Here is a 115,343-nt window from a genome sequence, read left to right as displayed (position 1 = left end):
GAAATTCAGCTTCTTTTTTGATCCGATACGACTTGCGCAATGATGCTCCCTCACAATCTGGTTCTAAGTATACAAGACGATTTGATGTTTTCCTATATGTATCAGCAGGTGACTGCCGATTTTATATGATGGATGGGAAATGGGTGATGAATAAAATGAACGGCAACGACCAACAATCGGGTCATTGCCGTTCATTGGATGGCTGGTGGGGTTTGGTTTCGGGAGGCGTTGCGGTTAAGATCGGCGGCTCCCTTAATTGGGAATGGCCGAGGCTCTCCGAAACGCGCTCATAGGCCCAGAAACCTGCGTGTAAGGACCTTGGTCGCAATGGCAAAGACCGCCATCACGGCTCGCTGGCCGAGAACTCTCCGAAACGCGCTCACAGGCCCAGAAACCTGCGTGTAAGGACCTTGGTCGCAATGGCAAAGACCGCCATCACGCCCAAGGCCACTTACACTCCGGTTTCTAAACGGGCCTGTTCGCGCTCTTAAAAAAACCACTGACGCGGTCAGTGGCTTAGGCGGATAATACTTTACGTCCTTTAGCGCGACGGCGTGCTAAAACTTTGCGGCCGTTTTTTGTGCTCATTCGCTTCATGAAACCATGAACACGTTCGCGGTGACGTTTCTTTGGTTGGAAAGTACGTTTGGTTGTCATTGACGACACCTCCTATAAAACCCGATTTATCTTTTTAAGATGACTTGCATTATCAGACATCATCCGAGTTTACACGAGGACGCAAGCTGCGTCAAGGTTTTTTCGCTGACATAGTGGATCTTTTTTGGACTTTTCGTTGTTCTGACGGTTACGCACTGTTGCTAGTCGACCTGTGGATAAGTTGTGTATCACAAAAATCACTTTTAATTGTTATGCACAAATAGCGCACAGCTAATTCGCAGAATCACATGGGTGTTGATATAGTTATCCACAGGCTGTCAGAAGCCTGTTCATATCTTGTGAAACACCTACTGCTACAAGGTTTTGGTTCCACAGACGCTATGTGCATAACTGCATTTTTCTTGTTAGTTCGGTGCGGGTGTCCTCAAGGCTGGGGATAATTTGTTCGCACCTTGTTTATTTCGCGAATTTTTGTTTGTGGAAAACTGTGGTTTCTGTGGAAAACTCGGTTCCGCAATGCTAAACTTATGTCTGCAGAACATTTTTCGACCTAACCAAAATCAGCTATTATATTCATTCGTTAGCCGAACTTAATCCTGTCCATCTTGATCGGCCTGTGTTTAAGTCGGCAATTTTAGGTTAAACCACATTTAGCGTTTGCTGATCCACTTGTTGACAACTATGGAAGTTGCCGTGGTTTTTTTATGCGCTGATGTGATGTTCGCGTATCATCACATGTTGGTCATCAGTGGCTTTTTTGGATGCTGATGACAACCGCTATTTAGAGGAGGGGCGCTTATGCCCAATTTAGAGGAGCTTTGGGCTTACCTGAATGATAAATTCCGTGAAGAGTTGACCCCAGTCGGCTACAGCACATGGATTCAAACAGCCAAACCCGTTAAGTTAACCAAAGATAAACTTGAAATCGAAGTTCCGGCATCGTTGCATAAGGCTTACTGGGAGAAGAATCTGGTTACCAAAGTCGTGGAAGGAGTTTACGAGTTTGCCCAGCTAGAAGTCGATCCGGTGATCATGACTAAAGACGAGTTACAGCCGGTCACGACGCATCAGCAACCATCCAATACCGATGACGATGATCAACAACTGACTTTTAAGGCGAAAACGCATCTCAATCCGAAATACACGTTTGACCGGTTCGTGATCGGCAAAGGCAATCAAATGGCGCATGCCGCGGCGTTAGCGGTCGCCGAAGCTCCCGGCACGACCTACAATCCGCTGTTTATTTATGGTGGCGTCGGTTTGGGCAAGACGCACTTAATGCAGGCTATCGGTAACCTGGTTTTGGAAAATAATCCGGCAGCTAACATTAAATATGTCACCAGCGAGAATTTTGCCAACGACTTCATCAACTCGATTCAAACTAAGCAGCAGGAACAATTTCGCCAGGAGTATCGCAATGTTGATCTGTTGTTGGTTGATGATATTCAGTTTTTTGGCGACAAAGAAGCTACGCAGGAAGAGTTCTTCCATACGTTCAATACGCTGTACGAAAATATGAAGCAGATCGTGCTCACAAGCGATCGCCTGCCAAACGAAATTCCTAAGTTGCAGGAACGGCTGGTGTCGCGGTTTAACAAGGGCTTGTCTGTCGACGTGACACCACCCGATCTCGAAACCCGCATTGCCATCTTGCGTAACAAAGCCGATGCCGAAGATCTCAGCATTCCCGATGACACACTTTCCTATATTGCTGGCCAAATCGAAAGTAACGTCCGTGATTTGGAAGGGGCTTTGGTACGTGTCCAGGCTTTTTCTACTATGAAAAATGAAGATATCACGACCAGTTTGGCCGCCGATGCGTTAAAGGCGCTTAAACTCGATGATCGCAGCGGCCAACTGACCATTGCACAGATACTGGACGCCGTGGCCAAATATTTTCAGGTCACCGTGCAGGATCTAAAAGGTAAGAAACGGGTCAAACAAATCGTGATTCCGCGCCAGATCGCGATGTACTTGGCGCGGGAAATGACTGACAATAGTCTGCCGAAAATCGGCCAGGAAATTGGCGGTAAAGATCACACCACGGTCATCCACGCGCACGAAAAAATTATGTCAGCGATGACGACGAATGAAGATCTTAAAGCCCAAGTCGTCGAACTGCGAAATATTCTTAAAAATCGTGGATAATCCACTTGTGGACAACTGCGAAAACCCACCAACTTTGTCCCTTGCACTTATCCACAAGTGCATAACTTTTCTGGCTGTTGTTTCTCAAAGTTTTCCACAGTTTGAACACGGCCTATTACTATTACTTAAAAAGCTTTATATTATATATATAAATAAACGTACGGGAGGCTCTTATGAAATTTACGATTACCCGATCCACATTCTTGAAAACCTTGAATGACGTTGCCCGGGCTATTTCAACCAAAACCACGATTCCGATCCTGACTGGTTTAAAAATCGTCCTCACTGATACGGGACTGGTACTTACCGGTAGTGATGCCGATATTTCGATCGAATCACGTATCAATATTGCTGATGAGAACAACGATCTTCAAATCGACAGCACCGGAGAAATCGTGTTGCCTGCACGTTTCTTTAGTGAAATCGTCAAGCGATTGCCGGAAGACAAAATGACCTTAGAAGTCAAAGATAATTTTCAAACCGTCATTACTTCCGGTGCTTCCGAATTTACGATTAACGGCTTGGACGCCAATAACTATCCCCGGTTACCGGAAATTACCGCTGATGAAGCGTTGACCGTCCCGGCTGAAGTGCTGCGGCAGTTGATCAATCAAACGGTTATCGCCGTTTCCAATCAAGAAAGTCGCCCGATTTTGACAGGTGTGCATTTCACAATTATGGGCGATCAATTGGTGGCCGTTGCGACTGATTCGCATCGACTAGCGCAACGAACCCTGACATTGCCGAGTGCAAGTACCACCAATTACGACATCATTATTCCCGGTAAGAGCCTCACCGAATTGAGTCGGATGCTGAGCGAGGATGTCGAAAAAATCGAAATTCGAATTGCCGAAAATCAGGTTTTGTTCGTTTTTGGTCAAACCGCCTTTTATTCTCGGTTGCTTGAAGGCAATTACCCGGATACCAGTCGGCTGATTCCAACGTCGAGCAATACGCAAGTCGAATTCGATGCGCCGGTCTTATTGGCGTCTATTCAGCGTGCGAGCTTGCTGAGTCACGCAAGCAGCAATAACGTGGTTCGGTTGGTGCTCAACATTGCGGATCAAAAAGCCACGATTTACGGCAACTCGCCTGATGTCGGGAATGTCGAAGAAGTCCTCACCTTTAACAAGTTGACCGGCGAAGATCTCGAGATTTCCTTCAACCCTGACTACATGAAGGACGCGCTCCAAGGCTTTGGCCAAACCGCCATCGAAGTTGACTTCACCGCCCCGTTGCGCCCATTCACCTTGGTGCCGACGGAAGACAAGGAAAAGTTCATCCAACTCATTACGCCAGTGCGGACATTCTAGAGTGTGATGTAACAGCTATAAGTGTTAAGTATAAAAAGATTCCGGAGCGGAAAATGCTCTGGAATCTTTTTTTGAACACTCGTCCAGCTGAATTCGTAGCCACTGAGTAAATATTGGGAACATACGTTTGTGTTCACCTTTTTTTTCAGCAAAGTTCACAATCATTGCGTCATTTGGCAACAAGCCCCCATAACTAAGCATCCTTAAAAACCGCTTTAGGCTAGGCTAAAAACAGTAGAATTGAAAATTTGGCTGTTTTTGGGCTTTTTAAGGGTTTTTAGTCTAGGGGGGCGTCTTGGTGTCAAATTAGCTTAGAGCCGCTTAAATGCCTGTTTAGAATTGTTTTTTAATGTACAAAAGGGTATAATTGTTATGTGTTCATCTGCGGCAAAGCGCGATTTCATGCGATTTGCCGGTACTTTTCGGATTGGAGGGCGACGACGATGACAACCATCAAAATCACGACCGCATTTTTGACATTGGGTCAGTTTCTGAAAGAAGCCGGTCTCATTGATAACGGTGGTGCAGCTAAGTGGTATCTAGGCGAGCACCCGGTAACCGTTAACGGTGCAGCCGAAGACCGTCGTGGCCGGAAATTATATCCGGATGATCAGATTGAAGTTGCCGGTCAGACTTATGTGATCGTGAGCGCATGAAGCTGGATCATTTGACGTTAAAGAATTATCGCAATTATGCCACTGTCGATACGGCTTTTTCTCCGGAAATCAATGTCCTGATAGGCGAGAATGCGCAGGGCAAGACCAACTTGCTTGAAGCGATTTACGTCTTGGCATTGGCTCGCAGCCACCGAACCAACAGTGACAAAGATTTAATTCGGTTCGGCAGCGATTTTGCGCGGGTTTCCGGACGGATTTCCCGGCAGAGCGGCACCCATCAGTTGGAGCTTGTCATCAGTCACCAAGGCAAACGGGCCCGAATTGATCGGATCGAACAATCGAAATTGTCGCAATACTTAGGACATTTCAATGTCATTTTGTTTGCCCCTGAGGACTTGGCGATCGTTAAGGGAAGCCCGGCTGGCCGACGTCGGTTTATCGACATGGAATTTGGCCAGATGAGTTCGAAATATCTCTATAACCTGAGTCAATACAAAACGTTCCTCAAGCAGCGCAATGCTTACTTAAAGCAGCTAAAGTACCATCAGGCCAAAGATCTTGTGTATCTGGATGTTTTGACGGATTCGCTAGCTGCCTTTGGGGCCGAGTTGATCACCGCGCGTGCCAAGTTGTTGCAAACCATGTCGGAGTACGCTGCGGCGATTCAACAGGATATTACCAAGGGACGCGAAAATTTGCGCTTTTCGTACCAGACCCAGGTCGATGCGGAGGCGCAACAAAATAGTGAAGCGGCTTATGCGGCGTTGGGCGCGTTGTTTGCGAAGCAGCAAGCACGTGAAATCGAACAGGGAACCAGCCTAGTCGGGCCGCACCGCGATGATGTTGCCTTCATTGTCAATGAAAAGGATGTTGCCGATTTTGGCAGTCAGGGACAGCAACGTACCACGGCTTTGGCAGTCAAGCTGGCAGAAATTGATTTAATGAAAGATCAGACTGGCGAGTATCCGGTTTTGTTGCTGGATGACGTTTTGTCTGAACTTGATGCGATGCGCCAGACCCACTTGCTCAAGGCCATTCAGAGCAAAGTCCAGACGTTTCTGACGACTACCAGTCTGGATGGCATTCAAAAAGAAATCATCACGGCACCAGCTATTTTCCGGGTGCAGGATGGGGTTTTGTCTAAACAAGCGTAGGTTTGCTGTATCGGGAAACGTGTTTTTAAGGAGGATAACCAGTGACGGACAAGAAAGAATCGGCCGAAGAGAAGAAAGAAGAGCTGGCCGCAGAATATGATGCCAGCCAGATTCAAGTGCTTTCAGGTCTGGAAGCGGTTCGGAAGCGGCCAGGGATGTATATTGGCTCTACAAGCAGCCAAGGCCTGCATCATTTGGCTTGGGAAATTATCGATAACGGGATTGATGAAGCGTTGGCTGGGTTTGCGACTCAAATCGAAGTCGAAGTCAATCCGGACAATAGTGTCACCGTGACGGATAATGGTCGCGGGATTCCGGTCGATATCCAGGCCAAAACCGGTCGGCCGGCACTGGAGACCGTTTATACGGTTTTGCATGCCGGCGGTAAATTCGGCGGTGGCGGGTATAAGGTGTCCGGCGGGTTGCACGGTGTCGGTGCTTCTGTTGTCAACGCCTTGTCGACAAATCTGGACGTGACGGTTAGCCGCGGCGGCAAGCGGTATTACATTGATTTTGTTCGCGGTAAGGTCAATACCCTGATGAAGGTGATCGGCACTGCGCCGGAACATGAACACGGGACCAAAGTTCATTTTCAGCCCGATCCGGATATTTTCACCGAGACAACCACGTTTGATGATAAAGTGCTGACCACCAGGATTCGCGAGTTGGCGTTCCTGAACAAGGGCCTCAAGCTGACGTTTACCGATAAGCGCGCGGCCACCCATGAGAAGCTGGTCTTTCACTATGAAGGCGGGCTGAAATCCTACGTCGACTTTTTGACGGAGAAAAAGGAAAACCTGCTGCAAGAACCGATTTATGTGGAAGGTCAGGATAAAGGCATCACGGTAGAAGTGGCGTTGCAGTACACCAACGACTATCACAGCACGCTGCTGACATTTGCCAATAATATCCACACCTATGAAGGCGGGACGCATGAAACCGGATTTAAAACAGCGCTGACCCGCGTCATCAACGATTATGCCCGGCGTTCCGGGGCACTGAAGGACAGCGATGATCCACTTAGCGGTGACGATGTTCGCGAGGGGTTAACGGCAGTTGTCTCGGTCAAACACCCTGATCCGCAGTTTGAAGGCCAGACCAAGACCAAGCTAGGCAACTCGGATGCGCGGACGGTTGTGGACCGGACATTTTCCGATCATTTTAACAAGTTTCTGATGGAACACCCGGCTGATGGCAAGTTGATTATTGACAAAGCCATGCTTGCCAGCAAAGCCCGTCTCGCTGCCAAACGCGCCCGTGAAGTCACCCGCAAGAAGAGTGGCTTGGAAATCTCTAACTTGCCCGGCAAACTGGCGGACAATACCAGTAAGGATCCGGAAATCTCGGAATTATTCATTGTCGAAGGGGATTCTGCCGGTGGTTCGGCTAAATCCGGTCGTAGCCGTTTGACACAGGCAATCTTGCCGATTCGCGGGAAGATCCTGAATGTTGAAAAGGCTTCGATGGAACGGATTTTGGCGAATGAAGAAATCCGCACGCTGTTTACTGCGATGGGCACCGGATTCGGTCAAGATTTTGATATTACCAAGGCGCGCTATCACAAGCTGATTATCATGACCGATGCTGATGTCGATGGGGCGCATATTCGGACCTTGTTACTGACGTTGATTTATCGCTACATGCGGCCAGTACTTGATGCCGGCTACGTTTATATCGCGCAGCCACCGTTGTATCGCTTACGGCAGGGCAAGATGATGCGCTATATCGATTCCGATGAAGAGCTGCAAGACATTCTTGGGCAACTGCCACCGAGTCCGAAGCCGGATATTCAACGGTACAAAGGCCTGGGTGAAATGGATGCCAGTCAGCTCTGGGAGACAACGATGGATCCGGATACGCGGCGCCTGTTACGGGTATCGCCAAAAGACGCGGAAGAAGCCGATGGCATTTTTGAAATGCTGATGGGCGATCATGTTGAACCGCGGCGGAAATTCATTGAAGAAAACGCGGTCTTCGTTGACCCGAATAATATTGATGTGTAATTGACCGATTGACGGATAGCAAACCGGTCGGATATGAGAACTTTTGAGAGGAGACTTTTCGCTTAATGGATGATCGCCAAGAAAGCCGGATTACGAATGTGAATCTCGGCGAAACAATGCGTAAATCATTCCTTGAATACGCGATGAGTGTCATTGTGGCGCGGGCCTTGCCTGACGTTCGCGATGGCCTCAAGCCGGTTCAACGACGGATCCTGTATGGCATGAATGAACTCGGAGTGACGCCGGATAAGCCGTATAAGAAGAGTGCGCGGATTGTCGGGGATGTCATGGGGAAATACCATCCGCATGGTGACAGCTCGATTTATGAAGGACTCGTGCGGATGGCGCAGGATTTCAGCTACCGATATATGCTGGTTGATGGCCACGGAAATTTTGGGTCGGTCGACGGTGACGGTGCCGCTGCGATGCGGTATACCGAAGCCCGAATGAGTAAAATCGCCGTTGAAATGTTGCGCGATATCAATAAAGACACGATTGATTTTCAGGACAACTATGATGGTACCGAAAAAGAGCCGGTTGTTTTGCCGGCGCGGTTCCCGAACTTACTGGTTAACGGCGCTACCGGGATTGCGGTCGGGATGACCACCAATATTCCCCCGCATAATCTGTCTGAAACCATTTCCGCCTTGCACGTGCTGATGGACAATCCGGATGCGACCACCGCGGACTTGATGCAGGAGCTGCCGGGACCTGATTTTCCGACAGGCGGCGTGGTCATGGGCAAGTCGGGCATTCGCCACGCTTATGAAACCGGCCGCGGAACCATTGTGTTGCGCGGGAAAGTCGATGTTCAGACCGAAAAATCCGGCCGTGAACGAATCGTTATTACCGAGATTCCGTATATGGTCAATAAGGCCAAAATGGTGGAACGGATTGCGGATCTGGTTCACGAAAAGAAGATCGATGGCATTGTCACGTTGCGGGATGAATCTGATCGTGACGGGATGCGGATCGTCATTGATGTGCGGCGGGATGCCAGTGCTTCAGTGATCCTGAACAATCTGTACAAGCTAACACCGCTGCAGACCGGTTTTTCCTTTAACATGGTCGCGATTGTCAACGGTGCGCCGAAGCTGTTGAGTTTAAAACAGATCCTGCAATATTACCTGGATCATCAGGAAAATGTTATTCGGCGGCGGACACAATATGAACTGAAGAAAGCCAAGGCGCGCGAGCACATTCTCGAAGGCTTGCGGATTGCGCTTGATCATATTGATGAAATCATTACGATTATCCGCAGTTCCGAAACCGGGGACAAGGCCAAAGTCATCTTGATGGACAAGTTCAAGTTGTCCGACAAACAAAGCCAAGCCATTTTGGACATGCGGCTGGTTCGCCTGACCGGTCTGGAACGCGACAAGGTTGAAAACGAATATAAAGATGTTGAAGCAGCGATTGCGGACTACACCGATATTCTTGCCAAACCTGAACGGGTTCACCAGATCATTTACGACGAATTACTGGATATTCAAAAGAAATTTGGCGACAAGCGGCGGACAGAGCTGTTGGTCGGCGAAGTATTGAGCCTTGAAGACGAAGATCTGATTGAACAGGAAGATGTCGTGATCACGTTGAGCCATAACGGGTACGTCAAACGCCTGGCAACCAGCGAATTTAAGGCGCAAAATCGTGGCGGCCGCGGGATTCAAGGTATGAACGTTCATGATGACGACTTTGTTGAACGGCTGATTTCAACCTCGACCCATGATGTGCTGCTATTCTTCACCAACAAAGGGAAGGTCTATCGTAGTAAAGGCTACGAAATTCCGGAATACAGCCGCACAGCAAAAGGCATTCCGATTATCAACTTGCTTGGTGTCGGCGCTGGCGAAAAGATTCAAACCGTCATCAACGTCCACGAAGGACAAAAAGATGACCGGTACCTATTCTTCGTCACGCAAAATGGTGTCGTTAAACGCACGCCGGTCAAAGAATTTGCCAACATTCGCAGCAATGGCCTGATCGCGTTGAATCTGAAAGATCATGACGAGCTCAATAATGTCATTTTGACATCAGGTCAGGATAATATCCTGATCGGCACGCATCTGGGTTACAGTGTGGCCTTCAAAGAACAAGATGTGCGCTCGATGGGTCGATCAGCGACAGGGGTCCGCGGCATTCGCCTGCGTGACCATGATTACGTTGTCGGCTCCGACATTCTCAAACCGGATTCCGAAGTCTTCGTGATTTCCGAAAAGGGTTACGGGAAGCGCACTGCCGCGAAGGAATACCCAATCAAGGGTCGTGGCGGTAAAGGTATCAAGACCGCTAACATTACTGAAAAGAACGGCCCGCTTGCCGGTGTGACAACCGTTGACGGGACTGAGGATATTCTGGTCATGACCGATTCCGGTGTCATGATTCGCTTCAATATCCAAAGCGTCTCACAGACAGGCCGCGCAACCCTGGGTGTCCGGTTAATTCGGGTAGACGATGATGCCAAAGTCGCAACGATGGCCAAGGTTGAACCGGAAACCGATGATCCGGAAGATGGCAATAAGCCAGACCAGCCAACCGATCCGCAAGCCGGACCGACTGACCCCAATCAGCAACCAGCTGACGGGCAATACGCAGGCAATGCCGATGAGCAGGTCAACAAACTGCTGGATCGCGCTGAGACTGATCAGCCTGCATCTGATGCTAATAGCGATGACGAGGACTAAACATGCCTGAGTCATTATGAGGAATACCGTTCAATCCTGCCCAGATGATGGGTGGATTGGGCGGTATTTTTTGCGTGAGATAGATTTCTAAACGTGCTGGAGATTGAATGTTAGGAGGAAAAGCAAAAGTCCAGAGAGAAAATCACAAGACCGAAATGTTTGACATCTATGCACATAATCTTAAAATTCAAGTAACTTTAGACGCGAATATAACAGTCGGAAATGGTCACCGATTATTTGAGGAGAACGATATGGCACGAATCAAACAAATTATTTTCAGCGATTTCTTTGACACACTGACTAATGGTGCACTAGTGCTCTTTGCATATTGGTACATTTATAAAGTTACACGTGACCAAGGTTACATTTCGCTGTTAGGCCTTATTTCAATGATAGCCACATTATTCACCTTTGTAGGGGGATACTTATCAGATAAGGTAAACAAAATTTATTTGTTGAAGACAGTAGTTGGGATTAGAGTTTTAAACACTATCTTAGGCTTAGCCATTTATCACCTGTTTGATTATCCAATCCTCAGTGTGATGGTGACCGTTGTGATTAACTCAGTCCTAAACATAGTCTACAGTCCGTTAACAGAATCAATCGTTCCTTCGATAGTACATGGGAAAGAGGATCTTATTACAGCAAATTCCTGGGTATCAATTGCAAATCAACTATCTTCGGTGTTATCAGCTGGTCTTTCTGCAATTTTTATTTTTTTCGGAAATGTAAGTATTGGCTTAGTTTTGTCGCTTGTACTTTATGTTCTTTCCTACCTTCTTATTACTCGATTGAGCATCGAAGCGAAAGCAGGGAAAAAAGTAGATGTTACATCACTGGTTGCAAAGGATGCCAACAAGTTTTTAATTGGCATGAAAATTATTCGGAAAAATTTTTTGATTTCGGTTATTGTTCCAGTAGCACTGGTAACCAATTTTTGCTTTTGGACGGTATGGTTGTTGATGCCAAAACTGTCAATAGATGTTTTTTCTGGTTTCACGTATATGTACAACTCAATTGATTTATCTTTTACAGTAGGCTCAATTCTGGGCGCATTTGCGGTTAATGTTAAACATAAAGGCAAAAAAATATTTACAGCTAGAAACTTCCCATATTTTCTTCTACTACAAGGCGTGATGATTTTGTTGATTGGCTTATTTAGTCTCCAACATAGAGAAGTATTTGGAATCGTAGGTGTTGTCATCTCATGGTTGGGATATGGCATATGCAATTCGATCGGTTCAATTTTGTATTTCTCTACAGTTCAACTCTCGGTTCCTAGCAATCATATAGGCATGGTCATAGGAGCAATTTTAACTATCTTCTCACTAGCAAATCCCATTGCAGCAATTACTAGTGCGCCATTATCACACATCACAACAACGCCGGTTATAATATTCCTCTTAGGCACTGTTATGATGCTCGCATCTGTTCCCGTTTTTTTTAAAAAAATCAGGATACAATTAAGTCAAGAATAGTCGTCATTCTCTTAAAAAAAAGCAGCCCCGTCAGTGCGAAATTTTCCAAAAGACAAACGCGTACTATCTGGTCAAGCGCGAAACTTTTTGCGTAATGTATAGCCGACAGCGAAAATAGCGCGATGAGATGGAGGATGGCATATGCTAAATTGTGTGAGTTTGACAGGTCGGCTGACGAAAGAACCAGAGGTGTTTAAAACAGCAGCTGATTTGGAGCTGGTTCGCTTTACGCTGGCTGTGGATCGGGTTTTTAAGAACAAAACCGGACAACGCGAAACGGATTTTATCGAGTGCGTGATTTTTGGCAAACGGGCGTTGACCTTTGCCAGCTCAACAACGAAGGGTTCGCTCATCGGCGTTGCCGGGCGCATTAGTAACAATCATTTTGAAAATAAACAAGGTGAACAGCGGTGGCGGACGTCGGTGGTGGTTGATAATTTTGCATGGTTGGAATCACGGGCGGTGACCGAAAGTCGGCGGACCGGCACCTTGCAGGCAACCGGCACTGATGGCATGCCAGCGGGTGATCCGTCCGCCTCACAGGAGCTAGCCACGGATGATTTACCATTTTAGCAGTAGTATTCGGTGCGAATCTATGCTACAATTTTAGCTTGTGAGTATCCGGCTATTTTTGTAGCCTTATTACTCCTTGCTCCGGCAAACGACCGGGGCCTAAAGTCCATAAGGAGGTGAATCGTCATGGCTGAAACCAAGTATGAAGTAACTTACATCATTCGTCCTGATTTAGACGATGCTGCAAAGACTGATTTGGTTGAACGTTTTGACAATATTTTGAAGGAAAATGGTGCCAGCATCATTGATTCCAAGGATTGGCAAAAGCGTAAGCTCGCATATGAGATCAACAAGTATAACGAAGGTCTCTATCATATCGTGAACTTGTCCGCAGAAGATGACAAAGCGATCAATGAATTTGACCGTCTTGCCAAGATCAATAATGATATTCTGCGTCACATGATCGTGAAGCGAGAAGACTAATTGTAACTTTTTGAAAGGGGCGCTACGGCATGCTTAACAGTGTTGCATTGACAGGTCGTTTAACCAGAGATGTTGACTTACGCTATACGCAAAGCGGTACAGCTGTCGGTTCATTCACTTTGGCCGTTGATCGCCAGTTCCGCAGTGCAAACGGTGAACGGGAAACCGACTTTATCAATTGTGTGATCTGGCGTAAGTCAGCGGAGAATTTCGCAAACTTCACCAAGAAAGGCTCACTGGTCGGGATTGAAGGACATATTCAGACGCGTTCTTACGATAATGCGCAAGGGCAGAAAGTCTATGTGACCGAAGTCGTCGTTGAGAACTTTGCATTGCTGGAATCACGGGCAACGACACAACAACGACCGTCTGAACCTGCGAATCCCGCTGGCCAAGGCAACCAGAATTACGGCGGTGGGCAGCAGTTTGGTAATAACCAGCAGCCGCAAAACCCACCTAGCTTTGGTTCCCAAAGCGCCCCGAACAATGCACCATCATCGAATCCGGGTCAAAACCCGGCAGCAGGTCAAAGCCAAGGCAACAACGGCAATGCTGCTAATCCCGATCCTTTTGCCAATAATGGTAAACCGATCGATATTTCCGATGATGATCTGCCATTCTAATGTGTGACTAAGGTCATGCTTAGCGAAGACATTGGTTCGTAAGGAAGCAATGTCAACTTGGAATCTTTGATAGAGAAGGAGGAATTCTCATGGCACAACAACGCCGTGGTGGCCGTCGTCGTCGTAAAGTCGACTTCATCGCCGCTAACCACATCGAATACATCGATTATAAAGACACGAACTTGTTGGATCGGTTTATCTCAGAACGAGGCAAGATTTTGCCACGTCGGGTAACCGGCACCAGCGCTAAGAACCAACGTAAGCTGACGATCGCAATCAAGCGAGCGCGGATTATGGGTCTTCTGCCATTTGTTTCAGAAGACTAATATCGGTATTAAAAAAGGATGTTTCTGCCAATCGCGGCGGAAGCATCCTTTTTGTTTGTGCTCGTCAGTCAGTACCGTTAATTTACTTTAATTGTGCCAACATCGCTTTATTGAATTCTGGCAAGTCATCAGGTGTCCGGCTTGTCACTAAGTTATGATCAACGACAACCGGTTCATTTTTAACGATGGCCCCTGCGTAGTAAAGATCTGGGCGAACTGTCGTATAGGCGGTCATGGTGCGGCCCTTGGTCAAGCCTGTCTGGATGAAGAATTGCGGTCCGTGGCAGATCGCAAAGACTGGCTTGTCGGCCAACAGGAAGGCTTTGACGAAATTAACAAAGCGATCGTCAGCTCGAAGTTCATCTGGCGAAAAACCGCCTGGAAGCAGTAAGCCGTCAAAATCATCCGGTTTGACATCGGTAATCGTGGTGTCGATGGTTGCCTTTGCGCCATGTTTACCGGTAATTTGCTTCCCAGCTTGTGTTTCAATCAAAGTGACGTCATGGCCCTGATCCTTTAACGCTTTGACAGGTGAGGTTAATTCCGCATCCTCGAAGTTATCGGTAACCAGAACAGCAATTTTTGCCATTATAAAAGCCCCTTTCAGCATGTATTACTATTCTAGTTTAAAGGTTTAAAAGTATTGATGCAAAGGATTAAAATACTAATTTTGTGTGAACTATCCAGGAATATGGATGAGCAACTACCTAAGCTCCAAGAAAATGAGCAGCCGTATCAGGGTCATATTAACAGCGGTCCCTCGTTATTTTGGCAAACAAACGGAAGCGTGCTAACCCGCTGATTAGTAGCTTATGTTAACGTTAGCTAATGCGAACAAAATCACAAGCTTATCGTTATATCTAATTTTGATTTTGTTTTACAATGACGATGATCAGAAGAGCAAAATGAACTTATATCAGGGGTTTGATTATCAGAGGTGATCAAAATGGGGCTCACATTAGCCGCGATCCCGTTGGCTGTAACGAACTTATCGCGAATGCAGTTTGCGGTGACCGCCATCACGCACTTTCTATTTGTGACAACCACCATCGGGATGTTGCTGACGACCATGATTTTTGAATTTTTATATGCCTATGGTCGTGGCGACACTGAAAAGTACGGCCGTTTAACGCTATTCTTTAGCCGCATCTTTTTCTTCAGTTTTGGGACCGGCGTTGTCACCGGGTTGATCATGGAATTTCAATTCGGCATGAATTGGTCGGCCTTTACCCGCTTGATGGGCGATGTTTCTGGTGTACCGTTAGCCATTGAAAGTATGATTTCGTTCTTCATTGAATCGACCATCATCGGTTTGTGGCGGTTTACTTGGGGTAAATTGCCAAAACGCGCCCATGCTTGGCTAGGCGTTGGGATGTTGGGGGCATCACTGTTTTCCGTCGTTTGGATTATTGCTATTAATGCCTTTATGCAAAATCCTTATGGCTTCCACCTGGAAAATGGCCGTTCCCGGTTGGACAGTTTGATTACGTTGTTACAGAATCCACAGTACCGGCCGGAATTTCTACACGTTTTATTTGCAATTCTGATCACCGGCGGGTTTGTGACAGCTGGCATCTCGGCCTGGCAGATTCTGCATAAGCGTGATACTGCGGCGTTCAAAATTGCCGTTCAAATCGGTTTACTGATTGCGTTGCCAGCGGCCTTCCTACAGCCTGCACAAGGTGACGATCAGGGTGCCGCAACCGCCGCACTGCAGCCGATGAAGTTCACGGCAATTGAAGGACGCTATGATTTGGAAGGGAGTGCCACAACCGGTGCTCCTTGGGCAATGGCTGCGCTGATCAATGAAAAGGATCACACGACCAAAGCCATTTCGATTCCGAACATGGGCACGTATTTTGGTAAAAACACATTTACCGGTGCGATGCCTGGCATGAACCAAGTGGCCAAAATGTATCATGCGAAGTTTGATAAGACCGTTGCCAAATCCTATGACGGCCAGATGAATTATTATCCGCCAGTGACGTTGCTGTTCTGGACGATGCACCTGATGGTTTATGCAGGCTACTTCTTCACTATGTTCGCGTTGTTTGCAACAATTATGCTGCATCGGCGTGAGTCAACGATTGAGGAGCATCCAAAGACGTTGCGGACGTTGGGCTGGACGTTATGGCTTCCGTACCTGACGTTTACTTCAGGCTGGATTGTTGCTGAAGTCGGTCGCTATCCGTTTGTTGTCTACGGCTTATTGACGCAGTATGATGCGGTTTCGCCAAGTTTGACGGCGACGGAGGCGGGAACGAGTCTCGCATTGTTCTTCATTGCCGACGTCTTCTTGGTAAGCACCATGATTTATATCTCGCATCGTACTGTCACCCGTGGCTTGCCACAGATTACCGGCGATTATCCGGAAGACCGGACCATTCCAGATCCGTTTGCAAAGGAGGCGTTCAGCCATGCCTAGTCTTTCCAATTTGCAAGTCATTTTCCTCGGCATCATTTCTACCGAGCTGATGTTGTTCTTCGTCCTTGATGGTGCCGATTTTGGTGCGGGAATGGCAACGTTCTTTGTGGGCGATGATTTGTCACGGCGGCAACAGATTATGAAAGTAACCGGACCGGTGTGGGGCGGCAATGAAACTTGGGCCGTTACCGCATTTGCCGTCATGTTTGCTGCTTATCCTGGCTGGTATTCGGCGTTGACCTCCGGCTATTATCCGCTGATTTTCCTGATGCTGTTCTTCTTGATTTTCCGCGGCGTCGCGTTTGATTATCGCAATCAATGGCATAGCCGCCACTATAATCAGTTCTGGGACTGGGCGTTGTTTATCGGCAGTCTGATGCCACCGTTCCTGCTCGGTATCGTCTTTAGCTCCACGGTCAGCGGCGTACCGATTCGTAACGGGTTTGTCTATGCCAGCATGGGCGACATCTTAACACCGTTCAGCATCTTAGGCGGTATTTTAGCGGTCTTGCTGAGTCTAAATGTCGGCTTGACCCGGGTGATCAAAAAAGTCAGTGCGAATGTCGCTGAACAATTAACCGTGGCACTGAAACGCACAACCTGGGCACTTTATGCGGCGGTTGTCCTGTTTGCCGTCCTGTTGCCGTTCTATACCCGGTTCTTCACCAATCGGCCAGTCATCGTCTCGTTACTGCTGATCTTGTTGGTCGCGTTCCTTGGGGTTGAGACTTGGTCCATTGCTAACCACCATCCGCGTGTGACGTTCTGGCTCAGTGTCGGCACGATGGCCAGCTTCATTTACACCATTTTCCTCGGCGTCTTTCCAACGCTGATTGTCGGTCGGGCGCGAGGCACCTCAGTCACCGCCTTAACCGCAACCAGCGGCCCGGTTTCACTACTTTGGACTGCATGGCTGTTTGGCTTCACGATCATCTTGATGGTCGGCTTACAGGCAACCGCCTATCACCTGATCAATAAGTATTACAACGCACCGGCATCGCCAATGATTTAGGCTATAACGCGTTCACCGGTGCAGGAGCCTGCATATAAGGTTCATGGGCGCAATGGCCTAAGCTCGGTCCAATCACGCCCAAGGCCACTTATACTTCGGCTCCTAAACGCGCCGGTTCACGCTCAGCAAAAGGGAGTGTGTACCAATGAAAAAAATCTGGATCAATATTTTCTGGGGCCTGCTAGTCGTTGGCTTCTGGCTCTATCAAGTCTTCTGGCCGGTATTCTGGAACCCGATCAGTAAGTTTTACGGCAATGTCGCTTTGTACACCATTGCGCTCATCGCTTTGGGATTTGCGATTCGGGCAACCTTAAAGGGATATGGCCGGCAGAAGGCTTGAGAAAAGTTTCGTACGGCGTAAAGACACTTGAAACTTCCACAGTGATTGTGTGGGGCTTTGGGTGTCTTTTTTTGGTTTGAGACGTGGAGACCCTGAATTGGCAAGATTAAACGATTAAATCAACGTTAATTGGCCAAAAGCCAACGTTTATTTTTCCTTCGCCAAAGAATGGCAGTTTATGCATATACTGGAAAAGCGAAGATGACTTTGTAAGAGACCTTATATCATGATGTATTTAGTTTCGATGCTGGCATTCATTGCTATTACTAATCCTTCAGAGAAAAGGAGAAACCCCCATGACACCAAAACCTAAATCTGTTCTAGGCGTCGTCGCAGTGTGTGCCGTTGCGGTCTATTTAAACACAAATATCAACACCAATCCCAACAATTGGTTCAATCCCGTTCTAATCTTGATTTGCTTGCTTTTGGGAACTGGCCTCGGTCTTGCCTATTATTTCTATTCGAAGAAATATCGATAATTCTCACCTTGGACGACATGACTTAAGAATTAAGTGCCAAGAAAGATTTGGCCTATTTCGTTGGAGAACAATCCCTTATGTTTCGAAAGCTGTTTTTTTGGTTAATTTGTGGCCTGCTTAATGTTTTTATCCGAATGTTGCTTGGTGATACTTTCAGACAGGCCATGCTGAATATATTAACAATCATTCCACTTATTTGGGTTGTCGTGTCCGTGGCGGAAATAACGGTCTACCATTTTGGGAAAAAGGATCATTTGTGACCTGGGATAATATACACCAGTTATTTTTGAAAACAGACTGGTAGCAGGGCGACACTTTTAGCGAGGTGTCGTCTTTTTTTGCAAAAATATCAGTTGACACCACTAACCAACAAATGATAAGGTAACAGTCGCTTCTCAATCGTAATAGTTACGTTTTAGAAAGCGAGGTAGGTAGCTCCAAAAATAACCACACATACAGACCGCTTGTCTATAGGTAGAAGCGATCACGGACAACTGAATAGCAAAGGGTCACTAACGCTTGCTCAGCCTGATGCCCAGGCTGACGAAAGTTCACAAGGGGGTCATTTATGTTTGCACTTGTCTGTTTCCTGATCATGCTGCCGATGATCTTTAGCGTACCGCTGTTATACGTGGGTATGTTACCTCGCTCCCGGCAACAGCCGGCACTTTTAACCATGAGCGTTGCGTTGATGGTGGCGATCGGCTGCTGGTTGGTGTTTGGGAATTACCTGGCGTTTGGCACCAATCTGTTACAGGTTAACCGTTTTGCGGATTTGCTGAATGGGTTGGTGCAGATGGATTTTTACTTATATGCGATCGCCATGTTAATTGGAACCATTGTTGGCTTTAAACATAGCCATTACTTGGTGATTTTTGTGCCGGTTTGGACAGCGTTGGTATACTGCCCGCTGGCGCACTGGCTATGGTCGGATGGTGGTTGGTTGGAGCGACTGGGTGCATTGGATTTTTCCGGAGGCATTGTCGTGCATCTGACAGCGGGGCTAACCAGTCTTGTCCTGGCAAAATCGTTGACTCGCAGTCGTGAGGCGGTTGTGGCGAATGATTTTCGTACGGATTATGCCGCAACGATCATGATACTGGTGGGCTGGTTGGGCTTTAATTTAGCGCCGGTGGGTGGCCTGAATGCCCAGGCTCTGCAGGTGCTGATCAAAACGCTCATTGCGGTTTTGGCGGCGATTGCCGGCTGGTGCTGGTTGACGTATTGGCGAACGCAAGTCATGGGCTTAGGTGATTTACTGAATGGTATTTTATGCGGATTGGTCACGAGTACGGCTTTGGTTGGCTATGTCGGCGCAGGCACCATAGCTGTGGTTGCCGTTGTTTCCGGCGGGTTATGTCAGACAGCGGTCGTAAAGATGCAGCATGCTCAAAGATTCTACGATGCAGTTGATTCTTTTGCGATTAATGCGGTTGGCGGCCTGACTGGTGTTATTGGGCTGATGATTGCGCGATTGGTGATGCGTCAAGATGGTATCCGTTTCGCCAGCGTGGAGCTTTTGGCGGTCTTGGTGGCGGTCGGCTTGACTGTAGTCGGCACCGTTTTGGCTCAAGCCGCGGCACATGTGAGTGAAACCAGTCTGAATCGATTAATGGTGCGTGACAGTAAGCGTCTGGATTGACATAACATAAGGAGAAATAAATAGATGAATCAAATCACGATTATTGGTGGCGGGGCAGCGGGAATTGGCGTTGGCGTCATCTTGAAACAATTAGGCTGTCAAGAATTTCAGATTTTGGAGCAAGGTGAAATTGGCGAAAGTTTTCGCAACTGGCCAAAAGAAACCCGTTTTATCACGCCATCATTTACCAGCAATGGTTTCGGTATGCCGGACTTAAATGCCGTTACCATGGAGACGTCGCCGGCATATACGCTGGGAACCGAACATCTTAGCGGGTCTCAGTTTGCCGACTATTTGAAGCTGGTGGCAGAAACTTATACGTTACCGATTGCCGAACATACGCGTGTTGGTGCCATTACAGCCAACGCTGACAGTTATACCATTGAGACCGATCATGGCGTCGTTGAAAGTAAATACCTGATTATGGCGGTCGGGCAATTTGCTTTTCCGAAGTTAACCGATCACCCTGAAAATGTCATTCACTATCAGCAGGTGCATTCTTGGCAGGATTTGCCAGGGGAAACCCAAATTGTCATCGGTGGCAATGAAAGCGGCGTGGATGCTGCGATCAATCTGGCCACGCTCGGACATAAAGTTCTGATGATCACGGAATCGACCGGCTTAAACGCTGCTTCACCTGATCCCAGCATCCGCCTGGCTCCATACACCCGGCGCCGGTTCTTGGATTTGCCGCCAGCAGTCGCGGATCGGATCACCTTACAACAAAATGCAACCTTAAAAACGGTGACCAGCGATTCCCCATCACAGTATCAGTTGTGGTTCACCGATGGCCGCACCATCACGACGCCTTACAAACCGATTCTATGCACGGGATTCAACCCGGGTCCGTTAAAATTATGGCCAGAGCTCTTCGAAAGCGTTGATGGTGAGATTAAGTTAAGCGATGTGGATGAATCGACCCGTGCCAAAAACGTGTTTGTTGTCGGTCCGGATGTTCGCCACCAAGACGCGATCTTCTGCTACATTTACAAGTTCCGGCAACGGTTTGGTGTCATCGTGAATGAAATAGCCGAACGGGAAAATTGGGACATTGGCGACTTTGTAACGGTGAGTCGGGCCAATAGTTTCTATCTTGACGATTGTGACATATGCGACGTGGCGTGTGATTGCTAGGGTTTAACGCCTCTGCCGCGTCATTGTATTGCTCGTTGTGCTGAAGACGTGGCAATGCCCACAACAACCATAAAAAGAAGCCTCCGGACCTATGCACTCGCATAGATTCGAAGGCTTCTTTTGGTTCCCGCGGTATTTTTAGGTTGGTATCCGAAAATGGGATCCCAAGACGTGATTAAGGGTGGGTAAAATTACCGGTGGATATAAGTGTAGCTGCTTGCGCCAGAGATGGTCTGGGTGTTCGGGCCGGTTGGTGAGCTGAAGCCCATGCCGCCTTGAGTGATGGTGACGCTGTCGCCGGAAACAGATTGAACGTAAGCAACGTGACCATATTGACCATCAGCAGTCCATTGGCCGCCAACGGATTGGCCAGCAGCGAAGACAATGATTGAGCCGGCTGCCGGTGTGTGGTTAACCGTGAAGCCTGCAGCTGCAGCGGAAGCGCCCCATTCAGCGCCGTTGCCCCAGCCATTGCCTGCCCATGAAGCAACAGACTTAACATACCAGGTGCACTGACCCCAAGGATAAGTGTTGCCTGAAGAACTGTAATCAGCGTGGCTGCCGCTACCTGAAGCGGTGTTGTTGCTGATGACAGATGATGAGGCACCGCTGTTGGAAGAGGTGCTGGTTGTGGAAATGGTGCTTTGGCTTGAAGCAGCCTTAGTCGTTGAACTGCTGCTGTCGGCACTCTTGCTTGATGCAGAACCGGTTGAGGCCGCGACTGTCTTCAAAGCAGCTTGGGTTGCTGCAGCGGTCTTTTCCTGTTCTTGGGCGAACTGGCTTTGCAATGCAACCAATTCGTCACGGTGATCATTGATTTGCTTGTTCAAGGCATCCTGCTTGTCGCTAGCTGTCTTTTGCAAGGTAACCAACTGAGACTTCTGGGTTTCAAGCGATGACTTGGTTGAAACCAGCGTCTGCCGAGCCGTTTCCTGTTGGTTCTTCAATGCTGCCAGTTTATCCTTGGCAACAGTCACAGCGTCCAAGGCTTCTTTGCTGGCTTGGCTGAGTTTGCCAACGGTCATGGTGCGTGCGATCAGGTCTGAAAGACTTTGTGAGTTCAACACGAAGTCAATGTAGACATTACCGCTAACCGAGCTGCCAGCCTTCTTTTGAAGGGAAATCAACTGATCCTTCAAATTGTTCTTCCGTGCCGTCACGTTCTTTTGGGCAGCCGTGATTTGGCCGCTCAATGATTTGATCTGGGCATCGGTTGCACTGATCTTGGCTGTGGCATCACTGATTTGCGAATTCTTATCGTCAATCTGTTTGTTAAGATTGATGACCTCAGTGTTGGCTGCTTCGATTTGTTTTAATAAATCGTTCGTTTCGCTTTTGTTAGAAGCGATGCTGGCACTTGTGTCAGCGAAAACCGGTGTTACGGCGCTGGCAGAACCTGCTAAGGTAACTGCGGCAACCAATGTAATCATAGCTTTATTGAATTTCATTTTGACCTCACCCTTAATTAATTAACTAAAGGCTACTTTACCGTGTCAATGTTACGTCACCATTACAGAACTGTTAGGAGTTGTTCTCAATCTTCATCTGGCGGTCAAATTTACGTGGTTTTAGGTTTTTATTCGGCACTTTTGGTGAATTTTGGATGAAAAAAAGCAGCCGCGCTTTGCGACTGCATGACAAAATTGTAAGTTATTCGTTCGATTTAAGGGCTTCGACCATGTCAACTCGCTGAAGCCGCCGGTGGGTGAGCCAAGTGACAATGGCGGTGAACCCGATCATCAGCAGCGTGGCAGTGAGGTAGCCGGTGAAACTGATAGTCAATGGGAAAACGACGTCGGCAGTTTCTGCCTGTTGCAAAATATACGCCGTCAAAAGGTTACCTAGCCCATAACCGAAGAGAATCCCGACAATGGTCTGCACGATGCTTTCGCGACTGATGTACATGGTGACTTCACGATCGAAGAACCCCAGCACCTTGATCGTGGACAATTCCCGAATGCGTTCGGAAACGTTGATATTGTTCAGGTTGTACAAGACCACGAAGGATAAAACGGCACTCAATAGAATGAAGATCAAAACAATCGGATCGAGCATGCTGCTCATATTGCTAAGTGTCTTTTTCGCCGTTGTGGTGAAGCTGATGCCGACAATCGCGTGGTGGTTCAGAAGACGCTTGGCTAGCCGATCGTTTTGCTTAGTAGTTTGTGGCCGTAAGCGGACGAGCAAAGCGTTGGGCGTTGTATGCTGACCGGCAAGCTGCCGATAGCTGGCATTTGCGAGATAGGCGAAATGCCCGACATAGTTTTTGGCGATGCCTTTAATTTTAAAGCTATGTTTCTTGCCATCCGTTGTGGTGATTTTTAAGTGATCGCCAGTCCCGACTTTAAGTGATTTGGCCACTTTGCTGGTGATAACGATGCCGGAGAGTGGCAGCGTCAGTTTTTGGTTGGTTTTGGTTGAGCGAAGACTGACGTAGGGCTCGAGGGTGGTGCCGCTTGATGGGGCAAAAAGATTAACGTCACTGATTTGGTGGCCATTGGCGCTAAGTTTACCAACTGCACTGCTGACAGTGTCGGCGCTGCGATAGGCGTTGCTTTTCTTCAAGACAGTTCGCGCTGCCGCAGGGGTTTTGCCATCCGCCAAGCGCACGATGGCTTGATAATGGACCACATCGTTGTATTGCAGGGAACCTGTGGCAGTGATGGAATCCTTGATACCAAAGCCGGTGAGAATCAAGGCCGTTCCGCCGGCAATGCCAAGAATGGTCATGATGAGTCGTGATTTATACCGGAACAGGTTGCGATAACTGACTTTTTGATTAAACGAAAGTCGCGACCATAACGGGGTGATTCGTTCAAGCAAAATGCGTTTTGCGGACTTAGGTGCCCGTGGTCGCATTAAGGCTGCCGGTTTTTCGGTTAATTCGTTGCGGACAACGATGATGGCGGCGCCTAACGTGGCAATCAAGGCGAGTCCGATCGACAGCACAATGAGCGGCCATTGCAGCGTGATGACTTGTTTGAGCGGGATGTAGTTTTTATACAAACTCAAAACGATCCGCGGAATGCTGAGATTGCCGGCAAAAACGCCGATGACTCCACCGAATAATCCGGCCAGCGCCGCATAAGCAAGGTAATTACGAGCAATGGCCCATTTACTGTAGCCGAGTGCTTTAAACGTGCCGATTTGGGCGCGCGCTTCTTCAACCATGCGGCTAACGGTTGTAAAGGTGATGAGGGCAGCCACAAGGAAAAAGAACACCGGGAACACATTAGCAATTGCGGCAATTCGATCCGCTGATCCGCCGTAGTCACCGAATCCTGGCAGGTCGCTCCGCGTTTGCCAAGTGAGGCTGGTTGTCAGTTGCTTCTGCGCACGGGTGTCGGCTTGTTTTTTCAAAGTCGCTTGTTGCTTCTGAACAGCCGTCTGTGCGGTGGTGGCAGCGGCACTAGTTGGCATGCCGGCCGCGGTGGCCTGGGCAGTGGCCTTCTTGGTGGCCGCCTGCACGATCTTGGCTTCGATCATGGTTTGCAAATCTTTTTGTGCCTGGGCTTTGACGCGGCGTTTGACTTGTTTCATTTTGGCGGCAACCGCATCTTTGTAAGATGAACTGAACGTATCGCGCTTTTGCAAACCTGGGAAGCGGATGTTTAATTGCGAGGCAACCGGCATGTTCATTTGCTGATCAGGAATATAGGCAAAATACCGGACCGTGCCATCCCCGATATTGGCCGATCCGCGGCTGGTATCTTCAATGTAGGCCGGTGAGTCCGCAAAGCCGGTGATGGTGTAAGTTCGGCGGCTGAGACCGCTGCTGCGGGCGAAGGTGTAATGTTGCCCTAGTTTGTAGCCGCTTTTTTTGGCGACTGAATCGAGCACGATTTCGTTATGGTGGTTCGGCAAGTGGCCGCTGGTCAGGTGGAGACGGTTAATCGTGGCCGTTTTCCGGTAGCCATACAAGGCAACGACATCGCTGGCCTTGCCACCAATCGCGTATTTGAACTTGACGGCCTCTGCCTGGGTGCCGCTAACCGATTGCGCTGCCTTGACCTGGGCGTTGGTGACGCCAGTGGTTGCCAGAAGCTGACTGTCAGCGAGATGATCGGCTTTGACGGTCGTGTTCAAGGAGTCCTTGAGCGCGGGCCCGGTCGCTTTGACTCCGACAAATAAAAGAACGCCAAGCATAATGATGATAACGATCGCGATGAATCGGCCCAATGAATCGCGAATGTTTCGCCAAAGATTTTTCGTTAATGGTTTCAAACTGATCACCTACCACTCAATGTCTGCGACTGGCGTTGGTGCGGCTTCGTCATGAATGTTGCGGACCTGCGCATCATTGATTTCGATAACCCGATCGGCCATTTTGGCAATCGCAGCGTTGTGGGTGATGATCAAAACGGTTTTATGATCTTTGCGGCTGGCATCCTGCAATAGTTGCAGCACTTGCTTACCGGTCTTGTAATCCAGTGCGCCAGTCGGTTCGTCACACAGCAGTAGCTTCGGATTCTTCGCCAAGGCGCGGGCAATCGCCACCCGCTGCTGCTCGCCACCGGAAAGCTGTGAAGGAAAATTATCCAACCGTGCACCTAAACCCACTTGCTGCAGCACCGTGGTCGGATCCAATGCGTCTGCCACAATCGAACCAGCCAGCTCCACATTTTCTTTAGTCGTCAGATTCGGGATTAAGTTATAAAACTGAAAAACAAAACCGACATTGTGCCGCCGAAAAGCCGTGAGTTGCTTATCGGAAAACGTCGCAATGTCAGTCCCGTCAATCCAGACTTCCCCTTCTGTGGGTGAATCCATTCCCCCTAAAATATTCAACAGCGTCGACTTGCCTGCACCGCTGGGGCCAAGAATGACCGTCAGCTTTCCCTGATCCGCAGTAAAATTGATATCCTGATTGGCGGTAATGGTGGTTTCACCCATTTTGTAACGTTTAGATTCATGTTTAACTTCGATATATGCCAATATTAAAAAAACCTCCTACAATCGCATTGAGCTGAACAAGTGACTAGGGACTGTCCATAAATTCAACACGTTGTTCATTGAATGACATTATGTTAGATTGTAAGTATTCGTTCAAGCACAGAAACGGAAAATCTGTTGTTAAATGAACACTTTGTTGAAATCATGTTGGTTTAGAGGTGAACGTTGATGTCAGGAACACGGGACAATCGCCGGGTTCAGTATACGGTGAGTCGGTTTAAAGCCGCCTTACTGCAGATTTTGGAAACCAAGGCACTGGATGACGTTACCGTGACGGAGATTTGTCGCCAGGCGGATCTGAATCGCGGAACCTTTTACTTGCACTTTCAGTCACCCTTGGCTTTATTCGAGCAGATTGAAACCGATTTACTCAACGAAATCCAACCCTATCTCAGTGTTAAAATAGACGATATGACCAAGATGTTGGTGCCGATTCTCAAGGTCATCATGCAACATCCGCAAGCCGCGACGATTCTTTTAACCACGCCGGATAGTTCGGTTTTACAAAAAATCGTGCGGCCGATTCAGGCACAAACGCAGTCACGTTATCAAACTTGGTATGGCGAGACCGACAAAGATCATCTCGATTATTATTATACGTTCTTCATCAGTGGGGCCGTGGGTGTGTTAACCATGTGGCTGAAGCGTGGCATGCAAGAGCCGCCGGAGCAAATTGCGAAGGTGATCGAAAATGTGGTTACCAAAGGGGCGCCGCACTAACTAATTCGTTTAAGGGAGAAAAAGATGCAAAATGTAAAATTAATTGCCAGTGATATGGACCAGACGCTGTTAACCAGCAAAGGCGTCTTACCACCGCACTTTGATCGCTACTTACACCGGCTTCATCAGGCCGGCATCGAATTCGTCGCTGCCAGTGGCCGACCGTTATATACGTTGCAGGAAACCTTTCCGCACTTCAGCAAGCACATCTCGCTGGTGTGCGATAATGGCGGCTTAGTGGCGACACATGGCCATATCATCGGGAAAAGCTTGATTTCCGCGGCCAAGTATCGCGAGATTGTGTCATTCATTCTTGAAAAAACCGATGGCGTCCCGGTGCTATGTGCCTTGGACGCTGCATATATCAATGCGGTTGATGCCAAATACGCACCGGCGTTGTTGCCGTTTTACCACAAGCTCAAAAAGGTGCCGAATTTGCTGGATATGTCGCTAGAAGTCGATAAGGTCACGATTTATTTTCCTAATGCGGATAGTCGCAAGAATGCCGATCGCTATTTTCGGCCAGTTTTTGGTCAGGATTATACGGTTCAGGTGAGTGGCGAAACTTGGTTGGATATTCAAAATCTTGGCGTGAACAAGGGCCGCGGGATGCGGATTTTGAGTCGGCATTTTGATATTCCGACTGCTCAGATGATGGCGTTTGGTGATTATGATAATGATATTCCGATGCTAGAGACGGTTGGTTACAGTTATATTATGGCGAATGCGACGCAAGGTATGGCGCAGCATGCCAAATATCGTACCCGCAGCAATGATGAATATGGCGTTTTACATGTGATGGATCAAGTCTTGCAGGCGCAGGAAGGCTAGGCGAGCGCATGGCGGCAATCGGGATGCGCGTCGTGATCGGCGGTTATGGGTTTGTGATGCTGCTGGTCGCCTGGCAGGCATGGCAAGCCAAACAAGGTAACCCGCTTTTCAATCAACTCACGGCGCTGGCTGCGGTCTTGGTGCTGACAGCGGCGGTGATTCCGGATAAGGTCAACGCGGTCATCGTTTTGCTGATCGGGTTGCTGGGTTTGTCCGCAGTGGCGTGGCTTAATGGGATAGCAATGTACGGCAAGCCGCACGTAAGCCATCACTTGGTAAGGTTATTGGTACATTTGGTTTTGTTTGGGTTAGCGGTTTGGCTGTTATAACTAAATCATTTGAACCAATATGCGTTAGAAAAAAACTTCTCAGCGATCATTTGCATATTGCAACATGATCGCTGAGAAGTTTTTTTGTTTGATAATGCCAAAATTTCCTTAGAAATATGCCTGGGCGAACAGCTTAGCCGCCAATAGGAAAGCCAAAACGGCAATGATGACGCGTAATAGCTGCACTGGCAGCCGGCGGGCGATGATGGGACCGATGTAGCCGCCGATAAAAAGGCCGATACCGAGGGGGATGACCATGAGCCATTCGATTTTGGTCGTGAAAGCGTAGATGACGGTGGCGATGCCATTAGCCGCAAAGCCGGTTAGATTTTTCATTGAATTGGAAACGATGAAAGGCTGATCCACGGTCAGGGTCAACGTTGCCAACATCACGACGCCGGCCGCAGCACCGAAGTAACCGGCATAGGCACCGGTTACGAAGATAACGATAGTTTGGGCGGCTTCTTGTCGAAACGTCAGGCGGCGCGCCGGTTCATTCGGGTCATGTTCCTGCGTAGGCAGTTTGCCGCTGAACAACAGTAACAGACCCGCAGCAATAATAAAGAACGGCACAATTTTTTCAAAAGTCGATGCAGGGGCAATCAACAACAAGGCGCTGCCAAAAATACTGCCGAGCGAAACCAACAGGATGAGCCGCCACAGAAATTTGCCGCGACCGTGCAATTCAGGCAGGGATGAAACTGCTGAGCCGACACCGGTGAATACCAAGGCGGCGGTGTTGGTCACATTGGCAATCACCGGCGGCACCCCAATGGCCAGCAGCGCCGGGTAAGAAACCAACGAAGCCAGCCCAGCCAGCGTGGCCGTCAAGCCAGCACCGATGCCGGCAATGAGTAGGAAAATAAAAATTGCGAGAGTCATGAATCCTCCTCCAAAAGAATGAGCGTGAGCAGGAGCGCTTAGAAATCGGAGTGTAAGTGGCCTCAAGCCTAAATGGCTGGACTTTGGCCATTTAGGCTTGAGGTCCTTACACGTAGATTTCTGCGACTGCGAACGCGTTAAAGTGAATGAGCGTGAGTCGGTTTCTGCGCCGGGGAGCGCGTTAAAGTGAACCTGAGCAAAACCACATAGTTTTATTTTATACGCAAACCAACACCCGTTGAGAGTCATAACCCACAGAACTACCGGAACAGAAGGCTACACCATGTGTGCATGCCACCAACTACTTTGGCGATAAGGCCTTAATCGTTGCGGTAATGCTGTGATTCACGGTATCGGCGTCTAGTGGCTGATTGAAGTATAAAAATCCCAGAATCAAACCGCTGGTAGTCGACCAGATAGCTCTTAAAATATCTTCAAACGGCCAGTCGACCAGCACCCCCTGTTGTTGCAGGACGGTTAAATCATGCGTCATCGTCTGCCAATATTGGGCTGTGAAGTTGCCAATGACCTGTTCACGAACTTGCGTGTCATTCAACAATTCCGATAGCACGATTTTGATAATTTGCGCATTCGCCTGCAAAAAAGTAAGGCGATCTTTGATTAAAACGGTTAGAAAAGTTTCCAATGACACATAATCTTGATTCAACCGGGACTTAATGAAGTCATCCAATTCGGCCGGGAACATCTGGTCGAGTACTGGCGTAATAATGGCATTCAACAAGCCGCGTTTATTGGTGAAGCGACTGTAAATATTACCTTCGGCGACCCCGGCCCGCGCAGCGATTTCCTTCGTACTGGTTGCCGCGTACCCCTTCTCGGCAAACACATCAATGGCGGCGATGATAATCAGTTTCTGTTTAGCCGTGAAATCATTAAATAATTGCGCTTGATGCAACATGTCATCAGTTGAATTGGCCATGTACCAGGATCCTTTCTTAAAATGGATTAAGTGAAAACTTAAAGCCGGCAGTGTGGTTTTATTATAGCACGCGATGAGTGCCGCCAATAGGGGCTTTGGCCAATAAGTTAAGTTAACCTAATCTTTTTCTTGACCTATTTTAGTAAGGGTGTATATTTATCTCGGATGATGTTGAGTGATAGCTCAATCGAGACCCAAATTTCAAACCAATGGAAAGAGGGCTTTATATCATGGAAAAAGAAAATAAAAACCCAAAACGTGAGCGGATCATTCATTTTGAAGACACGCCGAGTAAAAGTCTAGATGAAGTTAATGGCAGTGTTGAGGTACCCCACAATGCAGGTTTTTGGCGGACACTAGCCGCTTATACCGGACCGGGCATTCTGGTTGCCGTGGGTTACATGGATCCCGGTAACTGGATTACCAGTATTGCCGGCGGGGCTTCATTCAAGTACTCACTGCTTTCAGTTATTTTGATTTCCAGTTTGATCGCGATGTTGCTGCAGGCAATGGCGGCAAGGCTGGGAATTGTGACCGGTAAGGACCTGGCGCAGATGACGCGCGAGCATACCGGCCGTGTCATGGGCGGATTCCTTTGGGTTGTTACCGAATTAGCAATTATGGCGACGGATGTAGCCGAGATTATCGGGTCAGCCATTGCGTTAAAGCTGCTCTTCAACATGCCGCTGATTGTCGGCATTATCATTACCACGGCAGATGTTTTAATCCTGTTACTACTCATGCGCCTCGGCTTTCGAAAAATCGAAGCGGTGGTTGCCACTTTAGTCCTCGTCATTCTGCTGGTTTTCGCTTACGAAGTCATTTTGGCTCAACCCAACGTGCCGGAATTGTTAAAAGGCTACCTGCCACACGCTGATATTGTTACCAATAAATCCATGTTGTACCTTTCATTAGGGATTGTGGGTGCGACGGTCATGCCGCATGATCTTTTCCTTGGATCATCGATTTCCCAGACGCGTAAAATTGATCGCAGCAAGCCAGACGATGTCAAACGGGCGATTAAGTTTTCAACGATTGATTCCAACCTGCAACTGACGATGGCGTTTATCGTCAACTCGTTACTATTAATTCTTGGAGCGGCGCTTTTCTTTGGCACCAACAGCTCGTTAGGCCGCTTCGTAGATCTTTTCAATGCCTTAAGCAATTCCCAGATTGTCGGCGCCATTGCCAGCCCGATGCTTTCCATGTTGTTTGCGATCGCATTGCTGGCATCCGGTCAAAGTTCAACAATCACCGGGACGCTAGCCGGCCAGATTATTATGGAAGGTTTTATCCATCTGAAAATGCCACTCTGGGCACAACGGATTCTGACGCGGCTCATGTCCGTCACGCCGGTGCTGATTTTCGCCATTTATTATCACGGTAACGAAGCCAAGATTGAGGGCCTGCTGACGTTCTCGCAGGTTTTCCTAAGCGTTGCGCTACCGTTCGCGGTCATCCCGTTAGTGCGCTACACCAGCGACAAAAAGATCATGGGCGAATTTGCCAATCACGCCTGGGTCAAGTGGCTGGCGTGGCTCATCAGTGCGGTGCTCATTATCTTGAACCTTTACTTGATTGCCCAGACGTTGGGATTTGTTAAATAAACACGAGAGTATGCAAAAGGCCACTGGGCGGGGTTTTGTCCAGTGGCCTTTTGAGTAAACTAGAAAGCTCATTATGGTGAGTACCGAGACTGTGATACGATTTAGCGAGAGAACGAGTAAAAAAGGAGGATCATCGCATGACAATCCAAGAAAAAATGCACAATGGCGCACTCTACCAGCCGATGGATGCGGATTTGCAAAAAGAACAACTGGCCGATATTGATGAAGTGGCCGTTTATAACCGCATTCCAGCAACCCATCAGGAAGAACGTTTCGCCCAGCTAAAAAAGATGTTTGCAGAAATCGGTGAAAGAAGTTACGTCGAAGCGCCGTTCTATTCTAACTTTGGTGGCGCCCATGTTCATTTTGGCAGTGGTATTTATGCAAACTTCAATTTAACGCTGGTTGATGATACGCATATTTACGTTGGTGATCGAACCATGTTTGGCCCCAACGTAACCTTGGTAACCGCCACGCATCCGATTGATCCGGGCTTGCGTGAACAGGGATATCAATACAATAAACCGATTCATGTCGGCCGGAATTGCTGGTTTGGTGCCAATGTCACGGTCATGCCCGGCGTGACGATCGGCGATAACAGCGTCATTGGCGCCGGTAGTTTAGTTACGCACGATATTCCGGCTAATGTCGTGGCATTCGGCTCACCGTGTCGGGTTGTTCGTGAGATTACGGATGACGATCGAAAGACGTATGATCATGGGAAGCCGATTGACATTGAGTCGCTTTGAAATGGACAGCACGAACCTTTATAGGGGGCTGAACATGGCATTTACGTGCTTTCTTCAGATTGCTTAACGCATCAGTGCTATCCTCATCAAATTAATGGTCAAATATGACAGATCTAGATCATGAAAACATCTTTCTGCTAGCTTTTATTTGGCAGCAGGAATGAGTTTTCATGATCTTTTTTAAGTGCACTTCCATTTCAGAAAGGTTGACACTTAGTTGCTCTAGGAGTATTTTCTCATTAATATCAAATCATTCTAATTTATTTAACATAAAACGCAGATTGTGACAAGCACGCCCTTTAGACGCGTATTTCTGATTAAGGAATGACCGCTATGAGTCAAAGAAGCAACTGGTTCTACATATTTTCCAAATTTGCCGCTAAATATCGACTCAAATTTGTCGTGATCTTATTGGGGCTTTGTTTGGTTGAGAGCGTGTATGTTGCGGGGATATCGCTGTTGCCTTCGCTCGCGGTTGTTCTTATCCAAGTGAAAGACCTGAAGCTGGCTATGGTGATTTTGATCATTTTGCTTGCTGGGGTCGGTGTGTATGCTATCAGAATCTTTGATTTATTTTTGCAACAACGCCTGACTTTGCTGACGTTTGATTTTCGGTTTGATTATGTGCCGGTTTTCTCTGAGCATATTTTTGGCTGGCGACAAAGTTTGATTGATTCGGTAGAAGGAAAAGCGGTTATTGATCAAGCTTACGAGGCGATTTATAACGGGCAAAATGTTGGGATTGGAGCGATCATCGCGCAGACGGTCACGCTGATTCGAACGGGTTGCCAAATTATCGTTCTGCTGGGCATGATGGGAATTTTGAGTATTTGGCCAGCTGCCATTGTCTTGGGGTTGAATCTTTTACAATATGCCTTTCAGCGCATCGGCAACCAATGGTATTTCAAACATAAAGGTGAACAAAATCGGATTACCAGTTATCAAAGTTATTTTGTGCGGACGTTGATGAAACGCTCAACGGGAAAAGATATTCGCTTATTTGCGATGTTTGATCTTTTTCATCAGCATTTTATAGCGTTGATTCAAAAGCTGGTGACCTGGCAACGCCATTACTCAAATCTTTCGCTGATTATTAATCTAGGACAGCGACTGGTTAACGTTATCGGCTTGGCGTTGTCGCTGTTAATTTTGATTGCGTTGCGAAACGTTTCGATTGCAAGTCTACTTTTTGCGATCAGCGCGATTCAAACACTCAACCTGAACTTTGGTAATTTTAGAGATGCTTATGTGACGGTTGGGAAGAATTTGGTTTTTGTTGATAATTTTCGAAAATTTATGGCCTTCCCTTACCGCCAAGACAGCGGCGCAAAAGAGCGGAAGGTTAGTGGGTCAGGTCAAATTGAAGTTCAGCATCTTGCTTATCAGGTGAATGGAACCGCGCTTGTGCATGACATCAATTTTTTCGTCAAGCCAGGAGAGAAAGTTGCGATTGTCGGTGAGAATGGCGCGGGCAAGTCAACGCTGGTCAAATTACTGTGCGGTTTATATACGCCAAGTTCAGGGTCGGTGGCGATTGATGGCCAAGATATTGCGACTTGGGCGCCGGCAACCATGCGCCAGCGAGAGGCGGTCGAATTTCAGGATGACGTGATCCTCCATTTTACGATTGCAGAAAATGTGGCTTGTAAAACGCCGCAACAGGTTGACACAGCGCGCGTTGAAGCAGTGCTTGATGAAGTTGGATTGAGAGATTTTGTCGCCGGTCTGCCCAATGGTATTCAAACATTCATTGGCAATGAGTTGAATGAAAATGGTATTCAACTTTCAGGTGGGCAAAAGGACAAGATACTTTTTGCCAGAGTTCTTTATCGTCAGGCGGATATTAATATCCTCGATGAGCCAACTTCGGCGCTTGATCCGATTAGTGAAAAGCAGTTTTATGCACTGGTTGACGCAAAGCTAAGTCAGAAAACAACGATCATCGTGACGCATCGGCTGGGGGCTTTGGCAACTGAGAATGTCAAGATTTTGGTCATGAAAGATGGTACCGTTATCGCTTCTGGCAGTCACGGCTGGCTGCTAGCAAACTGTGATTATTATCGCAAACTTTGGTCGGCACAGAGGTCATTGTATGTTGGAGGTGACCGCCATGAAGCATCGTAAAACAGAAATTCGCCACGCGGTCGGAACAGTCCGCTTTATTTATCGTTTCGGGAAGAGCTTATTCGGCTTAACGCTGTTGATAAGTATCTTGAATGCGGTCGCGCCACTGATTGTGATCTTGGGAAACACGCAGATCTTAAATCAAATTTTATCTAATCGGCCACAGTCGATTATACGGATCGTTTTGTACTTTTATAGTGCGGCAGCAATGGCTTATGTCGGGGCTGCCATTTTACAGCGATTTTTGGACATTGCCTCGGTTCGTGCAAATGAGCGGTTGAAGACAGCGATTTATGAGGCATGGGAAAAGGTTGATTTTCAGCAACTCGAGACACAAGGGTATTTTTCAAAGATGATGAAAAGTGAAGCATCGTTTCGTTACTCTGGCGGCATTCCGGCGTTCTTTACTCAATTTCAAAATTTCATACAGAGCCTGGTGACGATTATTGCTGGTTTGGGGCTGATTGGGTGGATTGTCATGGTCGGGGCCACCCAGAGCGGCAAGTTGGCAATTGTCATCGTCATGTCTTTGTTGCTGATCATGTTGGGTGAGTATGGACTAATCCTGATTTATCAAAAGTTGACACACTCGAATATCAAGCTTTTTAAGTATTTAATGAACTTGGAACGTAAGATGAACTATTTTCTGATGAATATCGTCAATTCGTATGAGAATATTAAAGCCATTAAAATGTGGGGCTTGCGCGAACCGATTCAAAATCGGTATCGAACTACCTGGAAAAGTGAAAAAAGTGCCAATCATAAGCTGATTATCAACGATAGCCTGTCGCAAATTGTGACGGCGATCATGGCTTCTTTTGCAACACTTGTGTTGTTCATCCTGGTTGTTTTTAAGATAAAAGAAGGCTTGTTACCGATTGGCCAGTTGAATACTTTGTTTGGCAGTGTTGTGCAGATGACGAGTGCCGTTAGCGTGATGATTGCGACTTGGCAGCAATTTCTTCGTTTCCAGAATCAGATGCAGTATGCCAGCGACATTTTACCGCCAGAAAAACCTGCCGCCTCTTCTGGCAGTGCCACACTCCCGCTTCAAACGAAGAATGTGATTGAATTTGTTCATGTGTCGTTTGCCTATGCTGATGGTCCGGAGGTGTTGCACGATATTTCCCTAAAGCTTGATTTGCAGGGCGTAACGGCGTTGGTTGGCGTGAACGGAAGTGGCAAGAGCACCTTGGTCAAATTGTTATTGGGCTTATATCGACCAACGAAAGGGAAAATTCTGTTCAATGGTCAGGATATTTCTAAGTTTACTCAAGCGGACTACTTTTCGTTGTTTAAAGTCGTGTTTCAGGATTACGCTATTTTTGATTTTTCAATTGCCCAGAACATTTCGGCGAGTGTCGACCAGGATCAGAGGCGCTTGCGTGACGTCATGATGAGTAGTGGCATTGCTAAATGGGCCGATCGTCTGCAAAATCAAGAGAAAACGGCGATTGGCACCTATAGTCAGGAAAATTTTCAACCCAGTGGCGGTCAGCGACAGCAAATTGCCGTTGCCAGAGCGCAGTACAAACATGGCATTTACCAGATTCTGGATGAACCTTCAGCCGCCATGGATCCAATTAAAGAACTAAGATTGTTTTCAAAAATCAAGCAAGTGTCTCAAGATACTCCGTCACTTTTTATCACCCACAGAATCGGCGCGGTGACATTGGCCAACAAAATTATTCTGATGCGTGATGGGCGGATTGATGGCATTGGCACGAAAAGTTCACTACTTCGCCAATCAGCCTATTTTCGGGAATTGTGGCATAGTCAAGCTGATATGTATGCGTTTGATGCTCATTTGGGTGCAGCCGGTGAGTAAAGCAACTTTTTGAAAATCCGCACCCCAACCAGTGCTATCATAAAAATAATTGAAAGGAAGCGGGTCTATGAATCAGTTTGTGAGTCATTTGAGTTGTACCGCGTTGCTGGTTGGCAAGAAGGCGTCGGTTGACGGGTCGACCATGATTGCCCGGAATGAGGATGCGGCTGGCGGGATTAATCCTAAGCGTTTTATTGTCGTGAAGCCGGATGAGCAGCCGCAACGGTATGTGTCGACGTTTAATGGGTTTCAGTTGGATTTACCGCAGTCGCCTTTGCAGTATACCTGTATGCCGGTGGCTGACACGAGCGATGGCACATGGGGCGAGGCCGGGATCAACAGTGACAATGTGGCGATGAGTGCGACCGAGACCGAGTTTACGAATACCACGATGCTGGGACTGGATCCGCTTGAGCCAGATGGCATTGGCGAAGAAGCGATGCTGACAGTGGTGCTGCCGTACATTCACAGCGCACGTGAAGGCGTGCAGCGTCTAGGTGACTTGGTGACCAAGTATGGCACTTGTGAGAGTAACGGCATTGCCTTTTCCGATGCGAACGAGATTTGGTATTTTGAAACGGTTGGCGGCCATCATTGGGCGGCTGAACGCATTCCCGACGACAGTTATGTCCTCGCGCCGAACCAGACCGGGATTCAGGAAATTGATTTTAATGCGCCGGAACATTTTCAATACAGTACCGATCTGAAAGACTTTGCTGATCGTTATCACTTGAATAAGGCCAAGGAAGGCTTTAATTTCCGCGATATTTTCGGTGAAGATACCCAGGCGGATCACTATTACAACACGCCGCGCGTTTGGTATGCCCAGAAAATGCTGAATCCGGAAGTTGTGCAAGATCCCGAGAGCCGGACCATGCCGTTCAGTCGGGTGCCTAGTCACCTGATTTCGGTTGAAGATGTGGCGCTGGTGTTGAGCAGTCACTATCAAGCCACCGAGTTTGATCCATACGGGCAGACAGGCACGCCGGAAACCCGCAAGCGTTACCGGCCGATCGGGATGAATCGGAATCAGGAGATGCATATTTTGCAGATTCGGCCGAACATGCCAAAAGCGCACGCGGCGATTCATTGGCTTGCAGAAGGCGTCAACATTTTCAACACGCCGGTACCGTTCTTCGCCAACTGCACGACTACACCGGACAACTTCCAGTACACGCCGACCGACAAAAGTTCGACGGCCAGCTTTTATTGGCTGAACAAGCTGATTGCGATGGTTGCTGATCCGTTATTCGCTGAACACAATTGGGATGCCGAAGTAGCCGTTTCGGAAAGCCGCAAGTTTGGTTTCGCAGCAGGGCGCGCGGCAGTGGCGAAAGGCGACGAAGGATTTTCTGATGTGAAACCGGAAAACCTGCCAGCTTGGCACGACAAATTGAATGCCGAAACCGCCGCGACGATCACGAACGATTTGCAATACTTACTGCATCGGTTGGTTTGCATTCGAGCAGAAAAAATGACGCCGACTTTTGAAAAAGGTGGCGAGCTGTAAAAAACGGCTGACTTTTGCCGTGAATGCGCGTCAAACACAGTCACACATCTTAACACGTTCACCAAAAAAACGCCCAATCGTACTGATGAGTTCTCATCAATGCGGTTGGGCGTTTATAATGGTCGAGAAGATGTTTCAGAAAAGACAATGGAGCAGAAAGAAGGTCAGCTCATTAAAAATACAAAAACAGAACGCTGGATCGGTTTGGTTGTCGGACTAGTGCTCAATGCTGCCGGAAATGGACTTTGTATTGTTGGCGCAATGGGTAGCGGGCTGTGGACGGCAGCGGCGATTAACCTCAACGATTGGCAAGGCTGGAACATCGGCGCCGTGCTGTTCACGTTTGGGGTGCTTAACGCCTTGACCAACTTAATCCTCATCCACCATTGGGACTGGCCCCGCTTGATTGGCGAAATCATTTACACGCTGTTTTTTAGTTATTTTGTCAATGTCTTTACTTGGGTGTTCACATGGCTCGGCCTTGGCAGCTGGTCGGTGCTGGCTCGAATCTTTGTTTCTTGCTTCGGAGTTTTCTGCTTTTGCGTAGCGATCTCATTGTATCAGCGCGCCAACATTATTATGCATCCCAACGATGACACCACCAACATTTTGCGGTTTCTGTATTTTAAAGGCAACGCAACCGCCTCACAGATTGCCGATTTCATTCCACCTATCATCGTGGCTATTGTGGCTTGGATCGCGACCGGTAAACTGCTGGGGATTAATGTGGCAACGGTGTTCTCGTTTTTGGGCAATGGCGTGATCATTGCGTGGGCCGACGAGCATGTTTGGCCGCAGTTGAAACATGACTTTAAGGTAACACCTGATGGGCAGGCGTGAAGAAAGATTTTTGTTAGTTAGGAAGGTGTCCGAAATGAAAAGAAAAGAATCAGTTTTAAGCCAACTGCCGGCGCTTATCGCCGATCCAACCACCACCGGTCCGGAGTTGGAAATTTTGAAACATGCCGAAGAGCGGAGACAAAAAGGCAACAATGAGGAAGGAATTGCCTACGAAATTAGAACCGGCCTGCAACCCTAAGCGATTGGCCAAAAATTGTCGCCTAAGGTTGTCGACTTTCTGACCCAGGTCGCGTCGCAATATCTTGGCATGGGTAATCGAGGCAATATCATTTTTTAGCAAATGGTTCTTTAGGGTAGTTACACTTTTTGCTGCTTGCGGTATATGCCGTTCATTTTTTCATAGGTAAACCTCAACACCCGATCATGCTGGGAAATACTCTTTCAGCGTGATCGGGTGTTGACGTTGAGGACACGATTTTTGCGAGCAGGCTCAGCATTTTCCATTAGATTTCGGTTGCAACCTTCTTAGTAAATAGTACACTAACATTAATATACTAATGACGGAGGGACCGGAATGAACGATGAGCTGACGATTCGAAGTGGCATCCATGATGTCATGCCAACAGTGTTTGGCTATATTACGGTGGGGATGGCTTATGGGATTGTGGCAAAAACCGGCCACTTGTCGCTGCTGATGATCGGGCTCATGTCGCTGATCGTGTATGCCGGATCAGCGCAATTCGTATTGGTAAGCATGTTGGCTGCCGGCAGCCCAGTTGGCGCCATGGTAATCTCGACTGCCTTGATTAACGCGCGGATGAGTTTGATGTCCATGACCGTGGCACCTTATTTAAAAGATGAATCGATGACCCAGAATGTGCTGATCGGTACCTTGCTGACAGACGAAAGTTTTGCGTTGTCGATGAACAAACTCAATTACACTAACCACCATCTGAATGCACCATGGTTCCATACGGTCAATGTCGGGGCTTACTTAGTCTGGTTTGTTGCCAGTCTTTTAGGTGCCGTCATCGGCGGGATGATTCCCAATCCGGACAATTTCGGCTTGGACTTTGCCGTTGTCGCGATGTTCATCGGTCTCCTTTATTTGCAGATGATTACGGATCGGTCAAAACCGTTCCTGCGGCATTTAAGTGTCGCCGGCGTGGTCGCCGTCGCCATGGTGCTACTGGTGCGTTATTTACCCGGCACAACCGCGATTATTGTCGCGACGGTGATTGGCTGTTTATTTGGAATGGGGGTAGAACGTCATGCAAAATCCTGACACATTGATCGCAATCCTGAGCTGTGGACTAGCAACGTGGCTCTTACGCGTGGTGCCGATCGTTTTGGTCAAACGCATGACGATCCCCAAGTGGCTGCTGCACTTCTTGAGTTTCGTTCCGGTAGCCATCCTCTCAGCCATTTTTGTAGAAAATCTCCTCGTCATCCACGTCGGTCACTGGCCGAGCGTCAACTGGCCCAATTTATTCGCATCCCTGCCAGCCATCGGCGTTGCAATCATCACTAAAAGTTTATTCGCTGTCGTTGTCGCAGGTGTCGCTTCTATGGCTGTTTTGCGGTTGTTAGGGTGGGCCTAAGGAGTAAAGAGCGTGCGGTGTTGAGTCATAATTCAAAGTTGTTGAACAAAGGCGAATGAATAGTTCGCTTTTTTATTTTCGAATGAATAATTAGTTAGAATTGTTAATATCTAGTGCCAAGGCGGAGCAATCGGAGGCGGGGCGGGCTCAGTGGTGAGATTGTACTAGCTGGGCGGGCTTCCCAGCGTAGTACAAGGCCGAGCTTTGAGACTCAGCCGGTTTTGCTGAGGCTCAAAGTCGTGCCCACCACTCTAGCTTCGCGGTCGCCAGCCCAGACCCGCCGGAGATTGCGTAGTTTGGCACGGTAATGTTTTTTAGTAAAAACAAATAATTGAGCCTAACTTAAATTCACAACCACCCCATTAACTCATATATCAGAATTTTAAGACACAAACAAAATAGCCATTGACAAGTTTTACTAAAATAAGTACACTACAAGGTGAAAGCGATTTCAGAAAACGCACCCGTAAAACTTGAAATGGAGGCTTTTTGCATGGAAACATCGTTGTTGTACCCAGTGACAAATGATCAGCGCACTGATCAGAAACTGGATGGACTTTGGCAATTTAAGTTTGATGAAACGAAACAAGGCGTGAAAGATGGCTGGGAGACCGGCTTTTACGATGGCGTTTCGATGCCGGTACCGGCTAGTTTCAATGACTTCTTTACCGATAAAGCGAGCCGCGAATATACCGGGGATTTCTGGTATAGCCGCAAGTTTTTCGTTCCGTCTGCGGCTAAAGGCAAAGCACTGTTTCTACGGTTTGATGCCGTTACCCACCGCGCAACGATTTTTGTGAACGGCAAAGAAATTCGGTCGCATGAAGGCGGCTTCCTGCCATTTGCCGCTGACATCAGCAGCGCCGTTCATTACGGCGCCGAAAACACCGTGGTTGTCAAAGGCAACAACGAATTGTCCCGCGAAGCCTTACCAGCCGGCGACACGATCACGTTGCGGAATGGGAAGAAAATGGTTCGCCCATTCTTTGACTTTTATAATTACTCCGGCTTGAACCGGTCCGTTCATTTGCTGACGTTGCCACAGGAGCGGGTGTTGGATTACACCACCACGTTTGAATTAAATGGCCAAGACGCCACCGTGAACTATACGGTGACAACCAACGGGGATGCGCCCGTAACGGTTAGTTTGGCCGATGCTGACGGCCAGGTTGTGGCAACTGCCCAAGGCAAGGAAGGCGCTTTGCAGGTTAAGAACGCCCATCTTTGGCAGGTCCGCAACGCTTATCTCTACACCCTGACCATTCAGGTGGGCGATGACGCGCAGACGCCGGTTGATACTTATACGGATCGCATCGGGATTCGAACCATTAAAATTTCCGGTACCGATATTCTGGTCAACGACAAGCCAATCTACCTGAAAGGCTTCGGCCGTCACGAAGATTCGCCATTTGCCGGCCGTGCTTTTGACCTGAATGTCGAAAAGAAGGACTTTGCCTTGATGAATTGGATCGGCGCAAACTCCTTCCGTACCTCGCACTATCCATATGACGAACAGGTTTATAAGATCGCTGATGAAGAAGGGTTCTTGCTGACAGATGAAGTGCCAGCGGTTGGTTTCAAAATGGCCGCGGCAGCCTTTCTTGGCGGCTTGAACCAGTCCTTCTTTAAAGGCCCATGGCTTAAGAAGTTGCATGAACGCCACATTGACCAGATCCGTGATTTGATCAAACGCGATAAGAACCACCCATCCGTTCTGGCATGGAGCCTCTTCAACGAACCCGATACGATTGATGAAAATGCGGTTCCTTACTTCAAACAGATTTTCGACGAGTCCAAGGATCTTGACCCACAAAGTCGGCCGCGGACCTTTACCCTGAGCGAAGACGACACCATCGAAACGTCCAAAGTGCTCGACTTCCCAGACTTTTACATGCTCAATCGGTATCCTGGCTGGTATCATTTTGGCGGCTACCAGATTTCCGATGGGGAAGCCGGTCTGCGTGATGAAATGGACAAGTGGCAAAAGGCCGGCGTCACGAAGCCGGTTGTCTTCACCGAGTTCGGTGCCGACACCGAAGCTGGCTTGCACAAGCTGCCAAGCGTGATGTGGACTGAAGAGTATCAAGTTGAAGTGCTGAAAATGTTCAGCCGCGTCTTTGATGACTATGACTTTATCAAAGGCGAACAAGTGTGGAACCTTGCTGACTTCCAGACCGTTGAAGGTAACATGCGGGTCAACGGTAACAAGAAAGGGATCTTCACCCGCGATCGTCAGCCAAAAGAAGCCGCCTTCTTCTACCACGATCGCTGGAACAAGCTGCCGCTGGATTATAAGGCCAAGTAACTTGAATTCCGCGTCAAACTAAAGGTTCATTTAGCGATGCTGCACCCATTCGGCGCTATCTGATGGGTTTGGTTTCGCATGGCCAATGCCAAACAACTGTTTCTGCGAAAGAAGCGGTTGTTTGGTATTTTTTTGTCTTGAAAAGCTTATCATTCAGCTGATAAAAATTTTTGGGTGGTAGAAAACGCTTCATGACAGGCGGTACATTGTTTTTATACAAACAAATTTGAAATAAATTTATAAAAATTGTTGTCATCAATACTTCAACATGTATACTAATATATGAGTTCTTTTAGTAAGCGCATTCAGTAAGCGATTTAACGTTTGACCATTCAAGGGGGCTTGCCTACTTTTCTGACAGTGAACCGTAGACGACATCGTAACGCGAAAACCGGCGCTTAATCACGCTGGCTCACGTTCAAAATGGGAGGAAAACGAGCAAATGAAAGCAAAGATAATTGGCTGGCGGCCCAGAAGCTTTAACAAAAAATGGCTTTGGGCCAGCATTGCAACGGCTGTCGCGGCAGCATCCATGGTTTTATTTTTGATGATACCATCGGCGACCCGGGCGGCAACGCAGAATCCGGAAGATCCTGTCACCGTTAAGCTGGACGGGAACGATATTGCCAGCAACAACACCAATGGGCTCACGTTTAAAGGCTTCGGGGTTCTCAGCGGCAATGGTACCAGCGCCTTGCTGATGGATTACAAGTCCGAGCACCCTGACGTTTATGCGAAAATGATGAAAACCCTGTTTGGCGGCAGTCAGCCCCTGATGACCAACGTCAAACTGGAAATGGGGAACGATCGCAACAACTCTACCGGTTCAGAGCCTGCTACCCAACGAACCGAATCGGAAAGCGCCAACGTAACTCGCGACCAAGGTTTTCAGCTGGCCGCTGACGCCAAGAAACTCAATCCGAATCTCAAAGTGACGATTCTGCGATGGAACGCACAGGGTTGGGCCAAAACCAACGACCAGATTTACACCTGGTACAAAAATTCGATTTTGGCCGCGTATCGTAAATACGGCTACATGGTCGATTACGTCAACCCTGGATTAAACGAACACGCACCGGATCTGACCTGGGCAAAGGAATACGCCAATCGGGTCAAAACCGACACAACTGGCTTCAAGAACGATACCGAACGCAAACTCTATAACAACATCAAGGTCGTGATTTCAGATGAAGTCGGTGTCGGAAGTTTTGGTAAAAAGATGGTGTCGGATTCATCGCTGCGCAACGCCATCACCGCAGCCGGCTACCACTATTCAACTGAAGACGACAGTGCCAAAAGCTTTACAACCCTGGCGGACAAGTACAACAAGGAAGTCTGGAATAGTGAAGCTCAGGCAACCTTTGGTAATTCCGATTATCGGCCTAACTCAGGCACTGGGATCGGCGGTAATGGGAGTTCGCTAGAAATGGCCAACACCATTGTCAAAGGCTTTACCGATTCACGGCGGACGAACTTCATTTATCAGCCAGCCATTGCAGCCTTTTATGAAGGCGGGCAGTATTCTTCGAAGAGTGTGCTGCAGGCAACTGATCCGTGGTCAGGTTGGACGAACAACGATGTCGCGCTTGACGTACTGGCACAGTTCAGCAAGTTTGCCAAGCTCGGCTGGGAAAATAGCGACAATACTTCCGGCGTTTGGCGGGTAGTTTCTCAAGCCAGTGCTTCGACAGCCACCGGATCTAATCCTGTCAACGGCCGCAATGGCTTAGCCAATTACTTAACCCTTGCTTCACCGGACAAGAAGAACTTTTCGACGGTCATTGTCAACGACAGCAAGTACACGAAGCATTACCAGATTGCAGCGACCAATATGGGCTATAAAGGCAACCCGTCGCTGGAAGAGTGGGAAACCCGCGCGGCTGATTCGACCGCAACTGATGCATATAACAGCAATTACCTCAAGCACGTGGGCGATGTCAGCGCCGATAGCAAAGGAGTTTACACGGTCACCGTGAAGCCGTGGTCAATGATGACCGTCACCACGCTGGATAAAGCAAAAGATAATGATCTGAAGCAAGATCCGGCTACCCCAACGGATAAGCAGCGCACCGTGCTGGATACCGATACAAACGGCAAAGGCCATGACACTTCAGATAACACCCTTTATGCCGACAACTACGAATATGCCGGGAAAAAGGTGGCAACTTTGAACGCCGACGGAACCAGCAATACGGCGCAAACTGAAGATTTCATCAGCTCGCGTGGTGGCAACTCCGGCTTTTACCCGCTCTACACGTTCAACCGCAACGGCACGCTTGAAGGTTATCAATCGAGCCATGCCAAGTCTGGCAACTATGTTCTCCGCCAGCAACTGGATTCAACCGTTGTGGCGCCTGGTGGGGCGTGGAATGACGGGGATGCGCTTGCCTGGATCGGCGACAATCGCTGGATGAACTACAAAGCCAGCACCGATGTTTCGTTTGAAGATAAAGGTACTTATGGCAGCGCCAATTACGCTTCAATCGGTGTCCGCCAGCAAGCGGATTCCGGGCCGGCAGCTTATCTGAAGTTCTGGCAGGACGGCGGTTGGTCGCTGCACATCGGTAGTCAAACTATCAGCGGAAATCTTGCGACCGGCCAAGGCGGCACCAAGATTTCCGGATTTGATACTGCCAATACCGCATGGCACAACATTGCGGTTCAAGCAGCCGGCGATACGATCACCGCGTCTATCGATGGCCATGAAGTCGCATCCGGCAAAGTTACGACGCAACTTTCCGGGCGGGTTACACTCGGAAGTGGTTATTACCATACTGACTTTGACAATTTGAAAGTCGAAAAGGTTAAAGGCTACACGCCGTATTATTCACAACAACTCGACGACCTGGAAATGTATGACACGTCAGCTAAACCGCAAAAAGAATTGGTTTATAACAATCAATGGACCCACGAAAACGGTCAAGGCATGTATGTGCGTGATCGGACAATTTCCAAGAGTACCGGCGCTGGCGCAACGCTAACTTACACGTTCAATGGTACCGGTTTGGACATCTGCGGCAGCAACGACGGCTCGGCTAAGTTGGATGTGACCGTGGACGGCAAACAGGTGGCCACCAATGCGGCTACTAATAAAACCGGCAACCTTGAGCAGACGTACACGCTGCGCAATCTAAAGGATGGCCAACACACCGTAACGTTTACCGTCAAAAGCGGTACGTTAGCCGTGGACTATGTCGGCGTGGTGCCTGGTGAAAACAGTGTTGATTTTAGCGCCTTGCAGACTGCTTATGACAAGGACAAAGACACGACCAACACCAGCAACAAGTACACGACTGCCAGCTGGAACGCTTTCCAGACAGCCTTATCTGCTGCCAAGAACGTTTTGGCCAACAGCAGCGCAACGCAGTCAGATGTTGACACCGCGCTGAAGAATCTGAACACGGCATACGACGGGTTGGCACTCAGCCCAGACAAGTCCGCGTTACAGAAGGCCTATGACAAGGCAAAAGACGTCACCAATTCGAACAACAAGTACACGGATGCCAGTTGGTCGGCACTCCAGGCAGCCTTGACCGCTGCCCAGAAGGCCTTGTCAAACACCGATGCAACATCGACAGACATCGACACCGCGCTGAAAAACCTGAATACGGCTTATGCCGGCTTGATTCCAAGTCCGACAACCAAGCCAGACAAGTCGAAGTTACAAGCAGCCTATGACAAGGACAAAGCAGTCACCAACACCGACAACAAGTACACCGCTGACAGCTGGAAGACCTTCCAGACAGCTGTGGCAGGCGCACAAACGGTTTTGGCCAACAACGATGCGACCCAGACAGACGTTGACGCCGCTTTGCAAAAACTGAACGACGCCTATAACGGTTTGACACCAACTAATGGCGAAAAAGCTGATAAGTCGGCACTTCAGACAGCCTACGACAAAGACAAAACCGTCACCAACACGGACAATAAGTACACTGACGATAGCTGGAAGACGTTCCAGTCCGCATTGGAAAATGCCCAGAAAGTGTTAGCTGACAACAAAGCAGTTCAAACCGATGTTGATGCTGCTTTGCAGAAGCTAAATGATGCTTACGATGGCTTAACGGTTAGTCCAGACACCAAGCCAGATAAATCGGCCTTGCAAGCAGCAGTCGATGCAGCGCAAGCCCTTAGCGATGCAGCCGTCACCGGCGAGCATGAAGGCAACTATCCGGCTGATGCCGTGACAACTTTGAAGAACGCCATCACCGCAGCCAAAAAGGTTCTCACCGACGCATCTGCTTCCAAAAACGATGTGACCAACGCGGTTTCAACCCTCAACCAAGCCGTCGCAACCTTCAAAAAGGCAGCCATCACCGTTAACCGCGATCCGTTGACGCAACTGGTCAAGGCAACGCAAGCACTCAAAGAAGCCGACTACACGAGTGATAGTTGGACCACGTTCCAGCAAGCCTTCACCGCTGCCCAGAAACTGTTGGCAGGTAAGCCGAGTCAGCAAGAATTAGACGCCGCAGTCACCACACTTCAAGCCGCGAAAAACAACCTCGTTGCAGCAGGTGGTCAACTATCATCAACAGGCGGCAGCGACTCGTCAAGCGCCAGCCAGGCACCTTCATCGTCATCAAGCAGCGCGACATCAAGTTCCACCGCAACTGATCAAACCAATCCGGCAAGTGAATCTACGTCTAGCTCGAATAAGAACAAGTATCCAAACACAGGCGAATCACAACTGTCACTGGTAGTAACAGTAGCAGCACTTGCCTTACTTGCTGGCATTGGGGGTCTTGCTTGGTTCCTGCATGAGAAAGATAAGGCGAAACAAGAGTAGTATCAAGCGTTGAGGCATCAGCAATTCGCGATTTCATAGTATTTTAAAATGACTCGCAGTCTGGATTTTTTCTGACTGCGAGTCATTTTTGGTGTTGTTCGTGACTGCTTTAAAGAGGTCAGAGACGGGAGTCAACTTTTCCCGTTCAAACAGCTTTTCCTTGAATTGTTGCTATATACCTTGTATATTGAATATACAAGGTATATAGCAACAAAATGAGGAGGTTGTTTATGACTGAAGGTAAAGGACTCGATGCATTGTTGGAGAAACATCATACCTTCGTCAGTGGCACGGCATCCCGTTACGGCGTTTCTTCGTCAATGCTTACACAAGCTATCAAGAATGGCCGGATTTCGCGTGAGGCGCGCGGCGTTTATATTGAAGATGGTTATACATGGGATGATTTTGCGATTCTTTCGCAACGCTATAGCAGGGGCGTTTTTGCGCTTGAAACTTCGTTGTATCTGTTTGGGTTGACTGATTTAATGCCGAATCGATTCGTCATGGCTTTCCCATATGGCTATCATCACTCACGATTAGAGGAGCACGGTATTGTGCCCATCTATTATGTCTCAAGTCGCTATTCGCCGGGGATTGTCTCTGTTGAAACGCCCCACATGAATATTGTGCCAACTTACTCAGTGGAAAGAACGTTGCTCGATGTCTGGGAACGTCCTGATATTGCGCCATATACGCGTAATGAAGCGTTTAAAAATTATCTTGATGATTATGGACAAGATAATAGGTCTTATGAGAAACTTGTTAAGCTTAAAGACCAGTTGTACCCCCATAGCAATTTAACCAAGCTTTTGGAGGTTCTCGCTGCAGGTGATTGTGTTGTCTAAGAGATGTGCTGTTATTAACTGCTTACTTAAGGGAAATTGCCAGGACTCATTCTTAAGCAAGAGTAGCGAGGTCAAGAAAAGGCATTGAAATTCCGGTTTTTTCGGGATTTCAATGCCTCTTTTAGAATTTAAGCAAATGACAGAATTTATTTTGTTGAGTAGTAATGGTTTGACGCATATTTAAACGCTTTCTGCCATTTTTTTGTTGCGGCTTGGGCTAATTGGGTTCGGGAAGCGAAAAAATCGAAGGAGTGAAATGCCCCTTTGTAAATATCAATTTGAGCTTTGACGCCAGCTTTTCTTAATGCAAAAATGTATGTTAGCGTCTCCTGATAAAACGGCTCAATGGTTCCGATGAAGGTATAGGTGGGTGGTAGATTTTCATAAGATTTTGCTCTTGCCGGAGCCGCATATTCTGACACGTTTTCATGCCCGTAGTCATTGCCTAAATATAGTTTCCATGCATTGACATTGCTGCGTTCATCCCATACCGGTGCGTCATTATGCAGAGACGAAGGAGTTGGCTGGTCATCCAGCATGGGATACAGTGGCATTTGAAAAGCAATTTTAATTTGATTTTGATCACGTGCGTATAATGTCAATGCTGCTGTGAGACCGCCACCAGCGCTTTCTCCGCCAACAAACAACTGCAAGGGATTAACGCCGAGCGCTGTTGCATGTTCCTTTAACCAAACCAATGTAAGATAAGCATCAGCAAGTGCTGCTGGAAAAGGTGCTTCCGTTGACCGGCGATAGTCAGGCATCACGACAACTGAATTGGAAATGTTTTGAATCTTTCTTGCATAATGTAAATCCGTTTCTGGAAGACCAACCGCATAGCCGCCACCGTGTAACCAAAGTACACCCGTTGCCAGCGGCTTGGGACTGACAGGACTAACGATCAGGATTCGCATCTTGCTATTGTCAGGTCGTTGTATAAATACTTGTTTGACGTTTAGATCTTTGGGAAAGTGCCCCTTTACAAAATGATCCGTTAGCCAATTCGCTCGATAAAAATTTTGGGGATTATGAAAAGGTGGCAACCGGCGAATAATTCGACCAATTGTTTTGATTTCTGGATTCATTTCATCGTTAGAAATATAAGACATGTTTAATTGCGCTCCTTTTTGGGCGACTCGAAATTTTTCAAACAATAATGGGTGAGCATCGGTTTTGGGCTTAGACCGAGAAGATAACGGCTATCATCTGTTGGATAGCGTTACGAGCCTCCCATGTCGGTAGTATTGGGTAGATGTGGTTTTGTCCGATACCATGGAATAGATTTGTCACAACGCCATGTTTCTTCAACTTTTTGTTTAGCTTCAGAATATCGGGATAGAATTCTTCTCGGGTGCCAACAAAAATTGTGACATTCTTTAATGGTGCTACATCTCCGAAGAGTGGACTGAGATGGTAATCTTTGCGGTCGGTTTTTCCCGCCCATAATTGTCCATTAGCAATTAGGGCTTGGCGGTTTAATATTGGATCGATTGTATCCAATTTTTTTGTCTCAGGGTTGGATAGCGTGATATCCACCCAAGGGGACAAAAGAATCAGGCTATCGGGCTGGGGCAAATCCTTTACAGCAAATGATTCTGCTAAGCCCAATGCCATTCCTCCACCAGCTGAGTCACCCATTAAAATAATTTTCCTCACTCGGTCATCATTTTTTAGCAATTGATAAAGGGCAGTCAGGGTTTGATAAGCACGGTGGTAAGTAGCAAATGGGATAACTGTATAAATCGGCACAATAATCCGTGCATTCGTCCGTTGCGCTAATTTGTTTAGCATTTTCCAGTGTTGAATCGTTGGGTGAGCAGCATATGCACCACCGTGAAGATAAAGAATGGCGGTACCGCTGTTGCGCTCGGGATTGAGTTCATAAATGTCAATGTTATTAAATTTTGTCTTTTTAATGGCAACTAAAAAGTGCATTTGCTCTGGGATATGATAAGTTTTTTCACCTACCATCTTTTTATGTGCAAGATCTTGTTTTACTTGTAGACCAGTTCGCTTGTCTTTAACGAAAAGTCGTAGAGCGCCTTCTACCAAGGTAGCGCTTAAACTGCGATGATAACGCAACTGTGAATATACTTTTAAAGCTGTCGATAACCCTGTAAAAGCACCAGCTATCAATAATGTTTTTTTCCAGTTACTACTCATTAAAATATCCTTTCGTCTACATAACAGGAAACGAAGAAGCTTTTGTTTGGTCGGTGAGAATGCTGTGTGATTTCATGCAACACCATAAATGATAATTTCGTACATGCTTTGCATGGCACTCTGGTAGTAATTGGGGTCGTCCGCTGTAAAAGATTGAACGAAGATCTGTTCAATGGACTTTGTTAACATAATCGTTAAGACTTCCTTGTCGACGTAGGTTAGAGGTCGATGGGCAAACTTGTACAGCAATTTCAAAATTTGATTTTCCATTTGAGTCAACAGTCGCACGATCTTTGCCCATTGAGCGGGATATAATCTTTTGAAATCAAAACTGTAGTGTAGGAGTAAGCCGATGTTAAATGAGAGCGGAGTTTTAAGAACTCTGGATAGTTGGTCAATGTTTTTAATATGTTCCGCCGATGCGCCGGTCGTTCCAAGTTGACTAAAAACAAAATCAATTGTGGCGTCAATTAAATCGGTCTTGCTGGGAAAATACTTATAAACGGTGCGCTTACTGGTTGCCATTTTTTTTGCAATGTCGGCAGTTGTAAACTTCGGACCTTTTTGCTCTAGAACAACAAGAACCGTTTGGAGAATTTGGTCTTTAATTTCCGACGACGCGTTTATTTTTGTAGCCGGTTTTCGGTTGTCTTTAATATCTTTTGTCAAAAGAACACCCCTGGTACTATTTTTTATTTAATAGTACCAGAAGAAACGATTTTTGACAACGCCTGTTTTTTTAAAAATTAGCCGTCTCCCTTAATTTTTTTCGGTCTAGTGTGTGAGAAGTCTGCTAGCGATTGCCAGTAATAATACCGATATAATGAACGAATCAGCACCCGTGACGAAAGCGCCACAAAACAGACCAAGGATGATTAACATGTCAGAACTGGGAGTGATAGAAACCGTTTTTTTCATTAAGCAGACTCCTTATAAAGCTGATTTAGTTCCGTGCACGTAACTAAGCTTCATAGGAAAGCCTATGAGAAATACTTACTTAAAACAAGTGAAAAAAGTATACTAAATTTAAGTTTTGTACAGTGACATGTTGGATCAGAGGTGTATGAAATAAAGGAAATCACCTGCAACGTCTTCACAAAGTTATAGGTTGGTTTTAATCATGAGGTCAACTATAAGCGCCCACGTTTATGTCCGAGACAAGCGCGACAATCATTAATTTTCGTTTTGGTCTTCTTTGCTTGATGTGTTCCGATATACCTTTTATATTCATATTAGGGCAGTATATAGCAACAACACAAAATCAGTTCGATTGCTTAAAGATGACAGATAATTACCCTTAACAACCGTCCTACCCTTAGGACAAGGAGCAGCGTATGAATAATGAAGATAATGATTTCATACTTCGGCAGATAAAGAGCTTTGCGCAAGGGTTGGGGTATATTCTTTCAAAGAAAAGCGATTCTAATGAAACGGTGGTTCTGTTTCAGGATGGCGAAACGAGTCTCAAAGGGTATAAAGAAGAGCTAGCTCATTGCATCGAAGAGAACAGCTTTTCGGAAGCCATTCAAATGTTGGAATCCTGGCGTTCCACGCGCATTAGCAGAGCTCAGTACGAAAAACTGTTCTCCTGGCTGCAAGAAAAGCGTTTTGAGAAATGAAATGGGAAACTTCTCGCACCTTTTAAACGTGGGATCTGGACAAAAATTCTTGCTTCCAAGCTAGGCCAGTCATCGCCTTTTTTAAAATAGAAAAAACATGCTTGTCCAAAAGCAATCGCTTCTTGGCAAGCATGTTTCATTTTCAGGACTTATTCAATTGTTGCGCAAAGCGGATGACTCACAAACTACTTACCAGCCTTAATTTCATCCAACTTTGCCCGATACTTCTTGGCAGTTTCCGTAACGCCTGCGTAGTCGCCGGTTTTGGCGGCTGCGGTGAGGTTGCTGCCGGCACCGACTAAGGTAACGCCGGCGTCGAACCAGGTTTCGAGGTTGTCGAGCGAAACGCCGCCGGTTGGCATGATGGCCAGCTGCGGGAATGGGCCGTGGAGTGCTTTGACCATGGCTGGGCCGGCAACGCTGCCAGGGAAGACCTTGACTAGGTCGACACCGGCTTCGAGCGCGGTTTGAATCTCGGTTGGCGTGAAGCAGCCTGGGGTGTACGGAATTGAGTAGAGGTTACAGATTTTGGCGACGTCAGCGTTGAAGCTTGGGCTGACGATGAACTTAGCACCGGCGATGATGGCCAGACGTGCTGTAGCCGGATCAAGAACGGTTCCGGCACCGATCAGAACATCGTCACGGTCGGCGTACTTTTCGCTGAGTTCGTCCAGTGCCTTGTCTGCGTGTGGCACCGTGAAGGTCAATTCAATTCCGGTAACGCCGCCAGCAATCACGGCGTCAACGGTTTTAACAGCTTCATCGGCATCGTTGCCGCGAACAACCGCGACACAGCCGGTGTTCACTAACCGATTCAGGTAGTCATATTTTTGCATGTTTGTTTACTCCTTAAACGTGTTTGGTAACGAAGAACGTCTTGTGCGTCTTGAAGCATGAAAAAAGTTAAAGCGCTTTTATTCGTGCCCTGTTTCATTAAGACTTGTTTTCATAAACTTGTCAAGTTGTGATCGCGTTGGGTAGCCGGTGTTGTCGCCAGCGGACTGGATAGCCAAGGCACCGATGGCATTGCCGCGGCTGGCTGCTTCGGCAGGGGAGCGGCCTTCGAGCAAGGCACTGATGACGCCAAGGGCAAAGCCGTCACCGGCGCCGACCGTATCGACAATGTGCGCCGCCGGAAAACTCGGCAGCAGCTGCCCTGGCACGTTGCGGCCTAACAAGTAGGCACCTTGTTTACCGACTTTAACGATAACCAGTTGCGTCTGCGGGCTTTGATCGAGGTAGAAGTGGGCGATGGTCTCAGGATCATCGCTGCCGACCAGGATTTTGCCTTCCGCCGCCCCCGGCAGCACAATGGTGGCACTTTTGGCCAGCTCATTGATGGTCGTCGCCATGGTTCGTTGATCGGGCCACAATGCCGGGCGCAGATTGGGGTCGAACGTGATCATGATGTGGTTGGTGATGAGCCGCTTCATCAAGCGCTTCGTTGCGGTCAGCGTCGAAGCCGAAGCCGCCGGGAAAATACCGGTGATGTGCGCCAGCTTGACGCCCGCCAAATCGACGCGGTCAATGGCATCCGGGTCAAAATGGGCAGCTGCCGATCCGGCCCGAAGATAATAAGTGTTCGGATCACCGTGCGTGACGCGCGCTTTGAACTCAATACCAGTCGGATAGCGCGAAGTCGTGGTGACATTGTCTGACCCGATCCCGGCCGCCGTGAGTTGCTGGCGAATGAAAATACCATTCGGATCTTCGCCAAGATGCGTGATATATTCAACTGAATGGCCCAGCCGGCTTAAGCCAACCGCCACATTCAGTTCGGCACCAGCCAGATATTTGGTAAAATGTTTGGCCGCTGCCAACGGAACATCGGCTTCTTCAGCGGCGAAAACGACGAGCGGTTCACCGATTGTCAGGCATTCATTCACGTGTGATCGTACTCCTTTAAACGTTCAGTCTTTGTTGTCGTAGAAACCAAAGTAGTTGCGGGCGTTACCGTAGCTGATATTCTTGACGATCCGGCCAAGGGCTTCCAGGTCGTAAGGCACGCGGCCTTGTTCTACCAACTCACCGTAGAAGTTGCACAATACCCGCCGGAAGTATTCATGCCGTGGGTAAGACAGGAAGCTGCGGGAATCCGTCAGCATCCCGACAAAGTTTGGCAACAGACTTTGTTGAGCAAAGGTTTGCAACTGCTTGTGCATGCCTTCAGCCGTGTCATTGAACCACCAAGCCGCGCCCAGTTGCAGGTGTTGCTTGTCACCTTGGCCAACAAAGCTTTGCAGCATGGTGATCAATGGTAACCAGTCATTAGGATTGAGTGAATAGAAGATGACCTTTGGTAACGGACCGCGTGCATCCATCGCCTGGAAAAGATCACGAATTTCACCGACCAGATCCGGCTGGCTGCCCATCGCATCAAACCCGGTATCCGGGCCGATCTTTTTGAGATTTGGCAGACTTAGGCTGCGAGCAACATTTACGTGGAATTGCATCGTCCAGTTGAATTCGCGGTTCAAGTCCATCAGCATTTCGACTAAGCCGGTGATGTATTGATCATTTTCTTCATCACTGACAGGGCGATTTTCGATACCCTTTTTGATGATGGCATCAAGGGCTTCCTGGCTTGCCGGACGGTAGTGGAAGCTGTTGAGGCCGTGGTCGGAAAGGTGGCCGCCGTGTTGGGCGAAGAAGGTGAAGCGTTGTTTCATGGCTTTCTTCAAGGAAGCAAAGTCAGTAATCTCAACGCCGGCTGCCTTGCCGAGGGTCTGCAAGTATTCGCCATAGGAGTTTGCGCAGATTGCCATGAGCTTATCTGGACGCATTGCTGGCAAGACTTTGAAGCCATTGGTGTCTTCGTCTTTCGCGATGAGTTCGTGATAGTGCAGGTCACTTGCCGGGTCGTCGGTGGTGCAGACAACTTCGACGTGACTGCGGCGAATCAACGCCCGTGGCGTGAATTCCGGCGTTGCCAGTTTGGCGTTGGCGAGATCCCAGACTTGTTTGGCGGTGTCGCGACTCAAAACCAAGTCGCTGCCAAAGAAGCGGCGTAATTCAAGGTGGGTCCATTCAAACACCGGGTTGCCCCAGGCATTTTCCATAGTTTCGCACCAAGCGACGAACTTCTTGTAATCATCACCATCGCCGGTAATCAGTTCTTCCGGAACCCCGTTGGCCCGCTCAAGCCGCCACTTGTAGTGATCGCCGTAAGTACCTTCGTTTAACCAAATACGGGTAATGTTCTTGAAGTTACGGTTTTCGTAGATTTCTTCCGGGTTGAGGTGACAGTGAAAATCGATAATGGGCAAGTCAGCGGCATATTGATGAAACAGTTGCTTCGCTGGCTCGTTGGTTAACAGAAAATCATCATCCAAAAAGGCCATTATTTTGCACTTCCTTTTTCCAGTGCTTCCCAGAGCCCGTGCAGATACATGATACCTAAGGCGCGGTCATACAAGCCGTAACCTGGGCGACCATTTTCGCCCCAGATGTTGCGACCGTGGTCTGGCCGGATGTAGCCATCGTAGTCTAAGTCGTGCAAGGCCTTCATGATCTCATACATATCCAGTGAACCGTCTTTGGAAAGGTGATCGGATTCGTGGAAGTCGCCTTCCTTGTTCATGAACTTGATGTTGCGGGCATGAATGAACGGTGCCCGGTCTTTCTTGACGAATTCGCGGATGATTGCCGGCACATCGTTGTCAGGATTTTCGCCTAATGAGCCGGTACAGATGGTAAAGCCATTGTAGCGGGATTCGTGCATGCCTTCAATGATCCGCATGTCTTCGGCGTTTTTGTAGACCCGTGGCAGACCGAATAGTTCGCGCGGCGGATCGTCGGGATGCATGGCCATACGTACATCATACTTCTCGCAGGTTGGGATGATGGCGTCGAGGAAGTACTTCATGTTTTCGCGTAATTTAGCGGCGTCAACATCGGCGTAAGCTTTGAACAGACGCTCGATTTCTGCCAGACGTTCCGGCTCCCAGCCAGGAAGGACATAACCTTCGGAGTTGTTGCGAACGGAGTCGATGATATCGTGCGGATCGTCTTTCAGATACTGATGCTGGAAGGCCATGACATTGCTGCCGTCTTTCAGCTGGTAGTGAAGGTTGGTCCGCAACCAGTCGAAGATCGGCATGAAGTTGTAGCAAATGACTTTGATGCCGTATTCGGACAGGTTTTTAATGGTTTCTTTGTAGTTTTCGATGTACTTGTCGCGTGATGGCAGGCCGATCTTGATGTCATCGTGAATGTTAACGGATTCGATGACTTCCAGCTTTAAGCCGGCATCTTCGACCTGTTTCTTCAAAGCGGCAATTTTTTCTTTTGGCCAGACGTCGCCGACCGGAACATCGAATAAAGCGCCAACGACTTGGTCAGTGCCAGGGATTTGGCGGATCTGTTGCAAGGTGATTGGGTCATCTTTTTCGCCGAACCAGCGAAAACCCATTTTTAAATCAGACATAAAATCAAAGCTCCTTTTCGTGATCTTGACGGAATTGTTCAAGTGTCTTGGCAACGGCACCAGGGCCGGCGATCAGTTTCTTGAAGTCGGCTTCGACTTGGTCAGCCAAACCGATTTGATACAGGTCATGGCCGAAGATCTGGTCGTTGCTCAAAATTGGCTTGAGGGCGGCGTGAACGTCGGCATCGCTACCAAGCTTGATGTCAGCAACATATGGCTGCAATTGATCCAGCAACGGGTCGCGGCTTGGCGTGAAGGCATTGCCTTTGTCATCCAGCGCCATCAGGTAACGGCACCAGCCAGCGAGGATCAATGGAATGGCTTTAAGTTGCTTGACGCTGTCAGAACCCTTGTCTAAATAGTGTTGAATGGTGACCCCATAACGGATTGGCAGCTTCTGTGACGTGTCGCTGGCAATCCGTTGCGGCGTATCCGGAATGTTCTTGTTAGGCAAGCGCTTGGTGATCAGCTGATCCAGGAATTTCTTCGGGTTGATAATCTTTGGATCCTTAACTACCGGAAGATCTTCTTTGTAGCCAAGATACTTGATCAATGTAAGTAGATCAGGATTTTCGACTTCGGAAGCAATGGAGGTGTAACCCAGCAGATTGCCATAGATAGCCAGTGCCGTGTGCAGTGGGTTCAGGCAGGCGGTGACTTTCATCTGATCGGCATCGTTAACCGTGTCGCGATCCGTGAGAATGACGCCAGCGTTTTCCAATGCCGGACGACCATTCGGGAAGCTGTCTTCGATGACCAGATAATGCGTTTCTTCGGTGTTACCGAATGGCGCAATGTTGGTGTGCTTCGGGGTGTGGACGATGGTGGTATCCTCAAAACCTTCTGCCTTCAGCTTGTCAGCAACGTTTTGGGCAGGGTTCGGGGTGATCCGGTCAATCATGGACCAAGGGAAGCTGACGCGTTTTGGATCGGTCAGATAGTCGATGAAGCCTTGGGTGACCGTACCGTTCTTAGCCCAGCCTTTAGCGATGGTCAAGATACCGTCTTCATAACGTTTGCCATTTTCGGAGAAGTTGTCGGTGCTGACCATGGCAATTGGCTTGGCACCAGCTTCATAACGGGCTAACAGCAAGCGAGCGATGGCGCCCATGTTGGTAACGGCATCATCTGGCTTACCGGCGATATCGGCTTCAGCTGCTGGGGTCAGCTTGCCGTTGATGTCGGTGAGTTGATAGCCTTTTTCGGTAATGGACATCGTTACCAGTTGCAGCGATGGTTGGGTGAAAATGTCTTTCAACCGTTCCCAGCCGTCTGGATTGCTCTTGTTGTAGTAGATGGCCTCGGCAACACTGGCAATCAGCGTCTTATCAAGGGTGCCATCTGGCTGCATGACAACCTGCAAAACCCGATCGTTGTAGGGCTTGTAGATGTCAGCCGGAACGTCGCCATCATAGGTTTCAGCAACAATGACCCCGGACTTAAGCTTGCCGGTGTTCAGTAAGTCTTGCGCAATTTTCGCATGGAAGCAGCGGAAGAGGTTCCCGCCACCGAAGTGTACCCAGACCGGATTGGCTCGGGTCGCTTGTTTCATTTGTTCTTGATCAAATTGCGGAACAGCGATGCCGGCTGCCTTGAATTCATCAGCCTTTGCTTGATAATCGTCGGTTAACTTAACCACAATAATGAACCTCCTCATATACTAATATATCAGAACTACACCCTCAATATAGCACGACTTGGGTAAAATGGAAAGCGCTATCACCTGATAATTTAAATTTAATGTTTTCGAAAATAAATTATAAGTGTCCGGACCGTTTTAAGCGGCTATTTGCTGACGGTTTCTTGGAAAATCATTGACTTTAGTTTTGGCATCGCTTACAGTGAAAGCGAATTCAAATATATTAGTATCATAGTTGATGCTGCTTTTAACAACAGAAAGGACAGATCATATGAAACATACCTCGTGGGTTTATACGCCTAAGGAAATCAACGTTAAACGAGGCGTGGCTTACGGTTTGACTAACTTAATGGGCGGTGGGTGGAACAACATCGTTTCTGGGGTCATTTTTGCTTACCTCACATTGTCAGTCGGACTTAATCCTGCCATGGCCGGTGCCATCACAGGTGTTGCCCGAATTTTTGATGCGATTTTCTCGCTGGTTTTCGGAACGGTCACAGATGGTTTCTATAAAACCAAGCTAGGGAAAAAATATGGTCGGCGGCATTTTTGGATGTTAGTCGGCCTTGTCGGTTTTGCGGTATCATTCCTGTCATTTTGGGTACCGGCGACAGCTATTTTCGGACCGGGTCATGACTTCATTTATTATCTTGTTGTCTACACACTGACGGAGCTTTTTGTCGGTATGATTTTGATCCCTTGGGAAACCTTGCCGACTGAAATGACAACCGACTATACGAAACGAACCATTCTTTCCGGTTCACGGATGTTCATTTCCGCAACCGGGACTTCATTGGTTTTCTTCATCTTGGCAATCTTGCAATCATTACCAAGCGCTGCGGCAAAGAAAAATGCTTATTTATTTGCCGGTATTCTATGGACGATTCTTTTCGTGGTCGCCATTTTTATTTCTTATCGGATGACATGGGAACGCCCATTGACGAAGGAGTTTATTGCTGAGTTGGATGCGCGCCCGAAGCTGAGTGTTGGTCAATACATTAAAGAGACGCTGCATGACTATGCTCAGACTTTCCGTAACTCTGCTTTCCGGAAACATCTGACCATTTATCTTTTCTCATTTACGGGTAAAGACTTTTATGCCACTTTGTTACCGACGTTTATCGTGGTTTGCATGGGGATGGCATCAAATATTCCATGGGTCTTAAATGCGCTCACCGTGTTTGGTATTTTATCGACACTTTTAGCAGCCAAGTTAATGATCACTCATGGACCGCGATTTTTATATAGCGTCTCCTATATCGGTATTATTTTGGCGCTAATTGCATATGGGATGACCTATTTTCTGCACCTTAAGAATCCTATGGTCGTCTTGATTGTCATCACCATTGTTTATCAGTTGTCACGCGGTATTCTTGAATTTACGCCATGGAACGTTTTCCCATTCATTCCTGACGTTGACCATATTATGACGCGCGATGATAAAGCCGGGACCTACGCAGCTGTGATGACTTTCTTCCGTAAATCCACCGGTGCATTGGCTACTTGGCTTGCCGGAATTCTGCTGGAGGAACTAGGCTATGTATCAACGGCCAGCACGCAACAGCCCGGCGTCACTGACAAAGTTGCGTTGCTCTTCATGATCGCACCAATGATTCTAATCGGCATTGCGTTAGTCGTTTCGTGGACGTTCAAATTAAATCGTCAAACGCATAATGTCCTGCAACAGGAAATCAAGCGATTGGAAAATGGCGGATCCAAGACAGACGTTACTTCGGAGGCGCGGTTAGTTGCTGAAGAGCTAACTGGCTATCCGTATGAAAAACTTTGGCCAGAAGAAACATACGAAGATGCGCAAGCTGAAAAGAAAAAGAAACAAGACACTAAGAAGGAGTGAATGAACTTATGGCAGATACAGTGATCGTATACAACCAAGTCAAGCAACAACTTTTGAACTTACCATTAGATCATCAGAGTTTAGCGCATGTTGACTTAACAAAAATCGGCTTGTCATCAAGTGCCGATCTTAGCCACGTGATCAAATCGGATACTTTTGCGGTGGTATTTGATGGCTCGAGTTGGACAAGCCAAACTTACATGCAGTGGGAAGATTTGCGAATCAATGAAGCACTACAAGCTATTAAAGGGAAGTATTCCGAATCAACGGAGAAGATTTTAGCGCATTTTGTCGCAGGCATGGATGTTAAATATCAAGGTAAAAAATCGTGGGTTGCATTGTTAGAAGAGCTAGGTAAAGAGATCGAGGCACGTTAGAAACGCAACAGCTACCGGCAATTCATGAATGAAGCTCAAATAGTCCCTCCACGATCAGTAGACGAAGGCTCATCGCACATCTGCTGATCGTGGAGGGATGTTTCATTGTCCAGAAACTATGCTGGTTCGAGGATGTTCATGTAAAAACTTGGTTGAGATAGGTAACCCAAGCTCGAGATTGCTCTATTGTATAAAAACGCGAGGTGGCTGACTTTTGCGTTCTATCTATAACGCGTTCGCCAGCCCAGAAACCTGCGTGTAAGGACCTTGGTCATAATGGCCAAAGCCCGGCCATTACGCCCAAGGCCACTTACACTCCGGTTTCTAACCGGGCTGGCTCACGCTCAGCAAAAAAACACCGCCATGCAGTGATCTGCGTGACGGTGTTTCGCTTCGACTAACTTATTTCTTGTTTGCGTTGACGCCTTTACCCGGAGCCCAGTCGTCCATGAGGTTGGCTGGGTATGGGTTGAGTTTGAAGGCTTCGTCTTCGCGCGGCTTGCTTTCGTTGACCGGTCCGAAGGCTTTGTGCAGGGTTACAGTGCCCCATGCCGGGACGGTGACGTGTTGCCAAGCGTAAGCGCCGTCACGGTTAATGGTGACTTCGGCGTCCAGTGGTTTGCCTGACGGGTTGTAGATATGTGCGGCAATGGAGCCATCCGGTGCCAGGAATGCAACGGAGCCGAGGCCGCCGGTGTAGCCGTCTTGGGTGTAGTTGGTAGAGCCGATGACGATGGAGCCTGGTGCGACATCCTGGTTAAAGTTGCGCAGCATGTAATATTCGAGGTTACGCTGCACTTTACCGGTTTTATGATCAATGGTGACAACGCCACGCCGACCGGTTGCGCCAACCTGATTAGGCAGGCCGCGTTCGTCCAAAGCGATGTTCCAAAGGTCGATCATGTTGAGCCCTTGGCGCACGAGCCAGTTGCCGATGAGTCCCATCATAATATGGGAAGCATCTTCCGGCGTTTCTTCGATCATGCAGCGCCGTTCGGTCATAGCTAAGTGCCAGTTAGGATTCAAGCGGCTGCCTTTAAACAGGTTGGTGTACGGGCCGTCATAGGTATGGAAGGCAAAACCATCAAATGCTGCAGCTTCATCAGGGGTGATGAGTTCGCTAAGCGGCTTGTCGATAACGTCCAACACATTCAGACTGCCATCCCAGAAATACATCTTGGTATCCGGGAACGTTTTATCCAACGCTGGCCGTAAGTACTTGTAACCGAATTGGGCCAATTGTGGAATGGTCCAGATCATGGCTGGCCAAGCCGGTGCGTTGGATGGTTCATTTTGAATGCTCAAAGCATAAATCGGAATGCCATACTTGCGATATTCTTCGAGGTAACGAACGAAATACTGCGCGTAGACACCTTCAAAAGTATCCTTAACCGCATACCCGTTGTTGGTGTATTCACCGAACCGCAAGTGACCGCCCATGTTGAGCTGGCCGGTACTCTTCATCCAGGCCGGTGCCGACCACGGGGAAGCCATAATTTTAACGGCCGGATTGATGGCGAGAATTTCCTGGAGAACCGGAATCAGGTACTTCAAGTCTTTGGTCGCATCAGGGGCACCCGGTTCGCCTTCACCAACCGAGAACTTGGCTAAGGAAGCATCGTGTTCACCGAATGGCACATCATCATAGGTGTAAAAAGGCTGGCTGGCAGGTTCGCAGGAACCCAGTGGCACCCGAATCGTGGAAAAATGGCCTTCCTCAGGATCAAACAGTTCATGTAACAACGCACTGCGCTGTTCCTTGCTTTGCTTCCAGATTAAAGAGGCAGCAGCATCGGTGATCGCAGCGCCGGCACCGATCCATTCCTGATGTTGGTCAGCCGGATCGATGACGATTTTAGCACCGTTGCCAGGTTGATTAGGCCAAGGTCCTTGCCGGCAGTATCGGAAGATGGCAGAACATCCATGTTCAACGCACCATCGACTGAGTTGTACAAGCCATTACCAAAAGCAGCGATAACAGCGTAAGCAAACATTGCCCAAGCTTCTTTGACAAACAGTGGGAACAAAGCAGCAATTGCCAACGCGAACGTCGCAATAACAACTGGGCCTTTAACCCGCTTCATTTTATCAGCAAGTGGACCGCCGACTAAAGCAAAGAAGACACCGATGAACAGCATGATGGACGAGAAGATTGAAATGGAACTGCCGGCCTCTTTTGTGCTCTGACCAATGTAGTCGGTAAAGATGAATAGCAGGAAAGTCGTAACGATCGTTGAACCAACAACCATCAGGAATTTACCGGACAATGCCAGGTAGAAATCACGCGCATCATGCGTCGGGAAGAAGAAGTACTTCTTGAGGGATTCCTTATCGAGTTTGATCTTCGGTTCGTCTAGGTTGCTCTTTTCATTAATTAACAGAACGTGGATGACCGCCAAGATAACGGTGGTTGCTGCCATGACGTAAATACCGAATTTAACATTGCCAAGGAACTGGGCAGCTAAAAGTGCGAAGCCTTGTTGCGCAATGGTAAAACCGACACCGTAGAAGGTCGATACAGTACCACGCCATTTAGGTGCCACACGATCCGATATTTGCGGATAAATCGCGGCCGCAATGGCATTTTCAGCCGCCGCAGCAATAATCCAAATGAAGATGATCGCGGTAATCGACGTTAGATTAGCAATAACGACTAACGAAATCGCAATGACTAAGGTCCCAAGAACAATGTAAGGTTTCCGTTTCCCGAAACGCGTCCGGGTGACATCGGAGAAGGCTCCGAAGAGCAAGTTAGCAATCGCACCGGTAATCGATGCGACCGTTGCCAAAATACCGACCGCCCAAACCTTATGTGCGGCATCAATCTGACTGAACAGCTGTGGAATTAAAACGCTTCGGGTCGAACCAATTGGCCCGTACCAGCAAAGTGGTGCTAGGAACATCGCAGTCGCAACACCGAATGGTAATTTTGGCTGCTGCGAATCTTGAACCTTCGCATTGGTGACAACCCCAACCGTCGTCTTAACGGCTTTAGGGTCTTTATCAAGTTTATCTGCCATTTTTTTCACTCCCATGAAATTAAATAATTGGCTTAGATCGTTGAATCCTATGAATCAAAAAACATAATGGCGTCATGCTTATACCGTCTGCCGTGCATCCCTTCTTTCTTTATATGTTATGTGGTCGTTGGCTGCCTCGGTGTTTTGCAGAATAAGGGGTTTGTGAGGAAACTTACGATCGTGTGGGGAGATACTTGCCAGAATATCAATTCGCCAAAGATGTTGGCCTTGATAAGCTCAGATCATTTATCGTTTTGCTGTATAAATGCCGGACTGAAGGCAACGACCGGCGAATTGATATATTAGTATATCCTTACAAATGTCATGTTAGCGCTTACTAAAAGCGCTGTCAACCTTTTACTAAAATATTAATATGTAAGAGCTTGAGAAACCTGGTGTGACAAGGAAAAAATCCCTAAAAATTACGTGTGGAAACTTGGAAATTTTTGGGGGGATGAGTAATTTGAAAATCAGCAACAGCATATTTGTTCAAAAAAAGACAAATTGATTTTCGTATTTCTGCAAGGGAAGCCACATAGACGCGAACGATGCGCGATAAAATTAGCAAGGACATTGTCTATCATGGAAATGATGATTTCTACAATATCGAACCATGATAATTGAATTTAGTTCGCAGATCATCGCCTTATTTTTTTATTATTTATAGTTCATTTTAAACCGTTAAAATTTATTTTTGCTTAACTAGTTGACACATAAGATAATAATAGATACTATAGTGATATGGAAAGCGCTTCCTAAAGTCTGTATATCGTCCCTCACACTAAGGAGGTCACACAATGTTCAATGGTAAAGTAACGGTCTTAAGCGATACGGAGTTATCAACTATTTCCGGTGGAGATAATTACTATGATTACAAAGCCGCTGGAGAACAGGCGTATCAAATCGGTCGAGCTGTGGGGAAAGTTATTCAATTTTCACCCTTTGTAAAAGTGGTCAAGTGGTTTAAAAAGCACTAAAATGGAGGATTCAAATATGAAAGCAAACATCGCGAGAATGACTCAGGATCAACTGGCAAGCATATCTGGTGGCAGAAAAATTGTTGGTTATGTATACCAGAGCGGCTTAGGCCAAGTGCCGATTTATGACACTGACGCTAAGCTCATGGGAGTTATGTATCCCAAATTTTTTAAGGGCATCTTTGAAGAAATCTTTGGCTAAAGCAAGTTGATGAACACCCATCCTTATAAATGTCTGTTCCAAAGAGAAAGGGGTTCATATAATAAGTGAAATATTATCTTGGATGGTCAATCGTTTTAGGAATCCTGATCATTTTCAGAGATCGTCAAGGTGTTCGTCGATTTATAGAGTTGGCGCTAGCGAAAAGCTTCAGAGGATTTATCACTAGAATCATGATCCTGCTTATTAACTTAGGCTTCTCTCTCTTAACAACTCGACAAGTAGATTTGGTAATAGTTGCTTCTGTTTCAGTTGTTACCATATGTATCATCTTGATCGATAGTTACCACACTTTTTGGGAACGGCCATGACAAGTACAGCAGAACTTTCTGCTAGCGTATCAAAGAAAAACGATGGAACATGCCAGCACAGCCTTACAGCGGTTGTCGGCATGATTCACCGTTTTTTGTTTGCTACTTTGCTATTTAAGTCATGACTGAGGGTATAAAACAGCGTCTCAGCATCCCCATTTCACAACTGTACAGAATGGCACTACTCTTTGCGACCACGTTCAAGCTCAAAATTATAGAAGCTTTCTTTAACTGGCGCGATCTTAATGTCTTCATCCGCAGTCCAGTTGGAGAAATATTTAGGGTACTTACGGTGGATTGCTGACATGTCCTCAGCGAACTTGAACTTAGAGATGTGGAGAAGACTTTTCATCATTTATAGCAAATAAACATGACAAACCCTAAAAAATTAGGTTAAATGAAGTTAAGCCATTGACATTAGCACAACTGATATATTAGTATGGCCTCATAGGGCATGACAGCGCTTACGCATTTTTTAAAAGTTAAAGTACTTAGTTTCTGAAGCAACATCTTTTTAGAATGGCTGGGGATGTTATACAATCAAGTAACAAAGTGAAAAAGAAGGAAGGGTGACGCCCATGCAAATTTCGAATTATCAAGATGAGGCGTACAATGCCATCAAACAGATGATTCTCAGCATGCAGCTGACCCCCGGGGAAAAAGTCGACAAGAATGACTTGAGCGCACAACTCAAAATCGGTGCGACCCCGATCCGGGAGGCCATTATCCGCTTGCGACGTGAAGGGCTATTTGATGTCATTCCGCAGAGCGGTACTTATGTATCAAAGATTAATCTGGAAGAAATGTACCAAGGCCGATTCGCCCGGGTCAATTTGGAAAGAACGATTGTGGCAGATGCCGTCAATATTATGACGCCGGAACAGATTGCCAAGTTAGAACAGCAAGTGGCACTGCAAGGCGTTTATGAAAACTCACGCGATTATGAGCATTTCTTTGATCTCGACCATGATTTTCACGAGATCTTCTATATGGCAGATCATAAACAATATGTCTGGACGTGGGTGCAGCAGATGAATCTGCAATTCAATCGCTATCGGTATTTGCGTTTAGAAGCGAGCGGCTTGCAGTGGCACAACATCGTGACGGAGCATCAGGCGATTGTCGATGCCGTCAAAGCCAAGGATGCTGAACTCGCGAGTCATTTAGTTGCTGATCACTTGTTGGCGATTGATGATGACGTCAAAACCGTTCTGAACGCTTATCCGGATTATTTTGAAGGACAAGCGACCCCGAATCACCAGCCTAACTAGTTCTATCTCATAACGAACATTGCCTTCTGTAAGCGCAATCGTGCCCTCACGAAAGGAAGTCTTACAGATGACAAAAGTATTAACATTCGGCGAGATGATGCTGCGACTAAAACCGTACGATCATCAACGCATTCTTCAAGCGTCCGGTTTCGAGGCCAATTATGGCGGCTCCGAGGCTAATGTGGCGGTTTCTTTGGCATTGCTTGGCGATCAGGCACAGTATGTTACCAAGCTGCCGGATAACGCATTAGGCGACACGGCGCGCAACACCATTCGCGGGCTCGGTGTCGATACGCACAAAATTCTGCGGGGCGGACCGCGCTTGGGGATCTATTTCTTTGAAAAAGGGGCCAGTGTGCGCAATACGAATGTCGTGTACGATCGTGCCGGCAGTTCCTTTGCGACCGCTGAAGCTGACGAATTTGACTGGGCCAGTCTGCTTAAAGACGTGGCCTATTTTTATTTCTCCGGAATCACGCCGGCCATCAGTCCAGCCATGAAAACGGCGATTGAATCAGCGGTGAAGTATTGTGCTGCCCACGATATTACCGTTGTTTGTGACATGAATTATCGGGGCAAAATGTGGACGCCAGCTGAAGCGCAAGACTTCTTTGGCAAGGTGATGCCGTATATCACGATTGTTTTGGCGAATGACGAAGATTTTGAAGCAACGCTGGGAATCAAGGCATTTGATGGCAATATGGAAACCGGGATTGATCAGATTGATAGTTTCAAAGCCGGCATGTTGCAGGTCATGAAGCAATGGCCGAATGTCAAAACCGTTGCCAGTGTTGTCCGGAATATTCATTCGGTTGAAGACAGCTGGTGGACCGGATTGCTGGCCGAAAATGGCAAAACCTACCAAGGCCCGACTTTCCATATGCATGTCATGGAAGGCGTTGCGTCCGGCGATGCTTTTGGTGCGGGCCTGATGCATGCCACGCTGCATGACTTCGATCCGCAAGCCAAAATCAACTATGCGATTTCTGCCAGTGTTCTCAAACTGACCATTAGCGGTGATCTGAACTTGATTACCGATGCCGACGTCCGCGCCGTCATGGCGACCGGCAGCGGGGTTGATCGTTAGGACAGGGAACAGGAAGCGAGGAAGCGCGAATGCATACTTTAACAATTGATGGTGACCAGCTGCAGTTGGATCAAAATGAAGCGAATACGATCAAAGGATTCGGTCTCTTAAGCTGCAACAATACGTCACGCTTGTTGATGGATTATAAATGGGAACAGCCAAAAGTTTATCAACAGGTTTTACAACATTTATTTGGCGGCGAGCACCCGTTGATGCGCATGTTGAAGGTGGAGCTTGGCAGTGACTCGAATACATCTTGCGGGACGGAACCGGCACCGCAACGCACAGCTGACGAACCGGCCAACGTCGCCCGCGGTATGGGGTTCCAATTGATTGCCGATGCCAAAAAGATTCAGCCGGATTTGAAGACCTGCATGTTGCGGTGGGCAGAGCCCGGATTTTTGCGGCCAACCTGGCAGCAAGTGAAGTCCGATGATCCTGATCAGAAGGTGCCAAGCGCGTCTTTTGAAGGGATGTATCAATATTACAAGCAAACCGTGATCGCAGCGTGGCAGGCTTATGGTTATGTATTTGATTACATCGATCCGGATCGTAACGAGACCAAACACCCGATGTATCGGTATCTCAAGTGGTTTGCACACCGCCTGCAAAATGACAAGGATGATTTTCCTGAAGGCTTTCCATTGGCGGACTATCATGCAATTAAGTTGATTACTTCTGACCAGAATTATGGCACCGACATGGGGACAGAATTGCTTAAAGATCCCGAGTTACAGGCCGTGATTCCGGCGGTTGGCTACCATTACAATACCGATGACGGGCCGGATCATCCTTTTACCCAAATTGCTGATCAGCTCCATAAGGAAGTCTGGTACAGCGAAGGCGTGGCTCCGGTGACATTCGGAACGTTGCGGGTACAGGACACAACCGGCATCGGCATTGGCGGGTTTATCAGTGCCTTGGACATTGCGAATCGGTTGGTCAAAAGCTACGCACGGTCCCGGCGCAGTCTGTACATTTTCCAGCCAGCGATTGGCGGCCTGTATCCCGGCGCGAAGTATCCAGGCAAGCAGTTGCTGGAAATGGATACGCCGTGGTCCGGTTACTTCCAGCAGGATTCGGTCGGATTGGCAGTGATGCATCATTTTACCGATTTTGCCTTGACCGGCTGGCGTGATCAGACTGCCGACAAGAACTGGCGGTATGTGCCGAGTGCGACTGTGAGTGAGGTGGCTGGAACCGAGAATCTGAGTCAAGCCCTTGGTGCCGCTAGCGCTATGACCCTCGTGGCACCTGATCGCGCGGACTACACGGTTATTTTGGTCAACGATACGAATGCTTCTCAGAACTATCAGGTGAGCGTGAAGGATCTGCCGGCCGCCAGCAAGCCGTTGCATGTTTGGCAGACGTGGGCTGATAAAAATGGCAAGATCCACGACCGCGAACAGGTGGCAACCCTGACGCCAAAAGACGGGGTTGTAACGGTCACGATCGCACCTCGGGCCATTGTCAGTGCAACCACGGCGGATTTTCAACCGCAAGCGCAGTTGCCGAGTCCGGTTGTGAGTCAGGATCAGCCGTTGCAACAGGATCCTGAAAAACATGTGTTGTTCCATGATGACTATACGTATGCGGACATGCCGGAAGATTATCTCAAACGGCGTGGCGGCACACCGCGGTATACAACCGACATGGATGGTGCTTTTGAAGTGGTGGAACATGGCGGGAAGCCAGTGCTCCAGCAACAGATCACCGAGCAGTCACGGGCCTTGGCTGGGAAACGCAAACTGACCCGAATTTCACGGTTGGCGATATTCGCTGGCTGAATTATGCAGCGGCGTTGACGTTCACATTTGATACCACGACCCAACAAAATACGGTAAGTGCCAATTATGTCGGCTTAGGTGTTCGCAGTGTGGATGACTTTGAAGGTAGCTTATTCTCCGCACCGTATGCCGCCACAATCACCGTGGGCGGTAAGCTGCGGTTTTACGTGCGCGGTGCCTTGCAAAACACCTTGGACGTACCGGTTTTTGATGCCGCTGCTAGCCATAAACTGGTGGTACAGGCAACCGATCGGCACATCACCGTGCAAGTCGATGGCAAAACGTATGTGACTTATGATGATCCAAGCAACCAGCCAGGATTAGCCGGACAGGTGAAGGTCGGCACCGGTTATTTCAAGACCGTGATTCACAGTCTGACGGTGACAAGCACGTCGGCGACCGCGGTTTTGGGACATCGCCGTGATGATCTGGATGCTGGTTTAGCGTTTAATGACGAGCATTGGGCGCGCATTGCAGCCCGGTTCCCGCACGCCTGGGAACGGTCGCAATCGACCGGCGAGCAAGGCGCCACACTTGATTTTGATACTGATGGGACGGGTTTTGTCCTCTTTGGTATCCAAGAGCAACCAAGTCGCCTGCGGATCACGGTAGATGGCCGTACTCAAGAAGTCGTACCGCTGACAGCATTGGCCAAACAGCCTAATACGATGGTGACGGACTTAGCAGCCGGGCAACATCACGTCACCGTGACAGTTATTGATGGCAGCTATACCTTTGACGGCGTGGCCCCGATCTTGTAAGCGGCAGGAGTTGCGACCTCTGGCAGTATGTTTCAAAGGAAGGTGAGTCAGGTGGCTCAGCCAGCTTATGGGTATCTAATGAGCTATTTCACGGGTGAACAGTACCAAAATGGCGAGCAAATTTACTTTGCGCTCAGTCGGGATGGCCTGCATTTTACGGCGTTGCATGACAATAAGCCGGTCGTCACCAACCAACTCGGGACACATGGCGCCCGCGATCCGTTTCTGTTTCGGACGCAGAAGGGCGATTACGTTTTACTGGCAACGGATCTGCGGATGTATGGACACACAGAACCCGGTGCCTGGACTCGCGCCGAGGTTGCCGGCAGTGATCAACTGCTCGTCTGGCATTCCAAGGATTTAGTCACTTGGGATCAAGGGGAAACCGTGACGTTAGGACCCCATTTTGGCTGTGTCTGGGCGCCGGAAGCTATCTTGGATCCTGATCATGCGGATGACCGGCTGTTCTGGTCGGCGACGGATACCACGGAGAATCCGAAAAGATTGCGTATCTATTCAGCCCACACTAAAGATTTTCAGCATTTTACAACGCCGGAAGTTTATCTTAACGATGCGACTTATGACGTGATTGATCTCGATGTGGTTGCGGCGGATGGCGTTTTCTATCGATTCTGGAAACTGAATCAGCGCGGGCAAGTCGTGATGGATCGCGTGCAGCATTTGGATGATGCTGCTGGTCAGCCGATTGCGTCGACTTATCTGGCCAATATGCAGCGTGTGGAAGGACCGCAAGCCTACCAGTTGCCGGATGGTCAGTGGTGTTTGTTGTTGGATCAAGTTAACCATGACGTCCGGGCGTATGTGCCAGCCCTGACCGATGATCTTGCCAGCGGTCAATTCACGCAGCCATCTGCGGGGACCTATCAGTTGCCAGATCGGCCACGCCACGGGTCAGTGCTGCCGATTGATCAGGCGGACTATGCGCGGTTGATTAAACGTTGGCAGTGAAAATGATTTAGTGAGTAAGAAAAGCGATCCAGAGTCATGTGCGAGTCCCATGACAATGAAATAGCCGTATCCCGGTTTTGGGGTACGGCTATTTTTCAGGTGGACTGTTCATTTCAGAGATAAATTGGATTTGTTGATCGACGCTGTAGTTTGACTGTTCGTGCTTCTGTTGCCTGAACTTCATCTTGATTCGGGAACGACATTTTGACACGGTAAAATTATGCGGCTTGTTGACGCCTGTCGCCCAACCGCCACTGGATAACGAAGGTTAATGCCGCCAATCCAGCCAGCAGGAAGAAGTCAATTTGGCTGCCGGTTGCCTCGGCGCCAGCAGGAGCGAGGCGTTGTTGCAACGTGATAATGGCTGACAGGCTGGCCGTTCCTAGTGAGCCGGCGTATTGCTGTAAGGTGTTGAACAGAGAGTTGATGTCGGCTTTTTCCGGGCCGTTTACCATAGTGCTGGCATCGGACATGGTATTGCCGAAGCCGAGATTGAAGCCCACCCGAAAAATTAGATAGAACCCGACGATCAACGCCATGCCTAATTGATGCGTGAACAGACCAAGCAGCATGGCACCGACAACCATCGCCGCATCACTGATCAACAATAACCGATGGGCACCGAAGCGATCATACAAGGCGCCGCCAATTGGTGAAACTGCCGCGCCGAGCAGGGAACCGGGTAATAATAGTAGCCCGGCGACAGAGGCATTGGTGTGCAGGACATTTTCGGCAAAGATCGGGGTGACAAAAGCAATGCCGATGTTGCCGAATTGCAGAATGAAGAAATTAATGGCACGGGCGCGAATACCGGCGTGTTTGAGTAATGAAAAATTGAGTAATGGCGTAGATGTACGGCGTAAATGCGCGCCCATGCCAATGATGGCTACAGCTAATGCGGCGGCGTAGATCCAGAAAGCAACGGTGATGCCAGCTGCCGTGAATTGATCGAGCAGTTCAATGAGTGAAAACAAGCCTACCGCCAACAGCAAGAAGCCAATGAAGTCGAAGTGCTCGTCCGTGGTGCGTGCTTTGACGCGAATAGTGGCTTCGCCCATGGACCAGACTAATAAAATGACAGGCAATACCAGCCAAAAGATCATCCGCCATGATGCATAGTAAGTTAACAAACCGCCATACGTTGGCCCTAACGCTGGTGCCAGTGACGTGACAACGCTGGCCATGCCGACATAAAGGCCGAGATGTGCCTGGGGGATTAAGGTCAGGATCAGATGGAACATCAACGGCGTCGAAACCCCAGTTGCCAGTGCCTGTAATAGTCGCCCGGCAAAAAGGATCGGAAAGTTCGGTGCCCAGATACACAGCACTGTTCCGGCCAGTGCGCATAAAACGGCCCCGCGAAACAGGGAACGCGTGTTAAAGCGGCGTAATAAAAAAGCGGTGGTGCTCATGACCAACGTGACCATCAAAAGGTAGCCAGAGGTGAGCCATTGCACTGTGGATAAAGACACATGTAACGTTTTAATCAATGTCGGAAAAGTGACATTCATTGACGTTTCAACCAAAATACCGACAAATGTCAGTAGTCCAGCTGACAAAATAGCGAGCTGCGTGCGATGCGAAACCGGTGAAGTCGTCATGTGCGTGCCTTCGTTTCTATAATTTAGTCTGAACCAGATTCAGGCCACTGCTGACGATAGCAGATTCCTCAGCGACACGCAAACGCAAGCGCTTTCACATGGAAAAGATTACACACTGTTAGCAGCGTGTTAGTCGCTAAAGGCCACGAATACAATTAAGGCCGTCACCACGACAAAGATGAGATACCAGATCAATCGCCCTACTGGATGATTAGGATTAATACCCAGGCCGACACCAAATGCTTTTGGAACGAATAGCGGCCTTTTTTTATCGGTAGTGTTAGGTTGATACTGACGGTAACTTAAGATCGACAGAATCAGAACAAGAATGAGCGGAGTGGTCTTGGCAAGCTTGGTTCCGGTATGTAACGCCCATAAAACCGAAATTAGAAAAAGGATAAAAGTGCAAAGCACAGCTGAAGCGAGCAGCTTGCCTGATTTGTTGTTTTCAGATGAACGCATATTTCATGACCTACCTTATGTAAAAACTTCTAGATACCTGCAGTGGTTGAGGTGTATATGATGTTTGTCATTAGCTTAGCTCGTCACGCGAGTAAACAGTAGAGCTTATTTTCTCATTTTGGATCTTATATATGTCGTGATACAAAAAGAATCCTATCATCATTAGCAGATGTTTCGCTAATAACAATGGGATTCCTGACGAATTTAATTTGCGTTGTCGTTGGTCAACGATTGACCAACACTATCTATATCGAAGATAAACCCGGCATTGCTCATCACGGTGACGAAGCTTATCGATGAGTCACGACTCCGGATTGTTCGTATCTGACGACTTGCTTCCTGACGAGGCCGCAGCTGATGTCTACTTTGACTGATGCCGTGAAGTTTTAGACGGCGAGGCTTGCGAGTCTGTTGTTGGCATCGCCGCTAAATGGACACGCGGTGCAGCATGTGACGATGGTTGCGGATGCTCAGGCATCGAATTCGCGGCTGCAGGGGTCACAACCGGAGCATTAGGTGTTGGCTTGGTTGGGCCATCTGGGTCGGGTGCATTTGAATCAGGAGTCGGTCCCGGTCCTTGTGGGTGGTTGTTTTTGTGCATCTGTTTGTCAGTCAGACTGATGACACTGGACATGACCAGCGGCAGCAGGAAGACCAATAAGATCAGTCCGATGATGACGGCTAGCGCTACCTGAATCAAGGTGGTAATGCCAGACGGGATCATGGCCGCAAAAGTGCCGCTTAAGATAACCGCAGCTGAGATGACGACAGCGCCGATAACGGTGGCGGCTTTGGCAATGCGTTGGGTCATGGTGCCGCCTTCCAGCGCGTTGTCACGGTAACGAACCATCAGGAAGATGCTGTAGTCAACGCCGAGGGCAACTAGCATGATGAAGGAGAAGAATGGGGTGTTCCACGTTAACATGGCGCGCCCGAGTACATAGGTTGAAAACAGCCTGGTCAATCCCAACGATGTGATATAGGCCATCAACAGGGTGGTAATGATGCTGATGGGTTGAATCACGGAGCGCGTGACAACGATCAACGCGATGCCGATCCCAATAATCATGATGGCAGCGGTTCGCTCGAAGTCGCCGTTAGCCAAGTCCTGGAGGTCAGCGGTTTGCGACGTTTGGCCACCGATTGCCACAGTCGCATCGTCAAGCGGCGTGTGTTTCAACTTGGCGGTGAGATCCGCTTTGATCGCTTTAATTTGTTGGGCGGCCGCATCGGTACTTGGATCGCCTTTTAACACCACGGTAAACTTCGTGATTTTGTTGTTATCAGCCATGTAAGTCGCTAATGCTGGCTTAAAGGTATTACTTTTCAGCGTGGCGTTTGGAATATAGAACTTTTTACCTAAATACGATCGCTGTAGCTCAGTCAGATATTGCTTCATGCTGGTGCTGCCGTCTGCGATCGTGCCAAGAGCTTGATTGGCGGAAGTGAGACCGCTTTGCATAGAGCTGACCTGTTGGGAAATTGCTTTGATTTTCGTGTTCAAGGTCTGAACGCCGGTGTTGACCTGCTCGGCACCGCTCGCAATTTGCGAAGCGCCATTATTAAGCGTGCCATTTTGGCTGGCGAGTTGAGAAGAACCCGAGCTGAGTTGGTTGACACCGGAAACCAGCGTCGGGACTTGGCTGTTCAGCGAATTGATGCCGCTGTTCAGCTGATTGGTACCACTGGTGAGGGTGCCGATGCCGTTGTTCATGGCAGTCGTGCCGGCGTTTAAGGTCTTAATGCCGTCACCTAAGGCACTTGTGCCATCGGTCAATTGCTGTACCCCGCTGGAAAAGGCGTTGATTTTGTCCAGAATTGGTTGGGTGAGCTGACTGGCATCCGGCAATTGATTGATGAGTGTGATGATTTGTTGGGCAGTTCCGGTTAACGTCTGAATCTGATTATTCAACGTGTCCATGCCGCTGGTGAGTTCGCCTGACTTGCTGCTGAGCTGGTTCATCCCGCTGGCAAGCACGGTGCTGTTGCTATTGAGCTCGTTCATCCCCTTGGCTAGCTGAGTGGAACCGGTGCTCAAGGTGTTGACGCCAGAAGTTAGCGTTGGCAGCTGGCTACTTAACTGGCCGAGGCCATTATTCAGCGAGGTGACCCCGGATGTGTACTGACTAATGCCGCTGCTGAGGCTGGTGGCGCCAGAGGACAATGTCGTGGTGCCGTCTGCCAAGGTTTGCACCTGTTGGGTACTGCCCGCGACATTGGCGTTTTTGATTTGGGTGTTCGCATCATTAAGCCCGGCTTGAACCTGCTTCAAGCCTTTGACGCTTTGCGTTAAGCCGCTGTTGATCGTTTTGAGTTGGTCGTTAAGATACAGTGACTTGATTTTACTGCCACCTGGCTGGGTGACCGACGCCACGGTTTTGACGCCTTTTTCCTGCTGCAGGTAGGTGGTGACGTCATCGATCGTGCCCAGAACGGTCTGGCTATTCAGCGGGTGCTTACTTTGAATATAAATCGTGGTCGGCGAGGCCATGCCTTTTGAATAATGATCCTGAATCAGGCGATAACCGACTTTGGATTGCAACGTCTCCGGCAACTCGTCCGCGTTATTGAAGTTCAGCGTCTGGTTGGCATTCAGTAAAAATGGCACGGCGATGATGCCGGTAACGCCAAGCGTGATGAGCGGGCGGGCGATGCCAACTTTGGAAAGACCATGCCACAGGCGGCTGGTGCTGTGGCCATCCAGATTCTTGCTGGGCCAGAAGAGCTTTTCGCCCATGGTTGCCATGAAGAACATGTTCAGGGTTAAGAGTACCGTCAAAAGAATGAGTACCCCAATGGCGACACCAACCGCGGAACGATAGAACTTGAAGTTGGCTAGACCGAGAACCGAAAAGCCGATCAGAACCGACAGTCCGGAATAAAGAATCGTGCGGCCGCCGAAACGTCTGGCAATGCCGGCTGCCTTGGTTCTGGGAATACCTTGGGACAACGCGGCTTTAAAGTCGTCATATAGCAAAATGTTGTAATCTGTCCCGATCCCGAATAAGACAACCACAAGGAAGACTTGCGTGAAATTAGAAATCGGAAAATTGGCCTTATCGGCGAGCGTCATGATGATGTTCAACGATGTCAGAAAGGAAATCGCAACGGTTAGCAGCGATACCAGTGGCACAATCGGTGAACGGAAAACGATGATCAGCACGATAAAGATGAAAATCGCAGCGATGATTTCCGTTTTCTGGATCCCTTTTTCGGTTACCGTGGCGAAGTCATCGTTGAGTACATCGCTGCCAGTGACGTATGTTTTGACGTTCGCGGTTTTAATTTGTTGCTCGAGATTCTTGGTTTGCGGCCGGACCTGACCCTTGGCTTTCACATCAACCAGTGCCATCTGAGTGGTGCCATCTTTGGCCTCGAGCTGCTTTTTGGTTTCGGCGTTGTCAGACGACTGCGTGACGTTGACAATGTTAACGGCCTTAGAATCTTTGAGGCCTTTGAGCGTTTTGGTAATCGCTTTTTTCTGGGTTGCCGTCAGCTTTTTGTCGCCATTGCTAAAAACGAGGGCGAAGGAGCGGACTTTCTGGTTATGGTTGGCCTTTTTCTCAATGTTGGCCGCAACCTGGCTTTCTTCGTTTTTGGGCAGTGATAAAGCGCCTTTATCGCGGACAATTCCCGAGACGTCAGGCATGGTCACGAGGGTCACCAAAATAACGACAAGCCAGAAAATCAGGGTAGGGATGTGACGATTGCGAAGATTTTTCAATTAAAGACCCTTCTTTCACTGGTGAGACCGTTCCAGACCTGATTTTTCAAATCGGCGGCCAATGCTTTTTGGTTGGAAACGTGGCCTTCGATTTGCTGCTGTGCCCAGACGATATCAATCATACTGACGATGCTACCGTATAGAATGGCGAGTTGGGTGCGGACATCGGCTTTGACAATCACCCCGCGGTCTTGGCCATCCATGAGCATGTTGTTAATGAGTGTAATCACGCGCCCGCGGGCGGCCCGGCTTTCGGCATTGAGTGCTTCATTGAAGACGTTTTGCTGAATAAAATGCAACTCTGTCGGGTACTGCTCCATGGATGCGGTTGCTGCGTCAAACAAGCGACCGAACATGGTCTCTGGGTCATCGGGATCACAGTCAGCGGCTTCGGCTAGCGAGTTGTGGAAGAAATTCATAATATCCGTAAAGGCGGTGTTGAGAATATCTTCTTTGCTTTTAAAATGCCGATAAATCGTGCCAACCGCGACTTTTGCCGCTTTGGCGATCGACGGCAGGTTGGTTTCGGCGTAACCGCGTTCGGCGAATAACTTAACAGCCTGCTCGATAATCGGACTTGGTACAGGAATAGATGCCATGATAACCTCCTTATGGAATGAACGTTCATTCGCATATCTTAGTGTTTATGAATATTCTTGTCAAGGAGGTATGAAAATATTATCTTTCTGTTGTGGTTCTTGTCGTGCCAAACTCCGCAATCTCCGGCGGGCTCGGGGGCTGGCGACCGCGAAGCTAGAGTGGTGGGCACGACTTTGAACCCGCAAAAACCGCGGTTTCAAAGCTCGGCCTTGGTCTAAAACGGGAAAACCACCCGTTTAAGACCAACTTCACCACTGAGCCCGCCCCCGCCTCCGATTGCTCCGCTTTGGCACTGGGATCTTGAAATGCCGGCAAGAGATCTCTGAGACAACAAAAAAGCGAATGATTGTTGAGTTTCATTCGCTTCGGGTAACTGTGATTGTATTTATTCTATTTTCTTTTTTAACAAAATCTCCGTTGCTCAAGGCCACAGCTTAATGCAACCAAGGATAATCGAAAAGATTGCGGTGCCGTTTTTCAATAAACGACCGTCGATTTTGGGGCCGAGGCGGCTGCCGACGATGACGCCGAGGCCGTGGGTGACGAGGATGATGGCGAGTAGTGGCAGGGTGTTCATGAGCTGGATCTGACTGAGGTAGCCGACCGCGGCGGGTAAGCTGATGAAGACGGAGTTGAGTAAGGCGATACCGACTGCCGCGTGTGGTTCACAGCCAAGCAGTACGAGCAGCGGCATGACCAGCACTGGGCCGCCTGCTCCGGAAAGTGCGCAGATTAAGCCGGTGACGATGCCTAAAATGACAAGTAAAATCGGGTGATTTAGGTGATCGACACCGGGTTTTGGCGGATAGCGTTGTTGAATCAGAATGGCGATGCCGGATAGCAAAACGACCAGGTAGAGTAATAGCTGAACCCAGCTGGTCGGCAGTAAAAGGTTTAGCCGGACACCAAGAATAGCGCCGACAAAACTACCGCCGCTGAGCAGATAGGCGATGCGCCGATCCATCAATCCCTGCCGTTGATAATGGCGTGATCCGAGCCAGCCGGAGATAATGAACGCCAGAAAACTAAACGCCAGACCCTCCGTGGTGCTGTAGCCGAGTCCTGCCGTGTATAAGATTGGAAGTAAAAAACCAGCCACGCCGGTCATGCCGACGAGGCCGCCGATTATGATGTTGCCAATTGCGATGATGATGATTGCCATAGTGTTGGGTAGCGCCGTGCACACACGGCTTTGATCCTTTCTACATCTAATGTTAACACTTTTCGTTTTCGCATCAGCCACTTACCGGCCACCATGGAATCAGCCACATCATTGGCATTGACGCTTTCTAATAACGTGTTGTTCCAATTACCGGTTGGCCATAAGTGCGGACTGTCGATGTCCAGACCGATGATGTCTGCCTGATACCCCGGAGCGATGCGCCCCAGCTGCCCGGACATATTCAAAGCAGCCGCGCCACCGTCTAATACCAGCGACATAATGGTGGTTGCCGGCATGATATTGGCGATGTGTTGTGGCACGCCATAATGCAAGGTCATGATCGCCCGGAAAATTTTCATTTCCTGCCACAGACTCAAGCCGCCATGCGCCGCGCCATCGGATCCCAGACCAATAGAGACGCCAGCCTTCAACAGTTCAGGCGTTGGCGGCACCCCTTTGCCAGAGTTGCTGAACGGGCTGTGGTTGATCTTAACGTGATGCTTTTCGATCAAGGCCTTTTCGGTGTCGTCTAGAAAAAGGCTATGCGCACCTAGAAAATGATCGCTCAAGGCACCGCGTTTGGCAAGGTAAACATAAGGCCGTTCACCGCAACGGTCAAGGATGCCGGCTACTTCTTGGGGATATTCGTTCATATGAGCTTCAAGAAAAGTGTGACGATCAGCGGCGCGTTGAGCGGCCAGATCCACGAGTTCATCGGAACAATTATTCAACGCGCGCAGAGAATAATAAACCTGTAAATGATGGCGGCCGTGGAATTGATCGTAAAGCGCATCGGTGTGGGCAATGGCGGTTTTGGCATCCATGTTAATCGAAGCCGGCAGCGTCGGATCGTCCATGGTTGAATAGGCAAGGGCACCGCGCAACCCGCTTTGTGCATAAACAGTTCCGGCGGCGGCCATGTGATAACCGCCAGCGTCCACAAATCCGGTCGTGCCACTGGTGATCATTTCCAGTGCCGCCAGTTGCGCGTTAAGCGTCATGGTCTCGGCCGTCGTATCAGCCTCAAACGGCAGCATAATCTTTTTCCAGATAATGCCTTTGGTGTCCAGCACGCGGCCGCGGAGTAATTGCTGACCGGTATGTAAATGACTGTCGATCAAACCGGGCATGAATAAACGATGGGTACCGTCAATGACATCATCAGCTTCGGCTGGAAAACTACTGTGGTCGCCTACCTGCGCAATTTTACCGTCTTTGATGAAAATATCCTGATGCGGCTTGATCATACCAGGCGCGGTCATGGTCAACGTGTCCTGAATCAATGTGCTGGTCAATTAAATCACCCCTGTCAGTTTCAGCGTAAGGGTGTCCCACAAAAGCGAGCCGACAAACGTCCCGGTCATCACGGCAACTCCGACGATGATGTACTTCCAGCCTTGATGAATGAAAGTGCCTAGTTTATCGGAAATCGCAATCCCCGCAAACGAGCCGACCACGGTGAAGGGTGCGGCGAAGGCGATCACTTTGGTTGAACTGATAACCACCGCGGCGATTGGTGAAAACGGCGCGGCTGCCAGTAGCCCTAAAACCGAACAATAGGCGATGATGGGCAACTTGAACGGCATGATTTTGGCTAAGACAACAGCGACAAGGGTGATGGCGATGAGAATGACCACGCCCGGGAGACTTTTGACGATGCTGACGCCGGAACCGATCCAGTTAGCTAGCAAGGTGCCGACGCCGCAGACACTGAGGAGAAACAACCATTCACGTAATCGCATTACTTAATCCGTCCTTTCACTGCAGCAGGCGTCTTGGCACGGCGGCCGGCGAACATTTTATCTAAAATCGTGTAAAGCTTATCTGTCAGCGGAATCGCCAGGAACATGGTGATGTAAATACCGGTGATGCCGGCGATGGTATTGGCGGCTGACGCCATGGCGGTGATGGTGTTGGCATCGTGGGGGAACAGCTGGGCGAGGCTGGCGCTGGCCGAGGCCATAAAGATGCCGGCACCGACGCCAGTGGACATGCCTAGCGCCTTGGGATCAAACCAGCCGGTCATGCCGAGCACCGTGGCCATAATGCCAAAATAAATCGTGCCGAGAATGCCACCGACGATGTAAATCGCCATACTGCCGCTGGCTTCGTCAGAATCCGAACCATAAGCAGAATTGATTAAGGCGAGGTGATACTCGCGGTTAAGCGAACTCGTGGCGCCGATGGACTCGCGCCGCAAGCCGAGCAACATGGCCAAAGGAAGGCCGAAGAAAATGCCAAGCAGATTACCGAAACCATGCACCAACAAGGCGGGGCCGGCGTGCAGAATCATGTCCATATTCGCACCAGCCGTAATGCCAAGATTAACCACAAACGGGCAGATGCCAACGATCACCAGTTTTGATGCGGCTTTGACGTGTTTGTTGTCAAACCAGTGCATCACTTGCGGACCACTTAACATGCCGAGAATAATGGCGTAGAAAACCGGAAATAAAATGATCATCCCCGGACCGACTTTAAGTTTCACAGTTCCGATGTATTCAGCGATCGCGGTGAATAAAGCAGCGACAAGATAACTTTTCCATTCGACTTTAATACGTGCGCGTAAGTTAGGGTAAGTCATGGGGTCCTCCTTGTGAAATGAATAGACCCAGTTTAGCGCAATTGTTTGGGTAAATAAAGGACGATTAGATTAAAATACGGTTTAATGTTCGTGTTTATCTTTTGTAAACTGATATATCTGCGGCAAAAATAAAATAAATGACAATATGAGCGAACTTGTGAATTGCTATAAGTATAGTTACCTTAGATGTTCCTTGCCGTGCCAAACTGCGCAATCTCCGGCCAGCTGGGGCTGGAACGTGGTGGGCACGACTTTGAGCCTCAGCAAGCCCGGCTGAGTCTCAAAGCTCGACCTTATTGTAGGTGGGGCAAAGAGCGCCCCACCTACAATAATTTCACCACTGAGCCCCATCTGGCCTACGATTGCTCCGCCTTGGCACTGACATTTTTAATTTAAGCCGACTAACTAATTTCCGATACAGAAAAACGCGACCGAATTTTCTACTGGTGAAAATTCGGTCGCGCATTCTTTTTTAATCATCACTCAGCCGCTAACTAATCCAAACTCATCACTCATACGACGTGCTTTTATCAGCCTGTTTGATGATTTGCAAATACTTATAGATGCTGACGGTGGACATGTTGAGGTAGTCCGCGGTTTTGGCGACGGCGTCTTTGAGTTCGAAGAAGTGTTGTTCGTAAAGGCGGCGCACGATAGCGATTTTTTCCTTGCGGGTCAGGTCGGCGATTGGCGGGTTGGGGGTACCCGTTTGTTCGATGACGACTTGCCGAATGGCGCCTTCTGGTTGAATGAACAGGTTTTCCGTTGGGGGAGTCGATTCAAGCAGGTCCGCGGCAGGGGCTAGTTCCGGTTGGAAGGCCTGAAGGAGTTCTTCGCTTAATTTCTCAAGCGTCGCCAGTTGTTGGAAGCGGCTGACGTCGGTGTTGATGCAGATCATACCGATCAGTTCGCCGGCTGGGTTCTTGATGAAAAAGCTGGCAGAGTTGACTTTTTTGCCATTCATCAACGTGCTTTGATAGTGCACGACGTAATCCTGCTGCTGATACAGTTTATCGTGTAAGACTTTTGCGATGAAGTCGGTCGCCGGTGAATCCATGGTGCGGCCGGAAATGCTATTTGCCAAGAAAACAATCGAGGAATCATAGCCATCGGTCGCGGGATTAATGGCGTGCATCACGATTTCTGTCGTGGGACCGAGCACATGCGCAAGAAATTTTAAAAATGGACGGTAAGAATCGGGGGTGATCGAAATCCTTCCTTTCTTGATAACCGCAGCAGTCCCAGGATTCGTCGGGGTTAGATTTTGGCTAATGCCTGGGTCAAGTCAGCGATTAAGTCTTCAGTATCTTCAATGCCGCAAGATAGCCGCAGCAAGCTGTCGGTCACGCCTTGAGCAGCGCGTTCTTCGGCGGTTAAACAGGCGTGTGACATGGTGGCCGGGTGGGACAAAATGGATTCCACCCCGCCCAGACTGACAGCAAAAATCGGCAATTGTAGCGCTTCGATGAACGTGTTCAACCGTGCTTTGTCGGCGCCGGCAATTTCAAATGACAGCACCGCGCCGCCGTTTTCTGTTTGCCGCATGTGGACGGCATGACCGGGATGCTCCGGCAGGCCTGGGAAGTAAACTTGCTTGATCTTGGGATGCTTCTGTAAAAATGTCGCGATACTTTGGGCATTTTGCGTTGATTGCTGCATGCGTAAGCCCATGGTTTTCATACCGCGCAACACTAGCCATGCGTCTTCAACGCCGAGAATGCTGCCGAACTCTTTTTGAAACAGCGACAGTTCTTCGGCAATAGCCTGATCGTTGTCAAAACGGCGCCGGCGACCACGTCACTGTGACCGTTGATGAACTTGGTCAGACTTTCGATGACGACATCGCATCCCAGCGCCAATGGCTTCTGGTAAAGTGGCGTCATGAACGTGTTGTCGGCCACTGTCAGGATACCATGCGCTTTTGCCAGCGTCACGATGGGCTGAATGTCAGTGACTTTCAACAGCGGGTTCGACGGCGTTTCCACGTAAATCATTTTGGTTTTGGGCGTCAGTGCCTGTTCAATATTAGCAAGTTGATCGTAAGCTGTAAACACGACATCAATGCCATACTTAGGCAGGATTTTGGTCGCAAACGCGCCGGTACCGCCGTAAACTTCGACCGGGAAAATAATCTGATCGCCGGCGTTGAGCAACATGATGGTGTTGGCAATGGCGGCCATACCCGAGCTGAAGACAAAGCTGAATTGTGCCCCGGTCATTTTGGCTAAGCCTTCCTGCAAGGCATCAATGGTCGGATTGCCAAACCGTGTGTACATGTAGTCGCGGCTGGTTCCCAAGGCCGGGCTGTTGAACGTGGATGCTTGGTACTTAGGAATCGAAGACGCACCGGTATGGCTGTCGATGACCGGGTAGCCATGTAAAAGATCCGTATTGATACCCACTTTTTAATCCTCCGGGACTTCCGCCACCATGTCGACTTCCAGTAATGCCTGCGCCGGTAATTCGCTAACCAAAACCGCGGTGCGCGCTGGGTAGCCATCATGGAAGTAAGTCCGATAAACCTGATCAAAACTCGCCAGTAACTTGAGATCGTTGATGTAGACGGTGGTTTTGGCCACATGATCAAAAGACGTTCCGTTATCAACCAGTACGTGATTCAAATTGGTCATCACTTGCTTGGTTTGGGCAATGATGCCTTCCGGAACGGCCTTGGATTCCGGACTGAGTGGCAGTTGGCCAGAGGTGAAAAGGACCGAACCGATCTGGGTCGCGGCGGCGTAACTGCCAAGGGGAGCGGGGATGTGGGTGCTGGTCAAACGCTTAATCATATTCATACCTCTTTTTCTTAGTTTGATAGTTGAAGAGCATCATCCCAAACAGAATCACGATGTAGCCGAGGATCATGGCGACAATCGCAAAATAATTCGGGGCATGCTGGTTATTGGCATCGAGAATGGTAAATTGACCGATCCAGTCGAATTTAATAAGCAATAAAACGGTCAGGATCAGCGACACCGCTGGGCAAACCATATCAGTGAGCACATTTGGGCGCGCCGGATTGATGAGTCGGCGATCACCGCGGCCACGGAAGAATTTCATGACGCACAGCGGAATAATCAGAAACTGAACGAACCGGGAGATGGAGCTGAGAATGATGATACTCGTCATGTCATAACGGAAAGCCATCGGTAGCAGCACCGCCAAAGCAATCGTCAAAAGAAACGCCGGCAACGGGAAGTTTTTCGCTGTCCGCCCGGCTAACCAGCTAGGCAGTTGCCCTTGTTTGGCAATGGCTTCCAACACCCGCGGACTGTGAAAAGAAGCCGCAACGTTGATGCCTAACATTGAAATCAGTGCCCCATATAACACAATATTTTGAATCAGCGGATTATTGAAAACCGCCACTAAGGCCACGACTTCCTTGGTCGCCATCATCGCCTGTGGATTCACCATCATGGCAATCCAGACAACGCCGATATAGACGACTGCAATCACCGAAATTGCTAGGGGGATGGCAATCGGCAGATTCTTTTCCGGCTTATCCATATCATCCGCCCCACTGGCAACGCTTTCAAAACCAGTGAAAGCATAAAACGCGGCGATAACCCCCATGACCAGGGTGCTCAGGGTTGCGTTGGTGCCCGCGCTGGTCAACCGGTCAATCTGGGCAAAATGATTCACGCCGGTGGTGGCAATAACGCCGATGCCGAAAATGATGAAAACCAGCAAGGCGGCTAACTTACCGATCGTTGACAGATTGTTGACAAGCTCGAAGAATTTTGGCCCAAAACAGTTAATCACAAGCAGTGACAACATCAGTAAGATCAGGCTGATGGTGACCAGCATCAAGTCGTTTTGGTCAAAACCGAAAATGCGTAAGACGGTTTTGACAACCGCGGTGGCCATGACGCCCCAGGCAATGCAGGTGGCAATGTAGCGCGTGATGCCGACGTAGAAGCCGACGTGTTCGCCGAACGCTGCCTTGGCATAAATATAAGCCGCGCCGCTGTGTGCGACATACTTGGCTGCTGCGGCAAAGGTCACGGCCAGAATCGCCGCAAAGAAAGCCGCGATACCGTACAGAATTAACGCTTTGGAGCCAGAAGACTGCACCACGGCACCTGGTGAAAGAAAAATACCGGAGCCAATAATGGAATTGATGGCCAATAAAACGATTGACCAGAAACCGATTTTCTTTTTCATAGGCTCGAGCTACTTGCCGCGGTAGCTTGCGTTTGTTGAATGAAGTGGCTGAATAGGGCGTTCATGAGCGGTTGGCTGTGCGTGAGCATTTCCGGATGCCACTGCACGCCCATCATGATGTGGTCGCCATCTGCTTCGATTGCTTCCGGCACATTGTCCGAAGCGGTCGCGACAACGTGAAATCCTTCGCCAATCGTTGCCATGATCTGATGATGAAACGAGTTCACCCGTACTGTTGCCTGCTTTAAAATCGTAAATAGGCGGCTGTGCTGGTCGATGCGCACTGCATGCGTGACCTGTGCCGAATTCGTTGCCTGCCAGTGCCTGATCGTCGGCGCATCGCGATAACTGAGATCCTGATAGAGCGTGCCGCCGTGATAAACGTTTAGAATCTGGGTGCCACGACAAATCCCTAAAATCGGCAGCTGGCGTTGTTTCGCTGACCGAATCAGATTTAAATCAAACGCATCCCGTCTTAGTGACGTGTCACCTAACTTGTCCAGGGGATCATGATTGTAGCTGCTCGGGTCAACATCATGGCCGCCGGATAAGATCAGCCCATCCAAGGCCGCGACTTGTCGGTCAATGTCAGCAGGATCATCGAGTAACGGTAAAATGACTGGAATCCCGTCATTTTCGGAAACTGCGGTGATGTAGTCCTCGTTCACATAATCACGTTTGTAGCCGGGGAACATGCCTCCTTGGTCGACAAGGACGCCTGCTGAAATGCCGATAAGTGGTTTCTTCATATTATTCACCTCCGATTTTGAGTATAACATAACTTCTAATAAGTACAATATTTTATAAAAATAACTAAAGGTATTTTATATCAGCAAGTGGAATCGCCTTAATTAAGCAATCTTATAATAACGTTGATTTTGTGTTGAAAACGAGTGTGGACGCGGGATTTTTATAAATAACATTAGTGCTGTTCTGAACATTGTGAATTTGGGCAATGAGTTCTGGGCCGTGCCAAACTACGCAATCTCCGGCGGGGACAAGGGCTGGCGACCGCGAAGCTAGAGGGGTGGGCACGACTTAGAGCCTCTGCAAACCCGGCAGAGTCTCTAAGCTCGGCCTTGTACTACGCCGGGAAAATCGCCCGGCTAGTACAATCTCACCACTGAGCCCGTTCCCGCCTCCGATTGCTTCGCCTTGGCACTAAGATCGCACAACTTTTGACAAATTATTCATGACGAAACAAAAGACGGGCACAATCGAAACGTCGAATTGTGTCCGTCTATCTATAGTGACATTGAGTTATAACCCAGCCACCATGAATTGTATTGAGTTTTGCTAAATGAAGAGCAATGGTGTTAGACCTACTTTTATGAAGCAGCCTTTCCCTTTGGTTCGAGCCGGCGTTCCAAGAAGCCGAGGACGAGGTCGGAGATGATGGCCATTAGCGCTGTTGGCAACGCACCGGCGAGGATGATGGCTCCGCCGTTGGTGGCGTTGGTGCCGCGGATGATGATGTCGCCCAGGCCGCCAGCTCCGACGAAAGCGCCGATTGCGGTGATCCCGATGGCGACGACCAAAGCATTACGAATCCCGGCCATGATGACCGACATGCTTAAGGGGATTTCGACCATATACAGTGACTGCCAGCGGGTCATGCCCATGCCTTTAGCCGCGTCCATCAGGTTCTTATCGACATTTTGCATGCCGGTGTAAGTGTTCTTGATGATTGGCAGCAGCGAGTATAAGAAGACCGTGACAATGACGGTGTTCACGCCAAGTCCGAGTCCCAGCATGATGATCGAAAGCATCGCTAGGCTGGGGATGGTCTGAATGACGTTGGCGATGCCGATGACTGTGTTACTCAAGGTGCGATGGCGCGCAATTGCCAGCCCAACCGGAATGCCGATCACCGCTGCGATGAGCACCCCATAGATCGAAATCAGAAAATGGCGGGCGAACTGACTCAGCACGTAGGAACCGTTGTTGGCAAGGTAATACCAGAATTGCTGCCAAGTATCCATGTTAGCCATTAGTCGTCACTTCCTTTGAAATAATTGTGTTTGGCAAGAAACTTTTGCGCGACCACATTTGGTTCAAGTAACTGGTCGTCGACTTGATAGTTGAGTTCCTGCATGGTTTTCAGGTTGATCTTACCGTCTAAGCGATGCAGTAACGGTTTTAGTTTAGGGTATTTCTTCAAAAGGCTATTATTAACGACCAATGAGCACTGATAAGGCGGGAAGAAGTTTTTGTCGTCCTTCAGTACTTTCAGATTGTAACTGCGAATCCGTCCATCAGTGGAATAGCCAAGAACTGTCTGCATTCGGTTTGCTTCAACGGCATCGTAAACCAGACCAATCTGCATCGGATAAACCCGCTTAAAGTCAAAGCCATATGCTTTAGTAAAATCGCTATAGCCATCGCCTTTCCGGTTCATCCAGCTGGAGTCAACGCCGGCATTGTATTGCGGTGCGACTTTCTTTAAATCGGAAATAGTCGTCAGGTTATCCTTTTTGGCTTCTTTTTGCGTCACCATAAAGGCATAGGTGTCGGAAAAGCCATAAGATGGATACCAGGTCTGATCGTAGCGCTTTTTGAACTCGCGCTTGACGATAGCGGTGGCTTTGACTGAGTTCTTGACTGGGTTCATACCTAACGTGCCGGTGATATCAGTGCCGGTGTAGCGGGTCGCACTAATGTCGGCATCGTTACGGATCATGGCCTGATGCACCACCGTCCCAGAGCCCAAGTTGTTGACCAGTGTAGTTTTGTAACCTAGCTCGTGATTGATCAGTTCGGCAATGATATTGGCCATAATCTGCGACTCGGTACTGGTTTGCGAGGCGATCCGGACCGTCCCGTCGTTACCGGAGCCGCCTAAGCCAGGGAAGCCGCAGCCGCTCAACAAGAGAACCGGAATCAGCAAAAGTGACAGGAATAATTTTTTAAGTTGTTTCATCTTGCCACCTCCTAAGCGCGTTCGCTGACAGGTGTCAGGTGGTATTCCAACCGCCCGAGCAACCAGTCAACGACCAGTGCCAAAATGGTAACAGGAATCGTGCCGCCGATAATCAGATCCGGCTGGAAGAGATTTAAACCGTTGAAGATCAGATCCCCGAGGCCACCAGCCCCGATGTATGAAGCTAGGGTTGCCCAGGCAATGACATAAATGGCGGATAAGCGAATGCCTGCCATGATCACCGGCATCGCCAAAGGCACTTCGACTTGCCGAATCGATTGCATCGCCGTCATGCCCATACCTTTAGCCGCGTCTATTAACACCGGATCGACATCTTCCATACCGATATACGTATTCCGCAGAATCGGTAACAACGAGTAAATGAACAGTGCGACGATGGCAGGCACTTTCCCGATCCCGAATAAAGGAATCATCAAGGCCAGCAACGCCAATGACGGCACTGTCTGCAGCATGCTGGCAATACCGATTACGATTTTGGCGGTCTTAGGAAAACGCGTCAACAAAATACCTAGCGGAACGGCGACGACCACCCCGAGACCTAACGCGATTGCCGAGATGTAAAGCTGTTCCCAGGTTTTGGTGATCAGTTCACTGCCATGTGCGTTTAAAAAAGCAAACATGGGTCACACCTCCTTAGGTGCGTCTCGGTCATCTGCCGCTGCTGAATCGGTTGCCGTTTCCTGGTCGGAAGGCGTTGCCGGCTCTTTAGCACTATCGCTAGCTTGATCGTCTTCATTTTCGCCCCAGATGGTGTCGTAAACGACATCAACTAATGAAGCACGGGTGACAATGCCGACCAATTTCTGATCGTTATCAACCACCGGCACATACTTGAAACCGCGCTTTAAAATGCGATCAGCGGTATCGCGTAGGAGAGCATTCTTATTCACATAGAAGATACTCGACTTGGTAATGTCCCCGACGCTGGTAGCACTTTGATACCGAGTTTCCAGCGATTCCAAATCAATGAAGCCTTTGAGGTGGTTTTCATCATCCGTCACCAACAGCGTATCAACGCGACGTTTACGCATCAGGGAAATCGCTTCAGCTAGTGACTTGCCTGGCGTGATCGCTGCAGGATTCTTCAGCATGATCTGCTCAACGGTCGTGACATCAGCGCGCGCCTGAACCAACCGATCCTGGCCGACCAGGTTCTCAACGAACTTGTTCGCCGGATGCGTCAGCAGTTCGGTTGGTGTCGCATTTTGAATGATATGCCCGTGATCCATCACCACAATTTTAGTTGCGAGCTTAAGCGCTTCATCCATATCATGCGTGACAAAAACCACGGTCTTACCAAGCTTCTCCTGCAGATTCTTAATCAGTTCCTGCAAAGCCTCACGGGTAATCGGATCCAAAGCGCCATAAGGTTCATCCATTAAAATCAGATCCTGATTCGCAGCCAGCGCCCGGATAACGCCGATTCGCTGTTGTTGGCCACCGGAAAGTTCGGATGGATAACGATCCAGATAATCCTCCGGCAATTCAACAAGATCCACCAGCTCCTTAGCCTTTTCGCGGCGTTTTTCTTCCGGCCACTTCAATAGCTTCGGGACAATGGTGATGTTTTCATAAATGGTCATATGCGGCATGAGGCCGATGTTCTGGATAACATAGCCGATTTGACGCCGCAATTTGACGGCATCGATTTTGTGAATGTCCTTGCCGTTAAACAAGATTTGGCCGCCGCTGGGTTCCAGCATGCGGTTAATCATGCGCATCGTGGTTGTCTTCCCGGAACCCGACGTCCCGATAAGACAAACAAACTCACCCTTATGAATCTCAAGGTTGATATGTTCGACCGCGACATTCCCGCCTCGATAAACTTTTTCAACGTCCTTGAACTGGACCATTGGTTGTTCTTCTGGCATGACGCGTCCTCCTTTATTTGATGATTCCATAATAACACATGAAGTTAATTGTATTTTAATCGAAGACCCGTTGTGGGGCGGGAATTTTGCGGTTGGTGGGAGCTGATATTTAAACTGGGCAGGTATATGAGAAGGCCGTTGGTGAGGTAATGTTCGGAGAGAGATTGTCTTTATGGTTGGCACTAGTCAACTTGATGGTTGTGTTTTACTGTTCAATTTGCACTTTAAATAACTTAATAAAGATTCGAAAATCACCGATGTTTGCATACTGGGATGATATTATAACGCTAGAAAGAGAAGCAATTGTTTTAAAAATGTATTTATTACATATATTTTTAATAACGTTAATTTGCATCGTGCAAAGTTCATTACTGATCATTAATGTGACACTTTTTATTTAAAAAAGAAAATTATAACAAAAAGTCTTGAGAAAACGCTTTACTTTACTTAAAAATGATGAGATAATGCTTTTGCACAAGGGTATTGTGCACAATGTCTGGTTTTAAGATGTGCCAACCAATGGTTTTTTGACAATACTTGCTAAACTATTTGACAGGTGCTGCAAAACATTTAAATGGTTAAAGGCAAGACGACATCATAGGAGGACAATTATGCAAAAGATCACAAAGGTAGGAACTTCGTTAAAGACCGTTGTATTTTTCGGAACCGCTACACTTCTGCTAACAGCCCTCGCATCTTTGCCAAACATTGCCGGCATGCTTGGGTTAAGCACCAATGCAGCTGCAACAGTGTACAACATTTTCAACACCTATGGGAACATCGCAATGGCACTTTCTGTGATTGCAGCAGTTACGGGAGTAGGTACTATAGGTTCAGCCGCTGCCGCATCAATCATGTATGTTATCAAGAAAAAGGCTAAAGCTAAGGCTATCGCATTCTAGTTGACTGGTAGAGATGAGAGGAGGGGCCAACATGAGCAAAGGGAAGATTTTCTTTTACGCGTGTTCCATTTGCACTGGGATATATATCGTATTAAAAATCAACTTAAAGTTTGGTATGCTGGATGGCCGCGAATCTCTTGTTCTACTGTCAACGTTAAATGCTATTAATATCGATAAGGTTGGCACAATCTTTAATTCCGGACAAGAGCCAAAAGCATTTTGGGTAAAGCGTACACTCCTCATGAGGTACGCTTTATTCATTTTTTTGAAATCATTTGGGCTACAAATATCAGTGTCCCTGTCTTTAGCTACCGTTCTGGCGATTTTTAAAATAGTTTCTGCTTCGCTCCTGATCCTGCTCATTGCATACATGTTAGTGATGAACTTTGGTTTTGTACTGACGAATATGGCTTCTAATTTGTTCAATATTCTGTCTATAATTTTCCCGATTTTGTTAATTACCGGTGAAGTATTGGTTAGAGGTTCAGGGACGATCACTCTCATAGTTATCTTAGTCGTGCTTTATTCGCTGATTATCCATGCGGTGGTGACGCTTCGCACTTTGAAGTTTCAAGGATTTCAAAGAACAAGCATGCAGGAACAATTGAATTCGGGGGATCAATGGAAAATCTTAATTAAAAGGCTTGCGGAGTATAAGGTCTTTGTAGTTTTGGCATGTATTCTTGATCTTGTTTTAGTTTTTTTCATTAATGGTTCTGAATTAGTGCGCTATGTCACGCCGGGATCTGTCATGACTATCATGTTTATAACTTTTCTTGAAACTATGATTGGAAATAAGACAAATGAAGTTGAGTTAGATAAGTCCCGTATCAAAACGATTTTAGCCGATAGCGATAATCCGTTTTTTGCTAGATTTAAGTGCAGCACAATATACATGTGTTGCGTCATATTATGTATGAATGTGGCCTTATCTGCTATTTTTCAAGCCTTATTTAAAATGAACGTCGTGTATCTATCTGCTGTAATTTATATTCCGTGTACTTTTTTAGTAGGGATACTTTACTTTAGAAAATCGGAGCTGCTCATCAGTACTAGTAATATCAAAACTAAATTTGTCATCTTAGTGTCTTATATACTAGTGATTACGGGGGGAATTGTGGTTGGAGTTTACCTATAAACACAGAAAGAGAGCAGCTGGTGTATATGCATCATTGACGCTTGCTTCCATTTTGATTGGTGCGTTAGTGGTATTTGGTGTTAATGCAGATTACTTTGCGGCCAAAAAGCCACCTTTTGGAGCAGAAATGTTCAAAACCATTTTATTTGCTAATGTTAGAGACTATTTGAAATATCTTGTTTTATATATATTGTCTCCTATTATGTTGGCTGTCGACACAGCGATTAACTCATTTCAAATCACGATAGGATTCCGTATTCTAGGTGGTGATGCATTTTCGAGATTAATGCCACACTCATTAATAGAGCTGCCAAATATCTTACTCTATCATTTCCTGTCATTCTATCAGTTTATTATCTTTATAAAAAATAAGAGTTCCAAAAAAACCTTTATATCTATTAGACGGTTGAAATGGATCTACGTCTGTTCTTTCATATTGGTAATATTAGGTGCATTGATTGAGGGGTATTTGGGATGAGCTTAATACAAATAGAAGGATTAACAAAAAAGTTTGGAAGAAGGATTCTTTTCGAAAACCTGAACTTCAGCTTTTCTCCAGGCATTTATTGGCTAAAAGGAAAAAATGGCCAAGGCAAGAGTACGCTTCTTGATATAGTCGCGGGAATGGATCGTAATATAACTGGAAAGATTAAGGTTAACAGACAAAAAATGCTTTACCTAACAAATCATCCGATCGGTCTTTTCCCGTACACAGTGTCAGAAAACTTAGCGATCCTTTTTAAAACTTTCAAATTGAAATTATCAGGGGGCCAAGAAGAAATTTTGCATAATTTCCTAGGAAACTCATTTTCAGATCCTTATAGTGTCCTTTCGACTGGTCAAAGAATGAAGCTAGGTCTTTCGCTTGTTCTAGTGTCAGAGTGGGATATCATATTGTTGGATGAGACGCTGTCGACTGTTGATACAACAAGTCGAGCTATAATTTGCAAAAGGCTTGATCATCTAGCTATTTCGAAGGGCACCATTGTTATTTACGTATCACACGGCGAAGTTTCACGCACGTTAACTAAATCCTCTACAGTTATAAGCATTAAAGAAAAGGGGCTTGTTTATGAATGATTCTAAAAAGGTGAATTTGCTTTTGACACTGGCTTTTCTCTTCCTGGAGACGTTTTTTATATATTTCGTTTTAACGAAGGGAAGTGCCAGAGCTGCTTTAATAGGTATACAACCACTGCTAAATCGTGGTGTTGATATTTTTGTTCTGTCTACTGTTCTATCCGTAATATTTGCATTTGCCTTGCTTCTATTACAATATGCCATAGGTCGTTTGCTGATCCGTATGTTCTTTTCCGGAAAGCCAGACTTCTTTTGCTATATTTTGCCAAGAGACTGCGCGATAGCCGTTAATATTCTCCTGTTTTGTTATCTCAGCATTAACAATCAAATCTTATTCTCCATAATTGTTTTATTTTCAACAATTTTTACAAGCATCCTTTTCTACAAAAAAGTGAAGTCCTTAGCTCAGGCGTTTGTCTTTGGAATTCCTATATATGCAGATGCACTGATTTCAATATTGCTGTCTTTAAATTGACTCAATTAGAAATGTAAGAATGACTTTTCAGGTGCTGCAAAGTTTAAATCATAAAGGAGAGTTAAATATGAAAAAAACAACTGGAAACTTCTTGATAACAGGATTACTACTATTAGTAATTGGTGTTTCTCTGGATCTTATCATGGTTTTTGTTGGACAAAGCTTTTCACAAGCTTTGTCAAATACTATTCTACTTGGAGCTCAGCTGATCACTTTGATATCAGTGTATTTAATTTACAGAGCATTGAAGTAGTATTTACCGTAAAAGATTACCCTTTTGTACCCAATTAAGATGTGCGGAAATTGAGGATGCTGAAAAAGTAAACACTTTTTAGCAGTGTCTTATTACAAATCCAGCAAAATCCAAATCTTGATCGGATTTTGCTGGATTTGTTTTATTTTTGGGAAGACTCTTATTTCTTTTTTTGTGCCATTAGTTCATGATTCGTTTCGTATTAACCGTTGGAGCGTCATGGATTCAAACGTTATTTAACCTTTTTTTCAATAGCCATGTTTGTCTTTGCGTTTGGCAAGTATCGCTTTAACTCAATACCGCACCATGATGATATTGTTGTTTATTTTAGAGTACAAGTCTATGATAAGAGCAAGTTTTTATAGTTATATTAGACATTCGGCATATGTAAATGGAGTTTAAGATAAGCAGAGAATGAAAGTGTAAGGTTTCACGAAATTCGGTTCAATACAGAAGCGGGAGATGTCGTCATGGTGAAGATACAAAGCGTTAAAATGTTCAAGTTGGTCATGCCACTATCAAAGCCGTTTATTACTAATATTCGGTCCTCTACCAACTTAGATAGCCTCATCTATCAAGTCGTTCTTGAAGATGGATCGAACGGTTATGGCGAATCTGCAGAGAATTATAAGCTGACGGGCGAGTCCATAACGGATATGATCGATTATTCGGAAAAGGCCATTTCAACGATCAAAGGAATGGATGCGGATTCTGCCTTGACCTCGATCGTCAATGCAGAGCACTACCACTCGGCAAAGTATGGTATTGAAATGGCGCTTGTCGATGCCATTGCGCGATCTAACGGCGAATCTATCAACAGTTATTTGAACATTGATGAGGCGACGCGGCCGCTTCATAACGATACAACGATCAGTATTATGGATGAAATTAGCACAAGAAACGCAACGTCTGCCACGATTCAAGCCGGGTATAAATGTATCAAGTACAAAGTCAAAAGTGGGACGGACGAGTTAAATCGGGTCTTGAGTGTTGCCGATTTATTAAGCGATGACATATCGATTCGAATTGATCCCAATCAGGCCTGGTCGCGCCAAGAAGCAATTAGCAATATTGGCAAGCTACAAGACTCTGGCATTAAAGTTGATTTTATTGAACAGCCAGTTAAAGTCGACGACCTAGATGGTATGAAAGAAATCACCCGCTTCAGCCGTATCCCGATTGTTGCTGATGAGTCCGTGTTTGGGTTGGACGATGCGAAAAAGGTCATTGCCGAGAGATGTGCCGACCTCATTAACATAAAACTTATTAAATGCGGCGGTCCTATTGAAGCAATACGCATTGCTAACTTTGCAAAGGAAAAAGGGATCGGATGTCTTTTTGGCTGCACGTCCGAAGTGAACATTTCCTTAAGCATGGCTGCTTGTTTGAGTGCCGGTCTCTCGAATGTTCATTTTATCGATCTTGACGGGCTTGATTATGTTGACAACACACCGTTTAGCGGGGGAATTCACACTGACAATGGGTTAACTTATATCCCTCAGGCAATGGGGTTGGGGATAGATGCTGAAACTAGTTCTGAATACCTTAACCCCATTATTGGATGACAGTACATATGACGAAGACAACGATTGCCAATTTTGCTTTAGTCACGGAAACTCCAACTAAAAGAATGCGAGGTGTTTGAACACTTGAAAAAAGTTACCAGAACCACGGTGGCTGCGATGCTAATAATTTTAGTAGCAGCTTTATCAACACGTGAAAGTTCGACTCTATTCAAACTACTAGTGCTCATTTTTTTCTTCGTTATGACATTCGCCATTGTTTCCTTGTTGAGAAGGAGAAAGACGTTGCGTAAGTGAGCTAAGCTATTTATAGGGCCTGATAGATCAATAGATGATTTGAAAACCAGAACAGATGCTGACCGCTTTGCCAAAAACTTAATGATGGTGAGGCGGTTTTTTTAAATGCATAAAAAAACCCGCCGCCTTTCACCGAAAATTGATCACGGTCAAGGCGGCTTTTTGAATGCCTCGGTACACTGAACTCGACACTAAGGTTCACGTTCAAGGGGGAAAAGAAGATGCATTTTATTCAGACACATAAACAAGAAGCGATGATTGGTGGCGGGGTGCTGACGGCGCTGGGGCTGGTTTTCAGTCAGGCGTGGTTGTTGGTGCTGGCGAGTTTGGTAGCTGGGCTGCCGATTGCGGTGAATGCCTGGGAAGCGTTGCGGTATAAGCAGATTAGCATTGAGCTGCTGGTGACGATTGCGCTGGTGGGCGCGGTGCTGATTGGCGAGCCGGTCGAAAGTGCCGTGGTCAGTTTTCTGTTTCTTTTTGGCGACTGGCTGGAGCAGCGCAGTTTGGCGAAGACGCGATCGGCGATTCAGGGTTTGGCTGCGGCGGCACCTAAAACAGCACGCCGGGTGGATGGCTCAACCGTTCCGGTGGGTCAGTTAGCGGTTGGCGATCAGGTGCGCGTGTTGGCAGGTGAAACCGTGCCAGCAGACGGAAAAGTGATCGGCGGGCACGCGAACATTGTTGAAGCGGCGATTACCGGTGAGCCGGATGCGAAAAGAAAACAGGCCGGCGCGACCGTGTATTCCGGAACGCAGGTTAGCGATGGAACCGTTGATATTGAAGTCGAGAAAACCGGCTACAATACGGTTTATCAACAGATTATCGATTTGATTGAAGATGCCCAGGATGCTCAGTCACCGGTCGCGACCTTCATCCAGAAGTTTGCACGTTGGTACACGCCGCTGGTATTGGTGATTGCACTGATAGTCGGTTTGGTGAGCCAGGATGTGCGCCTGGCCATCACGATTCTCGTGCTTGGTTGCCCTGGTGCGCTGGTGATCGGGGCACCCGTCAGCAATGTTGTCGGACTAGGTTTTGGTGCCAAGCATGGCATTTTGATCAAAGGCGGCGATGTGGCGACCAAGTTGGATCAGATTGACACGGTGATGTTTGATAAAACCGGCACTTTGACTCAAGGAAAAATCAGCGTCGCAACCGCGCAATACTGGGCGGATGATACGGCGAATGTGGCGGAGATGGTTGCGGCGGTTGAAGCAGCAACTGCGCATCCGTTGGGGCAAGCGTTGGTGGCCTATCTTCAGCCGCAGTCAACTCAGACAGTTGAAGACGTCAAGGTGACTCGCGGTGTTGGTGTGCAGGCACAAGTAGCTGAGCATACTGTCAGTGTCGGCAATCAAAAGATTTTGAAACAGCCGCAGACACCAGAACAACAGGAAGCAATACAGGCGATTGTTAACGGCGGCGCTTCACTGGTTTTGGCCACGATTGATGACAAGCTGGTTGCCGCGTATGGCTTGCGGGATCAGCTGCGTTCGGATACCGCAACGATGCTGGCGGACTTAACCGCAAGTGGCAAAAAGACGATCGTTCTGTCAGGCGACTCGCAGGCAGCCGTTGAACACATGATGACGGCTTTACCACTGAGTCAGACACACGGCGGGTTACTTCCGGCCGATAAAGTCAGCGCCATCAAAGCCGCACAGGCCCGTGGTGAAAAAGTGATGTTTGTCGGTGACGGGATCAATGACGGCCCGGCGTTGGCGCAGGCGGACGTTGGTGTCGCGATGGGTTCCGGGATGGATGTGGCGATCGATACCGCGGATGTCATTTTGACCAGCAGTCGGCTCACTAATCTCGGCATTCTTTTCAATTTAGCCAAGCGGATGAATAACAACATCAAACAAAATCTGGTGATTGCGATCGGAACAGTGGCGCTGCTACTGAGTGGTTTGTTGGTCGGCTTAGTCGATATGGCGAGTGGGATGCTGTTTCACGAGATCTCGATTCTCCTCGTCATTGGGAATGCTTTGCGGTTACGGCACACGCCAAGAAAATGGCAAAACTTGACGGCGATCAAGGCACATCAGCCGCAAACTGTGAATAATGAAGGTAAATAAACAAGAAAGGATTTTTAAAATGACAAAATTAGTTTATCAATTAGACGGATTGACCTGCCCGAGTTGCTTGCAGAAGATTGAAGGGGCGGTTGGCCAACAAGCTGGCGTTAAGAGTGTTAAGGCACTTTTTAATAGTAGTAAAGTTAAGGCGCAGATTGATCCAGCGGTTACGAGTGCCGATGCCCTGAAGAAGACAATCACGGATTTAGGGTACACCGTTGTTAATGTTCGTAGTCAGGAAGCTTAGGAGGTCGCGCAATGAGTGTCACAACAGGGATGCAGACAGTTAGTGCCGAGCAAGTCAAGGCTCGTCAAGCAGCAGCGGCAAAGCAAGCCGATCATGATCACCATGTTCCGACTGCCGGAGCGATGAGCGGGCACGTTTTGGCAAATTTACAGGTTTTGGCCCGCAAGCTGGAACAATTTCGCTTGACGCTGAATGGCTCGAGCAGCGAATCTGACAGACAGCTGTTAACTGAATTGCTAGAGCAAGCCCGGCAACATTTTGCCGTGTTGGCGAAGGACTTGGCAGCACAAGGAGAAGATTTTCCGACCACAACAGCAGAGTTCAATGAATATACCATGTTGAAGGAAGATCCGGCGTTGCGTTTTTGGACCAACGACATGAAGCTGGATGCGGTTGTGAATGATCTTGATACTTGCCAGCTGTTCGTCAGTCGCGCGATTCCGCTTGCCAATAAGGAGAATAAGCTCGTCTTGGCGGCGGATATGTTACAATTGCAGCGCTGGCATGAACAGAGTATCCTTCGCCTGCAAACGCGACTTGGTCGGGCGGTGACAGCCGGCCGAGAGCTGCTTGACGAGGATGAAGATGATTGATTGGTGATTAAAAACGTTGTTTGTATTACCGCGTTCATTGGCGCAGGAGCTGGAGTGTAAGGGCTCGGTTTCTAAGCGGGCTGGTTTACGCTCAGGAGGGGAAAATGGTGCATAGTTGTACGGCAGTTGTGCCGTTGTTTAAAAAACTCGATGACAAGGCGCGTGCAGCCATTGACGCCTTAACCCATGAACGGCAAGTTGAAAAAGGGACGGTTTTGATCAGTCCGGATACAGACGCCCGTTTATTGGTGGTCGCTCAGGGTAAGCTCAAGACCTACCAGTTGGCGACCAATGGCAAGGAGCAATTGTTGCGTGTTGATGGGCCCGGTGATTATGAAGGCGAGGCTGGCTTACTCAACATCGCCAGTCCGAACGTCTATACCGAGGCGCTAACGACCGCCACAGTCTGCACCATTAGCGCAGCAGACTTTCAACAACTCCTCATGAAACAACCGCAGATCAGTTTGCAGCTGCTCACGGAAAACACCCGCAAAATGCAGGCATTGGAAAAGCAGGCGGGCTATCTTGGCAACGATTCCATCAATGTGCGCCTCACCCATTACCTGCTCGACTTGCGCACCGCGGCTGGAAAAGACACCGTAACCGTCCCAATGGCGTGGACGCAATTAGCCGATTACCTCGGAACGACGCCAGAAACGGTTTCCCGTACTTTGAAACGTTTGGCAAATGAAAAGTTGATTCGGCGTACAGGTAAACAGGTGACGATTTTGAATGCTGAGGATATGGAAGATTTTGTTTGGTAAATGCGTCAAGTTGAGCGTGAGTTCATGCAAAAAAGCCAGTGACAGATTCGCTGGCTTTTTTGCGTGGTGTCAATGTTGGTGAAACTTTCTGAACAGTGTTAATTTGCGGAAATGGTCAAGGCTGTACGTCGCTTTTTTAAAATGATAAGTGTCAACAAGATAACCAACAACAAATGAACAACATTCGAAACTGAGCTGGCTTCGAGGCCAAAAGTACCACCAGTCAGCGGCTGGAATGATGTCGTAGGCAGTGACTTCAGGATGAAACTTTCACTGGATGTGCCCGACACAGCGACGCCGAAGATAGGGCCTTCCGCGAAGTTCCAGATGGCGTGAAAAGCGCCGCAAAGCCAGATACTGCCGGTCAATAGCCGGAACTGTGACATTGCGATGGCAAATAAGAACAAGCCAATGGCCGCAGGGAGGTTGAAGCCAGGATTGGCCATATGTAGGAGCGTAAAAAGAATCGCGTTGAGCAAAACGGCCATTATGACCTTATTTTGCTTAAGCCAATAGCCCATGACATAGCCACGACAAAGCAGCTCTTCAAACATGGATTGGATTGCGTAGCCAAAAAAGAAAAGAATCAGCCAAAGCAGGTTTGATCCTTGGAAGATAACCAGGACTTGATACCCGCCAAACAAAGTGATGATGCCCCAAATGAGACTGAACATCATGAATCCAAAAAGTAAGCCCAGTGAATAGTTTCTGGCAACGTGGTCTTTTGCAAATGGTAAGATGTCGCGATCACCGCGGTAATAAATGACCATGCTAATAATGCCGATGGCCTCACCGAACAAGAAAAGTAAATCAAAGGATTGCGGAATATTGACGTCATCCTTTAAGAGACCGAATAGCCCTGTAAGAAAAGGAATGATTTGGGATAAGAGTGACCAAGCAAAGGCAATGACGAAAACAAGGGCAATCGTCATGAGTGACTTAGGTAGTTTTTTGAGCTGATTAATCGTGCTCGCCTCCGAAAAAAGTTTGGCTTAAAATTGCCGAAATCGGCAAAATAAGCTTCTTTTAGGATAGCCTTAGTTTTCTTATAGGGCAAATGGGCAGCATGCGACTCAAAAGTAGTCAGCTATCTTTTTGCACCAAAAAACAGCCAGCAAATGTTATTTGCTGACTGCCCTTCACATGCTACCGCTTATTGCGGGTGGTAAATCCCGCGGCGAATGCATGAACCACATCTCTAAAGAAAGATTATCGGCTGACAATACCTTTGTCAACTTAATAAAATGAGTTCGCAGATCCTTTTACGGTTCGAACACCTGTCACTTTTACCTAAATCATTAAAGCGGCCAGCGCCCTTGTTTCAACATCGTTGCCAAGTTGGCGTCCTCAAGTAAAGACTTGTCTGTGATGACGCGCTTGAGCATTTTAGCAATGAAGCCAGTGTACTTGTGACCTTTGCCAATTTGGGCGATACCATCTTGGCTGCCGAGTGATGCCACAGTGCCCTTAGGCTTGTAAACAAAGTCCGTCAACGGTTGGCCGTTTAACGCTGCGGCAACATTCTTACCGGCTTGATCGCCTTCCTGTGTGGAAATCTGTGCCGTGGTTGGATAAGGCCGGCCGGAATCGCCTGCCATTACTGCCGAGACATCGCCGATAATGAAGACCTCAGGATGATCTTCCAAGTTTAGATGATTGGAAACCACCACGCGGTTACGGCGCTGCTTGAAGCCGGAATCAGCGATCACATCGCTGCCGGAAACGCCGACCGTCCAGATAATTGTGTTCCCTTCGACTTTCTTTTCCTGGTCGCCATCAGCATAAACCACGGCATTCGGCTCGATCTTCGTAATCTTGGAGCCAGTCATCATCGTCACCCCATGGCTCTTGAGGTAGTCCATCGCATAATTGGCCAATTTTTCATCGAACATCGGCAAAATGCGCGTTGCCATTTCCATGGAGATGATTTTAATTGGCGGCGTATCGTACTTTTTAGCCAGCGCCGGCATACTGTGCGTCAATTCGCCCAGTAATTCAACGCCGGTGAACCCTGCGCCGGCAACAATAACCGTCAAGTCTTTAGGATCTTGTGACTGCTTATAATTGGCAACGTGCTGCTCAATCGTCTTGGTGATCGTTTCCGCGGAGGTTACATTGTCCAGCGGCAAGGCGTTTTCCGCGGCACCCGGCAACCCAAAGTCCTCAGACCGGAAGCCAAGCGCGATGATGAGATAATCGTAACGTAACGGCGCATGGTTAGCCAAAATTACCATCTTGGTCGACACGTCAACCTTGCTGACTTTCGCCTGAAGAAACTGAACATCCTTTGGAAGAACCTGTTGAATATTAAACGTGATTTTCGATGCAGGCACAGTACCTGCCGCCACTTCATGAAGCTGCGTGCGCTCTTCGTGTTCGGCGTTTTGGTCAACCACTGTGATCGTCGTTCCCTTTGGTGCGAGCTTACTCAACGTTTTAACGGCCCGAATGCCCGCATATCCGGCACCTAAAATGACAACATCTGCCATTGATTCACCACATCCTCATCTACAAAATTGTTTCAACGTACGGTCAATTGGCCACAACCTTATTGTAACAATCTTATTACCATTCACAAACTTTGGGCTCATATATTTGCGAAAAGTGGGTGAGAAATTTGGTTGTATCTTGTTCGTTTCCGAGTTTGCCCATGAATATTAATCCAAGGTGCTTGAAGGGGAGACTTGCAGAGGGATGTCTTAATGAAGAAGGAATTGGCTAAGAAAGCTTGACTGCGTGATCTTTTCAAAAAGGCCAGTTCATTTCAGTAGCGTAAGCCAAAACCGAGTGTTCGATCACCCAAAATATGCGCGGACCAAATCAACGCTGCGGCCAGTAAGCCATGCTGAACACCAATGAGAGCCAGCCCGCCGAGAATAATCGGCCCAATTAATGTATGGCCAATATCGTAGCAGACATTGCCGACCTTTTCGTTGACGAGAAAGCCTAAAGCACTGATGTCAGGAATTAGGAAGCCGATAATAAATAATAGCCAGCTGAAAGTGAAGTGGACAAAGTAAAAATAAATGATGAGTGCAAATCCTAGTGCCGATTCTGTTCTTGGAAGCCACTTCATGATGCATCATCCTTAGATAATATTAATGTATAGCGTACGTAGAGCGATTCTTTTATAGGCGGTCGTGAATAAACTAACACGGCACCACCCGTCTGTGATGTCGTGATAGAACGCGATATGATGTTGCCTAGCTATTGAGTTCAGTGTCTAGGTCATGATAGTTATATTCATGATGCATTAGCAGGTGCGGTTTTTCGCCGATCAGTCCAGAAGGCAACGGGGGACAGGCACAAGACGATCAAGGCACCAATCAGATAGGTGTGGCTGAATGCTTGCGCCAGATACTTATTTTTGCGTTGCTTAATTTCACTGAAAGTCGTTTGCAATGTTTGCTTTTGGGCGATTTGCTTGATACCGGTCAGCGCAGAACGTTGACCTTGAGCAATAGTTGCAACGCCAGCACCAAAGCGGGTAATGCTAAGCGCAAGCGGCGAGCGACTTTGTTGGGCAGCTTTTGTGAGCGTGGCCGAGCCGCTCGTTAGTTTACTGCTGCCTTGTTGCAAGGCGACACTCGCATCATATAGTTTACGTAGGTCGCTACCTGCAACGGGTTTAGGTAAGTTGGTTTTAGCACTGGCTGCTTTTGTGATGGCGCGGGTCATCTTTTTCTGTTGATGAGTGGTTGGCGTTGAAGAGCCGGAAAAGATCTTGGTTAACTGTTGATGAGCAACAGTTTTGACATGTGGCGATAACGTCTTTTCAGTCACAAGTTGATCAGCAGTGTGATGGATCTGCGTTTTAGCAGAGGCAATATTTGTATCGAGCACCGTGACAAGAATGGCAATACCGAGGCATGTCCCAATTTGCCGTGCAGCGTTGACAATACCGGAACCGATACCGCTTTTGTTTTTAGGCAGATAGCGAACCGAGGCCACGAGTGAGACTGATGAAAATCCGAAACCAAAGCCATTGATGACTAAGAGCACCACGATAAGGGCGGTGGCCGTATTGGTTTTGATCAGTGAAAGTAAAAACAGACTTGCGGCCATGAGAATCATGCCCGCCAATGTCACCGGAATCGCGCCGAGTTTGGCGAGTAACCGTGTACCGATTGGCATGGCGACCATGATGGTAAGTGATACCGGAATGATGATTAAAGCTGCATGTAGCGGACTGTCACCAAGTACATTTTGTAGAAAATAATTTAGGATCAAGCTTGGGCCGACAAGGGCAAAACCGGTCATGAAGTAAACGATACTTGAGGCACTGAGCGTCTTTTCGTGAAAAAGATCGAGTTCCAATAATGGATTTTTAATATGATGCTCAGTGACAACAAAGGCAACAAGCGCTACGGCACCACCGATCAGACTGCTGAGAATCAGTGTTGAATGCCAGCCATATTGACGACCTTCTAGTAGGCCAAAAGTGACACCGCCAAGTGCAGCCGTCAAAAGCAATAAACCGGGAAGATCAATGCGACCGGCCAGCGATTCATCATACGATTCGTGCGCACAGAAGGCGACCAGTAAAAATGCGAGCAAGGCAAGGGGGACGTTAATGCCAAAAATCCAGCGCCATGAAGTAACTTGCAGAATCATCCCACCAATTGGCGGACCACCAGCTGCTGCTAACGCGGTCACGGCACCAACAAGCGCGGCTACCTGATTGAGTTTTTCTTTGCCAAATACTTCAATTCCCATTGGCAAAACGATGGGGGTGATGATTGCCCCGCCAAGGCCTTGAAAAAAACGGAATGTGATCAACATCGGCAGAGAGTTTGCTGTGGTGCAAGCGGCGGAAAAACCGCCAAAAAGTGCTAGACCAAGTAGCATGATTTTTTTGCGGCCATAACGATCCGCAATTTTGGAAGTCGTGATCATGAAAACGGACATGGCTAAAGTGTAAATGGTCATGACCCAGCTAGTATTGGCAAGTGAGCCATGAAGATCATCCATAATTTTAGGGATGGCAATATTCACGATGGTGGTATCGAGTGTTCCCATGAACATGGCAATGGTTAAGCCGATAGAACAAAGTGCCCGGGTTAAACGGGTCATCACATCAGATCCTTTCATCTGTTACAATTGGATACATGTGACACATGTGTGACTTTCGAAAGCACTTTGAGTATACTGAGGACAACGACAAGCAACAAGCGTTTGGCGACAAGTGCTACAGATTGGTGGTATTTGTGTCAGTTAGGAGATTGCGAAGGATGAATGGGAAGCAACGGATGGCGTTGCAATCGAAACAGTGGTTGGTGGACGCCTTGGTCACATTAATGCAACGTGGCGAGGCGGTGACAGACATTTCAATCACGGAGATTGTTCAGACAGCGGATCTTTCACGCAAAACCTTTTATCGAGCGTTCAAAACCAAGGATGATTTAATTGACTATTTATGCCGCCAGTTGACGGACGATTATTTTGAAAGTCTGAAACAGGCCACCCGCGGACAAACACCGATTAGTTTTGAAACAACCATGCAGCACTTTTTCACATTTTGGTGGCAACAAAAAGACCTTGTCCGTTTATTGATTCGACAAGGTCTGTTCGATCATTTGAATGGTGTTTGGCAACGTGATGCTGTTGACAAGTATCGCCAGTTTCCGGCGCCGTGGCATGCGGCAGGGACCGATCGAGAGGTGAATTATATCATGGCATTTGCACTCGGTGGGTTTACCAATGTTTTACGCTTATGGTTGGCACAAGATCAACCTGAACCGCCGGAACAAGTGCAAAGGGTGGCACTGGCGGGTTTTGGCCAGTTGGCGCAGAGCATTGGTCATTCAAACTAATACGATAAGTTAGCGATCTTTTTAGATAGGTACAGCTCTTTCAAAAAGATTACAAGTAAAAGTTGATGGGCGCTGTCAAATTGACCTGATCAAGCGCGAGGGTGCCGTTAATGCTTTTTCCTTGCGGGACATCAATCAGCAGGCGAATCGTTTTCGTTTCGTTTGGTTTGATAACGGGTGGCGTCGAAAGCATTTTGACCGTGACTTGATGCTGATCATTGGACGCTGAGAAATGTTTTTCGGAGAAGCTCAAAGGAACGGCATAGTGAGCGTTATGAATGGTCAAGGCGATTCCGGTTTGGTTCTTAGGAATATCTGGCAGGTACTTCGTTTGGATGGTGAATAGGCGTAAACTTTTAGCGCCAACATAGGTAACTTTGCTGCCGATTATAACCGGCTTTCGATAAATGGCCGGGTGAGCAATCGGATATGATTCGGGAACGTTGATTATCTGTTTGGATGTGTGGCGATTGCGCGATGTTTTCAAAACAAGCTTCGTTGAACTCGACTGTAATCGTTTGAGGCTAACTGCACCACTGGCAGATTTCTTCTCGGCCAGTGTCTGATTGTTGAGGTCCTTTAAGCTGTAATCAGTGTGAGCCGGCAAGTGGAATTTGAGGTTCAGCGACTGATGGACATCGGTGATTTTGATCTGTTTAGCCACTGGTGCTTGGTTTGCAGCAGTCGTGCTTTGCGCAGATGCTGTCTGTGCGGGGATCAGTATGTAGATCAATGAGATCGTCAATATTGAAAACCACCCGAGTTTTTTCATCGTTCATCTTTCCTTTTTATGAGTTTGGCGAAGCTATTCTATTGGGGCTTCGTGGCAGATACCATCTTTAGAATAGCATAGGCATGGACTTGTGAGGAATAAGGACCATTGAAAGAGCCATGCGATCGTTAGTGGGCAATGCAAGATCGTATGGCTTTGACTTGGCTGACACTGAAAGTAGGCGATGCTGGTAAAGAAAAATGTTGAAAACTGAGTTACTTTTTCCGTTTTGCATTTCTTTTATTTTGGTTATAGGCATCCTCAAGCTTTTGAACGGCACGGTTATATTCAGAATCGAGTAGCCGGATAGCAATGAAGTCAACCTTAGATTTATTATCTGAAAGCGGTATCTGCATGACTTGAATTCTTAGTGGCAGATTTGATTGTTCGAAGAATCCGGCTATTGCAGATAGAAATACGGTTGCGCGCATGAGATTGTCATAGGATGAAAGATTGTTAATGAAGAAGACGACAAAGTTCTCAATTTTTTCCTTTTTCAGAAGATCTGACACGTGAAGTGACTTGGCAAAGATATTGATGGTTCTATCAAATTGTGTTGTCATGGCAAACCTCCGCAATGATGGTGTTAACCAATGTTTAAAATCAAAAAACATAAATTAATTTTTTGAGTGTACTGGTTTTTCATTTATGTGTCAATAAGTTTTGGAAACGTTTTTTGAGGTGAAAGCGATTGAAGTTCATGTTGGAATATCGCTATACTTATACTTTGAGATTTTTCGGAATTTTGAGAAAGCATATTGCTGTTCATGATACCATTCAGCAATTGACTTGCTCGCATGAGAAGCGGCTTTAACGCTGAAAGGATGGCTGAAATGGAACTGACGTACTTGATTCCCCACATTTTTGCAATGGTGGTACTTACATTGACGCTCAGGTTTAAAAATTCTGCTTTAAAAAAAGAGCGGCAACACAGAGAAATCAGTTTTGAAAATTCAAATCTCGATCAGGAATTACAAGCCAAAGTTCTGAAACAAGAGGCAGTTCTAAATCAGCGACACTTCATCACTGAAATACTAATAAACGCGCAATTCGCAGGCGTTTACATCGCCACTTTTTGCTTTTCGGCCGGAGTTCTTTATGCAGAGGAGAGCACTGGCGTTTATCTTTTTCCGAGCATTGGTGTTTTCTGCTTGTTTGCTAATATCCTGTTTGTTGTAGAAGAGCAAGCTTTTCGGCTTTATAAAAAACGACAACTTAAAAAGTATCTCGCAGTTGATCGAGGTGTAAAGATCATAGAAAATCACGGGGCAAGACGGTACTATGTTTACCTTGCTTTATTGATTTAGAAGGATTCATTAATCTTGGATTATTCTATGCAATGGCAGTCTGGCTATATTAAAAAATGTACCACGGTAATCTGAACTGGGTACATTGGGGAGAAGAAAACGATGGATATTTACATGCCTTACATCTTAACCGCGGTTCTTTGGGTGGCAACGACCGTTTACAGTCGAATAATTAAAGAGAGGTTTCGAAAAAACTTAGAGAAGCGTTTGAAAATGAGCCGTTCTGAGATTATGCGTAGAGAGGCGATAGATCGAAAGTTTATCGATAATGCAATCGGGAAAATTTTCAACCGTATTCTAGCCGGTGTGACAATCAGCTATATCTTTATTTTTTCTTTTTCGCTGGGGGCTATTACGGTCTTGCCGGCTAGCACCAAGGATGCTTATTTAATAGTCTCGATTTTTCTACTGCTTTTCGCTATTTATACATCGGGAACATCATTTTTTCTCCAGCGCGTCGGTAAGACGAACAAGAATAAGTTGCCAGAGGTTTCATTTGTGAAGAGGTTGGCAGGTGTTGTGATTCGAGACTTCGGGAGTTTCCTGATCTTTTTGATTTTTGAAATGAGTTCATTTTAAAAAAATAAGGTTAAGCATGCAAATAAGCAGCACGGAATTTTCCGTACTGCTTACGCGTTAAAAAGCTAGCATTTTTCTAAGTGAATAGGAGTACTCTAACAGCGTTAAATAAGCCACCCAACGCTGTGACAGCCCCCGATTCTGGTAATGTTGAGGTCACAATTAGACCTACTACGACAATAGTCGCAACCTTTTCAAGATCAACAGCGAAGGTTGGGTTAGGCTCGGTCACTGGTTGATAGACAGGATCATAGTCATTTTGAGGCACCTGATCTTTATGAATGTAGGTCTCCAATGTCAAAGTAAATTGATTTTCCACAGAAGAACTCGTACTTGTGTTTTCTACAGAACTCTCAATTGCAACTTTAAATCCGACCATCCCATCACGAATAGCTAGACCAGCTTTAATGGCACCGTTCCCGATCATCGGGGCGAGCTTGTTAAAGGTTCCGGCTAAATCACCAACATTATATGAGGACATGGCGCTTTCGAACTGTTCTAAGATGTCGGTAGATTCATTAATGATTTTAGCATCTTGGATTGTCAGAACGCCTGTTTTATTATCGACTACGGTTGCTGACCATTTGTCCTCCAAGGTGACATAGTAGTCGGCTAACGGGGTCGTAATATGTTGTGTAGGGGAGGAGACCGTCCAATTGATGGTGCCAAATAAATTATGATAGTCAGGGAAAATGCTCAAAAGTCGGTTCGCTACGTACGCCTTTTGTGTTGCTGGTGTTGCTTCTGTGACAGCTGAAACACCCTGGTCTCGACCGGAACTCGCATCTTGATCAATATCGATGCCATAAATTGGATATTCGACAAATTGGTCGAACGCCCAGTTGTCTGGCATCTTAAATCCTAAATTGCCACTCCATCCGTACGACATATTGGCAACAAAGCTGTAGTTTATACCAGTTTTCTCAGCGTGAAGACAAACATTTCGAGTCCCATAAATGCCAGCTTTGTAAATTGACCGATTCAAAACGTTCTGCACAGCATTGATGTACGGAATAACCGTCCCATCAATGTCGCCTTCCTGAAAATCAACGTCCACCGCAAAGTAGATGACAGTGTCGGCAGGTAGGCCTAGGCTAAGCGCTGTACTGATTGCTGTTTGTCCGTCTTTTTGACCTTGGGCGGCAGTGAAGTAACTCTCAATGTAGCCACCATCTTCGTAGATCGGGAAGAACTTTAAGCCGCCATCCAGAATTGCTTTGACTTCTGTTGACGTAAGATTCTTTGGTTTGAAATCAGCACCGACTGTTCCTGTGAGATACCGGCCAACGATGCTGAATCCATAGTCGCGGAAATGTTGCACATCAGTTGCCGTCAGTTGGGTTGCTGTATCGAGCGCGATTGAATCGCGGCTTGTGTCACCGTTACTGGTAACGAGCCCTTTGATGACTGTGTAGTCTGCAACACCGGAGTCTTCGTTTGGATACTTCATGAATTTCCGAAATTTGATAATGCTTGTTGCTACATCGGATCCAAAGTTTTCACCAAAATCGCCATCGTACATGCTGTTCAGATAAAGGCCGTATTTGACAATTTTAACGAGTAAACCGGTAGCTCCGACAGAAAGGCTCACTGCTTTCAAAGCTGCATTGGTAGCATCGCCGAAGTTCCCGTTTGCAACATCAGCAGAGATGCCAAGTGCACGTTGCAACGCATAAACGAGACCGACATTGGTATCGCGCTGGTAAATACCATCACAAGGCATGATCCCAATGTATTGGCTATAGTCAGCATTGAGCCATTGTTGCAACTGACGAACATTTTTATCGCCACCAGCGACTAGAACAAAGGCGCTCATGTCGAAAAGTGCTGCCATTAAATTAACGGTTACAATACCGTCTGCATTAAGTCCTGCATCGGTTTGTAAGGTTTTGAAGGCTTGCTGTGTTGCAGTTGAAAACTCCTGATTCAAGTTGCTTCCTGGATCGATACCTTTGCACCAAAAGGCACCTTGGATTAGCTGTGCAATGTTACCTGTATAACCTGGTTTCAGATTGCCAACAACGCTAGCCAGCGCTGACCGCGTTGCCGGACCAAATCCTTCGCCAATATCCGTGATACCAAGTTCGTGTTGCAATGCTTCACGTAATGCGTAAATCGTTGGCCACCCGGTATGACCATCTGGATTTACTTTCTCAAAACCTGACACATTGCCGTAAGTCGCGTTGAGCCAATTTTGAACTTCTAATACTGCTTGATCTGCCATGTTAAAACCCCCCTCGTATAATTGCTAAAGGGAACGTACGTTCGGTTCAACAAAATCAGTATGCACTCATTTTTTTAAATTGACAACTGATTTTTTCTAAAAATAAAGTCAAACAGATGCTGAAATGGCGGGAATCGTTGTGGGAACGGGTGTTCGAAACGCGCAAATATTTTTAAAAATTTCTAGAAATAAAAAATCGCCCCATCAGCAAAATAGCTGGTGGGACGATTTTTATTTTCTGCCATGCGACCAGTTAGTGGTCACTTGTTAGTTTGCGATGGTACGCTTGTAGACCAAGGCCGTCTAGTAATTGAGAGAGCGAGGTGCAAATTTTTAATGGAAGGTGTCCTTTTTCTATAAAAAGTTCTCCAACCCAACCACCAACTGATCCGCTTCCTGCACCTTGCGAATGACGACGGCAACGCCTTGCATGAAGCTTTGGCGGTCGAAGGAGTCTTGGCGAATGGTGAGGGCTTCACCGGGGCCGCCGAAGAGAACTTCTTCGTGGGCAATGTAGCCGGGTAGGCGGACGGCGTGGACAGGGACGTCATCGATGCGCTGACCGCGGGCGTCGTTGTCGGTGGTGGACAATGGCTTTTGGGTACGTCCGGCGGCGATTTTGTGCGCCGTGGCGATGGCGGTGCCTGAAGGGGCGTCGGCTTTGTCTTGGTGGTGCATTTCGATGATTTCGGCATCAGGAAAATAGGCTGCGGCTTCTTGGGCAAACTTCATCAATAGAACGGCGGAGAGACCAAAGTTTGGTGCGATCAGGCCGCCGAGGTGTTTCGCTTTGGCCAGCTTGATGAGGCGTGCTTGATCAGCCGGCGCCATCCCGCTTGTGCCAATGACCGGATGGATGCCGGCATTAATCGCGGCTTCAGTGTTAGCGGCGACTGCGCCAGGATTGGTGAAGTCGACCCAGACATCGGCGACGTTGGCGTCAAGTTGGTCGTAACGGTTGAGGACTTTGACTTCAGCCGGCAATCCGTAATTTTGCGGGTTATTGATGGTTATTTTAGGGTCAAAAACGGCGCTTAATGCGAAATCTGAATGTGACTGGATCATTTTCACAGTTTTTTGACCCATGGCACCGCGAAAACCGGCAACAAGAACGTGAATCATGCGAGCACCTCCGCTTCAATGGCTGATAGTTCTGGAACGCCTAAAAGATGGGCGAGTTCCTGCTGTTGTTTGGCAGTTAATGGCAGTATCGGCAGACGCGGGCTACCGACGTTGAAGCCTAATGCGTTGAGCGCGGCTTTGGTCGGGGCAGGCGATGGAAAATGGAATAAGGCAGCCATTTTCGGCAATAGTTGCCGTTGCAGCGCAGCCACCGTCGTGATGTCGCCGCGATTCAATGCCGCATACATTTCCCGAATGCTGTGCGCGTAAAGATGGGAAGCAACCGAGATCACGCCCATACCGCCGAGCGTTTTAATCGTCAGCGCCTGAGCATCTTCACCGGTCCAGACACTAAACGCATCGTGCTTGGTTCGATCAATGATGTCACTCAAGGCGGCGAGGCTACCGCATTGTTTGATACCTTGAATCATGGGGTTTTGCGCCAACGTTGCGACAGTTTCCGGCAGCATCTCAACGCCGGTTCGGCCAGGGATATTGTAAATGATGATCGGTTTTTGCGCGTTGGCCGCGACCGCCGTGTAGTGGGCGATCATGCCGTTTTGATCAGGTTTGTTGTAGTAAGGCACGACCACCAGTGTCGCATCAATCCCGGTAATCCCGCCGACTTCATGGGTAAAATCAACGGTTTCCCGCGTATTGTTCGACCCTGAATTGGCAATGACCAGTGCCCGGCCGTGAACCATATCGACAAATCGCGTGTACAAGGTGATTTTCTCGTCATGACTGAGCGTCGGCCCTTCACCCGTGGTAGCGCCGACGACAAAGCCATCGGTGCCTTCTGCAATCAGATGATCAACCAACCGTTGCATGACCGTATAGTCAATGTCATCGCGATCATTAAACGGTGTCACAATCGCGGTGATCAATTCTGCTTTTTGCATTCAAAAACCTCCAATTAAAGTGAGCGTGAGCCAACGCGGGTAGAAGCTGGCGTGTAAGTGGCCTTGGGCGTGATGGCGGTTCTTTGCCATTGCGACCAAGGTCCTTACACTCCGACCCCTGCGCCGGGGAACGCGTTATGGTTAAGCGCGAGCCGGTGCCTTTTACGGGTAAGCTCGTGCGCCAAATGCTCCGGAGCGCATATGGTGAAAGCCGTCTCGGCGCATCAAGCATGAGTCAATAGCGATAGCTACTGGTTCAATTATTTTCCGCCATCCGATGTTCCAGAAAATGCACAACCGCTGTGACTCCTGGTGCCAGCGCGGCTTCGTCTGGCGAAAAGTCGGCAGCGTGTAGTTGAGAATCCGGATCGTTGACGCCCAGCCAGAACATGGTGCCGGGAATCTTATTTAATAGATAGCCGAAATCTTCCCCGGTCATCACGGGTCCGGTGGGCGCAAACGTAACGGCTGGATCGGCTTGCATGTATTGAATGAAGTCTTTGGTCAGCTGCGGGTTATTTTCGACTGGATAATAGCCGCCTTGATTCAAATCAACGTTGACGTCGCAGTTGAAGCTGGCGGCGATTCCCTGACCAATATCGCGAATACGTTGCTGTAAGAAATCGATTTGTTTCTGGGTAAATCCGCGTAAAGTACCTTCCAAGTGGGCGCGCCCAGCAATCACATTGCGAATGGTTCCGGCGCGCATCAGGCCAAACGTGATGACCGCGCTGTCGGTGGGGCTGACGTTACGAGCGACGATGGTCTGAATCTGGTTAATAAAACTGGCAGCGGCCACGATCATATCGTTGGCATTTTGCGGCAAGGCTGCGTGGCCGCTTTTCCCGATGAGATCGACATTGATTTCAGTTGTCCCGGCAAAAAGGGTGCCAAGCCGCGTGCTGATGGTACCAGCTGGCAAGTCAGGGCGATCATGCAGCCCGTAAAACTCGTCGATGTGCCAATCACCGGTGAAAGTGCCCATGTCGTAGGCCAATTTGCCGCCATTTTTGCTTTCTTCGGCCGGTTGGAAGAAGAAAATCAAATTATCTTTTGGCTGGTGATGGGCAAAATAATCCAGAATTCCTAGCGCAACTGTCATGTGCATGTCATGGCCGCAAGCATGAGCAATGCCGGGATGTTGCGAGCTAAACGGTAAGCCGGTTTCTTCCGTCACCGGCAAGGCGTCAATGTCGGTTCGATAGCCGATGGTCCGCTGCGGGTTTTGTCCGTGAACTTTGATCAGTAAGGCAGTCGGCAATTTAGGCAGTGTCCGAATAGTGAGGTGGGTTTGCGGAAAACTTTGCACCGTTTTAAGTAGGAAGGCACGCGTCTCTTTTTCCTGCAACGCTAGCTCGGGGATTTGGTGGAGCTGGCGGCGAATGGCAATCAATTCAGCTTCCTTCATTAAAAGTCACAGCTTTCTGAGTTCGTCGAGCAGGACGGTTTTGGCTTCGGTTTGATCGTTAACCTGCTTGATGACTTTGGCGGGAACACCAGCAACCACCGTGTGTGCCGGCACATCGTTAATGACGACAGCTCCGGCGGCAATGACCGCTCCTTCGCCGACCGACACGCCTTCAAGAACCACGGCATTGGCGCCGATCATGACGTGATCACCGATTGTGACGGGTTTTGCTGACGGTGGTTCTACCACGCCAGCCAAAACGGTACCGGCACCAATATGGCAATATTTGCCGACAATCGCTCGACCGCCCAGCACCGCACCCATGTCGATCATGGTGCCATCGCCGATTTCAGCGCCGATGTTGATAATGGCGCCCATCATGATCACTGCATTGTTGCCGATCAGAACCTGGTCACGAATGATCGCGCCGGGTTCAATCCGAGCATTTTCCGCTTTGATATCTAGCAAAGGAACGCCGGTATTACGGCCCGCAGTTTCGACATAGTAGTCGTCAAGCTTGGCCTTTTTCAAAATTGGCTGGATAACTGCCCAGTCGCCGATGACCGTTCCGGTGTGCTCCCCAACGAATGCGTGCACACTTTTTGGAAAATGCAAATCAGCTAATTCGCCTTTGAGATAGACCTTAACGGGTGTTGTTTTCTGACTGTTGGCAATGGTTGAAATGATCTTTTGGGTGTCTAATTGTGCCATGATGGCCTCCTATTTGGTTGCGGTAGTAGTGTTGTTGGCGGCGGTTGCTGGTGCTGACGAGCTTGGTGCGGCGTAGTGGTGATCGTGCTGAATCAAGTCAGCGTAAGTTTCGCGCGTGACGACCAGCTGAGCCTGGCCATTTTCAACGAAAACGACGGCCGGCCGCGGGTTGCGGTTGTAGTTGGATGCCATGGAGTAGCCATAAGCGCCGGTGTCGAAAACGGCAACCACATCACCTGGCTGCGTGGCGGGCAATGGGGCGTCGTCGATTAAAATATCTCCGGATTCGCAGTACTTGCCGACGAGATGGACATGCTCGGTTGGCTTGGCAGTCGGGTGGTCGGCAACCACCGCAGTATATTGCGCCTGATAAAGGGCGGGCCGAATGTTGTCACCCATGCCGCCGTCAACTGCAACATATGGCCGCAACCCAGGCACGTCTTTACGGCTGCCGACCGTGTAAAGGCTGTAGCCGGCGGGGCCGACAATCGACCGCCCCGGTTCAATCCAGACTGCCGGCAGCGGCCAATCAAGCTGGCTACTTTGCGTCTTGAGTGTGTTCAGAATGGCTTTAACAAACGCTTCTGGCGGCAGCGGATCATCCTGGCTGGTGTAAGCAATGCCGAAACCGCCGCCGACATTAAGCACTTGCGGGGTGAAACCGAATTGCCGGTGCCAATTATCAAGGACAGCCAGCAGCTTTTGGGTGACGGCTTCAAATCCGGCCACTTCAAAAATCTGCGAGCCGATATGGGCGTGGATGCCGAGCAGATTCAGATGTTCATCGGTTAAAATCCGCTCAGCTGCTTCATCTGCCTGCCCGCTTTCAAGATCAAAGCCGAATTTACTGTCAGTTTGGCCGGTTTGATCATAAGCATGGGTGTGGGCGCTAATCCCGGGAGCGACCCGAATCAAAACATCTTGTTGGCCCACTGCTGCTTTCAAGAGCTCATCAAGCAGATCCAATTCGTGAAAATTGTCCACAATGATCGTGCCGACGCCAGCATCCAATGCTTGTTGCAGTTCAGCTTTGCTTTTGTTATTGCCATGAAAGCTGACTTTTGCCATGGGAAAATCGGCGGCTTGAGCCGTGTATAATTCGCCGCCGGAAACCACATCGACATGAATGTTTTCAGCCTTGGCGACATCGTACATCGCAATGGTCGCAAACGCCTTGGAAGCATAACTGACAGCATAACGGACGTTGGCAGTCTCAAATACTTGTTTAAACGCGCGAATCTGGTGGCGAATCGCTCCGACATCATACACGTAAAGCGGTGTTTGAAACGTGTGCGCCAGCTGGCTGGCCGCGACCCCGCCGATGGTTAATTGACCTTCTTGGTTTGTAGCAAAATTCATAACGTGCATCCTCCTTGAGCGTGGACTGGGCCGGTTAGAAACCGGAGCACAGGTGGTCATTGCGACCAAGGCTCTTATGTGCAGGTTTCTGGCCCAGTGAACGCGTTACGGCAGGGCGACGGCAAACGAAAAGGGATCCTTTTGTTTGGCCACGCGTCAAACAAAAAGATTCCAACTTGCAATCTACTTGAATGATAGCGCCCCGCTTAGGTTTCTAAGCGACAGTACAGGATTTATTCAACCCTGGCCCAACAGGCTTGCCGATCCCGGCGCCCCCATTTCGGCAACCGCCCCTTTCACCAAACGTCACCGCGAAGGATCTCGCTCGATTCGGATACTCATGTTGGTTGCAACCTCTATCTGTTTATCACCAGACTATAATAAAAAAACGAAGGCGTC

99 protein-coding genes, 2 pseudogenes and 1 riboswitch (1 of these 102 only partly in view) are annotated in these 115,343 nt (G+C 48.0%); of the genes and pseudogenes, 54 read left to right on the top strand and 47 right to left on the bottom strand.

What is annotated here, in order from left to right:
* Together rnpA and rpmH are read right to left on the bottom strand one after the other, a co-directional pair.
* A protein-coding gene (rnpA, locus tag GSO_RS06500) for a ribonuclease P protein component (RefSeq protein WP_010490327.1) crosses the window boundary here: on the bottom strand, positions 1–40 show its start. 317 nt of this gene lie to the left of the window's left edge; only the first 40 of its 357 coding nucleotides appear in the window; the start codon lies at positions 38–40; its stop codon lies off the left edge, out of view.
* Between the two features lie 476 nt (positions 41–516).
* A complete protein-coding gene (rpmH, locus tag GSO_RS06495; protein WP_003568442.1) occupies positions 517–657 on the bottom strand; it encodes a 50S ribosomal protein L34 in 141 nt (46 codons plus the stop codon).
* Positions 658–1,416: 759 nt separating this feature from the next.
* On the opposite strand from rpmH, the gene dnaA reads away from it, so the two are divergent.
* The 11 genes from dnaA to rpsR all read left to right on the top strand — a co-directional run bounded on the left by dnaA (position 1,417) and on the right by rpsR (position 13,960).
* Positions 1,417–2,766, top strand: coding sequence for a chromosomal replication initiator protein DnaA (gene dnaA / locus GSO_RS06490; protein ID WP_010490314.1), 1,350 nt, complete (start codon positions 1,417–1,419; stop codon positions 2,764–2,766).
* 173 nt (positions 2,767–2,939) lie between these two features.
* On the top strand, positions 2,940–4,079 hold the full coding sequence (gene dnaN, locus GSO_RS06485; protein ID WP_010490312.1) for a DNA polymerase III subunit beta: 1,140 nt from the start codon (positions 2,940–2,942) through the stop codon (positions 4,077–4,079).
* A 443-nt stretch (positions 4,080–4,522) separates the two neighbouring features.
* Positions 4,523–4,735, top strand: a complete 213-nt coding sequence (gene yaaA, locus GSO_RS06480) for a S4 domain-containing protein YaaA (protein WP_010490310.1) — start codon at positions 4,523–4,525, stop codon at positions 4,733–4,735.
* Positions 4,732–5,850, top strand: a complete 1,119-nt coding sequence (gene recF / locus GSO_RS06475) for a DNA replication/repair protein RecF (RefSeq protein ID WP_010490308.1) — start codon at positions 4,732–4,734, stop codon at positions 5,848–5,850. Before yaaA ends, recF begins: the two co-directional genes overlap by 4 nt.
* Before the next feature lie 41 nt (positions 5,851–5,891).
* On the top strand, positions 5,892–7,853 hold the full coding sequence (gene gyrB / locus GSO_RS06470) for a DNA topoisomerase (ATP-hydrolyzing) subunit B (protein ID WP_010490306.1): 1,962 nt from the start codon (positions 5,892–5,894) through the stop codon (positions 7,851–7,853).
* Between the two features lie 65 nt (positions 7,854–7,918).
* Complete coding sequence (gyrA, locus tag GSO_RS06465; RefSeq protein WP_010490303.1) at positions 7,919–10,537, top strand: DNA gyrase subunit A; 2,619 nt, start codon at positions 7,919–7,921, stop codon at positions 10,535–10,537.
* Between the two features lie 251 nt (positions 10,538–10,788).
* Complete coding sequence (locus tag GSO_RS06460) at positions 10,789–12,015, top strand: MFS transporter (RefSeq protein WP_029345540.1); 1,227 nt, start codon at positions 10,789–10,791, stop codon at positions 12,013–12,015.
* Between the two features lie 141 nt (positions 12,016–12,156).
* Complete coding sequence (gene ssb, locus GSO_RS06455; protein ID WP_010490299.1) at positions 12,157–12,588, top strand: single-stranded DNA-binding protein; 432 nt, start codon at positions 12,157–12,159, stop codon at positions 12,586–12,588.
* A gap of 126 nt (positions 12,589–12,714) precedes the next feature.
* A complete protein-coding gene (rpsF, locus tag GSO_RS06450; RefSeq protein WP_010490297.1) occupies positions 12,715–13,011 on the top strand; it encodes a 30S ribosomal protein S6 in 297 nt (98 codons plus the stop codon).
* Positions 13,012–13,040: 29 nt separating this feature from the next.
* On the top strand, positions 13,041–13,634 hold the full coding sequence (gene ssb, locus GSO_RS06445; RefSeq protein ID WP_010490295.1) for a single-stranded DNA-binding protein: 594 nt from the start codon (positions 13,041–13,043) through the stop codon (positions 13,632–13,634).
* Positions 13,635–13,723: 89 nt separating this feature from the next.
* Entirely contained in the window at positions 13,724–13,960 is a 237-nt protein-coding gene (gene rpsR / locus GSO_RS06440) for a 30S ribosomal protein S18 (protein WP_003568467.1), read from the top strand.
* 82 nt (positions 13,961–14,042) lie between these two features.
* On the opposite strand, the gene GSO_RS06435 is transcribed toward rpsR, so the two are convergent.
* Positions 14,043–14,549 carry a type 1 glutamine amidotransferase domain-containing protein gene (locus GSO_RS06435; RefSeq protein ID WP_010490256.1) on the bottom strand — a complete coding sequence of 169 codons (507 nt, stop codon included), beginning with the start codon at positions 14,547–14,549 and terminating at the stop codon, positions 14,043–14,045.
* Positions 14,550–14,906: 357 nt separating this feature from the next.
* Between GSO_RS06435 and GSO_RS06425 the strand changes: the two genes are divergently transcribed.
* The 5 genes from GSO_RS06425 (at position 14,907) to GSO_RS06395 (ending at position 20,992) form a co-directional block, all read left to right on the top strand.
* Positions 14,907–16,385 carry a cytochrome ubiquinol oxidase subunit I gene (locus tag GSO_RS06425; RefSeq protein WP_010490254.1) on the top strand — a complete coding sequence of 493 codons (1,479 nt, stop codon included), beginning with the start codon at positions 14,907–14,909 and terminating at the stop codon, positions 16,383–16,385.
* On the top strand, positions 16,378–17,397 hold the full coding sequence (gene cydB, locus GSO_RS06420) for a cytochrome d ubiquinol oxidase subunit II (protein WP_010490252.1): 1,020 nt from the start codon (positions 16,378–16,380) through the stop codon (positions 17,395–17,397). Before GSO_RS06425 ends, cydB begins: the two co-directional genes overlap by 8 nt.
* A 145-nt stretch (positions 17,398–17,542) precedes the next feature.
* Positions 17,543–17,737, top strand: coding sequence for a hypothetical protein (locus tag GSO_RS06415; RefSeq protein WP_010490250.1), 195 nt, complete (start codon positions 17,543–17,545; stop codon positions 17,735–17,737).
* 1,047 nt (positions 17,738–18,784) lie between these two features.
* Positions 18,785–19,858, top strand: a complete 1,074-nt coding sequence (locus GSO_RS06400) for an ammonium transporter (RefSeq protein WP_010490244.1) — start codon at positions 18,785–18,787, stop codon at positions 19,856–19,858.
* A gap of 24 nt (positions 19,859–19,882) precedes the next feature.
* A complete protein-coding gene (locus tag GSO_RS06395) occupies positions 19,883–20,992 on the top strand; it encodes an NAD(P)/FAD-dependent oxidoreductase (RefSeq protein WP_010490242.1) in 1,110 nt (369 codons plus the stop codon).
* Between the two features lie 191 nt (positions 20,993–21,183).
* Here the strand turns inward: GSO_RS06395 and GSO_RS06390 are convergent, their stop codons facing one another.
* The 3 genes from GSO_RS06390 to GSO_RS06380 form a co-directional block, all read right to left on the bottom strand.
* Positions 21,184–22,440, bottom strand: a complete 1,257-nt coding sequence (locus GSO_RS06390; protein ID WP_010490240.1) for a cell wall hydrolase P40 — start codon at positions 22,438–22,440, stop codon at positions 21,184–21,186.
* Between the two features lie 202 nt (positions 22,441–22,642).
* Complete coding sequence (locus GSO_RS06385) at positions 22,643–25,216, bottom strand: ABC transporter permease (protein WP_010490238.1); 2,574 nt, start codon at positions 25,214–25,216, stop codon at positions 22,643–22,645.
* A 9-nt stretch (positions 25,217–25,225) separates the two neighbouring features.
* Entirely contained in the window at positions 25,226–25,927 is a 702-nt protein-coding gene (locus tag GSO_RS06380; RefSeq protein ID WP_010490236.1) for an ABC transporter ATP-binding protein, read from the bottom strand.
* Positions 25,928–26,113: 186 nt separating this feature from the next.
* Between GSO_RS06380 and GSO_RS06375 the strand changes: the two genes are divergently transcribed.
* From GSO_RS06375 to GSO_RS06365, 3 genes are read left to right on the top strand one after another with little or no spacing between them, the layout of a single operon-like run.
* Positions 26,114–26,665 carry a TetR/AcrR family transcriptional regulator gene (locus tag GSO_RS06375; protein WP_010490234.1) on the top strand — a complete coding sequence of 184 codons (552 nt, stop codon included), beginning with the start codon at positions 26,114–26,116 and terminating at the stop codon, positions 26,663–26,665.
* Positions 26,666–26,689: 24 nt separating this feature from the next.
* Positions 26,690–27,496: a Cof-type HAD-IIB family hydrolase gene (locus GSO_RS06370; RefSeq protein ID WP_010490232.1), complete on the top strand. Its 807-nt coding sequence runs from the start codon at positions 26,690–26,692 to the stop codon at positions 27,494–27,496.
* 8 nt (positions 27,497–27,504) lie between these two features.
* The gene (locus GSO_RS06365; protein ID WP_010490230.1) at positions 27,505–27,825 is read left to right on the top strand and encodes a hypothetical protein; all 321 of its coding nucleotides are present in this window, start codon (positions 27,505–27,507) and stop codon (positions 27,823–27,825) included.
* A gap of 108 nt (positions 27,826–27,933) precedes the next feature.
* Here the strand turns inward: GSO_RS06365 and GSO_RS06360 are convergent, their stop codons facing one another.
* Together GSO_RS06360 and GSO_RS06355 are read right to left on the bottom strand one after the other, a co-directional pair.
* Positions 27,934–28,707 carry a sulfite exporter TauE/SafE family protein gene (locus GSO_RS06360; protein WP_010490228.1) on the bottom strand — a complete coding sequence of 258 codons (774 nt, stop codon included), beginning with the start codon at positions 28,705–28,707 and terminating at the stop codon, positions 27,934–27,936.
* A gap of 301 nt (positions 28,708–29,008) precedes the next feature.
* Positions 29,009–29,647, bottom strand: coding sequence for a TetR/AcrR family transcriptional regulator (locus GSO_RS06355; RefSeq protein ID WP_010490226.1), 639 nt, complete (start codon positions 29,645–29,647; stop codon positions 29,009–29,011).
* A 230-nt stretch (positions 29,648–29,877) separates the two neighbouring features.
* Between GSO_RS06355 and GSO_RS06350 the strand changes: the two genes are divergently transcribed.
* The 12 genes from GSO_RS06350 to GSO_RS06295 all read left to right on the top strand — a co-directional run bounded on the left by GSO_RS06350 (position 29,878) and on the right by GSO_RS06295 (position 47,806).
* Positions 29,878–31,254, top strand: coding sequence for an Nramp family divalent metal transporter (locus GSO_RS06350; protein WP_010490225.1), 1,377 nt, complete (start codon positions 29,878–29,880; stop codon positions 31,252–31,254).
* A gap of 137 nt (positions 31,255–31,391) precedes the next feature.
* Positions 31,392–32,003, top strand: a complete 612-nt coding sequence (locus GSO_RS06345) for a sugar O-acetyltransferase (RefSeq protein WP_010490223.1) — start codon at positions 31,392–31,394, stop codon at positions 32,001–32,003.
* 333 nt (positions 32,004–32,336) lie between these two features.
* Positions 32,337–34,127: an ABC transporter ATP-binding protein gene (locus GSO_RS06340; protein ID WP_010490221.1), complete on the top strand. Its 1,791-nt coding sequence runs from the start codon at positions 32,337–32,339 to the stop codon at positions 34,125–34,127.
* The gene (locus GSO_RS06335) at positions 34,114–35,955 is read left to right on the top strand and encodes an ATP-binding cassette domain-containing protein (RefSeq protein WP_010490218.1); all 1,842 of its coding nucleotides are present in this window, start codon (positions 34,114–34,116) and stop codon (positions 35,953–35,955) included. Before GSO_RS06340 ends, GSO_RS06335 begins: the two co-directional genes overlap by 14 nt.
* Positions 35,956–36,022: 67 nt before the next feature.
* The gene (locus tag GSO_RS06330; RefSeq protein WP_010490216.1) at positions 36,023–37,465 is read left to right on the top strand and encodes a C69 family dipeptidase; all 1,443 of its coding nucleotides are present in this window, start codon (positions 36,023–36,025) and stop codon (positions 37,463–37,465) included.
* A gap of 147 nt (positions 37,466–37,612) precedes the next feature.
* Positions 37,613–38,305, top strand: coding sequence for a DUF6198 family protein (locus tag GSO_RS06325; RefSeq protein WP_044112689.1), 693 nt, complete (start codon positions 37,613–37,615; stop codon positions 38,303–38,305).
* 34 nt (positions 38,306–38,339) lie between these two features.
* A complete protein-coding gene (locus tag GSO_RS18340) occupies positions 38,340–38,504 on the top strand; it encodes a hypothetical protein (RefSeq protein ID WP_010490211.1) in 165 nt (54 codons plus the stop codon).
* Between the two features lie 336 nt (positions 38,505–38,840).
* The gene (locus GSO_RS06315) at positions 38,841–39,551 is read left to right on the top strand and encodes an AzlC family ABC transporter permease (RefSeq protein WP_010490210.1); all 711 of its coding nucleotides are present in this window, start codon (positions 38,841–38,843) and stop codon (positions 39,549–39,551) included.
* On the top strand, positions 39,538–39,867 hold the full coding sequence (locus GSO_RS06310) for an AzlD domain-containing protein (protein WP_010490208.1): 330 nt from the start codon (positions 39,538–39,540) through the stop codon (positions 39,865–39,867). Before GSO_RS06315 ends, GSO_RS06310 begins: the two co-directional genes overlap by 14 nt.
* Before the next feature lie 493 nt (positions 39,868–40,360).
* Entirely contained in the window at positions 40,361–42,172 is a 1,812-nt protein-coding gene (gene uidA / locus GSO_RS06305) for a beta-glucuronidase (RefSeq protein WP_010490207.1), read from the top strand.
* Between the two features lie 442 nt (positions 42,173–42,614).
* Complete coding sequence (locus tag GSO_RS06300; RefSeq protein ID WP_010490205.1) at positions 42,615–46,961, top strand: FIVAR domain-containing protein; 4,347 nt, start codon at positions 42,615–42,617, stop codon at positions 46,959–46,961.
* Positions 46,962–47,191: 230 nt separating this feature from the next.
* The gene (locus GSO_RS06295) at positions 47,192–47,806 is read left to right on the top strand and encodes a type IV toxin-antitoxin system AbiEi family antitoxin domain-containing protein (RefSeq protein WP_010490203.1); all 615 of its coding nucleotides are present in this window, start codon (positions 47,192–47,194) and stop codon (positions 47,804–47,806) included.
* Between the two features lie 146 nt (positions 47,807–47,952).
* Here the strand turns inward: GSO_RS06295 and GSO_RS06290 are convergent, their stop codons facing one another.
* The 3 genes from GSO_RS06290 to GSO_RS06280 all read right to left on the bottom strand — a co-directional run bounded on the left by GSO_RS06290 (position 47,953) and on the right by GSO_RS06280 (position 50,638).
* Complete coding sequence (locus GSO_RS06290; RefSeq protein ID WP_010490201.1) at positions 47,953–48,915, bottom strand: alpha/beta hydrolase; 963 nt, start codon at positions 48,913–48,915, stop codon at positions 47,953–47,955.
* 70 nt (positions 48,916–48,985) lie between these two features.
* Positions 48,986–49,969, bottom strand: coding sequence for an alpha/beta hydrolase (locus GSO_RS06285; RefSeq protein ID WP_010490200.1), 984 nt, complete (start codon positions 49,967–49,969; stop codon positions 48,986–48,988).
* A 72-nt stretch (positions 49,970–50,041) separates the two neighbouring features.
* The gene (locus tag GSO_RS06280; protein ID WP_010490198.1) at positions 50,042–50,638 is read right to left on the bottom strand and encodes a TetR/AcrR family transcriptional regulator; all 597 of its coding nucleotides are present in this window, start codon (positions 50,636–50,638) and stop codon (positions 50,042–50,044) included.
* A gap of 665 nt (positions 50,639–51,303) precedes the next feature.
* Between GSO_RS06280 and GSO_RS06270 the strand changes: the two genes are divergently transcribed.
* Entirely contained in the window at positions 51,304–51,588 is a 285-nt protein-coding gene (locus GSO_RS06270) for a hypothetical protein (protein ID WP_010490193.1), read from the top strand.
* 185 nt (positions 51,589–51,773) lie between these two features.
* Here GSO_RS06270 and GSO_RS06265 read toward each other — a convergent pair whose 3' ends face one another.
* The 5 genes from GSO_RS06265 to GSO_RS06245 all read right to left on the bottom strand — a co-directional run bounded on the left by GSO_RS06265 (position 51,774) and on the right by GSO_RS06245 (position 57,653).
* Positions 51,774–52,424 (bottom strand): bifunctional 4-hydroxy-2-oxoglutarate aldolase/2-dehydro-3-deoxy-phosphogluconate aldolase, encoded by a 651-nt coding sequence (locus GSO_RS06265; RefSeq protein WP_010490190.1) that lies wholly within the window; start codon positions 52,422–52,424, stop codon positions 51,774–51,776.
* 78 nt (positions 52,425–52,502) lie between these two features.
* Positions 52,503–53,474 carry a sugar kinase gene (locus GSO_RS06260; protein ID WP_010490188.1) on the bottom strand — a complete coding sequence of 324 codons (972 nt, stop codon included), beginning with the start codon at positions 53,472–53,474 and terminating at the stop codon, positions 52,503–52,505.
* A gap of 24 nt (positions 53,475–53,498) precedes the next feature.
* Positions 53,499–54,929, bottom strand: coding sequence for a glucuronate isomerase (gene uxaC / locus GSO_RS06255; RefSeq protein ID WP_010490186.1), 1,431 nt, complete (start codon positions 54,927–54,929; stop codon positions 53,499–53,501).
* Positions 54,929–56,014, bottom strand: coding sequence for a mannonate dehydratase (gene uxuA, locus GSO_RS06250; RefSeq protein ID WP_010490184.1), 1,086 nt, complete (start codon positions 56,012–56,014; stop codon positions 54,929–54,931). The genes uxaC and uxuA overlap by 1 nt, the downstream gene beginning before the upstream one ends.
* A gap of 4 nt (positions 56,015–56,018) precedes the next feature.
* Positions 56,019–57,653, bottom strand: a complete 1,635-nt coding sequence (locus GSO_RS06245) for a mannitol dehydrogenase family protein (protein WP_010490181.1) — start codon at positions 57,651–57,653, stop codon at positions 56,019–56,021.
* A gap of 271 nt (positions 57,654–57,924) precedes the next feature.
* Here GSO_RS06245 and GSO_RS06240 point away from each other — a divergent pair, with 271 nt between their 5' ends.
* Both GSO_RS06240 and GSO_RS06235 read left to right on the top strand, forming a co-directional pair.
* Positions 57,925–59,508: an MFS transporter gene (locus GSO_RS06240; RefSeq protein WP_010490180.1), complete on the top strand. Its 1,584-nt coding sequence runs from the start codon at positions 57,925–57,927 to the stop codon at positions 59,506–59,508.
* A gap of 8 nt (positions 59,509–59,516) precedes the next feature.
* Positions 59,517–59,885, top strand: a complete 369-nt coding sequence (locus GSO_RS06235; protein WP_010490178.1) for a hypothetical protein — start codon at positions 59,517–59,519, stop codon at positions 59,883–59,885.
* A gap of 402 nt (positions 59,886–60,287) precedes the next feature.
* Here the strand turns inward: GSO_RS06235 and GSO_RS15675 are convergent, their stop codons facing one another.
* Together GSO_RS15675 and GSO_RS15670 are read right to left on the bottom strand one after the other, a co-directional pair.
* Positions 60,288–61,661: a glycoside hydrolase family 30 protein gene (locus GSO_RS15675; protein ID WP_439708962.1), complete on the bottom strand. Its 1,374-nt coding sequence runs from the start codon at positions 61,659–61,661 to the stop codon at positions 60,288–60,290.
* The gene (locus GSO_RS15670) at positions 61,661–62,905 is read right to left on the bottom strand and encodes an MFS transporter (protein WP_010490172.1); all 1,245 of its coding nucleotides are present in this window, start codon (positions 62,903–62,905) and stop codon (positions 61,661–61,663) included. Before GSO_RS15670 ends, GSO_RS15675 begins: the two co-directional genes overlap by 1 nt.
* A gap of 797 nt (positions 62,906–63,702) precedes the next feature.
* On the opposite strand from GSO_RS15670, the gene GSO_RS06220 reads away from it, so the two are divergent.
* The 6 genes and pseudogenes from GSO_RS06220 (at position 63,703) to GSO_RS15660 (ending at position 70,288) form a co-directional block, all read left to right on the top strand.
* Positions 63,703–63,882: a bacteriocin gene (locus GSO_RS06220; protein WP_029345538.1), complete on the top strand. Its 180-nt coding sequence runs from the start codon at positions 63,703–63,705 to the stop codon at positions 63,880–63,882.
* A gap of 16 nt (positions 63,883–63,898) precedes the next feature.
* Entirely contained in the window at positions 63,899–64,084 is a 186-nt protein-coding gene (locus GSO_RS06215) for a hypothetical protein (RefSeq protein WP_010490170.1), read from the top strand.
* Positions 64,085–64,991: 907 nt separating this feature from the next.
* Entirely contained in the window at positions 64,992–65,684 is a 693-nt protein-coding gene (locus GSO_RS06210; protein ID WP_010490168.1) for a GntR family transcriptional regulator, read from the top strand.
* A 67-nt stretch (positions 65,685–65,751) separates the two neighbouring features.
* The gene (locus GSO_RS06205; protein WP_010490166.1) at positions 65,752–66,771 is read left to right on the top strand and encodes a sugar kinase; all 1,020 of its coding nucleotides are present in this window, start codon (positions 65,752–65,754) and stop codon (positions 66,769–66,771) included.
* A gap of 29 nt (positions 66,772–66,800) precedes the next feature.
* Positions 66,801–69,319 (top strand): annotated as a pseudogene (locus GSO_RS15665) (glycoside hydrolase family 30 protein).
* A 51-nt stretch (positions 69,320–69,370) separates the two neighbouring features.
* Positions 69,371–70,288 (top strand): glycoside hydrolase family 43 protein, encoded by a 918-nt coding sequence (locus GSO_RS15660; protein WP_010490164.1) that lies wholly within the window; start codon positions 69,371–69,373, stop codon positions 70,286–70,288.
* 218 nt (positions 70,289–70,506) lie between these two features.
* Here GSO_RS15660 and GSO_RS06190 read toward each other — a convergent pair whose 3' ends face one another.
* From GSO_RS06190 to GSO_RS06110, 17 genes and pseudogenes are all read right to left on the bottom strand, one after another.
* A complete protein-coding gene (locus tag GSO_RS06190) occupies positions 70,507–71,889 on the bottom strand; it encodes an MFS transporter (RefSeq protein WP_010490162.1) in 1,383 nt (460 codons plus the stop codon).
* A 129-nt stretch (positions 71,890–72,018) separates the two neighbouring features.
* A complete protein-coding gene (locus GSO_RS06185; RefSeq protein WP_010490161.1) occupies positions 72,019–72,351 on the bottom strand; it encodes a hypothetical protein in 333 nt (110 codons plus the stop codon).
* Between the two features lie 361 nt (positions 72,352–72,712).
* Positions 72,713–76,075: an MMPL/RND family transporter gene (locus tag GSO_RS06180; protein ID WP_010490159.1), complete on the bottom strand. Its 3,363-nt coding sequence runs from the start codon at positions 76,073–76,075 to the stop codon at positions 72,713–72,715.
* The gene (locus GSO_RS06175; protein ID WP_010490157.1) at positions 76,072–76,674 is read right to left on the bottom strand and encodes a TetR/AcrR family transcriptional regulator; all 603 of its coding nucleotides are present in this window, start codon (positions 76,672–76,674) and stop codon (positions 76,072–76,074) included. The genes GSO_RS06180 and GSO_RS06175 overlap by 4 nt, the downstream gene beginning before the upstream one ends.
* Positions 76,675–77,096: 422 nt before the next feature.
* Positions 77,097–77,837 (bottom strand): sulfite exporter TauE/SafE family protein, encoded by a 741-nt coding sequence (locus GSO_RS06170; RefSeq protein WP_010490155.1) that lies wholly within the window; start codon positions 77,835–77,837, stop codon positions 77,097–77,099.
* The gene (locus GSO_RS06165; protein WP_010490153.1) at positions 77,801–79,132 is read right to left on the bottom strand and encodes an amidohydrolase family protein; all 1,332 of its coding nucleotides are present in this window, start codon (positions 79,130–79,132) and stop codon (positions 77,801–77,803) included. The genes GSO_RS06170 and GSO_RS06165 overlap by 37 nt, the downstream gene beginning before the upstream one ends.
* Positions 79,133–79,579 carry a hypothetical protein gene (locus GSO_RS06160; protein ID WP_010490151.1) on the bottom strand — a complete coding sequence of 149 codons (447 nt, stop codon included), beginning with the start codon at positions 79,577–79,579 and terminating at the stop codon, positions 79,133–79,135.
* Positions 79,579–80,421 (bottom strand): DUF3100 domain-containing protein, encoded by an 843-nt coding sequence (locus tag GSO_RS06155; protein WP_010490149.1) that lies wholly within the window; start codon positions 80,419–80,421, stop codon positions 79,579–79,581. Before GSO_RS06155 ends, GSO_RS06160 begins: the two co-directional genes overlap by 1 nt.
* A 508-nt stretch (positions 80,422–80,929) precedes the next feature.
* Positions 80,930–81,628, bottom strand: a complete 699-nt coding sequence (locus tag GSO_RS06150) for a helix-turn-helix transcriptional regulator (protein WP_225358916.1) — start codon at positions 81,626–81,628, stop codon at positions 80,930–80,932.
* A gap of 50 nt (positions 81,629–81,678) precedes the next feature.
* A pseudogene (locus tag GSO_RS15655) lies at positions 81,679–82,823 on the bottom strand (trans-sulfuration enzyme family protein).
* 3 nt (positions 82,824–82,826) lie between these two features.
* Positions 82,827–83,210, bottom strand: a complete 384-nt coding sequence (locus GSO_RS06140) for a RidA family protein (protein ID WP_010490145.1) — start codon at positions 83,208–83,210, stop codon at positions 82,827–82,829.
* Positions 83,203–84,585 carry an APC family permease gene (locus GSO_RS06135; RefSeq protein WP_010490143.1) on the bottom strand — a complete coding sequence of 461 codons (1,383 nt, stop codon included), beginning with the start codon at positions 84,583–84,585 and terminating at the stop codon, positions 83,203–83,205. The genes GSO_RS06140 and GSO_RS06135 overlap by 8 nt, the downstream gene beginning before the upstream one ends.
* Positions 84,582–85,334 carry a gamma-glutamyl-gamma-aminobutyrate hydrolase family protein gene (locus GSO_RS06130; RefSeq protein ID WP_010490141.1) on the bottom strand — a complete coding sequence of 251 codons (753 nt, stop codon included), beginning with the start codon at positions 85,332–85,334 and terminating at the stop codon, positions 84,582–84,584. Before GSO_RS06130 ends, GSO_RS06135 begins: the two co-directional genes overlap by 4 nt.
* Positions 85,335–85,913: 579 nt before the next feature.
* Positions 85,914–86,576, bottom strand: coding sequence for an ABC transporter permease (locus tag GSO_RS06125; protein ID WP_003615771.1), 663 nt, complete (start codon positions 86,574–86,576; stop codon positions 85,914–85,916).
* Complete coding sequence (locus GSO_RS06120; RefSeq protein WP_010490133.1) at positions 86,576–87,505, bottom strand: osmoprotectant ABC transporter substrate-binding protein; 930 nt, start codon at positions 87,503–87,505, stop codon at positions 86,576–86,578. Before GSO_RS06120 ends, GSO_RS06125 begins: the two co-directional genes overlap by 1 nt.
* A gap of 11 nt (positions 87,506–87,516) precedes the next feature.
* A complete protein-coding gene (locus tag GSO_RS06115) occupies positions 87,517–88,146 on the bottom strand; it encodes an ABC transporter permease (RefSeq protein WP_010490131.1) in 630 nt (209 codons plus the stop codon).
* Positions 88,147–88,149: 3 nt separating this feature from the next.
* The gene (locus GSO_RS06110; protein WP_010490129.1) at positions 88,150–89,397 is read right to left on the bottom strand and encodes a betaine/proline/choline family ABC transporter ATP-binding protein; all 1,248 of its coding nucleotides are present in this window, start codon (positions 89,395–89,397) and stop codon (positions 88,150–88,152) included.
* Between the two features lie 611 nt (positions 89,398–90,008).
* On the opposite strand from GSO_RS06110, the gene GSO_RS15650 reads away from it, so the two are divergent.
* The 11 genes from GSO_RS15650 to GSO_RS06055 all read left to right on the top strand — a co-directional run bounded on the left by GSO_RS15650 (position 90,009) and on the right by GSO_RS06055 (position 98,747).
* On the top strand, positions 90,009–90,299 hold the full coding sequence (locus GSO_RS15650) for an uberolysin/carnocyclin family circular bacteriocin (RefSeq protein ID WP_010490128.1): 291 nt from the start codon (positions 90,009–90,011) through the stop codon (positions 90,297–90,299).
* A 31-nt stretch (positions 90,300–90,330) separates the two neighbouring features.
* The gene (locus GSO_RS06100) at positions 90,331–91,437 is read left to right on the top strand and encodes a hypothetical protein (protein ID WP_010490126.1); all 1,107 of its coding nucleotides are present in this window, start codon (positions 90,331–90,333) and stop codon (positions 91,435–91,437) included.
* A complete protein-coding gene (locus GSO_RS17445; RefSeq protein WP_010490124.1) occupies positions 91,421–91,915 on the top strand; it encodes a stage II sporulation protein M in 495 nt (164 codons plus the stop codon). The genes GSO_RS06100 and GSO_RS17445 overlap by 17 nt, the downstream gene beginning before the upstream one ends.
* Positions 91,912–92,517, top strand: coding sequence for an ABC transporter ATP-binding protein (locus GSO_RS06090; protein ID WP_010490122.1), 606 nt, complete (start codon positions 91,912–91,914; stop codon positions 92,515–92,517). The genes GSO_RS17445 and GSO_RS06090 overlap by 4 nt, the downstream gene beginning before the upstream one ends.
* Entirely contained in the window at positions 92,510–92,992 is a 483-nt protein-coding gene (locus GSO_RS06085; protein WP_010490119.1) for a hypothetical protein, read from the top strand. Before GSO_RS06090 ends, GSO_RS06085 begins: the two co-directional genes overlap by 8 nt.
* Before the next feature lie 67 nt (positions 92,993–93,059).
* The gene (locus GSO_RS06080; RefSeq protein WP_010490118.1) at positions 93,060–93,245 is read left to right on the top strand and encodes a hypothetical protein; all 186 of its coding nucleotides are present in this window, start codon (positions 93,060–93,062) and stop codon (positions 93,243–93,245) included.
* Between the two features lie 470 nt (positions 93,246–93,715).
* Complete coding sequence (locus GSO_RS06075) at positions 93,716–94,810, top strand: enolase C-terminal domain-like protein (protein WP_010490116.1); 1,095 nt, start codon at positions 93,716–93,718, stop codon at positions 94,808–94,810.
* A gap of 476 nt (positions 94,811–95,286) precedes the next feature.
* Positions 95,287–97,143, top strand: coding sequence for a heavy metal translocating P-type ATPase (locus tag GSO_RS06070; protein ID WP_010490114.1), 1,857 nt, complete (start codon positions 95,287–95,289; stop codon positions 97,141–97,143).
* A gap of 19 nt (positions 97,144–97,162) precedes the next feature.
* Complete coding sequence (locus GSO_RS06065) at positions 97,163–97,390, top strand: heavy-metal-associated domain-containing protein (RefSeq protein ID WP_010490112.1); 228 nt, start codon at positions 97,163–97,165, stop codon at positions 97,388–97,390.
* An 11-nt stretch (positions 97,391–97,401) separates the two neighbouring features.
* Positions 97,402–97,983: a ferritin family protein gene (locus GSO_RS06060; protein ID WP_010490110.1), complete on the top strand. Its 582-nt coding sequence runs from the start codon at positions 97,402–97,404 to the stop codon at positions 97,981–97,983.
* A 104-nt stretch (positions 97,984–98,087) separates the two neighbouring features.
* Positions 98,088–98,747, top strand: coding sequence for a Crp/Fnr family transcriptional regulator (locus tag GSO_RS06055; RefSeq protein WP_010490107.1), 660 nt, complete (start codon positions 98,088–98,090; stop codon positions 98,745–98,747).
* 98 nt (positions 98,748–98,845) lie between these two features.
* On the opposite strand, the gene GSO_RS06050 is transcribed toward GSO_RS06055, so the two are convergent.
* The 4 genes from GSO_RS06050 to GSO_RS06035 form a co-directional block, all read right to left on the bottom strand.
* Complete coding sequence (locus tag GSO_RS06050) at positions 98,846–99,679, bottom strand: CPBP family intramembrane glutamic endopeptidase (RefSeq protein WP_010490105.1); 834 nt, start codon at positions 99,677–99,679, stop codon at positions 98,846–98,848.
* Positions 99,680–100,045: 366 nt separating this feature from the next.
* Positions 100,046–101,236: an NAD(P)/FAD-dependent oxidoreductase gene (locus tag GSO_RS06045; RefSeq protein ID WP_010490103.1), complete on the bottom strand. Its 1,191-nt coding sequence runs from the start codon at positions 101,234–101,236 to the stop codon at positions 100,046–100,048.
* Positions 101,237–101,511: 275 nt separating this feature from the next.
* Positions 101,512–101,823, bottom strand: a complete 312-nt coding sequence (locus tag GSO_RS06040) for a DUF4260 family protein (protein ID WP_010490101.1) — start codon at positions 101,821–101,823, stop codon at positions 101,512–101,514.
* A 167-nt stretch (positions 101,824–101,990) separates the two neighbouring features.
* A complete protein-coding gene (locus GSO_RS06035) occupies positions 101,991–103,820 on the bottom strand; it encodes an MFS transporter (RefSeq protein WP_010490098.1) in 1,830 nt (609 codons plus the stop codon).
* Positions 103,821–103,978: 158 nt separating this feature from the next.
* Here GSO_RS06035 and GSO_RS06030 point away from each other — a divergent pair, with 158 nt between their 5' ends.
* Entirely contained in the window at positions 103,979–104,560 is a 582-nt protein-coding gene (locus GSO_RS06030; RefSeq protein WP_010490096.1) for a TetR/AcrR family transcriptional regulator, read from the top strand.
* A 49-nt stretch (positions 104,561–104,609) separates the two neighbouring features.
* Here GSO_RS06030 and GSO_RS06025 read toward each other — a convergent pair whose 3' ends face one another.
* Both GSO_RS06025 and GSO_RS06020 read right to left on the bottom strand, forming a co-directional pair.
* The gene (locus tag GSO_RS06025) at positions 104,610–105,332 is read right to left on the bottom strand and encodes a hypothetical protein (RefSeq protein WP_010490094.1); all 723 of its coding nucleotides are present in this window, start codon (positions 105,330–105,332) and stop codon (positions 104,610–104,612) included.
* A 215-nt stretch (positions 105,333–105,547) separates the two neighbouring features.
* Entirely contained in the window at positions 105,548–105,895 is a 348-nt protein-coding gene (locus GSO_RS06020; protein ID WP_010490091.1) for a hypothetical protein, read from the bottom strand.
* Positions 105,896–106,165: 270 nt separating this feature from the next.
* Here GSO_RS06020 and GSO_RS15645 point away from each other — a divergent pair, with 270 nt between their 5' ends.
* Positions 106,166–106,639 (top strand): hypothetical protein, encoded by a 474-nt coding sequence (locus GSO_RS15645; protein WP_010490089.1) that lies wholly within the window; start codon positions 106,166–106,168, stop codon positions 106,637–106,639.
* A 102-nt stretch (positions 106,640–106,741) separates the two neighbouring features.
* Positions 106,742–107,218: a hypothetical protein gene (locus GSO_RS06010; RefSeq protein ID WP_010490087.1), complete on the top strand. Its 477-nt coding sequence runs from the start codon at positions 106,742–106,744 to the stop codon at positions 107,216–107,218.
* Between the two features lie 76 nt (positions 107,219–107,294).
* Here GSO_RS06010 and GSO_RS06005 read toward each other — a convergent pair whose 3' ends face one another.
* The 6 genes from GSO_RS06005 to lysA form a co-directional block, all read right to left on the bottom strand.
* Complete coding sequence (locus tag GSO_RS06005) at positions 107,295–109,442, bottom strand: glycoside hydrolase domain-containing protein (protein ID WP_010490085.1); 2,148 nt, start codon at positions 109,440–109,442, stop codon at positions 107,295–107,297.
* Positions 109,443–109,796: 354 nt separating this feature from the next.
* A complete protein-coding gene (dapB, locus tag GSO_RS06000; protein ID WP_010490083.1) occupies positions 109,797–110,564 on the bottom strand; it encodes a 4-hydroxy-tetrahydrodipicolinate reductase in 768 nt (255 codons plus the stop codon).
* Positions 110,561–111,466, bottom strand: a complete 906-nt coding sequence (dapA, locus tag GSO_RS05995; RefSeq protein WP_010490081.1) for a 4-hydroxy-tetrahydrodipicolinate synthase — start codon at positions 111,464–111,466, stop codon at positions 110,561–110,563. The genes dapB and dapA overlap by 4 nt, the downstream gene beginning before the upstream one ends.
* Positions 111,467–111,722: 256 nt before the next feature.
* Entirely contained in the window at positions 111,723–112,874 is a 1,152-nt protein-coding gene (locus GSO_RS05990) for an N-acetyldiaminopimelate deacetylase (RefSeq protein ID WP_010490080.1), read from the bottom strand.
* A 6-nt stretch (positions 112,875–112,880) separates the two neighbouring features.
* Entirely contained in the window at positions 112,881–113,585 is a 705-nt protein-coding gene (gene dapD, locus GSO_RS05985) for a 2,3,4,5-tetrahydropyridine-2,6-dicarboxylate N-acetyltransferase (RefSeq protein ID WP_010490077.1), read from the bottom strand.
* A 9-nt stretch (positions 113,586–113,594) separates the two neighbouring features.
* Complete coding sequence (lysA, locus tag GSO_RS05980; RefSeq protein WP_010490075.1) at positions 113,595–114,944, bottom strand: diaminopimelate decarboxylase; 1,350 nt, start codon at positions 114,942–114,944, stop codon at positions 113,595–113,597.
* 187 nt (positions 114,945–115,131) lie between these two features.
* Positions 115,132–115,311: riboswitch (Lysine riboswitch) on the bottom strand.
* Between the last annotated feature and the right edge of the window lie 32 nt (positions 115,312–115,343).

The sequence above is a fragment of the Lacticaseibacillus zeae DSM 20178 = KCTC 3804 genome, assembly GCF_000260435.1.
GTDB classification, from domain to species: domain Bacteria; phylum Bacillota; class Bacilli; order Lactobacillales; family Lactobacillaceae; genus Lacticaseibacillus; species Lacticaseibacillus zeae.
The sequence above is the reverse complement of the archived record's forward strand: the minus strand, read 5'-3'. Positions and strand labels throughout refer to the sequence as shown.

Excerpts from the sequence above, each read along its gene's own strand:
- GSO_RS06315 (WP_010490210.1), top strand. The coding sequence starts at position 38,841 with ATGAACGATGAGCTGACGATTCGAAGTGGCATCCATGATGTCATGCCA.
- GSO_RS06350 (WP_010490225.1), top strand. The coding sequence starts at position 29,878 with ATGGAAAAAGAAAATAAAAACCCAAAACGTGAGCGGATCATTCATTTT.
- GSO_RS06120 (WP_010490133.1), bottom strand. The coding sequence starts at position 87,505 with ATGAAACAACTTAAAAAATTATTCCTGTCACTTTTGCTGATTCCGGTT.
- GSO_RS06090 (WP_010490122.1), top strand. The coding sequence starts at position 91,912 with ATGAGCTTAATACAAATAGAAGGATTAACAAAAAAGTTTGGAAGAAGG.
- GSO_RS06185 (WP_010490161.1), bottom strand. The coding sequence starts at position 72,351 with ATGCGTTCATCTGAAAACAACAAATCAGGCAAGCTGCTCGCTTCAGCT.
- lysA (WP_010490075.1), bottom strand. The coding sequence starts at position 114,944 with ATGAATTTTGCTACAAACCAAGAAGGTCAATTAACCATCGGCGGGGTC.
- GSO_RS18340 (WP_010490211.1), top strand. The coding sequence starts at position 38,340 with ATGAAAAGAAAAGAATCAGTTTTAAGCCAACTGCCGGCGCTTATCGCC.
- GSO_RS06425 (WP_010490254.1), top strand. The coding sequence starts at position 14,907 with ATGGGGCTCACATTAGCCGCGATCCCGTTGGCTGTAACGAACTTATCG.
- GSO_RS06135 (WP_010490143.1), bottom strand. The coding sequence starts at position 84,585 with ATGAAAAAGAAAATCGGTTTCTGGTCAATCGTTTTATTGGCCATCAAT.
- GSO_RS06435 (WP_010490256.1), bottom strand. The coding sequence starts at position 14,549 with ATGGCAAAAATTGCTGTTCTGGTTACCGATAACTTCGAGGATGCGGAA.
- GSO_RS06130 (WP_010490141.1), bottom strand. The coding sequence starts at position 85,334 with ATGAAGAAACCACTTATCGGCATTTCAGCAGGCGTCCTTGTCGACCAA.
- rpsR (WP_003568467.1), top strand. The coding sequence starts at position 13,724 with ATGGCACAACAACGCCGTGGTGGCCGTCGTCGTCGTAAAGTCGACTTC.
- dnaN (WP_010490312.1), top strand. The coding sequence starts at position 2,940 with ATGAAATTTACGATTACCCGATCCACATTCTTGAAAACCTTGAATGAC.
- GSO_RS06325 (WP_044112689.1), top strand. The coding sequence starts at position 37,613 with ATGGAGCAGAAAGAAGGTCAGCTCATTAAAAATACAAAAACAGAACGC.
- ssb (WP_010490299.1), top strand. The coding sequence starts at position 12,157 with ATGCTAAATTGTGTGAGTTTGACAGGTCGGCTGACGAAAGAACCAGAG.
- uxuA (WP_010490184.1), bottom strand. The coding sequence starts at position 56,014 with ATGTCTGATTTAAAAATGGGTTTTCGCTGGTTCGGCGAAAAAGATGAC.
- GSO_RS06190 (WP_010490162.1), bottom strand. The coding sequence starts at position 71,889 with ATGACGACTTCACCGGTTTCGCATCGCACGCAGCTCGCTATTTTGTCA.
- GSO_RS06295 (WP_010490203.1), top strand. The coding sequence starts at position 47,192 with ATGACTGAAGGTAAAGGACTCGATGCATTGTTGGAGAAACATCATACC.
- GSO_RS06060 (WP_010490110.1), top strand. The coding sequence starts at position 97,402 with ATGAGTGTCACAACAGGGATGCAGACAGTTAGTGCCGAGCAAGTCAAG.
- GSO_RS06375 (WP_010490234.1), top strand. The coding sequence starts at position 26,114 with ATGTCAGGAACACGGGACAATCGCCGGGTTCAGTATACGGTGAGTCGG.
- GSO_RS06390 (WP_010490240.1), bottom strand. The coding sequence starts at position 22,440 with ATGAAATTCAATAAAGCTATGATTACATTGGTTGCCGCAGTTACCTTA.
- GSO_RS06215 (WP_010490170.1), top strand. The coding sequence starts at position 63,899 with ATGAAAGCAAACATCGCGAGAATGACTCAGGATCAACTGGCAAGCATA.
- GSO_RS06005 (WP_010490085.1), bottom strand. The coding sequence starts at position 109,442 with ATGGCAGATCAAGCAGTATTAGAAGTTCAAAATTGGCTCAACGCGACT.
- GSO_RS06080 (WP_010490118.1), top strand. The coding sequence starts at position 93,060 with ATGAAAAAAACAACTGGAAACTTCTTGATAACAGGATTACTACTATTA.
- GSO_RS06070 (WP_010490114.1), top strand. The coding sequence starts at position 95,287 with ATGCATTTTATTCAGACACATAAACAAGAAGCGATGATTGGTGGCGGG.
- uxaC (WP_010490186.1), bottom strand. The coding sequence starts at position 54,929 with ATGGCCTTTTTGGATGATGATTTTCTGTTAACCAACGAGCCAGCGAAG.
- cydB (WP_010490252.1), top strand. The coding sequence starts at position 16,378 with ATGCCTAGTCTTTCCAATTTGCAAGTCATTTTCCTCGGCATCATTTCT.
- GSO_RS06235 (WP_010490178.1), top strand. The coding sequence starts at position 59,517 with ATGGCAGATACAGTGATCGTATACAACCAAGTCAAGCAACAACTTTTG.
- rpsF (WP_010490297.1), top strand. The coding sequence starts at position 12,715 with ATGGCTGAAACCAAGTATGAAGTAACTTACATCATTCGTCCTGATTTA.
- GSO_RS06270 (WP_010490193.1), top strand. The coding sequence starts at position 51,304 with ATGAATAATGAAGATAATGATTTCATACTTCGGCAGATAAAGAGCTTT.
- GSO_RS06115 (WP_010490131.1), bottom strand. The coding sequence starts at position 88,146 with ATGTTTGCTTTTTTAAACGCACATGGCAGTGAACTGATCACCAAAACC.
- GSO_RS06110 (WP_010490129.1), bottom strand. The coding sequence starts at position 89,397 with ATGCCAGAAGAACAACCAATGGTCCAGTTCAAGGACGTTGAAAAAGTT.
- gyrA (WP_010490303.1), top strand. The coding sequence starts at position 7,919 with ATGGATGATCGCCAAGAAAGCCGGATTACGAATGTGAATCTCGGCGAA.
- GSO_RS06020 (WP_010490091.1), bottom strand. The coding sequence starts at position 105,895 with ATGACAACACAATTTGATAGAACCATCAATATCTTTGCCAAGTCACTT.
- GSO_RS06220 (WP_029345538.1), top strand. The coding sequence starts at position 63,703 with ATGTTCAATGGTAAAGTAACGGTCTTAAGCGATACGGAGTTATCAACT.
- GSO_RS06050 (WP_010490105.1), bottom strand. The coding sequence starts at position 99,679 with ATGACGATTGCCCTTGTTTTCGTCATTGCCTTTGCTTGGTCACTCTTA.
- GSO_RS15645 (WP_010490089.1), top strand. The coding sequence starts at position 106,166 with ATGGAACTGACGTACTTGATTCCCCACATTTTTGCAATGGTGGTACTT.
- dapD (WP_010490077.1), bottom strand. The coding sequence starts at position 113,585 with ATGGCACAATTAGACACCCAAAAGATCATTTCAACCATTGCCAACAGT.
- GSO_RS06345 (WP_010490223.1), top strand. The coding sequence starts at position 31,392 with ATGACAATCCAAGAAAAAATGCACAATGGCGCACTCTACCAGCCGATG.
- GSO_RS06415 (WP_010490250.1), top strand. The coding sequence starts at position 17,543 with ATGAAAAAAATCTGGATCAATATTTTCTGGGGCCTGCTAGTCGTTGGC.
- GSO_RS06075 (WP_010490116.1), top strand. The coding sequence starts at position 93,716 with ATGGTGAAGATACAAAGCGTTAAAATGTTCAAGTTGGTCATGCCACTA.
- GSO_RS06210 (WP_010490168.1), top strand. The coding sequence starts at position 64,992 with ATGCAAATTTCGAATTATCAAGATGAGGCGTACAATGCCATCAAACAG.
- GSO_RS15670 (WP_010490172.1), bottom strand. The coding sequence starts at position 62,905 with ATGGCAGATAAACTTGATAAAGACCCTAAAGCCGTTAAGACGACGGTT.
- GSO_RS06045 (WP_010490103.1), bottom strand. The coding sequence starts at position 101,236 with ATGGCAGATGTTGTCATTTTAGGTGCCGGATATGCGGGCATTCGGGCC.
- ssb (WP_010490295.1), top strand. The coding sequence starts at position 13,041 with ATGCTTAACAGTGTTGCATTGACAGGTCGTTTAACCAGAGATGTTGAC.
- GSO_RS06040 (WP_010490101.1), bottom strand. The coding sequence starts at position 101,823 with ATGAAGTGGCTTCCAAGAACAGAATCGGCACTAGGATTTGCACTCATC.
- GSO_RS06035 (WP_010490098.1), bottom strand. The coding sequence starts at position 103,820 with ATGACCCGTTTAACCCGGGCACTTTGTTCTATCGGCTTAACCATTGCC.
- GSO_RS06400 (WP_010490244.1), top strand. The coding sequence starts at position 18,785 with ATGTTTGCACTTGTCTGTTTCCTGATCATGCTGCCGATGATCTTTAGC.
- GSO_RS06170 (WP_010490155.1), bottom strand. The coding sequence starts at position 77,837 with ATGGCAATCATCATCATCGCAATTGGCAACATCATAATCGGCGGCCTC.
- GSO_RS06010 (WP_010490087.1), top strand. The coding sequence starts at position 106,742 with ATGGATATTTACATGCCTTACATCTTAACCGCGGTTCTTTGGGTGGCA.
- GSO_RS06355 (WP_010490226.1), bottom strand. The coding sequence starts at position 29,647 with ATGGCCAATTCAACTGATGACATGTTGCATCAAGCGCAATTATTTAAT.
- GSO_RS06290 (WP_010490201.1), bottom strand. The coding sequence starts at position 48,915 with ATGTCTTATATTTCTAACGATGAAATGAATCCAGAAATCAAAACAATT.
- GSO_RS06240 (WP_010490180.1), top strand. The coding sequence starts at position 57,925 with ATGAAACATACCTCGTGGGTTTATACGCCTAAGGAAATCAACGTTAAA.
- GSO_RS06085 (WP_010490119.1), top strand. The coding sequence starts at position 92,510 with ATGAATGATTCTAAAAAGGTGAATTTGCTTTTGACACTGGCTTTTCTC.
- GSO_RS06300 (WP_010490205.1), top strand. The coding sequence starts at position 42,615 with ATGAAAGCAAAGATAATTGGCTGGCGGCCCAGAAGCTTTAACAAAAAA.
- GSO_RS06065 (WP_010490112.1), top strand. The coding sequence starts at position 97,163 with ATGACAAAATTAGTTTATCAATTAGACGGATTGACCTGCCCGAGTTGC.
- GSO_RS06335 (WP_010490218.1), top strand. The coding sequence starts at position 34,114 with ATGAAGCATCGTAAAACAGAAATTCGCCACGCGGTCGGAACAGTCCGC.
- GSO_RS06460 (WP_029345540.1), top strand. The coding sequence starts at position 10,789 with ATGGCACGAATCAAACAAATTATTTTCAGCGATTTCTTTGACACACTG.
- GSO_RS05990 (WP_010490080.1), bottom strand. The coding sequence starts at position 112,874 with ATGAAGGAAGCTGAATTGATTGCCATTCGCCGCCAGCTCCACCAAATC.
- GSO_RS06360 (WP_010490228.1), bottom strand. The coding sequence starts at position 28,707 with ATGACTCTCGCAATTTTTATTTTCCTACTCATTGCCGGCATCGGTGCT.
- GSO_RS06025 (WP_010490094.1), bottom strand. The coding sequence starts at position 105,332 with ATGAAAAAACTCGGGTGGTTTTCAATATTGACGATCTCATTGATCTAC.
- GSO_RS06030 (WP_010490096.1), top strand. The coding sequence starts at position 103,979 with ATGAATGGGAAGCAACGGATGGCGTTGCAATCGAAACAGTGGTTGGTG.
- GSO_RS06310 (WP_010490208.1), top strand. The coding sequence starts at position 39,538 with ATGCAAAATCCTGACACATTGATCGCAATCCTGAGCTGTGGACTAGCA.
- uidA (WP_010490207.1), top strand. The coding sequence starts at position 40,361 with ATGGAAACATCGTTGTTGTACCCAGTGACAAATGATCAGCGCACTGAT.
- rpmH (WP_003568442.1), bottom strand. The coding sequence starts at position 657 with ATGACAACCAAACGTACTTTCCAACCAAAGAAACGTCACCGCGAACGT.
- dnaA (WP_010490314.1), top strand. The coding sequence starts at position 1,417 with ATGCCCAATTTAGAGGAGCTTTGGGCTTACCTGAATGATAAATTCCGT.
- GSO_RS06140 (WP_010490145.1), bottom strand. The coding sequence starts at position 83,210 with ATGATTAAGCGTTTGACCAGCACCCACATCCCCGCTCCCCTTGGCAGT.
- GSO_RS06155 (WP_010490149.1), bottom strand. The coding sequence starts at position 80,421 with ATGACTTACCCTAACTTACGCGCACGTATTAAAGTCGAATGGAAAAGT.
- GSO_RS06205 (WP_010490166.1), top strand. The coding sequence starts at position 65,752 with ATGACAAAAGTATTAACATTCGGCGAGATGATGCTGCGACTAAAACCG.
- dapA (WP_010490081.1), bottom strand. The coding sequence starts at position 111,466 with ATGCAAAAAGCAGAATTGATCACCGCGATTGTGACACCGTTTAATGAT.
- GSO_RS06175 (WP_010490157.1), bottom strand. The coding sequence starts at position 76,674 with ATGGCATCTATTCCTGTACCAAGTCCGATTATCGAGCAGGCTGTTAAG.
- GSO_RS06285 (WP_010490200.1), bottom strand. The coding sequence starts at position 49,969 with ATGAGTAGTAACTGGAAAAAAACATTATTGATAGCTGGTGCTTTTACA.
- GSO_RS06365 (WP_010490230.1), top strand. The coding sequence starts at position 27,505 with ATGGCGGCAATCGGGATGCGCGTCGTGATCGGCGGTTATGGGTTTGTG.
- GSO_RS15650 (WP_010490128.1), top strand. The coding sequence starts at position 90,009 with ATGCAAAAGATCACAAAGGTAGGAACTTCGTTAAAGACCGTTGTATTT.
- yaaA (WP_010490310.1), top strand. The coding sequence starts at position 4,523 with ATGACAACCATCAAAATCACGACCGCATTTTTGACATTGGGTCAGTTT.
- GSO_RS06370 (WP_010490232.1), top strand. The coding sequence starts at position 26,690 with ATGCAAAATGTAAAATTAATTGCCAGTGATATGGACCAGACGCTGTTA.
- GSO_RS06100 (WP_010490126.1), top strand. The coding sequence starts at position 90,331 with ATGAGCAAAGGGAAGATTTTCTTTTACGCGTGTTCCATTTGCACTGGG.
- GSO_RS06330 (WP_010490216.1), top strand. The coding sequence starts at position 36,023 with ATGAATCAGTTTGTGAGTCATTTGAGTTGTACCGCGTTGCTGGTTGGC.
- dapB (WP_010490083.1), bottom strand. The coding sequence starts at position 110,564 with ATGATTCACGTTCTTGTTGCCGGTTTTCGCGGTGCCATGGGTCAAAAA.
- GSO_RS06160 (WP_010490151.1), bottom strand. The coding sequence starts at position 79,579 with ATGCGATTACGTGAATGGTTGTTTCTCCTCAGTGTCTGCGGCGTCGGC.
- GSO_RS06395 (WP_010490242.1), top strand. The coding sequence starts at position 19,883 with ATGAATCAAATCACGATTATTGGTGGCGGGGCAGCGGGAATTGGCGTT.
- GSO_RS06055 (WP_010490107.1), top strand. The coding sequence starts at position 98,088 with ATGGTGCATAGTTGTACGGCAGTTGTGCCGTTGTTTAAAAAACTCGAT.
- GSO_RS06265 (WP_010490190.1), bottom strand. The coding sequence starts at position 52,424 with ATGCAAAAATATGACTACCTGAATCGGTTAGTGAACACCGGCTGTGTC.
- GSO_RS06340 (WP_010490221.1), top strand. The coding sequence starts at position 32,337 with ATGAGTCAAAGAAGCAACTGGTTCTACATATTTTCCAAATTTGCCGCT.
- GSO_RS06125 (WP_003615771.1), bottom strand. The coding sequence starts at position 86,576 with ATGGCTAACATGGATACTTGGCAGCAATTCTGGTATTACCTTGCCAAC.
- recF (WP_010490308.1), top strand. The coding sequence starts at position 4,732 with ATGAAGCTGGATCATTTGACGTTAAAGAATTATCGCAATTATGCCACT.